The following is a 92,591-nucleotide window of genomic DNA, read 5'->3' as shown; positions in this document are numbered from 1 at the left end:
CGGCCGCCACGGCCGCGGCCGCGCCGCCGCTGCTGCCGCCGGGCGTGTGGCCCAGGTGCCAGGGGTTGCGGGCGGGGCCGTGCAGCAGCGGCTCGGTCACGCCCATCAGGGCAAACTCGGGCACGTTGGTTTTGCCCAGGATGTTGAGGCCGGCGGCCTGCCAGCGGCGCACCAGCTCGGCATCTTCCTGCGGCACGAAACTGCGCAGCGCCCGGCTGCCTGAGGTGTGCGGCACGCCCGCGTAGTGCGCCCCAAAGTCCTTCAGCAAAAAGGGCACGCCGCCCAGCGGCCCGGCCGGCAGCCCGGCCGTGGCCCGCTGCCGGGCCGGCTCATACAGCGGCTGCACCACGGCGTTTATTTGCGGGTTCACGGCTTCGGCGCGGGCAATGGCGGCGGCGCACAGCTCGGCGGCCGTGAGCTGGCCGCGGCGCACCAGGGCCGCCATGGCGAGGGCGTCGAGCTGGTCGTATTCGGCAGGTGCTATCATGGGCTAAATGTAGTTCGCGGGCACTGGCCAAGGCCAACTGCCGCCGCGCCTCGTAAGTATCGGCCCACAGCAGTATCTTTCCTGAAAATCATTATATTCTCATTCCCTCATTCGCCAATCCTTACGCGCTGCCACCTCACCGCATGGTTACCCCGGTATTTCTCATTCATGATGGGCCCCAGGCACTTGCTTTCTACATCGACTGGCTGGGCTTTCACATCGATTGGGAAGAGCAGCCCAACCGGGAACGCACCTACCTCCAGATTTCGCGCCACGACGTGCTGCTGCACCTGAGCAACAGCCCCGCCGACAGCGCCGCCGGGGCCACTGTGCGGGTAGAAGTTCGCGGCCTGCCCGCCTACCATCGCCAGCTGCTCAACCACGCCGCGCCGCCCATGCGCCCCAGCCTGGGGCCGGCCTACTGGAACAGCCGGGTGCTGGAAATGGAAGTGCTCGACCCCTTCGGCAACCGCCTCATCTTCTGCGAGCCCGGCGCGTTAGAGGCTTAGCAGCTCGCGGAAGCGCACCGACTGCTGGCGCGACACCTCCACCGCCGGGCCGTCGCGCAGGGTCAGCTTCAGCGTGTTGCTGAACCAGGGCTCGATGCCGGCAATCCATTTCAGGTTGATAATCTGCTGGCGGTTGACGCGGAAAAAGACCTTGGGGTCGAGGCGCGCCTCCAGCTGCTGGAGCGTGCGCGGAATAAGCGGCCGGTGCTGGTCGAAGTGAATGCGGGTGTAGCTGCCGTTGATTTCGAAGAGCTTGATGTCGGCCAGCTTCACAAACCAGCACCGCTCGCCGTCTTTCACAAACACCTGGTCCTGGGCCGTGAGCGGGGCCTGCGGGGCTTCCTCGGCCGGGCCGGGCGGCGGGGTTTCGGCGGGCAAGGCCGGAGCGAGGCGGGTGCGGGCTTTGGCCAGGGCGGCGGCCAGCCGGGTTTCCTGCACGGGTTTCAGCAGGTAGTCCAGGGCATTCACGGCGAAGGCCTGCAGGGCGTATTCGTCATACGCCGTGGTGAAAATGACGTGGGGCGCGGCCTCCAGCGTGGCCAGCAGCTCGAAGCCGGTCTGGCCGGGCATCTGCACATCGAGCAGCAGCAAGTCGGGCCGCAGGGCCTGAAGCTGGGTGCGGGCCTCGTCGGCGTGGCGGGCCTCGCCCACCACCGTCACATCGGGAAAAGCCTGGAGCAGGTGGCGCAGTTCGGTGCGCGCCAGGCGCGAGTCGTCAACAATCAGAACGTTCATGAGTAGAAGAGAATAAATCGTCTGTCATCCTGCGCTGGGCTCAGGATGACAGTACCGTGGGTGATGCCACCGGCAGGCGCAGCTCGGCGGTCACGGTTTCGGCCTGCCGGGCATCGTCGGCAATGGTGAGGCTGGCGGTGGGGCCGAAGAGCAGCTGCAGGCGCTCGTGGGCATTGGGCAGGCCCACGCCGGTGTGGCCCGGCGCGGCGGGGTTGGGCCGGTAGCGGCCGGGGTTGCGCACCGTGATGAGCACCTGGGCGGGGCCGTCGGGCTGGGCTGAAATATGGACGCCGCCGCCCCCCGGCCGGGGCGCAATGCCGTGCTTGATGGCGTTTTCGACCAGCAGCTGCAGCGTCATGGGCGGCAGCTGCACGGCCAGCACCTCGGGGGCCACGTCGAGGGTGAAGTGCAGGCGCTCTTCCAGCTGCAGGGCTTCGAGGGTGAGGTAGTGGGCCACGATTTCGAGCTCGCGGGCCAGCGGCACCTGCTCGCTGCTGTTGAGCTGCAGGGAGTAGCGCAGCAGGTCGGAGAGGTGCGTCATCATCTCGCGGGCGCGCACCGGGTTTTCCAGCACCAGCGCCCGGATGTTGTTTAGGCCATTGAAGAGAAAATGCGGGTTAATCTGGGCCTTGAGGGTGCGCATCTCGGCCTCGCGCACGGCGGCCGTCAGCTTCCACTGCTCGATTTCGGCCTGGCGCAGGTTGTCGAAATAATGCAGGCTGAAATACGCCGCCGACCACAGCAGCATAAAGAAAAACGAATTGGCCGTGTAGCCCACGTACTGCAGCCACGGAAACCCTTTGCCGCTCTGGCTGGCCGGGTCCACCACCCAGTACAGCAGCGACACGAGCACGCCGGTGAGGGCCATGCTGCCCACGGCCACCAGCAGGTTGCCCAGCAGCAGCCGGGGCAGCAGCGCCGCCAGCGGCAGGCGCGTCCAACCCCGGGCGCGCAGGTACAGCCGCAGCAGGTGGCTGCCCAGCAGCATGGCCCCGGCCACAATGATTTCGATGGGAATAACTATCGGCTTGAACTTGCCGAAAACCGTCGACAGCACGCCGCCCAGCAGGCCATACGCGCCCCAGCCGCCGATTTGCAGTATCCAGTACAGGCGGGGGCGGGCTGAGGTGCGGGGCATGGGGTGAGCAGGAGTTGGGGTAAGTAAATCGAGGGCCGGCAGCGCGGGCGTTGCCGTTCGCGTCCCCGCCCCGATTCAACCATTGTCTGTGGGAGACGCGGACTGCAAAGGTTGCGCTACTTCTTCGCCACGGCCGGCTGCTTCAGAAACGCGTCGGACTGGGCCAGAAACCAAGCCGTGTCGTCGTACATCAGGAAATGGCGGCCGGCTTCCGACATTTCGATACGCGCCTGCGGCAGCCGGGCGTATTGCTGCGCAAAGATGGCACGGGTGCTTTCCTTGGTGGAGCCGTACTGCGCGTAGGCCGCCCACGCGCCCAGCACCAGCACCGGCTGCGTGATGCGGCTGATGTCGGCGCGCAGGTCCATGGTGTACATATCATACATGGCCTGGGCCGTGGTGGCGGGGTCGGAGGCGGCGCTCCACCGCACAATCAGGGCCTGGCGGGCGGTATCGGTGGCCATGCCGGCCGCCATCTGGCGCTGGGCGGCGGCGGGCAGGTGGCCCTGCTTCATCTGCTGGCGCATTTTTTCGGCCATTGGCTGCACCGCTTCCACGGTGGCCGTCGGGTTTTGCACGGCGGCCAGGAAAGGCAGCGAATCCACAATCACCAGCGGGCCGATGGCATCGGGCTGGGCCGTGCTCAGGGCCAGCGCCATGAAGCCGCCCAGGCTGTGGCCCATCACCACGGGCTTGTTCAGCTTCTGGGTTTTGATGTAGGCCAGGAGCTGGTCGCGCACGGCGGGCAGCAGCGGGGTGGCCAGCGTGGCCGCCGGGGCATTGCCGCCGAAACCGGCCAGCGTGATGATGTGGCACTGGTACCGCTGCTGGTAGTGGGCCACGGCCTCGTCCCACACCGCGCCGGGGCAGTTCAGGCCGGGAATCAGCAGCATGGGCTGGCCCTTGCCCACCACCCGCACCGTGAAGGCGGGGTGCTGGGCGGGGTTGTCGGCCACGGCCTGGCGGGCCGGGGCAGCGGGCACGGCTGCCACCGCCGCGCCGGCGGCGCTCAGCAGCAAAAAGGACAACGACAGGCGACGGGCGAAAGCAGCGGTTTTCATGGGTTTGGTTGGGTTCATCTGGTGGTTGAATGACCCAAACTTACCGGCCCGCTTTCGCCACCGAAACGGGTTTTCCGCGAACGGTAATTTCGCCGGCTGAACGGCCTGGGCGGCGGCTGAATGGCGGCGAGCGAGTTGTGGCGGGGACGCTGCGAGTGCGCGCTTTGGGCACACGGCCTCGCAATGCGCGCACTCGCAGCGGCCACGCTACCGCTGGCCTTACTTTGCCTCGGCCGGCACCAGGCTGTTGAGGTAGCTTTCCAGGTTGGTGTAGCCGTCGGTGGCGCGCAGGGCGCGGTCGGCGGCATCTTTCGGGTTCAGGCCGTTGGCCTTTTCCCAGGCATCGGGCATGCCGTCGTGGTCGGTATCGAGGGGCGCGGCGGTGGCTTTCAGCACCGGCCAGGCTTTCTGCGAGATGCTGTAGGGCGTGCCGTGCGGGTAGTGCCCCTGCACGTCGATGACCGTGCCGGTGCGGGTCCGCACTTCGCGCACGATGCGCTGGTCCAGCGTGTCGCGGCGCGGCGCAATGGCCCCGGCCCCGCGCAGCACCGCTTCGTAGGCTACGGCGGCGGGCTGCACCGTCACGGGGCCCAGGGCGAAGGGCGTCGTGACTTTCGACTGCACGGTGTCGGCCGGGGTGCCGCCGTTCATCACCACGCCGCGCCAGTTGTGGGCCGTCACGGCGGGCGCGCCGTCCACGTAGTTGCCGCTCAGGTAAAACCTGCCGTAGGGCAGGCGGCCTTTTTCCTTGTCAATCTTGTAGGGGTTCAGCACCTGGGCTTTCACCCGGGGGCTGGTGCTGGGGCCGGGCTTGTAGTAATTATTTACAATGTTGTAGTTGCCGCCCTCGCCGGCATACACGTTGTTTTCGCCCCAGTTGTAGATGACGTTGTTGCTGAAATCGCAGTTCTCGAAGCCCGCCGGGTGGGTGTAGCGGCTGCCGTTGAAGCGCGGCGTGCGGTTTTTGCAGTGCGCAAACAGGTTGTGGTGGAACGACGCGTGCTGCCCGCCCCAGATGCCGCCGAAGCCGTGGTGCTCAAAGTCCTTGTCGCCGGCCTCGAAGTGGTAGGAGTAGTTCAGCGGCTCGGCCATGATGTTCCATTGCAGCGTGGTACTGTCGCCTTCGTACACCGACATGGCTTCGTCGGTGCTCCAGCTCATCGAGCAATGGTCGATGACGAGGTGGTTGTTGCGCAGGCCGCCGAAGGCATCGTCGCCGCCCGCGCCGTCCACGAAGCCCTTGTTCTGGTTCTTGTCGCCCATCCGAAACCGCAGAAAGCGCACGATGACGTTGTTGGCCTTCACCGAAACCGGGTAATCGGCCAGGCAAATGCCGTCGCCGGGGGCCGTCTGGCCCGCCACGGTGGTATTGCCCTTGCTAAACGTGAGCGGCGCGAGCAGGTGAATGGTGCCCGACACCCGAAACACGATGGTGCGCGCCGGGGCTTTGGCCTCGCTCAGCTGCGCGGCGTAGCGCAGGCTGCCGGGCTGGCCGTCGTCGCTCAGGTTCGTCACTTCGAGCACCGTGGTGGGCACCGCCGCCGTGCCCCGGCCGCCGCTGGTGAAGCGCCCCGCCCCCTCGGCCCCCGGAAAAGCCACCAGGCCCTGCGCCTGCCCCACGGCCGGCAGCAACAGTCCGGCCACGCCCAAAATTCGTAGTACAACTTCGCCCGTTCGCAACCGTTTCATTATAAACTCCATGAAGTTGGATTAAAGCAGCAACTTACGGCAGCCGGGGTGAATCCGGGATGAATGCCCCGGCCGCCCCTCACAAAGCCGGCCCCGAGCACGAAACCCACGCCCAGCCATCGCGCCCGATATGAAGGAAACTTTTCCATAATGAAATTCGTGTCAGAGCTGTTATATTGTTTCTCGTTAGAGTTCCAACCGACCAGCTAACGCCCCTCGTTTCACCCCCAAAGCTGCCCCGATTATGCGCTTACTTTTTCTCGCCGCCACCGTTGCGTTGTTTTGCAGTACCCGGCCAGCCCAGGCACAGCGCGCTGATACCCAGCCACCTACCGCCAGCAGCTCGTCGGAGCGCCCGGCGCCCGCCCCCCGGTCGGGCCGTCTGGCCTGCGTGCCGCTGGTGGGCAAGGTGTACGACCCCAACGGCGCGCCCCTGGTAGGCGCGACACTGCTGGTGAAGGGCACCCACGACATTTACGTCACCGATTCGGAGGGCAAATTTCTGCTCTCGAACACGGTGTATGAAGGGCAGCAGCTGACCGTGGGCGCGGCCGGCTACATCCCGCAGGACGTGCCGCTCACCGATTGCACCCTACCGCGACTCGTGCTGGAGAAGGACCCCACGGCCCACATCAAGCGCAGCGGCAAGCGCATTGGCCAGGTCACCCGCCTCAACAATCGCCGCACCAACCTGAAGTAGCCCTTGGCCGGGCCATCCCGGCTTCGGACCAAGCATACCTGTGCGCAGCAGCGTGCCATACCGGGCAGTAGCCCTGGTGTGGCACGCTGTTTTTTGCCCGGCCCGGCTGGTTTCGGCAAGCCGGGAAATCAGGCTTTGGCCAATTATCGAATAAGCAATAGTGTGGATATAGATTTAATGGAAGACCTTTATCGTGGAATAATGCCCGCTTGGCACTAGCCGTGCGGGCACTTCCGGTGCACCTTTCCCTGAGCTGATGACAAGCCGCACAACCTGGTTTTGGAAGAAATGGCGGGGCGGGCTGCTGGTGCTGCTGGCGCTGGCCGGGGCGCACGGCGTGGCTGCCCAGGCCCCGCTTTTCCTGCGCGACACAGCCCAGGACTACCGCCTGGGCCGGCACTGGGACGTGCTGGCCGTGCCCCCCAACGGCCCCGACACCCTGACGCTGGCGCAGGTGCGCGCCCCCGACTGGGCCGCCCGCTTCCGGCGCAGCCAGCAGGATGTCCCCAACGTGCGCGAAAGCCGGGGCGAAGTCTGGCTGCGCACCACGGTGGTGAATGCGGCCACGCCCCGCACCGCCTGGATACTTCGCAACCGGCTCTCCAACAGCAACAAGACCATGGCCTACGTGGTGGGCCCCAACGGCCGCACGCAGGCCCTGGAAATGGGTCCCGCCTCGCTGGCAGCCCAGAACCAGGCCGTGCCCTACCGCGGCTACCACCGCGTGCTGCCCCTGCCGGTGGGCCAGCCCGTCACGGTGTACCTGCGCACCCAGGGCGGCATCATCGACTACAGCCTGTGCGAGCAGCACCACCTGCAGCGCCTCTGCTACTGGGAAAACCTGGGGCTGGACTTTTTTCTGGGCACGATGCTCATGCTGGGGCTCTACAACCTGTTTCTGTTCCTTTCCATCCGGGAGGTGGCCTACCTGTATTATGTGGCCTACGTGCTGGCGTTCTGCGGCTTGCACATGCAGTCGAAGGGGTTGTTTTTCTGGTGGTTCTACCCGGCGCTGAGCCCGGCCAGCAACGAGCTGCTGCTGCTGGTGCTGACGGCGGCGGCCACCCTGTTTGGCGCGCTCATGGCCCGCTCCTTTCTGGAAACCCGGCGGCGGGTGCCGCGCCTCGACTGGCTGCTGGTGGCCTCGGCGGTGGCGGCGCCGCTGCCCCTGCTGGCCCGCTACATCAACGCCAGCCTGTTCTCGCTCCTGTACCGGCTGATGCCCTTCGTCACGGGCTCGATAATGCTGGGCGTGGGCATTGCGGTGCTGCGCACCGGCTACCGGCCGGCCCGCTACTACATGGCGGGCTGGGGCCTGGTTATTCTGGCCGTTTTCGTGTATTCGCTGACCCGGATGAACGTGCTGCCCGCCAACGGCTGGACCATGAACGGCACCGGCATTGCCTGGGTGCTGGAAATGGCATTTCTGTCGTTTGGCCTGGCCAGCCGCTTCAACCTGGCCCGTGCGGCCGAGCAGGAGGCCCAAAGCCGGGCCCTGGCCACGCTGCGCGAGAAAGAGGAAGTGCAGCAAAATGCCAACCAGCAGCTCACCCGCCGCGCCGCCGAGCTGGAGCACGCCTACGCCGAGCTGCGCGACAGCCTGGCTACCTCAGAGCAGCTCAAAAGCCTGGACGAGCTGAAAACCAATTTCTTCACCAACATCAGCCACGAGTTCCGCACCCCGCTCACGCTCATACTGGGCCCGGCCGAAGACCTGGCCACCGACAGCCCCGACCCCGGCACCCGCCGCAGCGGCGGCCTCATCCTGCGCAACGCCCAGCGCCTGCTACGCCTCGTCAACCAGCTGCTCGACCTCAGCAAGCTCGAAGCCGGGGCCATGGAGCTGCTGCCCACGCCCGGCGATGCGGCCGGCCTGGCCCGGCAGCAGGCGGCCACCTTCGCCTCCCTGGCCGAGGCGCGGGGCGTGCAGTTCCGCACCGAAGGCCCCGTGCGCCTGCCCTTGGTGTTCGACGCGCCCAAGCTGGAAACCATTCTCAACAACCTGCTCACCAATGCGCTGCGCTTCACCCCCGATGGCGGCGAAGTGGTGCTGAGCTGGCAGGCCATTGCGGCCACGGCCACCGCACCCGCCGCCGTGGAGTTTACGGTGCGCGACACCGGGCCCGGCATTGCCGCCAGCCAGCTGCCGCAGCTCTTCAACCGCTTTTACCAGGGGGCTTCGCCGTCGGTGCCGGGGGCGCAGCCGGGCACGGGCGTGGGCCTCACGCTGGTGAAGGAGCTGACTGAACTGCACGGCGGCACCGTGGCCGTGAGCAGCCCGCCCGGCCAGGGGGCCACGTTTACCGTGCGCCTGCCCACCGGCCTGGTGCCGGTGGGCAGTCCGCCGGCCCGGCCCCACGATGCGGCGGCCGGCCCGCTGGCCTCGCACGGCCCGGCAGATGGGGAAATGGCTGCCGGGCTTGCTCCGGAGGAGTATCCGGCTCCCCTGGCCGAGGCCGATGTGGTGCTTTTCATTGAAGACAACGAGGACGTGCGCGAGTTTGTGCGGGCCAGCCTGGCCCCGGCCGGCTACCGCCTGCTCGAAGCGCCCGACGGCCGGCGCGGCGTAGAGCTGGCCCTGGAGCACGTGCCCGACCTGGTGGTGAGCGACGTGATGATGCCCGGCCTGGACGGCTACGGCGTGGTGCGGCAGCTGAAAGGGCACAATGCCACCAGCCACGTTCCCATCGTGCTGCTCACGGCCAAGTCGGCGGGGACCGACCGGCTGCAGGGCCTCGAAACCGGGGCCGATGCCTACCTGGGCAAGCCTTTCTCGGCCCGCGAGCTGCGGGCGCAGGTGCGCAACCTGCTGGCCCTGCGCGACCGCAACCGCTCGCTTACCCAGGCAGCGCAGCGCGCCGCCCTGGCCGACACGCCCCCGGCCGGGCCGGCCGAGGCGGCTGCCGGGCAGCCCCCGGTGCTGCTTTCGGCCATCGACCGGGCCTTTCTGGAAAAAGTGGTGAGCACGGTGACGGAGCACCTGGGCAACAGCGAGTTCGATGTGGACCACCTGAGCCGTGCCGTGGCCCTGAGCCGCACCCAGGTACACCGCAAGCTGCGGGCCCTCACCGGCCAGGCCCCGGCCGAGTACATCCGCACGGCACGGCTACAACAGGCCCTGACGCTGCTGCGCGAGCGGGCCGGCACGGTGTCGGAAATCAGCTACCAAGTGGGTTTTGGCAGTCCGGCGCACTTTTCCACGGCGTTTTCCCGGCAGTTCGGCTACCCGCCCAGCGAGGTGGCGCGGCAGTGAGCGGGCTTGCAAATGCAACGGCTTTCCGGCTGATATAAGTAAAAAACGGGTGTGCATTTCGCCGCAGGCTGGCATCGAGGGATAAATCCTTACTGCCCCGCCTATGCGCCCGCTGCTACTCTTTGCTGCCCTTTTCCTGCTGTTGTTTCGCTCCGCTCAGGCCCAGCAGCCGGTGGCGCAGGCCCGGCAAACGAGCTACCTCACCAAGGTTTTCCGCATCAGCGATGCGCAGGCCCGCACCCTCTACGACCACGGCATGCAGGCGGCGCGGCCGGCGTTTTTTACGCAGGTGGCCGATTCGTTTCCGTCGGGCCAGCCCTCGCGCCGCAAGCTGCCGCTGGGCTACTACCTGGTGGCCCACACCGAAGGCCCGCAGCTGGTGTACCAGCTGCGCACCGAAACCGACCGTGAAGTGCTGGTGGTGGACAACCAGGTGGACGTGAGCCTGGTGGTGCGCGACTCGCTGGGCCGGCTGCTGCCCGATGCCCAGGTGGCGCTGTCCGGCAAGCCCCTGCCCTACGATGCCGCCACCCAGACCTACCGCCGCACCGGCCGCAGCAAAGAAGGCATGGTGGCCGTGACGCAAAACGGCCGCACCACCTACCACACCCTCGACCAGAAGTTTCCGGAAGAAGGCGAGCGGTTTCGGCCGCGCTTCTACTGGCTGCGGCGGGCATACTGGCGGGTGGCGTTCGGCTTTCCGCTGGGCTACCTCGCCCGCCCCACCTACAAGCTGGTGGGCGAGTTGCGCCACGCCTCCGGCGTTTCGACGGGCGTGGTGGGCCTGGTGCGCGCGCCCTTCAACGAAGACGTGCGCGACGAGCGCCGGCAGCGCCGCGAAGACCGGCACGACAATACCCGGCCCAAAGACGACAACCGCTGGACCAACTACGTGGCCACCAGCCAGCCCCGCTACCGCCCCACCGGCGACACCCTGCGCCTGAAAGCGCGGGTGCTGCGCCGGTCCGGCGGCCGGCCCTACCGCCGGCCCCTCACGCTGTGGCTGGGCGGAACCGGGTACGACGACCAGGCCGGCAAGCGCATTGCCACGCTGCGCCCCACCCGGCCCGGCAGCTACCACTACACGCTGCCGCTGAGCGACACGTTGGGCCTGCGGCCCGATACCTACGTGGGCTTCCGGCTGCAGGACCGGCACCACCGTGTGCTGGCCAGCGGGCAGTTTCGGGTTGAGGACTACGAGCTGAAAAACAGCCGCTACACGCTGCGCGTGGCCGAGAAGACTCAGCGCGCCGGCCAGCCCCAGGCCCTTTTCCTGCGCGGCACCGACACGAATGAGCTCAACCTGCTCGATGCCCGGCTGCGCCTGAGCGTGACGCCGGCCGGCGCGCCGGGCCTGCTGCCGGGCCGCCAGCTGTTCATGCCCGATACGCTCTGGACCAGGCACCAGCCCCTCGACGCATTGGGCGAAACCCGCCTCGACCTGCCCGGCACCGCGCTGCCCGACGTGGACTTTCGCTACAGCGTGCAGGCCACGTTCCTGACTTCTGACAATGAGCGCCGCACCGAAAGCGCCTACGTCGATTTTCGCCGCGACCCCGGCGAGCTGCGCATCGAGCTACGCGGCGACTCGGTGCACCTCGACTACCGCCACCTGGGCCAAAGCCAGCCCCACAAGGCCACGCTCGATATTTCCACGGACAGCGACCTGGGCAGCGGCTGGCTGTTTCGCGGGCCCGTGCAGTTGCCGTACGCGGTGAAGGTGAATGGCCTGGCCGATTATTACGAAGTGCGCGACGAGCAGGGCCGCAGCGCCACCCTCGAAATTGACGAGAAAAACGCCGAACTCAGCCTGCTCTCCGACCGCCGCGCCGACTCGCTGCTGCTGGCCGTGAGCAACCCGCGCCAGGTCAGCTTCTGGTACTACATCTACCAGGGCAACCGCCTGCGCTACCGCGGCTACGGCCCCGACCTGCGCCTGGCCGTGCCCCACGCCGGCCAGGAACCCTGGTACGCCTCGCTGCACTACTGGTGGGGCGAGGAAATGCGTACCGCCGAGTTCACGATGGCCCTGCCCGCGCCGCAGCTGGTGGTGAGCGCCGAGCAGCCGGCCGTGGCCTACCCCGGCCAGAAAATCAGCCTGCGCTACGCCGTGACCGACGAGCGGGGCCGCCCCGTGCCCAACGCCGACCTCACGAGCTACGCCTACACCAGCAAGTTTGAGCAGGCCGCCGCGCCCCGGCTGCCGGTGCTGCGGGCCAGCCGCCCGGTGCAGGGCCGGCAGTCGCGCCGTCGCTTCGAGTTGGGCGACGACTTCGACGGCAATTCGGGCCGCACGCTGCTGCCGTGGGCCAGGTGGCGCGCCGTGCTGGGGCTCGATTCGCTAAAATTCTACCAGTTTCTGTACCCGGAAAGCGGCTTTTTTCACGAATACCGGCCCGCGCCGGGTGGCATCACGCAGGTGGCCGTTTTTCTGGTCGATTCGGGCCGGGTGCAGCCGCCGATAGCCGTGTACGTGGACGGCCAGCCCGGCTACCTCTACGACCTGAACCGCAACGGCCCCTACACGGCCGTGGCCGACAGCGGCTTTCACACCCTGAGCGTGCGCACCGGCAACCGGCTGGTGACGCTGCGCGACGTGTACCTGCGCCCCCTGCACAAGCTCACCCTGAGCATCGACGTAAACCGTCCCTGCGCCGAGCTGAGCGTAGAAAAGCGCACCGTTGCCCTCTCCCCCACCGAGCTGCTGGGCCTGCAGCGCTCCATCGTGGTGCTGGATAACTCGCTGCTGGCGGCGGCCACGCTACGGCAGGGCAACGTGCTGCGGCCGCTCGCGCAGGGCTACTTCGGCGGCACGTCGGTGAGCGGCCCCTTCCGGCCCGATTCGGTGCTGCTGCGCGATGCGTACGGCTTGCGGCGCAAGTTTATGTTTGAGCCGCTGTACCGGTACTCGTTTGGCCCCGGCCTGCTGAAGATGCAGTGCCTGGAAACCGGCCAACTGGGCTCACTCAACGATGCTGCTTATTCCAATTGGCTGCCGCTGAAGGATTTCGCTTACACCGAAGCCGATTTCAAGCGCCAGCCCGCCTGGGTAGCCGCCGCCACGCCCGACTACCTCGATGCCCACCTCGAAGTGCCCTACACCACGCCCCCGGGCCAGGGCCGGCTGGAGCTGCGCCTGCCCGAACGCCCCACCAAATTCAACCCAGCCTACCCAGCCCTGGCCGTGCCGCGCTACGTGCTGCTCATCCGGCCGGGCCAGCCCAAATTTCTGCGCCTCGACTACGGCGGCCGGCTGATTCACGCCCTCGCGCCCGGCCGCTACCGCGTGGCCGTGCTGCTGGCCGACAGCTCCTGCCTGGCCCCCGCCGAAGACGTCCTCATCAAACCCAACGGCCAGACCTACTTCCAGCTCCGCCTCGCCGACCGCGTGCCGGCCGGCCGCCTCAGCCGCCGCATCAACCAGCTGCTGTGGCTGCGGCGGCCCATCAAGGGCACCATCTCGCTGGCCGACAGCGTGCCCGCCCGGCGCGAAATTCAGGTCGAAACGCCCACCACGCCCCAGCCCGGCTGGCGCACCATCCGGGGCCGCGTGCTCGACCAGGCCAGCGAAGAAGGCCTGCCCGGCGTGACCGTGCTATTGAAAGGCACTACCATGGGCACCTCAACACAAGCCGACGGCAGCTTCTCGCTGCAAGTGCCGCCCGATGGGCGGCAGACACTGACGTTCAGCTACATCGGATATGTGAGAAAAGAGGTCGCACTGGAAAAACAAACGGTCCTGGTTGTCAAGCTGGCCACTGATACGAAACAGCTGAGCGAAGTGGTGGTGGTTGGCTATGCCTCCGTTACGCGCCGTGACTTGACCGGCTCCGTCGCTACCGTAACGGCAGCCCCCTTACGCGGCCTGGCCGGCAAAGTGCCCGGCGTACAGATTGTTAGCGGAGCACCGGGCAGCGCCTCGCGGGTAACCATTCGCGGCAACTCCACTCTGGCCGGCAGCACCCAGCCGCTGATTATCCTCGACGGCCTGCCCTTCAACGGCCTGCTGGCCGACCTCGACCCGGCCACCATTGCCAGTGTGAATGCCGTGAAAGCGGCCCAGGCGGTGGGCATGTATGGCTCGCAGGCGGCCAACGGCGTGCTCATCATCATCACCAAAAAGAATGGCGATGCCGCCGGCCCCGGCCAGGACCCGCGCCTGGCCCTGCGCCGCCATTTCCGCGACTACGCCTGGTGGCGGCCCCTGCTCGTGACCGATGCCCACGGCCTGGCCCGCACCGAAGTGGTGCTGCCCGACAACGTGACCAGCTGGGACAGCTTCGTGCTGGCCTCCGACGACCACGGCCGGCTGGGCCAGGCCACCGGCCGCGTAAAATCGTTCAAGCAGCTGCGGGCCGAGCTGGCCACGCCGCGCTTCCTGGTGGCCGGCGACCGCACCCAGTTGCTGGGCAAAAGCCTGAACTACGGCTTCGACACGGCGCAGGTCGTGACCACTTTCCGGGCCGGAGAAAAAGTATTGCGCACCCAAAGCCGGCTGGTCAGCCCCGTGGCGCTCGACACGCTCACCTTCGCCGCGCCCCCGACGACGGTGCCCGATTCGGTCACGCTCAGCTTTGCCCTGGCCCAGCCCAACGGCTACCAGGACGGCGAACAGCGCAGCCTGCCCGTGCTGCCGGCCGGCACGCTGGAGCGCGTGGGCACCTTCGCCACCCTCACGGCCGCCGACACCACGGTGCAGCTGCCCGTCAACCCGGCCTGGGGCGAAGTCACGGTGCGCCTCGAAAGCGACGCCCTGCCCCTGCTGCTTTCCGAAATCGAACACCTGCAGCACTACGCCTACCTCTGCAACGAGCAGGCCGCCTCCAAGCTGAAGGCGCTGCTGCTGGAACGGCGCATTCGGGAGGTGCAGCAGCTGCCCTTCCGGGGCGACCGGGCCGTTAATTTCCTCATCAAAAAGCTGCTGGCCGGCCAGCACAAGCCCGAGCACCTGTGGGGCACCTGGCCCACTTCGGAGGTGAGCCCGTGGGCGACGACGCACGTGCTGGAGGCGCTGCTGGAAGCCGAAAAGGCCGGCTACAAAGTGCTTTTTGACCGCACGGCGGTGCAGCGCTACCTGCTGCGCGAACTGGACGACCACCTCGGCGAAGCCGCGACGGTGGCTGCGCTCCAGGGCCGGCCACGGTTTGGCTACTACCGTGCCCCCGACGACCTCATTCGCCTGCTGGCCCTGCTCCACCGCCTGGGGGCCCCGGCCGACTACCAGACCTACGCGGCCCGGTTCGACCGGCTGCAAACCGGCCGCCAGTCCCTCGACCGCTACCTGGCGCTGGTGGCGTTGCGCCAGCAGCTCGGCCTGCCCTACCAGCTCGACACGCTGCGGCGCTACCGGCTGCGCACCCAGCTGGGCGGCGTGTTTTATGCCGATACGCTGCACATGTCGGCTTACTACGGCTACCTGCTGCGCAACCGGGTGGGCACCACGCTGCTGGCCTACCGCGCCCTGCGCGCCATTGGCGGGCATGAGGCCGAGCTGGCCCGCCTGCGCGTGAGCCTGCTCGACCTGCGCCTGGGCGGCCACTGGACCAGCACCTACGAGGCCGCCCAAATCCTCGAAACCATCGGGCCCGATTTACTGGCCTTGGGCAAGGCGGCCACGTTTGCCCGCGCCCAGCTCAGCGGCGGCCTCAACCAGACCGTGACGCAGTTTCCCTTCACCACCAGGCTGGCCGGCAGCACCGGCCCCATCACCCTGCGCAAGGAAGGGCTGCTGCCCATCTACGCCACCGCTTACCAGAACTACTGGAACCCCCGGCCCGCGCCCGTGAGCGCCGCCTTCACGGTGCGGACCGAGATTGCGGGGCAAACCGGCTCCCGCGTGGTGCTCCGCGCCGGCCAGCCCGCCGAGCTGCTCGTGACCGTGGACGTGAAAGCTGAAGCCCGCTACGTGCTGCTGGAAGTGCCCATTCCGGCCGGCTGCTCCTACGGCGACCCCGCCCCGACCCATTACCTCGAAACCCACCGCGAGTACCTGCGCCACCAGACCGGCATCTTCCTCGACCGGCTGCCCATCGGGCGGCACCAGTTCCGCATTGCGCTTCAGCCGCGCTTCCGGGGCACCTACACCATCAATCCGGCCAAGGCCGAGCTGGTGTATTTCCCTACCAAATTCGGCCGCTCGGCCAGCAAGCAGGCGGTGGTGAAGTGAGCCGGGCAGGGCTGCCGATGCCGACCGAATCGGCGGCGGGCTGTGGGCCGCGTAGCATCTTTGCGGCATCACCCCCCCCCAACGCCTTGCTGCATGGCCGCCGCCCCGCCCACCTACAGCCTGCTGCACGCCCACCTGCTGGCGCGCGTGCCGCTGAGCGATGCCGACTTTGCGACCTTCTGCGGCTACCTGCACCCGCTGACGCTGGGCAAGCGCCGGCACCTGCTCAACGCCGGCGACGTCTGTACGCACTACGCCTTCGTGACCCGCGGCTGCCTGCGCAGCTACTCGCTCAATGCGCAGGGCCACGAGCACACCCTGCAGTTTGCCCCCGAAGACTGGTGGGTGTCGGACATGTACAGCCTGCTCACCCGGCAGCCCAGCACCATGAACATTGACGCGCTGGAAGACTCGGAGCTGCTGCTGCTGCCCCATGCCGACATGGAGGCCATCTACGCGCAATGTCCCATTTTCGAGCGGTACTTCCGGCTGCTGATGCAGAGCCGCTACATCGTGCTGCAGGAGCGGGTGAATGCCTCCCTGAGCCAGTCGGCGGCCGAGAAGTACCAGCATTTTGTGCGCAAGTACCCCACCATTGTGCAGCGGGTGCCGCAGCACGTCATTGCCTCCTACCTGGGCATCACGCCCGAGTCGCTGAGCCGGGTGCGGCGGCAGCTGTAGCGGCAAAGGCAGCCCGCCCGGCCCGCTCGCCGACCTTGTGTCGCCACCTGCCTGACCGCCCCCGACGGCTTCACGACAGAAGTATGCCGCAACCGGCCCCGCTCCGAATGGCTGGTGACGGTGGCGGGCGCGCTGGTGCCCGGGCCGATGAGCTGCGGCTTTTGCCAGGTTGATTTTTCGTCGGGCAGCCCGCTTTCAGCCACGCCCCGAAGCAGCCGACCCGGCGGCCGTGGGGCTACGCATCCGACTTTTCGCCCGCAACGGTGCTTAGGCTTGCCTCTGCAGACGATGCAAACCGGGCGGCCACGCCCTGCCGGAAGGCCTCGGGGCCGGCGGCCAGCCGCTGGGCGTAGGCGGCCACGGCGTCGGGCCCGGCCTGGTAGCGGAGCTGGTCTTTCTGGTCGGTGGCGGCTTCGAACACCACTTCGGCAATGACGTCGGCAGATGAGAATTGTGCGTTTGCCTGGCCGGCCAGCAGCTTCTGCAGCAGGTCGGCGTAGGCTGCGTGCTCGGCCACCTCGAGCGAGCGGCCGGTGAAATCGGTAGCAATGCCGCCCGGCGATACCGTCTTGATGCCGATGTGGTGCCGCGCCAGCTCAAACGACATGCTTTCGCTCCAACCTTCAATGGCCCACTTGGTGGCGTGGTACAGCGAGTACAGCGGAAACGCAATGAGCCCGCCAATGGACGTGGTGCTTATGATGCAGCCAGACCTCTTTGCCCGCAAATGCGGCAGGAAAGCCTTGGTTACCCGAATGACGCCCAGCAGGTTGGTGTTAACCAGCTGGGTTATCTGCTCGTCCGACAGGGCTTCGAGCGCGCCGATAAGGCCGTAGCCCGCGTTGTTGAACACTACATCGACGGGGTGCAGGGCAATGGCGTGCTGCACGGTGGCGGCAATCTGGGCCGGGTCGGTCACGTCCAGTGGCAGCAGGTGCACCTTGGGCAGCTGCGGCAGCTCGGTTTCGCGCTCGGGGTGGCGCATGGTGGCGATGACGTTCCAGCCGCGCTCGGCAAACAGCCTGGCCGTGGCCTTGCCTAAGCCCGACGAAGCGCCGGTGATGAAAATGGTGGGCATAGCAAAGGGGAATGGGGTGGGTTAGCCAGCAGCACCGGTCGGGCGAATGCTGGACGGATTGCAGCCAAAAAGCTGTTTGAAGGCGTGGGAGAAATGCGCCAGGCTCTCGAAGCCCACCTCGTGGTACACGTCCGATGGGCGCTTGTTTTCCTGCTGCAGCAGGTAGTGGGCTTCGGCCAGCCGCTTCTGGTGGAGCCAGCGGGCGGGCGAGGTCTGAAAAACCTTCTCAAAATCCCGCTTGAACGTGGCCAGGCTGCGGCCCGTGAGGTAAGCCAGCTGCTTCAGGGCAATGTTGAAGCGGAAGTTCTGCCGCATAAACGTTTCCAGGTCGATTTTGCCGGGCTGACCGAAGCTGAACAGCACCGGTTGCAGGTCGGGGTGCGCCTGCAGCAACCGCCGCAACGCCTCCTGCTGCCAGCGGCGGGCCAGCGGGGCCGGCAATGCCTCTTCGAAATAGGGCCGCAGTGCATCGAAGAGGTTGTGCAGCGCCGGGCCGGGCACCAGGGCCGTTACGGCCGCAGTAGGCCCGGGGGCGGCGCCGGCGCTGCCATACAGCCGGCTGCATTCGAGCAGCAAAGCTTGGTCGAACAGCACCGTGATGGCCCGAAACGGTCCATCTTCGGCGGGCTGTTTGATGAATTTCGCCAGAAAGTTCTTCCGCGAAAACAGCAGGCTGCCGGCTTCGAACGTCTGGCTGGTGCCGGCCTCGCTCACGCGCAGGCTGCCGGCCAGCAGGTACGTCAGGCCGTGCACGGGCACGCACTGCTCGCCCGCCACCTGCCGGCTTTCATAGTGCGAGTACACGATTTCCGGTCCGATGCCGGCGGGCAGCTGCTGCGTTTGCATTGGTCTTTTGGCTACGCTTTTACCCTGCAAAGTTCGGGAGCCGGCGCGGGGCCTGGTTTGCGTGAGAAGCTCAAACTTGCGCAAGCCAGCCGCTTCCGTGGCAGCCCGCATTCACCGTCCCGGCACGGCCGAACTGCCCGGCAGCTTTTTCCCGCAGTCGCCCACCAGCCGCAAGCCATCTCTTTTATTGCCTTAGCCTCCTTTCGCCGGCATCCACCAGTTTGTCAATGCCTTCTGCGGATTAGCCGGGCATTGTGAAAAATATTTTTCGGCCCGGCGTGGGGGTCAGGCGGGGCTTGGGTGTCTTGTCTTTGAGCGGCACGACAAGGGCCCAAACAACCAATACGGGCATAATTTCTGAGCGAGGCAATGCATTGCCCCGGCAGGACTTCACTGCCCTTGCTGCCGCCATCATTTACAAACTAAAATCCTCTGTCAAAACCATTTACCCGCTATGCCACTATCCGTTTCCGTCTCCACGAAACTCACGGCGATGCTGGCGGCGGCGGGGCTGCTGGTGGCAGTGGCATCCTGCCGAAAGGATACGGAAACGCCCGCCAACGACCTGGCGGCCCTGCCGCTGGTGGCGCCCGCGCCGGCCAACAACGTGAGCAGCCCGGCCAAAATCGCGCTGGGCCGGGCCCTGTTCTGGGACCCGGTGCTCTCCGGCGGCCGGGACGTGAGCTGCGCCAGCTGCCACCACCCGGCCACCGGCTACGCCGACGCCCTCGACCTGAGCATCGGGGCCAATGGCCAGGGGCTGGGCACGGCCCGCCACTTCCGCGCGCCCAACGACATTCCCTTTGTCAAGCGCAACTCGCCGACGGTTCTGAATACAGCCTTCAATGGCCTGACCTCGGCGGCGGGCCTGCCCGACCCGCTGGCCGCGCCCATGTTCTGGGACGTGCGGGCGCAGTCGCTTGAGGCGCAGTCGCTGCTGCCCCTTGCCACGCTGGAGGAAATGCGCGGCCACCAAGGCACCGAAGCTGCCGCGCTCGACACGGTGGTGGCCCGGCTGCGGGCGCTGCCGGCCTACGCCATACTGTTCAGCGCCGCTTTCGCGGAAGCGATGCCCATCACGGCCCCCAACATCGGCAAGGCCCTGGCCTGCTTCGAGCGCACGCTGCTGGCCACCGACGCGCCGTTCGACCAGTACATGCGCGGCAACAAGGCCGCGCTCAGCGCCCTGGAGGTGCAGGGCCTCAATGCCTTCGTGGCCAGCGGCTGCGCCAAATGCCACAGCGGCCCCATGCTCAGCGACTACAAAACCCACGTGCTGGGCGTGGCCGACAACGCCAAGAACGCCGCCTCCGACGCGGGCGTGGGCGGCACCTACGCCTTCCGCACGCCCAGCCTGCGCAACGTGGCCCGCACCGCGCCCTACATGCACAGCGGCACCATCCCCACCCTGCCGGGCGTGCTCAATTTCTACGACCCCGGCCGGGGCCAGGCCCCTTCGGCCAACCCGCACGTGCCCACCAGCCAGCGCGACCCGCTCTTTCCCGGCCGCGTGACCGACCCGCAGGCCATCATTGCCTTCCTGGGCACGCTCACGGCCACCAGCTACGACCGCACCGTGCCCGCCAGCGTGCCCAGCGGACTGCCCGTGGGCGGAAATATTCACTAGCCCCAAAGCCGCCTTTGCGCGCTGATTTCAAGGATTTTCGAAAACAGGTAGTGCTGCCCTTACGCATCTGCTAAGCCACGACTGGTGCCGGCCATTTGCGCCGGCGCACCGGAATCCGGACACGGCGCGGCGGGCCGGCCATCTCATCCTCACCGGGCCGGTAGTCTGGCCGAAAATTTTGCTCAACCCGTGAAAACTTCCCCCTATCGCCAGCCCCTGGCCCAGCCCGCCCGCCCCTACGCCTTCCCCCAGCACTGGGATGCCATCGTGGCCCGGCAACAGGAAATCTACGAAGAGCTGCTGGCCAGCCATGAGCTGCCCACCGGGCGCCCGGGGCCGCGGGCCGCGCGCCGGCCCGCCTCGGCCCGCGAGCTTACCCGCGACCTCGCCGGCTGGACGCCGCAGATGGGTGCCGCGCTGTGCGTTGCCCCGCCCCAACCTCGCCACTAACGCATTCCCCGTCTGTCAATCCGCTATTTGCAATGCTTACTTTTCGCCCTCTTTTCTCTTGCTGTCGGGCCTGGCTGGTGCTGGGGCTGCTGCTGCTGGCGGCCGGCCCGGCGGCGGCCACGCACATCGTGGGCGGCGAGCTGGACTTGCAGCACCAGACCGGCAGCACCTACCGCCTCACACTCACGCTGTATTTCGACGCCATCAACGGCGACCCGGCGGCGCTGGACACGGTGCTGGTGGCGGGCATTTTTGATAAGGCCACCAACCGCCAGCTCAGCACCGTGCGGCTGCCGCTCACCAGCAACACCTTCGTGCCCTACACCAACCCGGCCTGCGCCGTGGGCTCGCTGAGCACCCGCAAGCTGCTGTACGCCCGCAGCCTCACCCTCGATGCGGCCACCTACACCAGCGCCAGCGGCTACTACGCGGCCGTGGAGCGCTGCTGCCGCAACCTGAGCATCAGCAACATCGTGAACCCTGGCTCGGCGGCCCAGACGTTTTACCTGGAATTTCCGGCCGTGGTGCGCGGCGGCGCTTCGTTCATCGATTCGACGCCGCGCATCTTCCCCGCCCTCGGCGACTACGCCTGCCTGAACACCCTGTTCTACTACGATTTTGGCGGGCAGGACCCCGACGGCGATTCGCTGGCCTACGACCTGGTGACGCCGCTCAACGGCCACGCCACCTTCGCCAATTCCAGTCCGGCCCCGGCCGCCGCGCCCTACGCGCCCATCACCTGGAGCGCCGGCCGCAGCGTGAGCAGCCAAGTTCCGGGGGCCCCCGCGCTGGGCATTGATGCGCGCACCGGGCGGCTTACGGTGCGGCCCAGCAGCCTGGGGCTGTTTGTGTTTGGGGTGCGCTGCGCGGAGTACCGGCGGGGCGTGAGAATTGGCGAAACCCGGCGCGATTTCCAGCTATACGTGCTCAATTGCCCGGCCAACAACCCACCCGTGGTGGCCGTGCAAACCTCGGCCGGCTGCGCCTACCGCCCCGGCCGCGACACGCTGCGCCTGGCCGCCAACACGCGCTGCCTCACCATCCGCTACACCGACCCCGACCCGAACTCGGTGCTGAGCCTGAGCGTGAAGCCGGTTAATTTCACCACGCCGGCCCCGGCCTTCACCACGGCCAGCAGCGGCACGGTGCGCGCCAGCGGCCAGCCCGATACGCTCGCGGCCACGCTCTGCTTCCCGCCCTGCGCCGACACCCAGGGCCGGGTGTACTGGCTCAACGTCATCGTGGCCGACAACGGCTGCAGCCTGCCCAAGCACGACACCGTGCGCGTGGCCTTCACCGCCACCGCCGTGCCCAACACGGCGCCGGTGCTCACCGCCACGTTTGTGCCCACGCCGCAGCCCGAGGCCCCGCCTGCCGTGGTGCGCGTGGCCCTCGGCAGCCCCTATACGGCCACCCTGCTCGGCACCGATGCCGACCAGAACGGGCTTGCGCTCACCGCCACCGGCGAGGGTTTCGACCTGGCCGCAGCGGGCATGAGCTTCGTCGCCCAGAATGGCGCTGGCCGCGCCACCGGCACCTTCGCCTGGAACCCCGCCTGCGGCCTGGCCACCACCAGTACCGAGGGCCTGCTGGTGCATTTCCAACTGGCCGAAGACGCCGCCTGCAACCCCAGGCCCCAAACGCTGAGCGTGCGCTTCCAGGTCATTCGGCCCGCCGACTCGCTGGCGTTCCGGCCGCCCAACATCATCACGCCCAACGGCGACGGGCTCAACGAATTCTTCACCCTCGACCAGGCCCTGCCGCCCGATTTCTGCGCAAGCCAGTTTGCCAGCGTCCGCATTTTCTCGCGCTGGGGCCAGCAGGTGTACCAGTCGCCGGAGCGCACGTTCCGCTGGGCCGGGGCCAGCGTGGGCGCGCTCTACTACTACCTCGTCACCTTCACCGACGGCCGCCGCTTCAAGGGCTGGCTCGAAGTCAAACCCTGATTCACCCTCCGGCTTCAGGGCCGCTTCGTCCCTCGTTTTTCACTTACCGCTTACCCATTTCTCAACCCCATTTTTCCAACCCTTTTTCCATTTCTTTTATGAACCGGATTACTGTTCGCGGCCGTGTATTCGCCGCCATTGCCCTCCTCGGCCTGAGCGCCAGCCCCCTGCTCAGCAGCTGCCAGAAACACGAAAGCGAAGGCCCCGATGCCAGCGTGTGCGCCATTGCGGCCACGGTGGTAGAGCAGGCCGGCACCGGCCTGGTGCTGCAGCTGGCCAATGGCTCCTACGTGGTGCCCACCGGCACCACCTGGACCAATTTCAACGCCACCGCCGGCCAGACCGTCACGGTGGGCTACTCTACCGGCAAAGGCAAGTGCGGCAGCGGCAGCACCGCTGCCAACGGCCAGACCGTGGAGCTGGGCTGCATCACGGCCGTTACGCCCACTACCACCACGACTACGACCTCTACCACCGGCAGAGGCTCCAACTAAGGCACCGGCCGGCTGCACACAGAACGGTCCGGCGAAGCATCTTGCTTCGCCGGACCGTTCTGTGTGCGGATGGTGCGGCTAAAACCGCACGCCCAGCTGCAGGCCCGGCCACAGCCGGACGCTGCTGTGCTCGTCGCCGGAATTCAGCCAAAGCCATTGGTCATGCCCAAGCGGCCAGCGGTCGGCGGCGTTGCCTTCGGTGCGCGCGGTGGCCAGGTTGAAGGTGGGCCCGCCGATGAGCTGCCAGCGGCTGCCCTGCCTGAGCTGCCAGGCCAGGGCGGGGCGCAGCTGCACCAGCTGGCTGTGGTCTGCTCCCGATTCCCGCCCCCCGCCCAGAAACCAGCCCAGCACCTCCAGGCTGGGCGTGAAGCGCCCCCGCGCCTGGCCGGCCGTGCCCAGGCCAATGCCGAAGCCGCCGCCGCCCTGCCGGCCGCCGCCCACTATGCCCGCCCCCAGCACCAGATACGCCCGCTGGAAACCCACCTTGCCCACCCCACTCAGCACCAGCGTTTCGCCAATGGCGGCCTCGCCGTGCAGGTATTTGGGGCCCGCCAGGGCCGCCAGGCTGGTTTGCTGCTTCGGCGGCGAGGCAGTAGCGGCGGGCGGCGGGGTGTCAGATGCCGGGGCGGCGCCTGGGTTGCCCGGCAGCACGGGCGGCGGGCTGCTTTGCAGGCCCGAAGCAATGGGTCGGCCAGCAAGCGGGGCCAGCAAATCCGCTTCCGGCCGGTCGATTCCGACGGGTATTGCCGGGGCCCGTTTGCCGGCCTGCGCAGCCGGAGCCGATGGCCCGGAAGCTGAAATCCGGCGGCCCGGGCTCCGGGCGGCAGAATTATTACGGACCTGCGGCCCGCCCGCGACGGCAGCTGCGGCCGCCCCGTGGGAGGCCCCCGCTCGCCCGGGTGCCGCCTCGCTGGCCAGGCCGCCGGCCGGCCCTTTTGCTGGTCGAATAAGGGCCTGCCGCGCGGGCGCGCCGGCCGCCGCCTGCGGCCCGGAAGCGTTGGGAGCGGCTGCTTTTAAGGCGGCTTTTCCAGCGTCTCTCCCCCGGCTATCAGCCGCTGTCGCCGCCACGGCGGCGGTAGCAGCAGCGCCGGAGGCTGCTTTCAGGGCAACTGCCGGAGCCGGCCGGTGGCGGCTGGCGGCCGGCCGGCCGGTTGTTTGAGCGGTGGGCGCTGCTTTGGCAGGCACGCTTCCAATCGATTCCTTTTCCACCTCGCTCCGGCCATTGCCAGTTGCGCGGCGGGCCGCCACGGCCGGATTTGCCAGGGCTTTCGCGGCTCTGGCAGGGCCGGCATTCGCCGCCAACGAAGCAGGCGCCAGTGAACTCCTTGCCGAACCGGCGGCCCCGGCTGCTACAGCGGCCACCGGGGCCGTCGGTTCGGGCCGGCCATTCACGGCCACCACGCCCGTGGGCACCCCAAGGCGGCTCGGCCAGAGCACGAGCTGCCCGCCCACAAGGCCAAAAGACAATTGCTCATCCTCCAGAATCTCGCGCAGCACCGCCGCCAGCGGCCGGGGCGGACCGGGGCGCAGCACGCAGCGGCGTCCCGTTGGCACCAGCGAGCTGCTGTAGCTGAAGGGCAGATGGCTTTGGCGCGAAAGCTCGGCCAGCACCTCGCCCAGCGGACGCGGGCCCGGCCGGGGCTGCACCAGCAGCACCAGCGCCGGCGAAACCGGCTGGGCTGCCGCCGCCGGGGCAGTCAGCAACAGCCGCATCCACGCCGCCGCTACCGCCAGCCGCCCTCCCCAATATCGACGTACTCGCTTCACGGCCGGGGTGTGCGCTGAACGGGCCCGGCGGCAGATGCATCAGCCGATGCGGGGGCGGGCGCCGCGCAGCCGGCACCTTGCAGCAGGTAGCCGCCGCGTCCATCGGGCATGAGCTGGCTGGCCGTGGTGGCGGCCAGCACGGCCAGCACCTGGCCGGGCTGCGGCCGGGCAAACGTGCCCGTGAAGCGGCACTGGCCCAGCTGCGGGCTGCTCAGCTCCACGGTCGTGCCGAAGGTGACGCGCAGGGTGCGAACCACCTGCGCCACCGACGCCTCCTCGAAGTGCAGGGTATCGGTCTGCCAGGCGCGGAAGTTTCCGCCCTCGGCCGGGGTGCGGTGCAGCTGGTGGGCCACGCGGCCGGGCGCATCGGTGGCGTGCAGCGCGGCGCGGGTATTGGCCGTGAGCAGAATGCTGTCGGGCGCGGCCTGGCGCACCAGCCACACGCGGCCGTGCGTCACGCTCACTTCTACCGAGTCTTCGGCGGCAAAGGCGCGCACGTTGAAGGCCGTGCCCGTCACCCGCACCCGGGCCGTGGTGGTGTGCACCACAAAGGGCCGGGCCGGATTGTGGGCCACTTCAAAATAGGCCTCGCCGGTAAGCTGCACGTTGCGCAGGCCCGCGCGCGCCTTGGGTCCGGCCCAGGCATAGCGCAGCCGCGAATGGGCGTTGAGCCACACCGTGCTGCCATCGGGCAGCCGCACCACCTGCCGCCGGGCGGCGCTGGCATACGTCAGCACGGTTTCAGGCTTCTGGGAAAACAGCCCGCGCAGCCAGTAGCCCGCGCCAAACAGCAGCACCAGCCCGGCCGCCAGCTGCCAGCGCCTGCGCTGCCGCCGCTGCATGGGCCACAGCGGCCGGGCAGCGGGCCGGGCGGGCGAAGCCGGCATTGCTTCCGCCCGTTTTAGTTCTGCCGGCACAGGCGGCGGAGCCACTTCCGCCGGCGCTATCAGGGGCCGGAAGCGCTGCCAGGCGGCTTCCACATCGGCCGGCGAGAAGAGCACGGGGGCGGCGGCGGCTTCGCCGGCCCGCTCCCAGGCGCGGGTCACGGTGGTCAGGATTTGGAGGTGCGTGGGGTCGGCCTGCACCCACTCGCGCAGTGCCGTCCGCTCGGCGGGCGAGGCCTCGGCGGCTAAATGGCGGGCCAGCAGCTCCCACGGAGCATCGGGCGGGTCGGCGTAGAAAGGCGTCATAGCTACTGGTTTCGGGATACGGGCGCGGCTTTTATCAGATACACAGGCGGCCCGCTACCCCTACGCGACTCCCCAAACCATATCGACTGGCCTGGTACCGGCGCGGCCGGGCCGGCTGCCGGCAAGCCCGCCAGGCGCATCGCGGCAAAATAAAGCAGCAGCCCATACAGATTTCGCAGCACACCGGCCAGCTCCTGGCGCAGAATGCGCAGGGCCTTGCCCATCTGGTTTTCTACGGTTTTGGGCGAAAGCTCCAGCGCGTCGGCAATCTGCTGGTAGCTCATTTCCTCGTAGCGGCTCAGCTCGAACACGACCCGGCACTGCGGCGGCAGCTTGCCCAGCGCGGCGGCTATGGCATCGGTGGCTTCGGCGGCGTGCAGCTGGGCAAGCGCATCGGGCGCCACGGGAGCGGTGTCGGGCGGGGCCTCGTCCCAGGCCACCTGGCGCTGGTCGCGCTGGCGGTAGCGCAGGGCCGCGTTCAGGGCCATGCGGGTGAGGTAGGCCCGGTACGAAGCTATTGCGGGCAGCTCGGCAAGGCCCTGCCACACTTTCATAAACACGTCCTGCAACAGGTCTTCCACCACGGCCCGGTCGGGCACCACGCGGTACGCCACCGCGCCCAGCGGGGCATAAAAGGTTTTGAACAACAATTCGATGAAGGCCGAAGGATTCGTCTGCCGCAGCTGGGCCAGGCGTTCGTTCAACGCAGCGTCATCGGGAGCAGGCATCGGCAGAGTGGGGGTTGAATGGGGCGGCTACCGCCCGGGTGAAGCGGGCCAATCTGGAGTACCGGCCATGAGCCGGACGTGAAGAACGGTTCCCAATATCGCCAGGATTCAGACAGAATTTCGGTGGATTTTTGTTTCCGAAGCGCGCCCGCTCATCCGGGCAGAGTCGAAACACGACGTTCTGACCAGCTTTGCCGAATTCCTGCTCATCCTCTTAGTCGCGCTCGTTTCTTATGTGGTGGATATATGCCTTGCTCTCCGCGCTGTTCGCGGCCCTCACCGCCGTACTGGCCAAAATCGGCATCAAAGGCGTCGATTCCAATCTGGCCACCGCCATCCGCACCGTCGTGATTCTGGTGCTGGCCTGGGGCATCGTCTATTTCCGGGGCGGGCTGGACCAGATTGGCCTGCTCACGCGCACCAACTGGGTTTTCATTGGCTTGTCGGGGCTGGCCACGGGGCTTTCCTGGGTGTTCTACTTCCGGGCGTTGCAGCTGGGCAAGGTGTCGCAGGTGGCCCCGGTCGATAAGCTCAGCGTGGCCATTGCCATCGTGCTGTCGGTGGTTTTTCTGGGCGAAAAGCTGACGCTGCACGCCGCGCTCGGGGCGCTCATGATTATCGGCGGCACCCTGGTGCTGATTTGGGGCTAGTCAGGCCGGCTGGTAGATGGTTCCGGGGCGCTTCTCGCCATCATCATTATTTCATTGATACCCTTCCTGATTACCCGCTCCCATTCCTGAAAACCCAATGGCTTTTGCGGGCCGCTCTGCCTGTCGGCGCCACCACTGCCCACGCCCATAGCTGCCGGCAACGGGCAATTACCGGCCTGAAACGCGGCGATAAATGGCAGGAAAGGCCGGCGTGGCCATCAATTGGCGGCAGCTACACTGGCAGGCTGCTGCTGAGCCGCATCCCGAAAGAGAAATTTCCGGCAGTGGTGGCCACAGGCCCGATGGTGGGGTTTGGGCTGCAGATGATGCTTCTGGCCTAAGCCGGGCTGGCTTTCCTGCAGCAGCGAACGAAGGGATGTTCCGCTTTCAGCATAAAGGGAGGCGCGGGGCAATGCTACCGAATTATCTCCTTCCCGTTAGGGCACCGTTACCCCGACAGGCCCGCAATGGGCTTATGTAACGCACTGTTTATCATTTCCTGTAGCAATTCTGAATAGCCCTGTTTGGCAGGCAGCCGCCAGTAGTTTTGGCTTTACAAGACTCCCGGCTTATGCATAATTATTACCGTTTTTGTTCCTTTTTCTTCGCTGTGCTGCTGACGCTTTCGGCCCTGTCGGCCACGGCCCAGCGCACGGCCACGCTGCACGGCACGGTGCGCGACGCCAGCACCGGGGAGGTGCTCATCGGTGCCACGGTGCGGGTGCCGGCCACGCAGCAGGGCACGGCCACCGGGCTCGACGGCACCTTCCAGCTGAAAGGCCTGGCGGCGGGCGCGAGTGTGGCCGTGGAGGCCTTGAGCCTGGGCTACGCGCCGCAGCAGCTGACGTTGCAGGCCGGCACGGCGGCGAACGCCGACTTCAGGCTGGCCGCTACGGGCCACGAGCTGACGGAGGTGACGGTGGCCGGCCAGCTGGACCGCGAGTCGGCCGGCGCGGCGCGGCACTCAGAACAGAAGGCCGATAACGTGCTTAACATCATCGCGGCCCGCACCATCGAGCTGTCGCCCGACGTGACGGTGGGCAACGTGGTGCAGCGGGCGGCGGGCGTGTCGGTGGTGCGCAGCGGCAGCGGCGACGGCCAGTACGCCATCATCCGGGGCATGGACCGGCGCTACAACTACACGCTGGTCAACGGCATCAAAATTCCCAGCCCCGACCCCAAAAACCGCTACGTGCCGCTCGACATTTTCCCGGCCGAGCTGCTGGAGCGGCTGGAAGTGGTGAAGGCCCTGACGCCCAACATGGAGGGCGACGCCATTGGCGGGGCCATGAACCTGGTGATGAAGTCGGCCCCCGACCACCTGGTGATTGGGGCCACGGCGGCGGGCGGCTACAGCGACCTGTTTGCGAGCCGGCCGTTTGCGGGCTTCCCCACGGGCGGGCGGGCCGAGAAGTCGCCGGGCGAAACGCACCCGGCCGGCTACCTGGCGCAGCCCGGCGATTTCTCCAACAAAGCCCTGAGCTACGGCAGCACCCAGGTGCCCGTGAACTCGCTTTTCGGCCTGACGCTGGGCAACCGCACCCGCGATGGCAAGCTGGGCCTGCTGGTGGCCGGCAGCCTGCAAAACACCTACCGGGGCTTCGACCGCCTGTACTACCACCCGCTGGGCCAGCCCAAGCCGGAGCCCCAGCCCAACACGTTTACGTTCGACGAGATTCAGCGCCGCGAGTACTCCGTGCTGCAAAACCGCTTGGGCCTGCACGCCAAGCTCGACTACGTGCTCGGCCCGCGCCACCGCCTCAGCCTGTATTCGCTGCTGACGCGCCTCGACGACGCGCAGCACCTGCACTACACGTCCAACGACCTGGGCACGGGCGGCGATGTGCCGGTGCAGGACCGGTCGCGGTTTCAGCGCCAGCAGCTGTGGTCCGAAACCCTGCAGGGCGACCACACGCTGCTGCCCCGGCTTAGCCTGAGCTGGTCGGCGGTGTATGGCCGGGCCACCTTCGACCTGCCCGACCAGACCGGCGTGACCATTGTGCGGGCCACGGCGGCCAACACCCAGCAGGGCACGTTTGTGCAGTCCATCTCGCACGTGTGGCAGCGCAGCCTCGACCAGGACGTGGCCGGCTACGCCAACCTGCGCTTTGCTGCCACCGACAACCTGGAGCTCACGGCCGGCGGCATGGTGCGCAGCAAAGACCGCAACGCTTACTATGACTACTACGACCTGCTGGCCGCCACCACCGGCACCGGTACCAACAACCGGCAGCCCTACACGACCTACGACCAGGCCCGGTTCGTGTTCAACAACGCCAACGACGGGCTGGCCAAAACCACCGACGGCAACAACTACGTGGGCACCGAGCGCATTGCGGCCGGCTACGCCCAAGCCAAGCTGCTGCTGGCCCAGCGCCTGCAGGTATTGGGCGGCGTGCGCCTGGAGCAAACCCACCAGAGCTACAACTCGCAGCTGCCCGCCACCGAAGCCGGCCGCGATGCCACCTACAACTACCAGGACGTGCTGCCCAGCGTGCACCTGAAATACCTGCTGAACGAGCACCAGAACCTGCGCCTGTCCTACTTCAAAGGCATCAGCCGGCCCAGCCTGGTGGAGCTGGTGCCGGCCGTGTTCCTCGATGCCGACGGCATTGCCACGCGCGGCAACCCCACCCTGCTGCACACCCAGGCCGACAACTACGACCTGCGCTTCGAGCACTACGGGCCGGCCCACTCGCAGCTGCTGGGCGGCGTGTTTTACAAGAACATTGTGAATCCGATTGAATTCGGCTACGCCCAGGTGGGCAACAACAGCTCGTATTACCAGCCCAACAACTACGGCAACGCCACCAACTACGGCCTTGAGCTGGTGGTCATCAAGTATTTCGGCCACCTGGGCTTCACCGGCAACTACACCTACACGCACTCGGCCATCACCACCACCAAGGCCGTGTACTACCGCGCCGCCGATGGCACCCTGACCACCGCCAAAGCCGGCCAGCCCACCGCCGAATACCCCACCGCCCCCACCCAGACCCGCCCGCTGCAGGGCCAGAGCGACCACATCGGCAACCTGGCGCTGCTCTACAAAAATGATAATTCGGGCTTCAACGCCCAGCTGGCGGCCGTGTACACCGGCCGGCGCATCAACTCGGTGTCGCCTTTCAAAGACCTCGACCAGTGGCAGCGCGCCACCACGCAGCTCGACTTTTCGGCCGAGCAGAAGCTGCCCCACCACCTCACGGCCTTCCTCAAAATCACCAACCTGCTGAACACCGGCACCGTGGTGGAAGTGGTGCAAAACCCCACCACCAGCCTGATGACGGCTCCCGAGCAAACCCACACCGACCGCATTCTGGTGGAGCACGACACCTACCAGCGCACCTACCTGCTGGGCCTGCGCTACCGCCTCAACTAACGGCCGCCGCCTCATTTGCTCACCATGAAACGCATCAACCGCTTTTTGCTGGGGCTGCTGGCCGCGGGAGGCAGCGTGGCCGCGAGTGCCGCCGGCCATCATGGCCCCAGGCCGGGCCACCCGGCCTGGGGCGGCCCGGCCGCCAATGCCCCGTTCGACTTTGTGGCGCTGGGCGACATGCCCTACGTGCTGCCCGCCGACTACGGCCGCTTCGAGGCCCTCATCGGGGCCGTGAACCACCAGCACCCGCGCTTCAGCGTGCACGTGGGCGACATCAAATCGGGCGCGACGCTGTGCACGGAGGAGATTTACCAGAAGGTTTTTGCGGAGTTCCAGTTGTTTGAGCAGCCGCTCATCTACACGCCCGGCGACAACGAGTGGACCGACTGCGGCCGCCCCAAAGCCGGCGGCTACGACCCCGAGGAACGGCTGGCCGTGGTGCGCCGACTGTTCTTCCCGGACCACAATTCCTTCGGCAAAACCAGGCTGGCGCTCACCTCGCAGGCCCTCATGCCGGGCTTTGCCACGTACGTCGAAAACAACCGCTGGACCAGCGGCAACGTGGCTTTTGCCACCGTGCACCTGGTGGGCACCAACAACAACTTCGTGCCCAACGCCCAGGGCCAGAACCGCGAGTTCTACGACCGCCAGCAGGCCAACCTGGCCTGGCTCGGGGCGGTGTTTGCCGAGGCCACGGCCCAGCGCCGGCTGGGCGTGGTGCTCTTCACCCAGGCCGACATGTTCAGCCCGCTGAAAAGCGCCAAGGATGCCGATGGCTTCACCGAAATCCTGGCCGCGCTGAGCCGGCACGCCGTGGCCTTTGGCCGGCCGGTGCTGCTGGTGAACGGCGACTCGCACCGCCTCATCATCGACAAGCCCTTTATGAACCCGGCCGCGCCCGGGCAGGTGCTCCGGAATTTCACCCGCCTGCAGGTGCCCGGCGAGGCCGACGTCGGGGCCGTGCGCGTGACCGTGGACCCCGCCCAGCCCGCCCTGTTTCAGTTTCAGGAGCTGGGGGCCGCCGTGGCCCAGCCCTGATTTTTCCCAACGCTCTCTTTTTCAAACCCCCTTTTTTCAACCCCCTATGAAACTGTTTACAACTCCCCGGCGCGGAACCGGCCTGCTGGCCGTGGCGGCGCTGGGCCTGCTGGCCGCGTGCAACAAGTCGAGCGACGAAGTGCAGCTCTCGACGCCCACCTTCTCGGTGGGCAAGCCCGTGGACAACACCGCGCCGCTGGGCGGCTCCATCAAAGGCACCATGAAGGAGGATTTGGAGTACAACGTGACGGCCGACGTGTTCGTGAACGCCGGCGACACGCTGGTGATTCAGCCCGGGGTGAAGGTGAACCTGCTGGGCAACTTCAACTTCATCATCAAGGGCACGCTGCTTTCGCTGGGCTCGCAGGCCAAGCCGGTTTTCTTCCGCCCCAAAAACCCCACCACCAGCACCGTGGTGGCCCACACCGACAGCCCCACCGCCGACCCGGCCACCGACCCCGCCTACCAGGGCCTGTGGGGCGGCATTCTGGGCGACGTGACCAGCCCGCTGATGGTCATCAAATGGACGCACGTGGAGATGGGCGGCGGCAACGTGGTGACTTCGCCCGTGTCGGCCGGCATTGCCAACAACAAGAACACCTACCCCATCTTCTTCCAGAACCCGGCCGGTGCCTTCATCCTCGAAGACTCGTGGGTGTATGGCAGCACCGACGACCCGATTCGGGTGCTGGGCGGGCGCATTCAGGTGATGCGCAACACGTTTGAGAAGGGCGGCAAAACCGGCGGCGAGTGCCTCAACATCAAGTCGGGCACCACGGGCAACGTGGCCTACAACCTGTTCATCGGCTCGGCCACCAACGGCTCGAAGGCGTCGAACAACGGCGGCAAAAACCCCCAGACCAACATCTACATGTACAACAACACGTACATCCACTGCGGCTACCGGCGCAACTCGGCCGGCCGGGGCGGCTCCATCAACTACGAGGAAGGCTCGCGCGGCGCCTACTACAACAACCTGATGGTGAACTGCAAATACGGCCCGCGCGTGGTGGGCTCGGGCAACTACCTGGGCAACGTGCTGGTGGTGGCCGACACGGCCAACCTGCGCTACGGCTACAACCTGAACTACGTGGACTCGCTGGCCATGGCCAACGAAATCTACCCCACGTCCTTCCTCACCAAGCCCCAGGCCACCGACGTGCCGCTGCCCAGCTCGTTCCTGCCCGCCGGCTACCGCCCGGGCCAGGTGTACGACGGCACCGCCGTGCTGCGCCGCAACAACCCGCTGTTCGTGGGCTTCACGCTGCCCGCCCCGGTGCGCCGCCTGGCCGACGTAAACACCGTGGGCACCTACAATTTCCGCCTGCAAGCCACCTCGCCGGCCATTGGCCGGGGCTACACGGCCTTCCAGCCGCTGGTTACCTCGCCCGCCATCCCGGTCAGTGCCAACTTCGGGGCCACGGCCATCACGCCGCCCAGCCGCGACCTGGGCGCCTACCCCTCCGATAACTCGGGCAACCTGCACTAAATCAGGCAGCACGACACCGCCGGAAACGCCCGCCCTGCCGAACGCAGGGCGGGCGTTTCCGCTGCAACACCCCGCCGCCCGGCAAATCCTTTTCCTGGCTCCGCCGCTGGCGGCAGCGGCTTCACCCGGAAACCACGCCATCCGCCCCAAAATCCACGCGCAGCGTGTGCAGCGCCCCGGCCGGCGCAAACGAATAGCTCAGCCGAAAGCCGTAGTACGTGCAGATTTGCCCGGCAATGGACAGGCCCAGGCCGGGCGAATCGGAGGCAGCGTTCTGCTTGCGGAAGCGGCCCAGCAACAGCATGGGGTCGGTGGTGAGGACGGGGCCGCTGTTGGCGACTTCGAGCGCGGCGGGGGTCAGCCGCACGGCCAGCAGGCCGCCCCGGTGGTTGTGCTTCACGGCGTTTTGGAGCAGGTTGCCCACCAGCGACTCGGCCAGCGCCGGGTGCATGGTGAGCACTACCGGGGCCAGCTGATTCAGTTCCGGCGCAATGTCTTTGGCCTCGATGAAGTCCTGCAGCTGCTCGATTTTCTCCCGAATCAGCTCATCGAGGCGCACGGAAACGGCGCCGCCAAACTGCCGGTTTTCGATTTTGCTGAGCAGCGTGAGGGCCTGGTGCAGGCGCGAGAGGCGCATGGTGGCCCGGTACACGAGCTGCACCGCGCCCGTGACGCGCGCGGGCAGCGCGGGGTCCTGCACCAGCTGCTCCAGCTGGGCCTGCATGATGGCCAGGGGCGTCTGGGTTTCGTGGGCCGCGTTTTCGGTAAATTCCTTGAGGGCGCGGTAGTCGGCGGCCACGCGCCGGGTGAGCTGGGCCACGGCCTGGTTCAGCTCGCTGAACTCGTCGATGGGCGTGGCGGGCAGCGCCAGCGACTGCGGCGGCTGCTGCAGCTTGTAGCCGCGCAACACCCGCAGGGTGTGCTGAAACGGGGCCCACAGCCAGCGCGACAGCCACTGGTTCAGCAGCAGCAGGCTGCCGAAGAGCAGCGTCATCACGGCCAGCATCACGGCCAGAATCACCTTCAGCACATCGGCCGTTTCCAGCAGCGACTTGCGCAGCGTGAGCCAGTGGAGCCGGCCCCGCACCTGCACCGGAAACGACACCGTCCGGAACGGAATATCCTCGTGCTCAAGCGGGTTGAACAGGACGGTATCGCGCAGGCCCGGGGCCCGCGCCGGCCCGTCAATCTCCAGCTCCTGCGGGATGGCCACGGTGGGCAGCACGCCCGTTTGCCGGATGTGCTCGGTCAGGTACTGCTGCTGGTGGCGCAGCTGCTCGTCCACCTCATGCGCCAGGGCACGCTGCAGGCTTATGTACAGCACGCCGGTGCCCAGCACAAACAGCACCGCGCTCAGGGCCAGGTAGTAAAGGTTGGTACGAACGTGGAGCTTCACGCGGCTTCCAGCTTGTAGCCCAGGCCGTACACGGTCCGAATGTAGTTGTCGGCCCCCAGTTCCTGCAGCTTTTTGCGCAGGTTTTTGAAGTGGGTATAGATGAAGTCGAACGAGTCGGCCATGTCGGCATCATCGCCCCAGATGTGCTCGGCAATGGCCTCTTTGGTGAGCACCCGGTTGGGGTTGGCCAGCAGGAACAGGAGCAAATCGTATTCGCGCCGCGTGAGGGTGAGCGGCTGGTCCTTCACCAGCACCAGCGTCTGGTCGGGAAAAATGGTGAGGTCGCGAAACACCAGGTGGCGCTGCCCCTGAAACTGCCGCCGCCGAATGATGGACCGCAGCCGGGCATTGAGCTCGGCCAGGTGAAAGGGCTTTTGCAGGTAGTCATCGGCCCCCAGCTCCAGGCCCTGCACCTTGTCGTCGAGCGAGCCCCGGGCCGAGATGATGAGCACGCCCGCCACGGATTGGTCGGCCTTGAGCGTCCGCACCAGGTCGAGGCCCGAGCCGTCGGGCAGGGTCAGGTCCACCAGCACGCAGTCGTACTGGTAGAGCTTGATTTTTTCGTGGGCCTGCGCATAGTTTTCGGCCACTTCGCACACGTAGCCGCCGTGCCGCAGAAACTCCAGCAACGTGGTGCGCAATGGCGCTTCGTCTTCAACAATCAGGATTTTCACGGCAACGGAGAAAAAGCCAGGTTCAGGAAATCGCAGGATAGCGCCGGCAAGTAGCAGGCCGAATCTGTGAATAATCTGACGTCAATCGGGTCATTCGTGCCGGCCAGCATGAGCTGCAGCTGCGGACGGGTATCGGCCGCACCCCGGCGCACGGGGGCCTGCTGGGCGTAGGTGGTCACGCGGTTGGCGTTGTTGAGGGTGAGGCTGCCGCTGGTCTTGCCAGCGCTCACACGCACGAAGAAGACTTGGCTGCTGCCGATGAGCGGGTTACCGATGCCGAAACCGGCCACGGTGGCGCCGGTGGGCACGGTGGCCGTGATGCTCGTGGCCGAGTTCACCGTGAAGCTCGTGGCCGCCGTGCCATTAAAGCTCACGGCCGTGGCCCCGGTGAAGTTTGTGCCCGTGAGCGGCACGCTCGTGCCGATGGGGCCGCCGGTGGTCGAGGGGCTGGTGAGCGTGGGCACCGGCGCGTCGGCCAGACTGGCCAGCACGATGGTACTGGTCCCCACAGGGGCGGCAACCGTCTGGGCCAAGAACGTGGCCGCAGGTGTCACCGAGCCGCCCATATGCACGCGCACGCCGCTCACGGCAATGCTTTGGCCGAAGTCGTTGCCGATGCCGCCGCCCACCTGCGTCCAGTTCAGCGTGGCCGTCGTGCCGTTATCGGTGTATTTGGCTATCACCAGGTCGTTGCCGGCCGAGGTGCTGGCCCCGTTCTGCTGCACGGTGCCGGCCGTGGTGCCCGTGCCGCCGAAGCGCACGGCGTTGGCATCGGCCAGGCCGTTGGTGATGGCCCCCGTCACGTACACGCTCGTGCCGCTCACGGCAATGCCGTAGCCCGCGTCGGTGTTGGTGCCACCGCCGCCCACGGCCCCGCCTCATGAAGCATTGACCGGGCAGCAACCAGCGGGTAGAAAATGCGCAGGGCGGGGTGCTCATCGAAACGCGGCCGGCGGCTTCCGTTACCGAGCCGACTTAGCCAGGTTATCGAGGGCGGCTTTGAACTCGGGCGTGTCGTACTCGGCCATGCCGTCGTGGCGGGCGGCCACCTGCCCATCGGGACCCAGAATGACGGTGGACGGGATGGAGTTGGAATCGAACGGGGTGGGCAGGTCGCCGGTGCGCAGGTACACGGGGAAAGTATAGCCCTTGCTCTGCACAAACTGGCGGGCCTTGGCAGCGTCATCGTCGAGCGAAAGCATGACGAAGGCAATTTTTGAGTGGTCCACCTTCTGGTAGAGCGCTTCGATGCCCGGCATCTCGGCGCGGCAGGGCGGGCACCAGCTGGCCCACAGGTTCACAAACACCACCTTGCCTTTCAGATCGCTCAGGTTCACGGCCTTGCCGTCGAGGGTGGCAATGGGCAGATGGTGCGGGTAGGGCGCGCCGCCCGCGAGCACCACTGGCATCCCGGCCACGGGCGCCACGGGCGCGTCTGCGTTCCAGAGCCCGGTGGCCAGCAGGCCACGCTGCAGGCTGCCCAGCACAATGGGGCGCAATGGCGTGAGCAACACGAGGGCCAGCAGGGCCAGCGGCAGCCAGGAAGTGAGAGCGGGGCGGTTCATCGGTGGGAGCAGAACTAGGGGTTGGAAAAGCCGGGACGCGCTGCCCGCTCGGCCAGGCAGCAGAAGCAAGGAAACCGGCAGCCTGGCAAGCCTTGCCGGAACAAATGTAGGCGCCACACTTGTATAAATGAACAACTGTTCATAAGTTTGCTTCCGCTATGACTCCCACCGCTGCTCCACCTGTTGACATGGGCCTCTCCGTTGAGAAGATGGAGAAGGTGGCTTTCATCCTCAAAACCACGGCGCACCCCACGCGCATTGCCATCGTGCAGCTGCTGGCGGCCCACGAAAGCCTGTCGGTTTCCGACATCAGCGAGCGGCTGCGCGTGGAGCAAAGCCTCCTCTCCCACCACCTTTCGGGCATGAAGCTCAAAGGCATTCTGAGCAGCACCCGCGACGGCAAAAACATCTACTACGCCCTGAAAATGCGCGAAGTCATCGACGTGATACAGTGCCTGGCCGCGTGCACGTTTCTGTAAGCCGCCCGGCTTTTTTTGCCGCAATACATGAACAATCAATCATAATTTCATACGTCCTTCCCACCCGTTATGCTGCACTACTTCGGCTACTTCGCGGCTATCTTCATTGGCCTTTCGCTTGGCATTATGGGCGGGGGCGGCTCCATTCTCACGGTGCCCGTGCTGGTGTACCTGATGGGCGTGAGCCCGGTGCTGAGCACGGCTTACTCGCTGTTTGTGGTGGGCAGCACGTCGGTGGTAGGCGCGTCGGGCTACTTCCGCAAGGGGCTGGTGTCGCTGCGCACGGCGGTGGTGTTTCTCATGCCGTCGCTGCTGGCCGTGTTTGTGGTGCGCAAGGTGCTCATGCCGGCCATTCCGCGCGTGCTGTTCACGCTGGGCAGCATCGTTTTCACCAAGGATTTGCTGGTGCTGGTGGCGTTTGCGGTATTGATGGTGGCGGCGGCCACGTCGATGATTCGCAGCAAGCAGGCCGAAGGGGTGCTCGATGAAGAGCTGCATCAGCAGCACGCCTTCAACTACCCGCTCATCCTCACCATCGGGCTGGTGGTGGGCACGCTCACGGGCTTTGTGGGGGCGGGCGGCGGCTTTCTCATCATTCCGGCGCTGGTGCTGGGCGCGCGCCTGCCCATGAAGCTGGCCGTGGGCACTTCGCTGGCCATCATTGCCCTGAACTCGCTCATCGGCTTCAGCGGCGATTTGAGCGCAGGCACGCCCATTGCCTGGTCGTTTCTGCTGGGGTTTCTGGCTTTTGCGCTGGGCGGCATCGTGCTGGGCACCTACCTGGCCCGCTTCATTCCGGGGGCCAGGCTCAAGCCGGCGTTTGGCTGGTTCACGCTGGCCATGGGCACGTTCATCCTGATCAAAGAACTGCTGTTTCACCACCGGTAAGCGCCTGATTCTCGCCTTTTGCGCCCGTTTTGTTTACCCGTTTTTTCGTTGCTTCCCATGAAAATCGAACAGTTTGAAGACAAGGGCCTGTCCCATTTCTCCTACGCCATTCTGAGCGAGTGCGCCCGCGAAATCGTCCTCATCGACCCGGCCCGCAACCCGCAGCAATACTACGATTACGCGAAAGCGAATGACGCCACCATCGTGGCCGTCATCGAAACCCACCCCCACGCCGACTTCGTGTCGTCGCACCTGGAAATCGCGCAGGCCACCGGGGCCGTCGTCCGCGTGAGCCAGCTGCTCGGGGCCGATTACACCCACGAGGCTTTCGACGAGGGCGACTCGTTTACCATCGGCAAGCTCACCTTCCGGGCCCTGAACACGCCCGGCCATTCGCCCGATTCCATCAGCATCGTGCTCAGCCGCGAGGGCCGGGACGTGGCCGTGTTCACCGGCGACACGCTTTTCATCGGCGATGTGGGCCGGCCCGACCTGCGCGAGAAAGCCGGTAATATCCAGGCCAAGCGCGAGGAGCTGGCGGCCCAGCTCTACCACAGCACCCGCAAAAAGCTTCTGCCGCTGGCCGACGACGTGCTGGTGTACCCCGCCCACGGCGCGGGCTCGCTCTGCGGCAAGGCCCTGAGCGGGGCCAACAGCAGCACCATTGGCGCCGAGAAAACCGGCAACCCGATGCTGCGCGCCATGAGCGAGGAGGATTTTGTGCAGGAATTGCTGGCCGACCAGCCGTTCATTCCCAAGTACTTCGGCTACGATGTAGCCCTGAACAAGACCGGGGCCCCGGCCTACGCCCCCGGGGTGCAGCAGGTGCCGCGCCTGGCAGCAGGGGCCGCGCTGGAAGCCGGAGTCGTAGTTATCGATGCCCGCCCCGAAGCCGAGTTCAAGCGCGGCCACGCCGAAGGAGCCATCAACCTTCAGCAGGGCGGCAAGTTCGAAACCTGGCTGGGCTCCATCGTGGGGCCGGAGGAGTCGTTTTACCTGATTGCGGCCGATGCGGCGACGCGGGAAGAACTGATTCAGAAAACGGCCAAAATCGGCTACGAGTCGCTGATTAAAGGCGCGCTGGTGGGCACGCCCACTGCCGAAGCCACCCTGCCGGCGCTCGACGTGCCGACCTTCCGGCAGCACCCGCAGAACTACACCATCGTGGACATTCGCAACCCGGCGGAGCACCGCGACGAACCCATTTTCGACGGCTCGCTCAACATTCCGCTGCCTGAGCTGCGCGAGCGGGCCCACGAGATTCCGACCGATAAGCCCGTGGTGGTGCACTGCGCGGGCGGCTACCGCTCGGCGGCCGGCAGCAGCATCGTGGCTGACGCGCTGCCCGGCACCGAAGTGCTGGATTTGAGCGAGGCCGTGAAGTCGTTTCAGGCCGCGACGGCGGTGCATTAACAACCGTTTTTCCGACTGCCCGCCCCCCGAATTGTTGGGCTACTTCTTGTTTTTTCTATTCCCCTTTTCATGCTTGAACTCCTGCAGCAACCCTGGCCCTGGTACGTGGCCGGCCCCCTCATTGGCCTGACGGTGCCGGCACTGCTATTCGCTGGCAACAAGGCCCTGGGCATCAGCAGTGCGCTGCGCCACGTGTGCGCAGCCTGCGTGCCGGCGGGCATCCCGTTCCTGAGCTACAACTGGCGGGCCGAAAGCTGGAACCTGGTGTTCGTGCTCGGCATCGTGCTGGGCGGCTTCATCGGCTACCGGCTCATGGGCCACCCCGACGTCATCGGCATCTCGGCCGCCACGGTGCGCGACCTGAAAGCCGAAATGCACCTGACCGACTTCACCGGCCTGCTCCCGCGCGAGCTGTTCGCCCTCGACAACCTGACTAACTGGAAAGGCTGGGTTTTCCTCGTGCTGGGCGGTTTCCTGGTGGGTTTCGGCACGCGCTACGCCGGCGGCTGCACTTCGGGCCACGCCATTTCGGGCCTCTCGAACCTGCAATGGGTGTCGCTGGTGGCCGTCATTGGCTTCTTCACCGGCGGCCTGCTCATGACCTGGGTCGTTTACCCAATGATGTTCTAACGCACGTATGAAATACATCAAATACCTGGTGCTGGGCACGCTGTTCGGCATCATCCTCACCAAAAGCGAAGTCATCAGCTGGTTTCGGATTCAGGAAATGTTCCGGTTTCAGGCCTTCCACATGTACGGGGTCATCGGCTCAGCCATTGTGGTGGGCCTGATTTCCATCCAGCTTATCAAGCGCAACCACCTTCGGTCGCTGTCCGGCGAGCCCATCGTCATCGCCGACAAGCAATTCAACCACGGCGTCTGGATTGGGGGCTTCATTTTTGGCCTCGGCTGGGCGCTCACCGGAGCCTGCCCCGGGCCGCTATTTGCGCAGCTGGGCAGTGGCGTGGGCGCAGCGGCGGTGCTGATTCCGGCTGCCTTGGCCGGTACCTGGACCTACAGCGCCCTGCGCCATCGGCTTCCTCATTAGCGATTCCGCAGTTAACGCTTTTAGGCCATAAAGCCCCCGAAATCACAGGAGAACGCAGCGTTTCAGGGGCCGCCGCTATCGCGCAGCTTCCACCGCCAAGCTATACGGTGCTCCTATGAGGTGCTGAAATAATTATTGCCTTTGTCGTGTGGGGTCAAATGCTTAGCAGGCTAAAAGTCGGTATAAGCAGTTGGCAGATTTTCAAGGAGCATAGTGCCCCTTTTCGCATGAAACCAGGCAGCAGACCGGGGCAGCAATTAAAAAAGGCCACTCACGATATCGTAAGTGGCCTTTTAGCGCTCCCTCCTGGGACCCTCTAGAATGATTTATATTATTGATTTTCATTAATTTAATATTTAGGTCGTACCGGTTTTCGTACCGATGCTGTTCATTTGAGCACTTTAGCCTACTCTATTTCCGTCCTCTACTCAAGTCCTTAAGCTTCGGTTGGGATGTAGGACGTGCCCCTCTGCTGGTGTCCATATTAAAGGACGTTAGGGGAGTTAAAGCACGCATGTATGCCGTCAGATTTGATGGTGTGAGCATATTTTGCTGGTAGAGTTCGTGAATGGCACTCTGTAAGTATTGTAAGTGTAAGCGAGCACGGGGATGAAATTCAGCTTCAATTGCTCCATGCTTTCCTCGGTATCCTAAAGTAATGAACATCGCATAGGAGTCAAAGTCAGCCTTCTTAACATCTGGCATGCTATACACTTGAATACTAAAATTCATGTAACCTAGCGCTTCTCTTATCCACAAATACGTTGCAGTTTCTGGCTTTTCAAAAACTGATGCTATTTCTATCATGCATTTGGGGTGTGGTTGAGTCAAATCAACACGGCTGATTAATGCTACACCAAACTGCCATGCTCCTTCACGGGCACTTGCTGGATTGCTGAATGGGTGGTTAGGGAAAGCCATGTTGATGGGATATGACAAAGCGTTTATCAAAGATAAAACAGAGTCCGCCTTGTTGACATACTTGTCATTGCAGTCGCCGATTGTATTGCCGGACTTTGTGCCAGTATGCCGGCCAAGCAATCTTCCCCTTTATTGCGTGAGCTTGCCCGGCGCTTGAAAGCAATCCGGGAAGAGCGCCACCTCACTATACAAGAGGTTTATGACGCTACAGGAATCCACGTAGGGCGGGTTGAGGCGAGTGCGTTAAACGTGACGATGCTAACCTTAACAGCCTTGTGCAAGCACTATCAGGTGAAGCTTGCGGCAGTTGTCGATGAGTTGGAGACTATGGAAGAAGTGGCTAGATGAGCATATTGGTTTTATGGGTGCAGAGAGAGTTATGAGATTTAGCCTTAACGAATTCTTGCCCAGAATTAACCGCGCCATAGCCAAACTCACCCAGCATAAGGAGCTCTTCGGGAGAATAGTCATGGTGGGAGGCTCACAAGGCTACTTCTTAAAGCTGAGGCTGCTCTAAGGAAGCCAGAGCTTCCCTAATGCCTCTTTTCTCGCGAACCCTCATCAAAATGATGCTTCGGCGCTCACGCTTGATTCCCACCTCCCGTACCACTTCAGCTTTCTTTAAGGGATGGTTAAGGAACGCACCCGACTTCTCCTTTGCGCTGGCTCGCCAACAGACATGGGCGTTGACATGGTAGATGATGGAACTTCCATCTCGTTCGAAGGCAACAAGCCTTCTTGCCTTTAGCTCTCCTAAAGCTCGACTAACAGCATTCCGCTCGCGGGAAAATTCTAAGCAAAGGTCTTTTTGCTTGATTGAAACGGCGTTTCTTCTATTCATGTGCTCGATGAAATAGAACAGGATGCGAGAAGCTAAGGGAGCCTTATCAATCAAGTCCCTAATTTCTCCCCAGTTTTCGTTGGACACTTGAGTGAAATTGGAGTTAAGGTCGAAGATTTCGCCAGTTGCGGAATCCACCATCTGTTTTGTATTACCCACGGACATTCAACATGACAGGTAGCCTTAAAGCCATCTGAGACAGGCATGTATCCTGCTGCAATACATACCTGTCTCATCACACGCCACACGACTACGGTACAAAAAACTGTTTTATAGCTTGTTACCCTTGCTTAGCCTTCTAGTATCTGAATCGTAGGGCAACTGAATACATTCAGTTGCCCTTTTGACTTGCTCAGTATCCTATTTTCAAGAGTGCGTAGACACTTATGGGCTTGCCTAGCTAAGCTCGTCGGCGCGCAGGACGCCTTGAGGTAGGCAGAGTGACGTGCTGCTTCAGGACGTCACTTCTATTGCGCTGCTGCCACGAATTGACCTCGCTTAACAAGAAGCGCTTACCCTTCGCACTATCGTGGGTTACCACATAGGGCAACCGACGTGGGTGACCAACTTCCAGACGGGTGTAATCATGGACGGTTTGCACATCGATGTTGAGGATGTTAGAAACCTGCTCGGCTGTGTATTGCTGGTCAGGTTGAGGCTGGGCGTCCAACCACTGTTCTAAAGACTTCTGAAAAACAGGAATTACATGTGGCAGGAGTAATTCAACAGGAATAGAAACGGATAAATCGTTCTGCATAGCGAACGGTAAATTTGTTTATGTGGTGCCATTGCCTTCGCATTTACGACACAAAGCAAGTACATTTGTTTTCACCAAACAAATGCTGGCGCAAAAATCAACGCATATGGCCGAATCGATTGAAGGAGCAATAGAACAAGAATCGATACATAATAGAATTGGCGCCCTGGTTCAATTCTTTGCCAAAGGGAACAAAAGCGCCTTTGGGAGAAGCGCTTCGATAAATTCCAGCGTATTGGCGGATATATTAGGCGGTAGGTTGAATAAGCCCAGCTTTGATGTTCTGCAAAGGCTAATGGATGCGTACCCGCAAATACGAGAAGAGTGGTTGTTCTTCGGTCGTGGGGGAATGCTGAAGGATGCTTACAATCCACAGTATCTAAAAGCCCATATTATGGGGGCCCGTTTTCACATAGAAGATTCAATCATCTCCTATAACTTAAAAGAGATTGACCGGGCCCTCACCCTATTTCGCAACAGCTCTGATTATTTGAAGAATCTTGAGCCTGCTATGAAAGCAGTAGAAAACGGCTTATACCCAGACTTTGACAAAGCCGAAGTAGAGGATTACTATAGCGTTTTGAGGGATTTAGACGAACAAATTGCTGCTGCTGAAGAGATGAAAGAAGAATACCTCAACAGTAAACACCAGCGGGAACAAGAAGGCCAAGCTCCAGCAAACCGGATATCTACTTGTCTAAAAGGCTTTATAGAAGTACGGACCATTAAAGGTCAAGCTCATTTAATTGCGATAGCTGCGATATCGCACATCTATCCATATGATGAACAAGGCACCAAAACGACCATTGAACTGGCCACGATGAGGGATAGCAGCAACATAATAATTGATTCTCTCCTGCCCTATGACCGCATTAAAGACCTCATAGCAGCGGCCTCCTAAGCATAATGCAGCCCGTTGATATGAGTCTGCGGCGGTAGCGCTACATTCGTAGTCCTACCGCCGCCTTTCCTTTCCATGCTCACCCCTGAACAGCACGCCCGCCAGCTAATCGATGCCCAACTTGCCCTCGCCGGCTGGCTCGTACAAGACTACAAACAGCTCAATCTAGGCGCGGCGGCTGGCATTGCAGTGCGCGAGTACCCTACCGCCTCCGGCCCGGCCGACTACGCGCTGCTGGTGGACCGCAAGCTGGTAGGCATGGTGGAGGCCAAGAAGGAAGGCACCTCCCTCACCGCCGTGGCCGAGCAGACGGCCCGCTACCGCGCCAGCGCCACCAAGCACGCCCAACGCGTGGCTGACGAGCTACCCTTCGGCTACGAGGCCAACGGCCAGGAAATCCGCTTCATTGATGCCCGCGACCCAGAGCCGCGCTCGCGGCCGGTGTTCGGCTTTCACCGGCCCGAGACGCTGCGCGACTGGACCCGGCAGATTGGCACGCTGCGGGCGCGGCTCCGGACGATGCCCATCGTAAACATCGCCGGGCTGCGCGACTGCCAGATTGAGGCGCTGCGCAACCTGGACGTGAGCTTGAAGGGCGACCGGCCGCGGGCACTGATTCAGATGGCCACCGGCTCGGGCAAGACGTTTACGGCGGTGTCGTTTATCTATCGGCTCATCAAGTTTGCGGGGGCTAAGCGGGTGCTGTTTCTGGTGGACCGGGGCAACCTGGGGCGGCAGACCTTGCAGGAATTTCAGCAGTACACGGCGCCGGACGACGGGCGCAAGTTTACGGAGCTGTATAACGTGCAGCATTTGACCTCGAACCAGCTCGACTCGGTGAGCAAGGTCACGATTACGACCATTCAGCGGCTGTACTCGATGCTGCGGGGCGAGGCGGAATACGATGCGGGCAACGAGGAGCGCTCGGGCTTTGAGCTGAACGGCGACGCGCCGCAGCGGCCCCGCGAGGTGGCGTATAACCCGGCCGTGCCGCCCGAGGCCTACGACTTCGTGGTAATTGACGAGTGCCACCGCTCCATCTACAACGTGTGGCAGCAAGTGCTGGAGTACTTCGACGCCCACCTCATCGGCCTCACGGCCACGCCGGCCAAGCAAACCTTCGGCTTCTTCAACCAGAACCTGGTGATGGAGTACAGCCACGAGCGCGCCGTAGTGGACGGCGTGAACGTGGGCTCCGACGTGTTTCGCATCCAGACTGAAATCACGGCGCGGGGGGCGCGCATTGAAGCGGGCAGCAGCATCAAGCGCATGGAGCGCCAGACCCGTACCAAGCGCTGGGAAACGCTCGACGACGACCTGGTGTACTCGGGCACGCAGCTCGACCGCTCGGTGATGGCTCCCGACCAGATTCGGACGGTGCTGGCCGAGTGGAAGGCCCGCCTGTTTACGGAGCTGTTTCCGGGGCGCGGCATCGTGCCCAAGACGCTGATTTTTGCCAAGACCGACCACCACGCCGACGAAATTGTGGAGCTGGTGCGCGAGCTGTTCGGCAAGGGCAACGACTTCTGCAAGAAAATCACCTACGGCTCGGACGAAAACGCCGATACCCTCATCAAGAAGTTTCGCAACGACTTCAACCCCCGCGTGGCCGTGACGGTGGACATGATTTCGACCGGCACCGACATCAAGCCCCTGGAGTGCCTGGTGTTTTTGCGCGATGTGCGCAGCCGCACCTACTTCGACCAGATGAAAGGGCGCGGCACCCGCGTCATCAGCCCCACCGACCTGGAGGCCGTGACCAGCGACGCGACCGCCAAAACCCGCTTTGTGCTGGTGGATGCGGTGGGCGTGACCGACTCCGAAAAGAAGGATATCGAGAGCGTGGAGCGCCAGCCCGGCACCCTGGGATTTGAGCGGCTGCTGCACGCCGTGGCCCAGGGCAACCACGAGCCGGCCCAGCTCCGCAGCCTAGCCACCCGCCTAGCCCGGCTCGACCGCCAGCTCACGCCCGACGACCGCGCCGCCGTGCAGGCCGCCACCGGTGGGGCCACCGTGCAGCACCTCGCCGCCCGCCTCTACGACGCTGTGGACCCCGTGAAGCAGGAAGCCGAAGCCCTGCGCCTGGCCACCGCCGAGGCCCGCGCCGCCGGCCAGCCCGCCCCCGGCGAGCCCGGTGCCCCTCTGGCCGAGCCCACCGATGCCCACTGGCAGGAGGCTGTGCGCCAGCTCACCGACACGGCCGTGCTGCTCTTCGACGACCCGGCGCTGCGCACGCTGCTCACCAAGGTGCACGCCCAGCACGACCTCGTGATTGACCTCGTGAGCCAGGACCGGGTGCTGCACGCCGGCTTCGAGAGCCAGACCTCACCCGAGGCGGCGCAGGAGGCCCTGGCCCGGCAGCGCGTCGATAAATTCCAGGCGTTTATTGCGGCGCACAAGGACGAAATCACGGCCTTGCAGCTGCTGCACAACCAGCCCTACGCCCGCCGGGCCGTCACCTTCGCCCACATCCGGGAGCTGGCCCAGGCCCTGCGCCTCGACAACCCCCAGCTCACGCCCGAAAGCCTCTGGACGGCCTACGAGCAGCTCGAAAAGGCGCGGGTGCGCGGGGCCGGCCCCAAAACCCTGCTCACCAACCTCGTCAGCCTCGTGCGCTTTGCCCTACACCAGACCGACACGCTCACCGCCTACCCCCTCACCGTGGACGAGCGCTACCAGGCCTGGCTGGCCACCCAGGCCACGGCCGGCCGGAGCTTCAGCCCCGAGCAGCAGCAGTGGCTGCTGATGATGAAAGAGAAGGTGGCCACCTCCCTAAGCGTCGATGCCGAAGACTTCACCCTACCGCCCTTCGTGGACCAAGGCGGCTACGCCCGCGCCCGGCAGGTGTTCGGGGCCGATTTGCAGCAGCTGGTGGATGAGCTGAACGAGGCGCTGGCCGCGTAGCCTATTATCCCCTTTTCAAAAAATATGCTACGCGGGCGCTGCCGGCTAGCCAGATGAACCGAATGAACGAAGAACAGGAATTGCCGCAGGGTTGGGTTTGGACGACAGTAAACCAAATTGGAAAATCTGTTACTGGAAATACCCCAAGCACGAGCAACCCGGAATTTTACGGAGGAGACATACCCTTTTTCAAGCCCGGTGATTTAGGCTCTGGCTATTCGATTTCTGCGGCGGAAACTTATATAACTGAGGCTGGCGCACAATCAGCCAGGATTCTGCCACCATATTCAACCCTGGTTACCTGCATCGGTGCCACGATTGGTAAAACAGGCTTTTCAACCGTTGCAGGTGCCACGAATCAGCAGATTAATGCGCTGATTCCTGAAACGGCCGTTGTCATGCCTCAATTCGCATACTTCGGCTTCATTTCTCCGATTCTCTTTCGCCAGATTCTTGACAACGCTTCTTCTACGACGTTACCAATTCTGAATAAGAGCAAGTTTGAAGCGCTGAACTTCCCCCTCCCCCCCCTACCCGAGCAGCGCCGCATCGTGGCGAAGCTGGAGGAGCTGTTCAGCAAGCTGGATGCGGGCGTGGCGGCCGTGCGCCGCACCCAGGCCCTGTTGAAACGCTACCGCCAATCGGTGCTGCACGCCGCCGTCACGGGCGAGCTCACCCGCGCCTGGCGCGAGGCCCACCCCCCGGTCCCCGCCGAAACCGGGGCCGCCCTGCTGCAGCGCATCCGCGCCGAGCGCCGGGCGCAGTGGGAAGCCGCCCAGGTCGCCAAGCGCGGCGGCCAGCTCCCGCTGGGCGAGGGCTGGAAATCGAAGTATGCGGAGCCGGAAGCGGTGGATGCGGAGGGGCTGCCGGAGTTGCCGGAGGGGTGGATTTGGGGGTCCGTGGAACAGCTTTGCGAAATATCCTCTGGGCAGACACCCAAAGGCATAACTGAAGTCCTTGGGAAAGGCACAGTGCCGTGGTTCCGTGTTGGGGATATGAATCTGCCCGGCAACGAATATCAACTACTTACATCTTCTGTCTACTTGACAGAAGCGGAAGTTCGTGCTTTATCGATGACACTCAGGCCAGCTGGTACAATTGTGTTTCCGAAAAGAGGTGGAGCAATTGCTACCAACAAAAAAAGGATTCTCGGGCAGCCATCAGCATTTGACTTAAATGTGATGGGGCTAAAGCCTGTATTAATCGAAAGCTATTTCTGGCATTGGTTTCAGCAGGTTGACTTAGGCCGAATTAGTGACGGGTCGAATGTTCCTCAAATCAACAATGGGGATATTTTACCATTACCTGTTCCCCTCCCGCCCCTAGCCGAGCAAGCCGAAATCGTAGCCGAAGTAGAGCGCCGCCTCACCGTGCTCGACGCGCTGAGCCAGACCCTCACCGCCGAGCTGAAACGCGCCGAGCGCCTGCGCCAGAGCCTGCTGCACCGGGCCTTCACCGGCCGCCTCGTGCCCCAGGATGCCACCGACGAGCCCGCCGCTGCCTTGCTGGCGCGGCTGCGCGACACGGCCGCGGCCCCAGCGCAGGGCAAGGCCGGGCGCGGGCGCAAGGCCGACCCGAAATCGAAACAACTTTCCATCAAGCTGTAGTCACAGCTTTCATCCCCCCCCCACCTCATGAAAGGCAAAATCAACCGTACCAATTGGCTCAACCAGCTCGACGTCGTGAACTGCGGCGAATTCCACTCCCAGCAGGTTGCCAACGAGGTGTACGCCTGCCCGGCAAAGGGTGGCGCCTACTCGCATAAGCGCTGCGAGTTTCTGGGCATGTACTGGGGCAAATCAGTCCACCGCGTCGGCCGGATAATGGGCATCGTGGATGTGCACCCGCTCAACTCCGCCCTCGACCGCGTGTGCTGGAACAATGCCGACCCGGCAACAATGAACAACACCGCCCTGATAGCCGAAGCCCGCAAAAGACTACAGGCCTGCTTCCCCAAAGAGAAGAAGGAGTTTCACCAAACGCCCCACCGCGTTTTTGTGCTGGGCGAGCTAACGGAAACCGATTTCCGCAAAACCAGCCCCGGCGGCATGTTCACCTCCAAAATCTACTTCAACGTGGACCGTTACCAGCCCACCTCTACGGCCAACCTCGCCGAAACCCTCCAGATCAAAACCTGGGCAGAATACGGCCGCTAACGATGCCTATTTGCTCTTCAACCCTCATGATGTTGTGTCTGCTGCTGTCCCCGCTTCGAGGTTTCTGCCAGAGCTACTCATCCCTCCAGTCAGATTTTGTGAATGCACTGTTCAGCGACAACGCGAACCGGTACAAAGACGATGTCGAGTCGTTTATCCGAAAGCCTGAAAACGCAGAACAGAAAGCCGATTCTGAGGCGCTGTTGTCCACTTTCAAGCTCCTGAACGACGATACCAGCGAGCAGCCCTACGTGTGCCGCTTCAACCAAGCCATGCGCGAGGTGGGCCTGAGCTACAGCGCCGCAGCCACCACCAACCCTTATCTACAAATCCTCAAGGTGCACGTGAATGGTCACTACGTAGTGATATTGAAGAATACCCACCGGCAAAGCGGCTACATGGCCTATTTCACGGGCACTTCGCTCGACAAAACCAGCACCTCTCGCATCAGCCGCGGCATCGGCCCATACAGCTGTGCCCGCATGACCCGTACCGATAAGCCTTACAGATATGCTTACACCGGTGCGAAAAAGAACGAATTCAACTTTGATGAGCACATCCCCTGCCCCTAGGCCCGCTCTCACTCAACTACCTCTTCAGACATGGGAAAAGAAATCAGCCTGTTCTCGGGCTATGACCAATCCGAGAACCGGACTACCAACTATTGCCTGCTCATCCTGCGCATGCTCTACCAGGAAAATCCCCGGTACCTGGCCGAGGCAATCAGCGGCATCATTCCCAATCAAACAGGCTTGCAGGTTGGCGTGCATTTCCGGCAGCAGGTTTCGCGTGGCAACAGCGTCCCGGATGGCATTATCACCCAACCAGGCTTTTCAATCTATATCGAGACCAAGAACTCTGACTGGTTCTATGATGCTCAGCTCAAGGACCACCTGAATGCGCTTAGCCAAGAGTCAGCCAGCGTAAAAGTGCTGTTGGCCCTGGGCAAGTTTGAGGGCGACTACAAGTCACGTTTCGCCGCCATCATTGCCGCCTGCGCCACCGAACACAACAATCAGGTCCAGTTCGCCGCCACCACCTTCGAAACCTTTCTAGCCGCCCTGCGCATTCAGAGCCTGCCTCCAGCCTTGATATCGACGGTAGACGATTTTCAGCAGTACCTCAATGAAAACAACCTGCTGCCCAATTGGAAGGGCTACATGGATGTGGTCAACTGCGCCCGTGAATCCGACCGGCTTATAGCCGCCGAAACCTATGTGTGCCCTGCGGCCGGGGGCAGCTACAGCCACCAGCGCTGCGAATACTTAGGCATGTATTGGGAAAAAGGCGTCTGGAAAATCGCCAGCGTGCGCGGCGTAGTCGATGTGTACCCAGACGGGACTTCCCGCGTTCTTTGGCGAAATGATGAGCATCTGACCGATATAGACCTGGAACAGTTAGCGCGGCAGAAGTTTCATCAAGCCTACGAAGACAATATCGATTGGGAAGCGCGCGTGTTCGTGCTAGATAAGCTCTATGACACCGGCCTTGAAAAAGATACCTGGGGGCCACTGCGCGGTAAGCAGTACCTCTACATCGGGGATGTGGCCGGCGAGACGCTTGCTGAACGAGCCGAAAATCTATCAAAGGAATCCTGGGGAGACCTGCAAGAGAACTCATGAGCCCAAGTTTTCAGCACGTCTAGGGCTACGCCGAAGCTACAATTCAGTTTAAATCTCGCAAAACCAAGAACCCTTCACAGTACCACAGCTAAAAAGATGAGGAGGACACAAGACCATTAACATCTCATAAATTGGTTTCTCCATTCTTAGAAGGCTAGGCAGCCCAATTTCTGCTTATCTCCAACCAAACATGCTAGTATCAATCAAATTGCCCTCGCGGCGCATAAAAATTGAGTATGTGACCATGAGCTGGCGTTACCGAGAGGTATACTGGAAGGAAGTAAGCATGCGTGTACGTCGGACTATTGGGGCAACCCGGGTTACCGACCCCGCAACAGTTCGAGGCGTTCTTGACAGCATTTTTGACTACATGCTTGAACAGTTTGAGCGAGTGGTGGCTAAGGCCGTTGGAGATGTGAGTTTCTTGATGTTTGTGCATCGTATGCACGAGTCATCGGTACTTGTTGCAGACTTATTTCATTCTGATGATAAAGAAATAAAGACGCAACTGACCGAACAAGATTTTCAAGAGCTCCCTGTCGTTCGCCGTGTCCTCAAATTGATTATGGAGGCAGTCTTGCCCGAACGACTTGACAAAGGGATGACAATGGAACAGCTCATGAGCAGTAAGATGTCGCGAAGGCATGTACCCTTATTGGAAGAGCTGCTCTATCTAGGTCTGCAAGTAATAGAGGCAAAAGAATTTATCAATGTAGCCTCCATGTTTGAAAAGTCGATTGCGCTCGTTTCGAGTTGGAAGACACTATTAAGCATCCGAACAGCATCCCCATACCATCACATTTTTGATACTGTTCAACGTGACATTGCAGCTTACCCAAACGTCGAATATGAGGAAGTAAACAGCGAATTAGATGCGGTGCTGAACAGCAGCTTTGGATGTAACCTAACCGAATTACAGAAATATATGCCCGGGCTGGGCACCGGTATAATAGGCCGGGATGAGTTCCTACAGGAGCTAGGGTTTGTGGATGAACGGCTTGAGGCAATCCGACCCTTTTTTGCTGGTTTGACTTTAACGGCTACCAATAAGCTGCCTTTGGTTGACTCCTTTAAAAAGATGCAGACTAATAATCGGCTCATCTATCGTCCTCTTATTGAGTTTAGTGACCATAATGGGAATGCTTATTGGATAGTTGGCTCAGGCAAGACTCATGAAAGCATGAGGGCTCTGCTAACTAATGCGCTGCTATGGAGCCAACTGCCAGCTGAGTGGAACGCTAGCGACGAGATGAAGGCATTTGTGAGAGACCTGGAAAAGCGTCGTGAAGGCCTGATGATTGGGCAGGTTGTCGAGCATCTCATAAGTCATAGAACACCGTACGACACCTCCATTACGAGCCTTCTAGGGCAAAAAAACCAAGGTTTCAACGTTGTTAAAAATGGACCTGGGGAAATCGACATTATCTTTCTAGATGAGGAAAGGAAGGTGATATATGTCTGTGAATGCAAGAATAATCGCCCGCGGTTTGAAGTATTTTATTGGAAGTCTGAGTACAGGCAGTTCGTTGAAAAGTATGAGCCTCAGCTAGAACGAAAGTATAAGTGGGTAACTGGTAACAAAGGCCTAGTGGAAGGTCACTTTTCTCAAAAGCTTGGGAAGGCATTCGATTTCTCCGGTTGGTCTGTCGAAGGGCTCTTTTTGCTTATGACTACTTCATTTTATAAATACGATGGCTCTTTTAAAGCTTTGACCGTTGTTGATTTTGCTGAGTTTTTAGACAATGACTTTGTCTATGAGTACCCAGTGTTAGGTTTTGAGCGAAATGATAAATCAACCTACACAATTGAATATCCATACTTCAAGAATGTTCATCGGCTAATTGCTGAAGGTGTTTTATAATTTCCTCTTTAGCAGCCTATTTTAGTTTCGTGCCACATGAACGAGAACCACGTCTTTGAGAAGAAGAGCATTCGTAAGGCTTTTGGGCCGGCTGCCGACCATAGCGACCTGGCTAAAACCTGCGTGTGCTTAGCAAATGCTCGGGGTGGCACCCTACAAATTGGCATTGAAGACAAGCAGGAATTACCCCCTGCCGACCAGCGCCTTGACCAAGAGGAAGTCAATAATCTGTTACGGATGCTGGGTGGTAAGGCACTCAACGTGGGCATTGCTGACCCACATATCATCACCAGCGCTAACGGTGGGCAGTACCTCCAGCTTTGGATTCACCCCTCGCTCAGCACAATTGCGACAACTTCTGATGGACGGGTATACATGCGCTTGGGCGAGCAATGTCGGCCTGTAGTTGGGGAAGACTTATTACGGCTGGCGAGTGAGAAAAGCGGCTTTCAGTGGGAGTTACAAGCGCCCCAACGCGTATCGATTGATGAGTTGAACCCAGCAGAAATCAGCTTCTTCATTCAAAAACTTCGTGAAGCTCCACCGGAGAAAGTTAGCCCATTCCAGAAGAACAAGTCAAATGCTGAGCTACTTGCCCACTATAACCTTATCAGAGAAGATGGGCTAGCGACTAATCTAGGCATTCTATGGCTCGGCACCCCAGCCCAACGAACTCGGCTACGCTACGGGCTGGCGGTACAGTATATGGTATATGACGAGGCAGAGCGCCGCATACGCAAGGAAATCTGGCTCGACCACCAACTCAATCCACTCCGCTTGTTAGACGATGTTATGGCGCGAGGCGTCGAGTTGCACTATTACCACGAAGTTCCCGATGGCCTCTACCGCCGGCAAGTCCGTCGATACCCTGAAGCCGTATTGCGCGAATTGTTGGCCAATGCGTTTGCCCATCGGCTTTATACGACTGCTACCGATGTAGCCATCCATGTGTACCCCGACCGCTTGGAGATAGAAAGTCCTGGGCATCTGCCCTTAGGCGTAACCCCAACTACGATACTACATGAGCGCGTGCGCCGCAACCAAGCCTTAATGGAGACATTCCAGGCTGTTGGACTTATGGAAGGCGAAGGTTCCGGCTACGACCTCATCTATGAAAAGCTTAGTCGGGATGCCAAGCCGCTTCCCGAAATAGACGACTCATTCAATAACCTTCGGGTCATCATTCAGGCCAAAGCTCCTAATCCAACGACGGTACTGTTGCTGGATTCCATGGCCCGCTTCTACGACTTTAAGCAGAAGGAAATCATCACGCTGGGCATCATTGCTCAACATGGTACTATTGGGGCCTCAGCGCTGACGCAGGCTTTACAGTTGAGGCAAGAGGAACGGCTACGTACTTGGTTAGGGCGATTATTAGAATGGAATATCGTATTGGCGCGGGGCGTGAAAAAGAGCACCGAGTACATGGTGAACCCAAAAGCTTATGCGGCCGCTAATCTGGACGTAAAACCTAGCTTAAAGACTCTAGAGCCACACCGGCTACGGGCTTTGATTATAGAAGATGTAAGGGCTTATCCGAACACGCTACTGGCGGAAATTCATCGTCGCCTCGAAGAGCTTTCCCTTGCTGATATCCGTCGAGAGGTCTACAAGATGGTCGCGGATGGAGTATTAGGAAGTTCTAGTGGAAAGACGTATAGAAGGTATTTTTTGCTGCCATAAAAAAAAAGAATCGAAAAAGAATCAAAAAAGAAAGTGCGTTCCCGAGCTAAAAATGCACTTTTTTCTTTATCAATCTTCTCAGGACGCCGACCAGCGCAAAAAGAAAGCGCTTAGTTTCGCCCATCTCCCCTTATTACATTATGCACCAACCCACCCTCAATGCTACCGCTCAATCTCTCGTCCAGCGCGTCTGGGGCTACGCCACCGTGCTCCGCGACGACGGCGTAGGCTACGGCGACTATGTCGAGCAAATCACCTACCTGCTGTTCCTAAAAATGGCCGACGAGCAGGCTGGCGCACCCAACGCCCCCGCCGTGCCTGAGGGTAAGGATTGGGAAAGCCTGCGCGCCCTCGAAGGCGATGCCTTGGAAGTACAGTACCGCCACATCCTCACCGACCTGGGCAAGGAGCCGGGTATGCTCGGCGTCATCTTCAAGAAAGCTCAAAACAAGATTCAGAACCCGGCCCGCCTCAAGCACCTGCTGGTGCTTATCGACCGCGAAAACTGGTCGGGTCTGGGCTTCGACGTGAAGGGCGAGATTTACGAAGGCCTGCTGCAAAAGAATGCCGAGGACGTGAAAGGCGGCGCGGGCCAGTATTTCACCCCGCGCCCGCTCATCCAGGCCATTGTGGAGGCCGTGGCCCCCACGCCGGGCCAGACCATCTGCGACCCGGCCTGCGGCACCGCCGGCTTCCTGCTGGTAGCCCGCGACTACCTCGTGGACACCTACGGGGCCGAGATGGACCGCGAGCAGCTCAAGTTCTTGCGCGACCACACCTTCTACGGCACCGACATCGTGGACTCGGTGGTGCGCCTGGCTGCCATGAACCTCTACCTGCACGGCGTGGGCTCGACCGAAAGCCCGGTGAAGAACCAGGATTCGCTGCTCTCCGACCCCGGCGAGCGGTATGACTTCATCCTGGCCAACCCGCCCTTTGGCAAGAAGAGCAGCATCACGGTGATGAACGAGGAAGGTCAGACCAGCAAGGACACGCTCAGCTACGAGCGCACCGATTTCGTGGCCACCACCTCGAACAAGCAGCTCAACTTCGTACAGCATATCTATACCATTCTCAAGGTGGGCGGCACGGCCGCCGTGGTGCTGCCCGACAACGTGCTGTTTGAGGGCGGGGCCGGCGAAACAATCCGTCGCAAGCTCTTGCAGGATTGCGATGTGCATACGCTGCTACGCCTGCCCACGGGCATTTTCTATGCCCAAGGCGTGAAGGCCAACGTCATCTTCTTCGAGAAGCGCGCCGCCGCTGAGCAGGCCCAGACCAAAAACCTGTGGGTGTACGACCTACGCACTAACCAGCATTTCACCCCCAAGAGCAACCCGCTCACGCTGGCCCACCTGCAGGATTTTATTACCTGCTACGGCAAGCCCGGCCAACGCGCCCAGCGCCAGGAAACCGAGCAATTTCACCGCTACGAGCTGGCCCAGCTCCTGGCCCGCGACAAAGTCAACCTAGATATCTTCTGGCTCAAGGACGACGCGTTAGAAGACAGCGCCACCCTGCCCGCCCCCGACGTGTTGGCCCTCGAAATTACCGAGAACCTGCAGGCCGCGCTGGCGCAATTCGCCAGCATCGCGGAGGAGCTGGAAATAGCTGAGTAGTCGCGCATACCAAGCCCCAAACCGGTTAATTCAAGCCCGTACCAAGCTTGAATTAACCGGTTTCGTTTTTCGAAGAGCATGCCACCTCTCCAAGACCCGTTACCCAGCCAAATCTGCTCTCAACGCACACAGGTACGCATAGCTGACCGCGTAGCGGGCATGAGTGCTGCGATTCATCTTTGCACAGAGGTAAATGCTAACTCTGCACAAAGGGTGAAAAAAATTAAAAACATTTTTCGGGGAGCAGGTCATCCCTCATTGTACCCCCCGGGTCAACCTCATGGGGAAACGGGCCAGTCTGGAAAGCAGGTGCAGGATTTATCTATAAGTTTTTTGCTTCCGTCTAGCGTAAATTTCAAAGCGAAATATGCATTTTGGAGTAGCTGCTCGACAAAATTTATACTACTCCGCTCCGAAGGGATGCTTGTCACTTCCCACTTTGCCAAGCCGGCGGCACTACCGCAGTCAGCTCAATCTTACCTAGCCGCGTTATGTCCCGTGCCGGAGGCTCCGCTACCTTGTCTGGGGTCGCGTATCAGGTTTTGTACACCGCCTCGCGCTTTGCCGAAGCCATCACCGAGGAGGGTATTGGTTCGCTATGCGCCGAGGCACATCACGACGTGCTGCCCGTGTTGGCCGACGAGCATATGTTCATCGCACAAAAGCCGGCGGTTGATGATTTGATGATTGTTCATCAGGACGGTTCTGCTGAATACATCAGCCTGAAATACCGGGGCAGTCATGCGACCTGGGACGTTAAACACCTGCGTGACCGGGGCATCTGGGCTGACTTTCTGAAACAGCACAAGCAACGGCCGGATGCTCGGCTCCTACTGGTAACACAAACACCCATCGACCCAACGCTGGTCAGCTGCCTAGAGCGTGCCAAGACGGCCACGCTCGTCCGGCTGGAATACGACTTAGGCCCCGCCGCGTTCAAGGTCTTCGCCACCATCGAAGAAACCCTGCAGACGCTGCCCACCGCCCCCCTGCCTCGTGCAGCGGTACTGCCCTTTCTGCAGCAGATTGAGCTGATTATTGCTCCAGCTTCCTACATCGAGGAGCTTTTGCTGTTGCGCCTGCGGCCCCACACCGCCGATGCTGTTGCGGCAAAAAACATCCTGCTTACGCTCGCTTTGCGGGCCGGCGCTGACTCGATTGAGTTGACACCCACTGACATTCGGGAGGAACTCACCACGCATGGCCAACCGCTTATCCTCCCCGCTGCCGCGGCGGAGGTGATGGCCCAATTGCAGGCGGCCAGCACGACGCTGACCGATGCGCCCGCCACGATTGGCCAATTGCCCCCTCACCACATCGACCGACCCGAGATAGCCGACCTGTTGGACTGGCTACAAACTCCCACACTAACCCGGCAGCCCGGCCAACCGGACAGCGCCCTGCGAAGCCGCGTTATTATCGGCGGGGCCGGCGTGGGCAAAACGGTGTTGCTCCGCGACCTCTGCCTGGCCGCTCAGGCCCTGCACATGCCGGTTCTGGGGCTGAAAGCCGACCGCACGAAAGGGCAGACCAAAGGCGAATTGCTGCAAGAAATTCGGCTAGCCGGGTTGCTCCATCCTTTACAGCCGGCGCTGGCCACGGTGGCGACTCGTGAGCGACCGGCCGTGGTTATCATCGACCAACTCGATGCGTTGTCCATGTGCCTATCGGCCGACCGGGGCTACCTCAACAGCTACACCGAACTAATTGACGACTTAGCCAAATTGCCTTATGTTCGCCTCGTGCTCTCGTGCCGCACCTTCGATTTGCAGCACGACCCAGAACTGGCGCTCATCCGGCAAGCGCTCGCAATCGAGGTGCCGCTGCTCAGCCTGGAGCAGGTCGGCGCGGCCCTCAAAGCGGTGCGGGTAGCACCTGCGCTGACGGGCCTTGCACCTGCATTACAAGAATTGTTGCGGGTTCCGCTGCACTTGGCCCTTTACTGCGCCCTGGATGACGAGGCGCGTAGCGGTGCCCCGATTTCAAGCGTACAGGGGCTGTACGAGCGCCTTATCGACCACTACCTGATAAATCGTACCCGGCTGCCTGTCGGCATCACGGCCATGCGCGTCAAAACCTACCTGACCGACATGGCCTGGGCGATGCATGATGGCCAAACGCTAACACTACCCAAGTTCAAATACAAAGAGGCCGACGAGGAAGTATTTCAGTACCTGCGCAGCCGAGGCATCCTGACCGAAATCGGGCGAGCGGGCCAACAGGTCGCCTTTTTTCACCAATCCTTTTACGAATACCTCTTTGCCCGGCACTTTGTAGCCTCGGGGCAGCCACTCGCCGATTTTGTATTGCAATCCGGCCAAGGCCTGTTCCAACGCTCCCCGATTCAACAAGTGCTGGGCTACCTGCGCAACGTCGATTCTGAAGCGTACGGCATGGCCATTCAGCAGTTACTCAGCACCGCTCGATGCCGCATGCACATCAAGCTGCTGCTGACCCAATACCTGGGCTCTCAGCACCTGCCCGACGACGAGGAACGCACGATTGCCCACGCGTACGTCCTCCCCGATGCCATGCTTCTGCCCGCCTTTTTGGAGGTGGTGCGTAGCCGGGCGTGGCTGAGCTGGCTGGTAACGCCGGCCATATTCCGGCTGTTAATGCCCGCTCCGACGCCGGTGAGCCAGGGCTCAAGTAGTCATGTCATCTTCTGGCGGCTCGCACAATACGCCCCCGATTTGGCATTGGAGCAGGTGGCTGCGCTACCTGACGACGAACACAAACCCGATTGGATAAGGCAGGTCCTGAGCACCATCACGGCCTTCGACCATCCGCTGTTCCCGTCCTTATTCGAGCAGGTGTACACCGCCGAAGTAGTCCCGCAGCAACAGTTCTGGTTTTGGCACATCCTGAAAGATGCCAGCGCCACGCTGCCCGAATGGGTCGCCACGAAGACCTATGAGCAGCTTGCGCATTGGCCGAACATGAATTCTGCCCATGCGCAGCACGAAGACCATATGCAGTCGCAAGTGTTCAAAAGCCTCTACAAATCGGCCCCAAGCATCTGTTTCAAGCTTTCCAGCAGCTTGCTCCGCACTTGGATAAAGCAGGCAAACCTTCCTCGCAGCCTCGACCGGATTCCATATCGTAGTAAATACCCGATGGTATCAGGCCCATACTTTCTGGACGACACAGATAGGGACTTACCCGAACCCCACAACGCCTCAGAGGCCGTGCGGCATTATGTGGAAGAATTTCTGACGGAACAGGCAGCGCTACCTGATTCCCCGTATCGCAAGCTGATTACAAAATGGTTGCACAGCCGCCACGACGTTCTATTTCGGTATGCCTTATCAGCGGCGGCGGCTAATCCGGCTGGATTCATCAATCCACTGTTTCGCCTTTTTACCAAGCCGGGTTGGCTAGCCGCGGCGGCCCGTCGTAGTCCTATCGGCTATACTGCGCTCAACCTCCTGCCCGTTGTTTGGGATGCAGCTTCGCCGAGCCAACGAGCGCATCTTAGCAGCTTGCTGGTCAGCCGCAGCACGTTAATTGATGAAGAAATCTACGAGAAGAACGGCCGGCGCAGGATATTCAATGGGTTTGGTTATGCAACCCTGCGCCTTCTGCTCGCACTAACTCCCGAAAGGTTAGCTGAATTCAAGGAGCTGGAGCAACTCCAGAAGCAACTGCTCCGGAAGTGGGGCAATATTCCCAACGAAAAGCCAAGGCCTTCTGGTTGGGTCACCACCGGCGGCGACCCATCACCTGCCGAGCATTGGAAGATTGAGGCCGTTACGAGGGTCGGTTGGTCGAAGGCCTTGCACAAACACCGCGACAAGCCGCGTGATTTTTGGCTAAAAGGAGGCACCTATGATGGCTTGTGCAGGCAGCTTGGGGAATTAATAAAAGCGACCCCTGCCGATTGGTGCCCGCTGCTACAGCACCTACTCGATAATCAGGATGAAAGTATAAAGAGACTGCTCCCTGAGCTCTATCGAGCAGCGCCCAAGTTAGCTGCGCCACTACTCGACCAAGCCCTACAAACCGGCCTTTTAACCGACGAAACGGTGCGTTATCTGCGCCGGAATGAATTCGACATTGATGGTGAACGAATAGAAGCCCTTCCCAATGACATCCGCATGGACCTTGCCCTGATAAGGGCTAATCTTGACTCTGTGCCCACCTCCTCCGATGACCAGAAGGAGGTGGAATTGATTAACCAGGCGTTACGCTCTACGGGTGGCCAGGCGGTGTATAATCTGCTGTCCGAAAAGCTCCCACACGAGGTAGTGCCGGATGTTGTGGCTGTGCTACATACGATAGCCGCCCAGGGCTCTTTGTATGTCCGAGCGGCGGCGGCGCATTACGTGGGCATGTTGCTCAATACGAAGACGCCACCCGCCCAAGTCGTGGCTCTTTTCATTGAGCTGGTGGGCACCGATTATCAATTGCTGGCGCCTGGCCTGTGGTCGCTGCAATATTTGATTTGGCAGGATAAAGACGCTTTTCTACGGCTTTGCCAGCAAGCTCTGGCTACCGAGCAGGCTTGGAAGCCCATCACCAAAATACTGACCGTGCAATGGGGCCATAATGAGCCCGTCGCGTACAAATTATTGGTGCACCTGTGGAAACTCGACCCAGATTTACGGGCGACCACTTTAAAGCAATTGCGGGACGGCTATACCGATTGGCCCGATAATCAACTCGTCTTTGATGCTTTCGAACGGTTCCTAAGCCCCCCTTTAACGGATAAGCTGCAACGAGCTTTGGATTCGCTTTTCATTGATTTGCCCATTGAAGACTTCGACCGCATTTATCCGCTGCTCCCCACCTACCTGGCAATCTGCGCGCTGGACACGGGGCGCGAATTTCATTTCGTGACTGACTATTTGGCCAAAAATGTCAAGCAGCACCCGGTCAGATGCATTGCCGCGCTGGATACGCTATTCTCCCAAATTCCGGTTACCCGAAGCTATTTCTATGCTAAGAAGGCCTTAGAGGTACTTATTGAGGCATATACTCGTCTGCCCCATCACACTTCGGATAACGCCGATACGGAAGCCGCCCTCGACCTGTTTGATAAGCTTCTGGCCCGCCCCGACTGCCGGACCGATTTGGATAAGACGCTAAGCCACATTCAGAGTGCGCGTTAAAAAAATACCTTGCCCAGATATTTAGGCGCTAAACGTGCATCAAACCCGAATCAATTGATTACAAAGGTCATGATAGAATGAGCCGCACTGGTGACTGGTGCAGCCCGGCCGGCCACCCAGAGCTGAAAATTCCGGGCCTGGTCGGTGCGGTTGAGCACTACCACGGCCACCGAGCCATCGGGGTTGCGGAAGGCCGTGGTCTGGAGCCAGTCGCGGTTGGAGGCACAGCTCAGGCGCTTGGCCCCGGGCCGAATGAACTTGGAGAAGTGGCCAATATAATGGTAGGCATTCGTGTAGATGAGCTGGCCGGTGCGGGTATCGGCGATGACCGGCGCGAAACAGTAGTTCTGCACGTGGTTCGGGCCGCCTTTTTCGTCCAGCAGCACGTTCCAATCGGTCCAGCCCACGGTGCCGGCGTTGAAGTCGTTGATGATGGAATAGCCGTAGCGCTCGCCCAGGGTCCAGTCATTGAGGCGGTCGAACCTGAAGTTACCGTTGCAGCCTTCCGTGAAGAGCAGGTTCTTGTCGGGGAAGGCATCGTGCACGCGGCGCACGTTGTCAAACAGCATTCCGGTGTTGGTCCAGCCCTCGTACCAGTGGTAGCCGATGCCCCAGAGATATTTGCTGGCTTCGGGGTCGGCGTACACGGTTTTAGCCCGCTCGTACATCAGGTCACGGTTGTGGTCCCAGGCGATGAGCTTCTTGCTGCCCAGGCCGCTCTTCTGCATGGTAGGGCCCAGATAGTTCTTCACGAAGTCGCGCTCCTGCTCGCCGGTAAACACGCACGACTCCCAGGTTTGGGTGGCCATGGGTTCGTTCTGCACCGTCATGCCCCAGATGGGAATACCCTGCTTTTCGTACTCCTGAATGAACCGGGCGCAGTAGTCGGCCCAGGCCTGGCGGAACTCGGGCAGCAGCTCACCGCCATGGAGAGGGTCGTGATTGGTTTTCATCCAGCCCGGCGGGCTCCAGGGCGAGGCGTAGAGTGTGAAGTGGCCGCCGGCCATCTGCATAGTCTGCTTAATGAAGGGAATGCGGAACTCCTCATCGTGCCGCACGCTGAAGGTTTTCAACGCCTTGTCGTTCTCGGCCACGTAGGTATAGGGCGCGCTGCTGAAATCACAGCTGTGAATGCTGGTGCGGCCCAACGAGTAGCCAATGCCCTCCGTCGGGCTGAAGTAGGCCCGCATAAACTCCGCCTGCCGGGCTTTGGGCAGCTTGGCAAACACTTCGGCCGAGGCATCCGTCAGTGCCCCGCCGATGCCCAGCAGCGTCTGAAACGAGTGGTCGGGGTCAAGCAGCACGTAGAAATCCTTTTCTAGAGGCTGGCCCACGGGCTGGAACGCCAGCGGCGGGCCGGTAGCTAAGCGCAGGTCCGTATTGGCAGCCGTGGTGTACACGGCCGCAGTTTTTCCCTCTACTGAGTAAGCGGCCGTGGGCTTGGGGCGCGGCGTTTGGGCGGGCGCAACGTGGCTGGCAATGGTCAGCAGGCCGGCCCAGAAGCAGAAGCTCGTTTTCATATTGGATGAGCGCAGACAAGAAATTTCCTTTGGCAAGGGCTTAGCGCCCAAAGTCGTCCTGCACGCGTACGATGTCGTCCTCATCAGACGGCTGACCCGCGTCGGTATGCTGCCATATTTCGGCCACCACGCCCCAGCCTGCGAGTCCCACCAAGCGGTGGCGCTCGCCCTGGCGAAGGGTAATCTGCGCGCCCGGCGCGTATGGCTGCACCTCCCCTTCGGTGTCGGTGTCGCTGGTGGCCACGCCCACGGGGCCCTGCACCACCTGCCAGATTTCGGCCCGCCGGCGGTGGTACTGCCAGCTCAGGCGCGCCTGCGGGGCCACCAGCAGCACCTTCGGGCTCAGTTGGCCAGCAATGCGCAACTCTTCAACGGACAGCCCATCAAAATACGTGTCGGCAAACTGCTGGGCTTGGGCTTCGTCGATTACAAAAAAGCCGCCCCAGGGCCGCGACTCATCCCGTTGGCTGATGCGAAACCCCTGCGCCTGCAGCCGGTCGGCAACTTGTTGAAAAAGCGTTTCTTTTTGAGTGGTTAGGGTTTCCATGAGGAAATTACTTGTTGATTGGTTGGTCCAGAAACTCGTACCGCGCCCGGTGGGGCTCCAGCATGACTTGGGTGGTGAGGTCGAGGCGCAGAATTTGGCCGGCGGGTGGGCGGTTGATGGTCGGCCAGGCGGGCAGGCCGGTGCCGTTGGGGTTGCCGGTTTTGATGAAGTTGACAAAGTAGGCCTGCATGGTTTTCGAGAGTTGATAGTCGGCTGGCGTCCAAGCGTAGACCTTGTTGGTGGCCAGGTTGCCCAGGGCGTATTCAATCTCGGCCGAATGCACTGCGCCTTTGGCGAGCGGCGTTTTGGGGGCCGAAGCCGGCTGCTGTACCACGCCACCGGCCAGGCCCGCGGTGGCATTGCCCATGGCCGGCGTCATGGCCGGGCGCGGGTGCGCGTAGAGGTAGCGGTACACCGGCTGGCCGCTGGTTTGGCCGTGCAGGTCGGCCCATTTCCAGGTTGCATAGGCCGTGAAGCGGTCGGCGGCCAAGTCGGTAGCCGCTTGCTCGGCTTCAGCATCGGTGGTAGCGGCGTAGCGTTGCAGGGCTTCGTCGGCACGAGGGCCGTAGAGCTTTTGCACAGCGGCGCGGTAGTTCCCCAGTGTGGGCGGGGTTTGGCCCAGCAGCGAATGATAGTCCACTTCCTGCGAATTCCAGCCTACCAGCAGCGGCACTTTAGCTTGTTCGCCGGCCGCATAGGTCGCCAGCGGCGTCTTGGTGAAGAAGTACTCATCAACCACCGGCCGGAACCGTGGGGCGTCGGCTTTGCCAGCCGCTTCCAGCAATTGCTGCGCGGGCAAAGCCCGAAGTGCATCGAGCGAGGCGGCGCCTATCTGGGCCGCAAATGTCACGCCGGCCTGCTCGGCTTCGGCCAAAGGCATGGGGGCGCGGTCGGCACTTAGCATCGAGCCGCTTTCGCCAATGGCCTGCTGAAAAGTATTGCGCGAGCCGGGCGCGGCCAACTGCGCACTCACTGAAACCGACCCGGCCGACTCGCCGGCAATGGTGACGTATTGCGGGTCGCCGCCAAAGGCCGCGATGTTCTGCTGCACCCAGCGCAGGGCGGCTTGCTGGTCGAGCAGGCCGTAGTTGCCAGAAGCGTGGTTTGGTGATTCCTGCGTGAGGGCCGGGTGCGTGAAGAAGCCGAACACGTCCAGCCGGTAGTTCACCGTGACGGCCACAATGCCCTGACGGGCCATGCTCTCGCCGTCGTAGCGCGGCTCGGAGCCGTCGCCGGCATTGAAGCCGCCACCGTAGAAATACACCAGCACCGGCCGCCGCTCTTGGGCCGATTTGGCGGGCGTCCACACGTTCAGGTACAAACAGTCTTCGCTCACGCCGTTGGAGCGAAAATTCATGTCGCCGTACAGCGGCAACTGCATGGCGCGGGGCCCAAAAGCTTTGGCCGACCGCACGCCAGACCATTTTGCCACGGGCTGCGGCGGCTGCCAGCGCAGCTGGTCCACCGGCGGCGCGGCAAACGGCACGCCCTTGAACTCACGGATGCCGCTGGCGGCCGTGGTGCCTTCCAACAACCCAGCGGCCAGGCGCACCTGGTTGGCCGGCAACGCGAGGGTCGGTTTGGCCGATTGGGCACCGGCAGCTACTGGCACTTGCAGCGTCAGCAGCAGCAAAAAGTGGCTTGGTTTCATTGCGAAAAGGCTAGAAGGTTGTTTTAAAGGCGCCGACCATTCATTAGCTCAGGCATTAGCGACCCGCCGGCTGCCGCGCAGCCCATACCACATGATGTAAGCATAGCACAGCACCGGCAGCAGCAGCGCGAGGCGCAGCCCAAAGTGGTCGGCCAGCGTGCCGAACAGCAGGGGCACCAGCGCTCCGCCCACGATGGCGGTGCAGAGCAGCCCGGAGCCTTCTTCAGTGTGGCGGCCCAAACCAGCTACAGCCAAAGTGAAGATGGTGGGGTACATCAGCGAGTTCATCAGGCCCACGGCCAGCAGGCTCCACATGGCTACCGCGCCCGTGGTATTGATGGAAATGAGCACCAGCGCCACCGCGCCCACGGCATTCAGGGCCAGCAGCCTAGTGGGCGAGAACTTGTTGAGCAGGTACGCGCCGGCGAAGCGGCCTACCATGGCCGCACCCCAATAAAAAGCCACTTTGTTGCCGGCTGCCGTCGCATCGAGGCCCATGACGCTGGGCATCGCTACGTAGCTCACAATGTGTGAGCCGATGGCCACTTCGGCCCCCACGTAGGCGAAAATGCCCACCACGCCCAGCAGCAGGTGGCGGTACTGCCAGGCGCTATGATGATGGGCGCCAGTCTGGGCATCATCGTCGGCGACATGGGTTATGACGGGAAGAGCAATACGACTCAGCACCAGGCTGATGAGCAGCAGTGCCACCCCAATAACGAGGTAGGGCAACTGTACGGCGGTTACGTCGATGCTGGCTGCGGTGGTAGCGTTATCGAGCTTAGGCAGATGGTTCAGGATAAGGGCACTGCCCAGCAGTGGGGCCAGTGTGGTGCCCAACGAGTTGAAGGCCTGCGTGAGCGTGAGGCGGGCCGAGGCTGAGGAAGGCGGCCCCAGGATGGCCACGTACGGATTGGCCGCTACCTGCAGCAGCGTAATGCCCGACGCCAGCACAAACAGCGCCCCCAAGAACAAACCGTAAGCCCGTTGCGCGGCCGCCGGGTAAAACAGGAAGGCACCAACGGCCGCCACCCCAAAGCCCAGCAGCATCCCGCGCTTGTAGCCCAGCCGCGCCACCAGCTTGCCGGCCGGTATGCTCACCAGAAAATACGCCCCAAAGAAGCACAGATTAATCAGGTTGGCCTGGGCGAAAGAGAGCTGAAAAATGGCTTTCAGGTACGGAATCAGGATGTCGTTGAGGCAGGTGATGAAGCCCCAGAGAAAGAACAGCACCGTTACGGCGCTCAGAGCCGAGGTATAATTGGTGGTAAGGCCGGTCGCAGCAATGACGGTAGCGCGGGAAGCCTGGGCGGGAGGGGCAGCCATGAGAAACAGGAAGATGCAGAGAGAATTAGCCGGTGATTTCTGTCTTAAAAAGCATCGGCCAGCGACTGCAGGCGCAGCTGCCGCTGAAGTTGCTGGGCCGAGGTGGGGCCGAGGCTACGGAAGGTCACGGTTCTGGGTTGGCCGGGCAGCAGGTCGAAATAGTTGTCTTCAAAAAAGCCGTCGCCTTCCGCGAGCGTCAGGTTCACGTCGCGGGCCAGGGTTTTGCCTTGCAGGATGAGCTGGTAGGTACTGTCGGTGAGCGGCTTCCAGGCGGTGGTGATATCTGGGTGGGGCAACGTCATTTTTTTGGGCGCGGCGAAATAGTGGGTGCTGGTGGCCAGCGTGGTGCCGTCGGCAGCCAGTACTTCGCAGCTGAGTACTACCTGCTTGGGATTATGGCCTTTCAGCAGCTTTTTTCGGGGGATGTCGAGGTAGACTTTACTGGTCAGCGGCTCGATTTGCAGGGCTTGGGTTTGCTGAAATAAGGCGCGCCCGGTGAAGTCCAGCAGGCGCACTTGCAACTGGGCAGGCATGGCGGTGAGGCGGTCTGACACCACGTAGAAGCGCACGTTGTCGCCTTCTTCGTGCGGGCTGAGCAGCAGGTCGGCGTAGAAGCGCTTGGCGTAGTACTGCAGGGCTTTCCAGCGGCCGTAATAGTCAATGGACGACCACGAGGCTGCGCCCCAGCAGTCGTCGAGCTGCCAGTACAGCGAGCCCATCACGCGGGGCCGGTTGCGGCGCAGGTGCTCGGCGGCAATCTTGATGGCGTGGGCCTGCAATACCTGGCTCACGTAGAGAAACGAGGGGAAATCCTTGGGCTCGCGGAAGTCGCGCCGCAGGTATTCGAGCAGGCGCGGGTTGCCGGCTTGGCTGCGCTGGTGCTCGCGCATGACGGGCGAAGCAATATCATAATCGGTGGGCGCAGCGAACTGCTGCACCGATTTCAGCTCGGGAAACGACTGGAAGCCGTACTCGCTCATGAAGCGCGGCACCTGCTTTTCGTAGGCCGAGAGCGGGTCGGTGCCGGCCCACACGGCCCAGTAGTGCATGTCGCCGTTGTTCTGGTGGCTGGCCAGGTCTTCGTAATTGGCCGAGGGGCTGGAGGGCCAGTAGAGGCGGCTGGGGTCGTGGGCGCGCAGCACCGCCGGCAGCACGTCGTTGAACATCCGTAGATAGTCGCCCCACACTTCCTTCTGATGCGCGGCCCCGATGATGCTGGGGATGTTCCAGTCCTGCCAAGCTACCTCGTTCTCATTGTTGCCCACCCAGATGGCCAGGCTAGGGTGGTCGCGCAGGCGGCGTACCTGGTAGGTGGCCTCCTCCCGCACATTGTCCACAAACTCCGGGTTGCCGGGGTAGAACGTGCAGGCGAACATGAAATCCTGCCAGACCAGCAAGCCCAGCTCGTCGCAGGTGTCGTAGAAATAATCGTTCTCGTAGATGCCACCGCCCCATACCCGCACCATGTTCATGTTGCAATCTTTGGCCGACTGCAATAGCTGGCGGTAGCGCTGGTTGGTGACGCGGGTGGGGAAAATATCGGCCGGAATCCAGTTAGCCCCCTTGGCAAAGACCGGGATACCGTTCACCACAAATTCGAATGACTTGCCGTATTGGTCCCGCTCCCGGCGCACTTCCAGCGTGCGCAGGCCGATGCGCTTGCGGGCCGCATCCAAGGGCCGCCCGCCCTGTACCAGCCGCGCCGTAAAAGTGTAAAGCGCCTGTGCCCCGTAGCCCGCCGGAAACCAGCGTTGCGGCTTGTCGAGCCGCATTTCGGCTCTTATTTGCTGCTGATTGGATTGGAGCGTCACGGCCTGCTCCAGGCGTGGTCCCACGGGCTTTCCGTCCGGTCCCAATGCTTCGATGAGCAGCGTAGCGGCGGGGTTTCGCAGGGCCGCTGCGCCATCGTACTCCACTACAAAGCCGAGCTGCGCGGCCTCGTCGCTCAAGCTGCGTTGCACCACGTGGAAGTCGCTGATGCGCGCGTCGTCCCAGGCTTCGAGCTGCACCGGCTGCCAGATGCCGGCCGTGACGAAGCGCGGCCCCCAATCCCAGCCGTATTGGTAGGGCGCTTTGCGGGTGTAGGGGCTCAACACGGGGCCTTTGTCGTCCACCACGGCCATGGCCTGCTCGTCGTTAGTAGCGTAGAGCGGAAAGCCGTATTTAGCCGGCAGGCCGACCACTTCATTCAGCGGCGAGCGAAAGTGGAGGTGCAGGCGGTTTTCGCCGGCTCGCAACTGCGGCTTCACGTTCACCCGCCACTCCCGAAACATGTTGTCGGTGTGTAGAATAGCGGCGTCATTCAGCGTCACGTCGGCGTAGGTATCGAGTCCCTTGAAGACCAACTCCAGATTGGAGCGGCGCAGCGTTTCAGGGGTGACGGTAAAGGTTGTTTCGTAGTCCCAATCGGCCTTGCCAATCCATTGCTGCTGCAGCTCATTATCGCGGTAGAGCGGGTCGGCAATCCGCCTGGCGGCCAGCAAATCGGTGTGCACGCTACCGGGCACGGCGGCGGGCAGCCAGCCCTCCTTGCCCGACTGGTGAAAGCGCCAGCCTGCAGTTAGGAGCTGTGTGGTTTCCGCGGTTTGATCGGCCGTGGTTTGGGACAGCAAGCCGGCCAGAAAAAGGAGCAGTAGGGAAAGGCGCATGGCACAAGTGGCGGAATAGATTAGCGGCCGTTGTAGGCTTCGGCCAGCAGCTGCAAAGCCGCGGGCGGGACCGAGGCCGGGTACTGAACGTCGATAATGCGATGCTCGCCCGGCAGCAGCGTGAAGTAGCCATCCGAGAAATAGGTCGGCAAAACGGGCTGCTTTTGGTCGTTCAGCAAAGTGAGGCGCACGGCCACGGCGGGCGTGGCTGCGGGGTTCACTAGCTCATAGGTGAGCGAATGAGCAGCCGCATTTTGCCGAATCAGACGCGGCGCCAGCGACACCGGCGGCATCGCGTTGAAGGCTTGGAAATCGCTCGTGGGCGTGGACTTCTGCCAATAATCATTGGTGGAAATCAACTGGCCGGCCGCATCCGTCAGTTGCAGACGCAGCAGGTACACGGCAGGCAGCGTGGCCGGCAGCTGGGGCGTGAAAACGGGCGTGGCCTGGTTGGCTAGTGCCTGCACAGCGCGGGTTTCGGTGGCGAGCAGTTTTCCCGCCACGTCGTAGAGCGTACAGGCTACTTGGCCGTTCGCCAGCGGCTTCAGCGTGGTGTTGACCACCACGGCCTGGTGGTCGTCCAGATTCCATTGCACGTGCACGGGTTCGCAGGCTTTTTGCGCGCCGAAGTAGGCGCCGTGGGTGGCGTAATCCCACGAGTACAGCTGCCAAATCATGCTGGGCCAGGCCGGGTGGCTCATCCAGAGCAGCACGCCGCTGGCGTTGCGCCAAAGGCGGCCGTTCCAAGCCTCAAACATGGCGCGGTGGTGGTCATAGTTCAGAAACTGGACTTTGCGGGCGAAATCGTCGAGGCCCGTGGGCGCGCCGTAGAGGCGCATCACATCGCCTAGGTATTGCTGCTGGTGGTGCTCGGCGTGCAGGTCGTGGTAGTACCAGGTGTCGCTGATGGGCCACTGGTCGGCCGCCGGAATGAACTGGCGGATGGTGCGGGCCTCAGGCACCGAAAAGGTCCCGATTTCGGTGGTGAAGCCCTGGGCCAGCCGCCGGGCGTATTCGGCGGGGTCCGGAAAGTAGTTCCAGGGGCCGCTGGTGCGCAGGTTCAGGTTACGCGAGTTGGGCTGATAGTAGCGGGTACCGTCTTCGGTGGCGATGAGCCGGGCCAGTGGGTCTTCGAGGGCCGCGGGTGCGTAGCCCTCGTTGCGCGGGCACCAGATGGCAATGCTCGGGTGGTTGCGGTAGCGCCGCACCACGTCGGTCGCATTATCCATAAACAGCGCGTTGTCCGTCGGCTCAATATTGAAGCCCTGGGTCGACAGCCAGAAGTCGTTCCAGACCAGCATCCCATACTCGTCAGCCAACTGGAAGAATTCCTCCTCGGTGCTCTCGCCTGTCCAGTTGCGAATCATGTTGAGATGAGCCAGCTGGTGCAGCTTGAAATAGGGTTCCAGCCGCGCCCGCGACACGCGCTTGCGAGCATCATCCATCCCCCAGTTGCCGCCCCGGCAAAAGATGCGCTGGCCGTTCACCTTCAGCACCAAATAGGGCGCGGCGGCCGGCTCTGCCACGGGCGTAAAGGCAGCCTGGTCGGCCCCGGGGCGCAGGCGAGCTACGGCGACTTCCGGCGCTACCTCGCGGCGGTTCACGTTATCAAAAAGCAACTGGCCGGCCGGCGCGCGCAGCGGGCTAAACTCCACCCGCCGCCCCTCCCCCGCCGGCATGTCCACCGTCATTTCATACGTTAGCTCCCGCATGCCAAACCGCACCGTTTGCTGGTCCGAGAGCTGATTGCCGGCCGCCACGCTTAGCTGCATAGTATAGAGATTGGGCTGGCCGTAACCGTTGGGCCACCACAGGCGCGGCCGGCTTAACCGAAGCGGAGCAAATTTGGCGGGGTTGAAAGCTACCTGCCTGTCGCTCAGCGCAGGTACCGTAACGGTCTGGCGAAAGGTCTGGCCTTCAAGCTGGCCGGTTACGGCTACCGTCTGCGGCTGGCGGCTGGCGTTGTGCAGCGTGGCGCGCACCGTGAGGGCGGCCCGGGTGGTGTCGGGCAGCGGCAGGTCGGTGATTATCTGCGGGTCGCGCAGGGTGACGGGGCCGCTGAAATGCAGCTGCACATCCTGCCAGATGCCGCTGTTGCGGTCGCGAATGCCGGGCATCCAGTCCCAGCCTTCGGAAGCCATGAAGGTGGGCCCGTCGCCGGCCAGCGCGCCGCCGTTCGGCCCCTGCCCGGTGCGGGCTGACTCTTCGTGCGGAATGCCGGGGTGCGGCGGCGGCAGAATGCGCACGGCCAGCACGTTTTCACTGGTCGAGTTCAGCAGTCCGCTCACGTCAAACTCGCCTCGGCGGAACGCCCCTTTGATATTACCCAGCCGCTGCCCGTTCAGCCACACCTCGGCCTGGTAGTTAATGCCCTCAAAGGTCAGCCAGGCGCTTTGCTGGCTCTTTTCGGCCGGCACCCGAAACCCGATGCGGTACCACCATGGCTGGCGGGCCAACGTGTCGGGAATGTGCAGGTTATTCAGCCCGATATACGGGTCAGGATACACACCCTGGTCGATGAGCGTGGTCAGCAAGGTGCCGGGCACGGTGGCATTGTACCAGCTGGCACTGCGGAAACCGGCTTGACTGATAGCCACGCCAGTCGCCGGCACGTCATTAGCGGCTGCCATTTCCCAGCCCTGCGTGAGGCGCAGCCGGCCATCGGGCGCGGCGACCAGCACAGTGCGCGGCGGCACTTTCGGCCGGCGCATGGGCGGCGTGAACGGCGCTTGCGCCTGGGGCAGAATGGCCGGGTCCTGCGGCCGGGTCAGGCCATAATTAAGCTTGGGCTGCTGCCCGTGGGCCGCGGGTTGTTGCAGCAACAGGCCCGCCCCAATCGCCACGAGCAGCCAGCCCAAGCGAAGCCGGCGGCCCACCACCGCCGGCTTACTGCTGTTGATAAAATCAGTTCCATTCCTCATAAGGCCCGCACTTTGCTTCCGGCCGTGATGATGAGCACCCGCTCCTGCTGCGGCCCCAGCGTGAGGGCGGGCATCGTGAGCTGCTGGTCTTTCAAGGCTAAGCCGGTCAGCTTTTGATATTGCCGGGTAGTGGGCTCGAAGGATTGCGCGGTGAGCTTTTTGGCACCGGCAGCGGGGAAAGCGGCGGCCGTGGCAACGGGCGCGGCAGTGTTATTAAGCAGGTACACGAAGTAGGTATCGCCGCAGCGCATCCCGAAGCTCTGCACTACGCCACTATTCACGTCGAACGGCTCGAAGTCGCCGTGGCCGGCGGCCAGCATCCGGTCGCTGATTTCGCGCACGCCCCGGAAGTACGGCGTCATCTGTTGGTCATCGAACAGTTCCCACCACCACGTCATCGGCAGCACGGGTGTGGGGCTAAACAGGCCGTACCACAGCCCGCGCCGGTAGTCGTAGTTGAAGCCGTCCTTGTAGGCCGGGTTGGCATCTTCCCAGCGGAAGCCGAACTCGCCCACCACGTAGGGCTTGCCGAAGGTCTGGATGTAATCGGGGTAGATGGCCGGGATTTTTTCGGTGTGCTTGTAGATGTGCTTCTGGTTGAAATCGAAGTAGGCCACCGAGCTTAGCCCCATGATGTCGCGGTGCGAGATGCTGGTGGTGACCAAGTGCTGGTAGGGGTCAATGTCCTTGAGGTAGCGGCTCATTTCGGCGTGCCAGTGCGTCACGGCGGCGTGCGGAATCAGCAGGCTGTCCTGCTGCGTGTACACGGCGTTGTCCACCTCGTTGAAGAACTCCCAGGCGGCGATGTTGGGGCTGTAGCCCCAGCGGGCCACGATGTAGCGCAGCTTGTTCTTGTATTTCTGCTGCGCGGCGGGCAGCGTGAAAAACTCGGTAGGTGTGCGGGCCGGGCCGCCGTTGGCCTGGTTGTAGGGGCTGTTGCGCCAGCCGCCTTTTTCCATCAAATGGCCGTGCCAGTCAAGCGTGAGCATGAAGTACAACCCCAGCGAATCGGTGAGCTGCACCAGCTCGTCCATGCGCTTGATGGCACCCGGGTGGAAGTAGTCGGTAGAGTTGACATAGCGCTTCGTGGAGCTCACTTTGGGCCACTCCAGTGGCAGGTTCCAGTAGCACATCCAGGTGCGGAAGAAGTTGGCCCCGTTCTTCGCCAGCGTGGGCAGCAGGTAGTCATAGGTGAACTTCTGGTCCTCAAACGAGCGGGATTCCCAAGCCACGTTCTCCCCAATCCCGCGGAACAACTCGCCGTTGTCAAACCGGAAGGTGTAGAGGTCATTCTTGTGCAGGAAGCCCGGTTTCTTGCCCGCCACCACCGTGAAGCTGCTGGCCGCTGATTCCTCGGTACCCGCCTTGCTGGTCAGCCGGAAAAAGCCGGTATATACCCCCAGCATCTGCGGGGCAAACCGCACTTTCCAGCGCGAGCGCGGCGCAGCGTTCTGCTCGCAGTAGCCGGGCACCACCACCGGCAGTCCGTTCGGCGCGGTCAGCACCAAATCGAGGCTTACTTCCTGCTGATTGTACGGGTTTTTGAACGTCGAATTGAGCGTAATATCCCACTCGGCCTTCTCGTATTCGCGCACTGGCGCGGTAGTCAGCTTCGTTGAGCCAATGATTTTTTGCGCGTAGCCAGCCGGAGCCGCTAGCCATGCCAGCAGCCCGAGCAGTAGCCCTTTCCAGTTGTTCATAGCTGTTGTATAGCGGGTTGCGTATTCGTGCGCTACCGGGTCACCTCTTCCCGGCTACCACTTCGGCAGCTCATCGCGCGTCAGCACCTGCGGCGCGTCGTAAATGCGCTTGATGGCCTCGACGGAATTCTTTTCCTGCACCAGCTCGGCCCAGCTCATGAAAAAGGTCCAGCGGGGCTGCGCGGCCAGGATTTCCGGCGTGGGAAGGGTGGCGCACTCGCCGATGGCCATAGGCTTCGAGCCCACGATGGGCAAGATGTAGTCGTACCACGATTTGTTGTAGCCCTGGTCGTACACGTCGAAGGCGAAAACGTCCCAGTAGCCCTCGCCGGGGTTATATTGGGCAAAGTCGCGGCTCATGTCCTGCATGTCCCAAACCCAGATGAGGTTGGTCAGGCCCTTGGTTTTCTGCAGATAGTCGTGCGTGATTTGGTAGAGGCGGGCGGTGCCGTTGGGGCCGGGCCGGCCGCCCCACCAGAACTTGCCCTGATTCATTTCGTGCAGCGGCCGGAACAGCACTTCTACGTGCTTGTCCTTGAGGTATTGCAGATATACGGCGATGCCGTCCATGCGGGCTTTCCAGGCCTTGTTCAGCGGCGTACCGTCGGTAATAAGCTCCTGCCACTGCGCGTCGGTGAGCAGTTGGTTGAGCAGGCCGGGGTCCCAGGCGCAGGGCTCGCCGGGGCCGGGCGGGCAGGCGTGCCACATGATGTTCACCACGGCGCCCCTGCGGTACTGCTTACGCGCCTGCTTTATCATCTTCCAGCGGTTGTCGATGTTTTCCTGCTGAAACAAGAAGTCGCCGCTCCACAGCGCCGGGTACTTGCCAGTGGTTTTCCGGATGAAATCCGTCCACTTGGTGGGCTCCGCGTTGGGCTCCTTGTTGTGCTGGCCGGCCAGGGTTTTGGTGCCCGAGATGCTTTGCAGGTAGGGTAGCACCCGAGTGGACTGAGCTGCGGCACTAGTCGTAAAAAAGACCGACGCCCACAGGAAATGCTTGAAAAGGGAAGAAGTCATGCCAGCCAAAAAACAAGAGCGGCCCTCGGATGCGCCGGAGCCGCTCCTGTGCGGTGTGTGAGAGAATGAGAACGACTATTTGCGCAGCATGTACCAATAGGTTTTGGCGCCGCCGAGCTCCTTTTTGCCCCCGTCACCGTTCCAGTCGATGTCGTAGGGCTGCACGTTGAAAGGCATTTTCAGCGAACGTTTGTCGGCGCTGAATTCCAGGGCCACGGTTTTAGTCTGATTAGTGCCGGGATTGAAGGTGATGGTGTTGTCGGCGAAGTTGCGCATCCATGTGCCCTGGTTGCGGGGCAAGCGACGGAACTTGTAGTTGTAGTCAGTAGTGCCGTACATGAAGTTGGCAAACTGCCCGTCGGCCCCAGCCTGGTGGTTATAAGTACCGGTGAGCTTGCCGTCGGCCGTGACACCGGTCACGACAAAAGTGAGGGTGTTATCCAGCTCTTTGCTGGCATCAGGAATGTTGCTGGCTAACGTTTTGATGCCGTTCCAGCCCCAGCTTTCGCCCTCGCCGATGAAGTACTGAAATTGCAGGTTGGTCACCGACCAAGTGCCATCAAGGTCCGAGACATAGTCCCGAATTTCCACCGTCCACGGTCGGGTTTGGCCCGACTGCGAGGTGACGTTGAATGTCCGGGTGCGGTTGGGACCCGAGAGGTCGATGGGCTGTCCCGAGGCGGGGCTAACCTCCGCGTGGTAGGAGGTTTCGATACGTGGGGCCACCTTGGTGAGGTCAGTGCCGGGCACTACGTACACCACCACTTTGCCCATGTCGGCGGTGCGGGTGATTTCGGGTACGCCAACCTGGCCCTGGGGCAGCACGAAGTCAGTAATAGCGCGCTCGTTGCTCACTATGTCTTTGAACGGGTCCTGCTTACAGCCACTCAGGAGGCCGGCAAATGCGCTAGCGCTTAGAAGGGTAATTTTTAGGAATTTCATATTGCTGGTGGGTTTTTGAGAATTGTTATGCGGTCATGCAGAGCATTCTGCGCATCAAGCAGAGACGAAGCATCTCGCGTGCAGTAGTAAATCAATCGAATGGATTGCGTTGCGCACGCGAGATGCTTCGCTGCACTCTGCATGACGGCCTTATTTGACCGGTTCTACAGCAGCGCGTTCAAGTCCACTTCGCGGGTTGGAATGGGGAAGTAGTAGGGGTCGCCGGTGATGGTTTTGCCGTAGCGTTGCACCAGGATTTCCTCCATTTTGTGCGTGCGGCGCAGGTCAAACAGGCGGTTGGCCTCAAAGCACAGTTCCCAAGCCCGTTCCTGAATCACGGCGTCGCGGAAGGCGGTGGCGCTTAGGCCCGGCGTGAGAGGCGCAATGTTGGCGCGGGTGCGAATACGGTTGATGGCGGTGTAGCCGTCGGCAGTAGGGCCACATGCTTCGGCGTAGAGCAGCAGCACGTCGGAGTAACGCAGTACGGGCGTGTTGGCGCTGGTTTGCTCGCCCACCTGCTGGGGGTCGAGATACTTGCGGGTGAAGGGGCGGCTGTAGTCGGTGATGCCCAGCGTGCGGGTCACGTTATTCACCGTTACCGTGTTCGGAATGAGGTCAATTTTGCGCTTGTCGGCCGGGTCGAAGCTGTTGTAGAGCGCGCCTTCGGTGAGGAAGTGGTTGTAGCCCGATTTCACGGGGGTGCCGTCGCTCAGAGTGAACGTGGCCCCGTCGATGTAAGGAATGAACATCAGCGGCAGCTTCGAGTAGTTGCCCTCCGATAGGCCAGTGCGGTCCACAGCCACATCAAAAATATGTTCAGGGCCGTCCTTTTTGGTCACGTCGAAGATGTCCTTCAGGTTAGCAGAGAGGCCATAGCCGGTGGCAGTGAGGGCGCTGTTGGCCATCGTTTTAGCTTCGGAGTAGAGGCCAGTGGCGTCGGTTACAAAATCGTAGCCTGGCGTTCCCGTCTGCTTCCCAGACGCGAGTGTGGCGTCTACTTTGGCAAGCAGGCCCCAGGCGGCGACGCGGTTGGCGCGGCCGTCGCGGCGGGTCAGGTCGGTGAGGGCGATGGCCTGCTTGAGGTCGCTGGTAATCAGGTTGTAGATATCCTGAATGGAAGCCTTGGCCGCATCGGTCTGGCTGAGTGAGGTGACGGGCGCCGTGCGCAACGGCGCGGAGCCAAACAGTCGCACGATGTTGAAGTAGTGCAGCGCCCGAAGGAAGTAGGCCTCACCCACCAGCTCGTTGCGGTTCGCCTCGCTCATGTTGGCTACGTTTGGCACATTGGCAATCACGGCGTTGGCGCGGTTCACGCCGATGTAGGCATAGCGCCAGGTGGTGGTCAGGTCTGCGTTGTCGGCGCGCACAGCCAGGCGGTCGAACTCGAAGTTGCTGGCGCCGGCATCGGGCTTGAGGGTAATGTCCTCGGTGGGCAGCTCGGTGACGGTGATGAAGCCACGCGAGTAGTATTCAATCTCGGGGAGGATGGCGTAGGCGTAGATGAGCGCGGCGTTGGCATCAGCCTCGGTTTTGTAGAAGTTGCCCTGCGATACGAAGCCGTAGGGGTCTTCCTGGAGCGAGCAGCCGGCCGACAGTAGCAGTGCCCCGGCCAGACCTAATTGTTTGAGAAGTTTCATGGTGGGAATGGAAAAGCCGGTGATTAGATGCCAATGTTCAGGCCCACGGAGAAGGCGCGGGGGCGCGGGTACGAGCCAAATTGCTGGCCGTTGGCCGGTACTTCGGGGTCGAAGCCCTTGTGGAATTTGGTGAAAGTGTAGAGGTTGTTGCCGGAGAAGTAAATCCGCAGCGTCTCGACGTGCTTGATGAGGTTGGACTTGAAGTTGTAGCCCAAGGTCACGTTCTGCACGCGCAGGAAAGAGCCGTCGGTCACGAACCAATCGGAGCCGTAATAGGCGCGGTTCGAGTTCACGCTCGGGTAGGCGTTGGTGGGGTTGTCGGGCGTCCAGCGCTGGAGCTGGCCGCTGGGCGAGAACTTGCGGAAGTCGAACACGTCGTTGCCCTGCACGCCGTAGAGTTGGGCCGCCAGGTCGAAGCCCTTGAAGCGCAGGTTGGTGTTGAAGCTGTAGAGGAACTTGGGGTTGGGGTTGCCGATGATGGTGCGGTCGTTGTCGTCCACTTTGCCGTCGCCGTTCAGGTCCACGTATTTCAGTTCGCCGGGCTTGGCCATGTCACCTGTCAGGCCGGTGGCGGCACCTTCGGCGGCGCTCTGAATCACGCCATTGGTTTTGTAGCCGTAGAACACGTTGATGGGCTGGCCCACGATGTAGGCGTTCAGCGGGGCGCGCAGCATTTCGATGCTTGCGCCGTTCCACACAAACTGGTCGGTGCCCATGCTGATGAGCTTGTTGCGGTTCACGGTCAGGTTGCCACCCACGCTCCACTGCACCGCGCCTTTCAGAATCTCGGCGTTCAGGCCCAGCTCCACGCCCTTGTTCTCAATCACGCCGTCGTTCACCCATACCCGGTCGTAGCCCGACGATGGCGTGATGTAAGTCTGACGCAGCAAATCGCGGGTGCGCTTGTAGTAGAAGTCCAGGCTGGCCGTGAAGCGCTGGTTCAAAAAGCCCAGGTCGAGGCCGGCATCAAGCTGCGAGGTGGTTTCCCACTTCAAGTCGGGGTTGGGCACGCCTTCCCAGATTTTGTTGTAGCCGTCGTAGCCGAAGGTGCCCGGTCCGAACCCAGTCTGGAAGTCGCCGCCGGTGTAGTAACGGGCCGAGCCCAGGCGGTCGAGCGTCTGGTAAGGGTTGATGCCCTGGTTGCCGGTCAGGCCGTAGCTCACGCGCAGCTTGGCTTCCGAGATGGTCGGAATGGCTTTGAGGAAAGCCTCTTCCTGCAGCTTCCAAGCCACGGCGGCCGAGGGGAAGAAGGCCCATTTGTTGTTGGCGCCGAACTTCGACGAGCCATCGGCGCGGCCGGTGAAGGTGAACAGGTAGCGGTCGAGCAGCGAGTAGTTGAAGCGGCCGATGTAGGAGTTGAGCTGCGACTTGCTCAGGCCGTTGCTGGTGTACTGGGTTTTGGCGGTGCTCAGGTTCTGGTTGGCCAGCACATCGTTGATGTAGCCCCGGCCTTCGAGATAGGACGTACGCGAGTTGAACGACTGCGTGGTGTAGCCGGCCACCGCGTTGAAGGTGTGAATGCCCACCGACTTGTTGAACGTAAAGTAGTTCTCGTTCAGCAGCTCGTTGCCGTTGTAGTTGTTGATGGTGCCGAACCCGTTGTACAAATACCCGGTGTTCGTCACGTTGCGCGGCTGATAGTTGTCGTCTACCGCATTGCCGAATTTGTCGCTGATTTGGGTGCGGAAATTCAGCCACTTCGTGATGTCCCAGCTCACGTAGAGCGTGCCCAGCACATCGAAGCCCTTGCTGGTGTTGGTCACGTTGTTGGCATACGCAATGGGGTTGCCAAAATCGCGCGGGCCGATGCTGAAATACGTGCCGTCGGGGTTGTAGACGGGGAAAATCGGGTTGCGGTCGGCCGAGAGCCCGCCGCCCGTGCGCTGGGTGTGGGTCAGAATCAGGTTCACGCCGGCGCTCAGGTTGTCGAACAGCTTCTGGTCGAGGTTCAGGCGGCCGTTGTAGCGGTCGTAGGCATTTTTGATGTTTAGGCCTTCCTCACGGTAGTAGTTGCCCGAGATGGAGAATTTGGTGCGCTCGTTGCCGCCGTTGGCCGTCAGCGTGTAGCTCTGCGAGAATGGGTTACGGTATACCAAATCGGGCCAGTAGGTCCGGTAAGGCCACTTCGGCTTGTTAGGGTCGGTGCCCTTCAACTCAGCCACCGAGGGATAGTACGTGCCCAGGTAGGTCTGGCCGGTATAGAGCAGCGGCAGGCCGGCGTTGCCGCGCGCCTCGTTGTCTATGATGGCCACGTCCACCGGGTCCGACCATACGTCCAGCTTCGTGGGTAAGGTCGAAATCGTATTCAGCGTGCTCAGCGTGAGGCTGGTTTTGCCGGCCTTGCCCTTCTTGGTCGTCACCAGAATCACGCCATTGGCGCCCCGCGAACCGTAAATGGCGGCCGAAGAAGCATCCTTCAGCACCTCAATGCTGGCAATGTCGTCGGGGTTAATCTGCTTCAAGTTGCCCGCGTCGCCCCACGGAAAGCCGTCCACCACCAGCAGCGGGCTGTTCGAGCCATTAATCGAGCTTGAACCCCGGATGCGAATGGTAGCGCCCGCGCCCGGCTCGCCAGATGGCACAATAACCTGCACACCCGCCACTTTGCCTTGCAGCAACTGGTCTACGGACGAAGCTGGGGTTTTATTTAACTCACTGCCTTTCAAAGTGCCCACCGAGCCGGTGAGGTCGCTCTTGGCCACCGACCCGTAACCAACCACTACCACTTCATCCAGCTTTTTGGTATCGACCAGCAGGTTGCCATCGATGGTTGTTTTGCCGTTCACGGGTGTTTCCCAGCTCTGGTAGCCCACAAAAGAAAACGTAAGCACCGCATCGGCCGAGGGCACCGTGAGCGAGTACGAACCATCCGACTGCGAGGAGGTGCCCGTGCTCGTGCCCTTCACTAGCACCGTCACGCCCGGCAGGCCGTCGCCGGAGGCGCCGTCGCGTACCACGCCGCGCACCGTCAGTGCCTGCGCCCAGCTCAGCGCCGGCGCCAGCACCGCGCAGAGCCATAAAATGAGTAATTTCTGTCTCATAAAAGTGTGTTCAAAGGGTAAGTAAAAGGTGGGATTTTGAGTGAAGCATTCCGGCAGGTTAGCCTAAAGCAAAGCCCGAAAGAATGGTGGTTACACACTTGGAATGCCTGGCGGGCAGCAACCGGGCAACAAACGTTTCCGGAATTGCATAGACCTCATTATCAGGCCGCTGCGGCACCTGACAACTGGTCTGTTTGGGTAATACAAACTTAATGTATGCTTTCAGCCAGCAATGATACTTTTTTATCAAAGTATTGGCCTATTCAGTAGTTTGCCATCGTTGCCGGGGTTTTAAGGCCCTGGTTAAGCGGTTTTGAGCTGCTGCTCGCTGCGCTCCGGCAGCTCGGAATGGACTAATTGATTTTTACACCGCCGGCTCACTTCGAGGCAGGCGCGAACATTATGGTAGGGGCACTTCCAGAAGCCGACTTTGTCGTGGTCGCGCATGAGCTGGTAGTCGTCGTACACACCCCAGCGCCACTCACCGATTTCAAAATCCAGCAGGTGCTGTTGGGCAAATTGCCAGGCCAGGTACGAGCGCTGCAGCATGGCATCATCGTGGCTCAGCTCGTAGGCGTGCAGAAAGCCCACCATGGCCTCGGCGCTCACCCACCATTCGCGGTGCAGGTCGAGGTGGTGGGTGCGGCGGTCCAGCTCGTGGGGCAGGCTGCCGTCGGGCAGCACGGCAGCGGCGGCGGACTTGGCCAGCCGCTGAGCGGTGGCGTTGGTGCGGGCCAGCAGGGCGGCGTCGCCCAGGACTTCGGCGGCCTCGGGCAGCAGCCAGGCGGCTTCGATGTCGTGGCCGTAGGACACGAGGTCGGCCACCGGCGTCCAGTCGCGGGCAAAAAACAGGCGCAAGTGGCCCGTTTCCGCGTCCACAATGTGCGTTTCGAAAACCTGCAGCAGATGGCGTACCCGCTCGGCTAGCCGCGCTTCGGGCCAAACGTGGTAAAGGTTGGCGTAGGCTTCCAGAATATGCAGGTGCGTATTCATAGTTTTGGGCGCGTTCTGGTCTTTGTCGCTCAGCCGCAAGTCGTCGAGCAGTTCACCGGTTTCGGTGAAAGCTTCGAAGTAGCCGCCCTGCTCGGCATCGTAGCTGTGCCCCTCAATCCACTCAAACAACTCCTGGCTGGCTTGTAGCGCCCGCGGCTCCTGCGTGGCGCGGCAGTATTCGCTCAACCCGTAGATGGCAAAGGCCAGGGCGTACATCTGCTGGCGCGAGTCCTGCGGCTGGCCCTGCGCATTCAGCAGCCAGTACAGTCCGCCGTGCTCATTATTAATGAAATGCGTGAGCAGATATTCGTAGGCGCGGGTAGCAGCATAACGATATTCCACCCGCCCGGTATGCCGGTAAAGGGCCGAAAACGTCCACAAGATGCGGGCGTTCAGGATGCTGCCCTTGCCGGCGGCAGCGTCGACTTGGCCAGCGCTATCCATACGGCCGATGAAGCCGCCCCAACGCTCATCCACGGCTTTGGTCAGCCAGAAATCGGCGATGCGGGCCGCTTCGGCCTCCATGTCCTGCTGGTAGGCGGCCAGCAGGGCCGTCACGTTCGGATTGTCGGACGCACTCATGCTCCCACGCCGTTGTACGACAGCTTCATGCCTGCCTTCGTGTCTTCGGCAAACGCCTGGTTGGCGTCAATCAGCGTGTTGATTTGCCGAACCGAGGCGGCCGAGGAGAACTCATCGGCCGGCGTGTGCAGCACGTAATCGAGCAGCTGCGCCACCGTGGACGTGGCCACGTGCGTGCGGGTGTCCGACGAGGCGTAGTAGATGAAGACCGTGCCGTCGTCGTCCAGAATCCAGCCGTTGCTGAAGGCCACGTTCGACACGTCGCCGACCCGCTCCTCCCCTTCCGGCGCGATGAAGTAGCCGCCGGGCTTCCGCAGCAGCTTGTCGGGCTGGGTTAAATCGGTCAGGAACAGGTACAGCACGTAGCGCAGGCCGGCGGCGGTGTTGCGCACGCCGTGGGCCAGGTGCAGCCAGCCTTTTTCGGTTTTGATGGGCGCGGGGCCCTGGCCGTTTTTGGCCTCGTACACGGTGTGGTACTGCTTGCCGTCCACAATCCACTCGCGGCTCACCACCGCGCTTTCCATCGAGTCGGTCAAACCAAAGCCGATGCCACCGCCCGCCCCGGCCTCAATAAAGCTGTCCTGCGGCCGGGTGTAAAGCGCGTATTTGCCCTGCACGAACTCGGGGTGCAGCACCACGTTGCGCTGCTGGGCCGAGGGGGTTTTCAAGTCCGGCAACCGCTCCCAATTGATGAGGTCGCGGGTGCGGGCAATACCGCACTGCGCCACGGCCGACGACTCGTCGCCGGTCCGGGCCGCTGGGTCCTTGCGCTCGGTGCAAAACAGGCCGTAAACCCACCCGTCTTCGTGCTGGGTTAGGCGCATGTCGTACACGTTGGTGTCAGGCTCGCTGGTTTCGGGCATGGTGATGGGCCGCTCCCAAAACTCGAAGTTGTCGATGCCGTTCGGGCTCTCGGCCACGGCAAAAAACGACTTGCGGTCGAGTCCTTCTACGCGGGCCACCAGCAGGTAGCGTCCTTCGTGCTTGATGGCCCCGGCGTTGAATATCGCGTTGATGCCCAGCCGCTCCATCAAGAAGGGGTTGGTAGCGGGGTTCAAATCGTAGCGCCAGGCCAGCGGGGCGTGCTGCGCCGTGAGTACCGCGTGCTGATACCGGTCGTAGATGCCGTTGCCGAGGGGCTGCTTTTCGTTGGCGCGGCTCAGAAGAGCCGCGTGTTGCGCTTCGAGCGCGTGCTGGCGGTGGCGGAAGTTGTTTCCCATTTGATAAGGCAGGATAAGGATGGTAACGGAAGGGTGGACGAGAGCTATTGCTTGATGAATTTGATGGTTTGCGCCGCGCCCTGGTACTGCGCGCGGAGCAGGTACAGGCCAGCCGGCAAATCGGCTGTAGGCAGGGTTTGAATGGCTTGGCGCACCGTGTAAGCGCTTACTTTTTGCCCCGTGTTGTTGAGCACCGTGAGCTGCGTACCCACCGGCCAATCGGCACCCAGCGCGACGGTCAGCGTGCCAGCGGACGGGTTGGGATAGGCTTGCAGGCTGCCGGCGGCCTTGGCCGAGGCGGTGGACGTTACCAAGCTGCCGTAAGCCTCGAGCTCACGAATGGAATAGCCGTAGACGGTGCCCCGGGCCGTACCCAGCACTTTCACGTAGCGGCCGGTCACATTCAGGTTGGGGTGGTTTTTATGCAGGTCGGTGTTGTTCGTGACGGTCACGGCCGTGGTCCAGTTCACGTTATCGGGCGATACCTGAATCTGGTAATCGCGCCCATAGGCGTTTTCCCACACGATGCTGAAGCGGTTGAGGCGGTAGCTGGCGCCCAGGTCCACCACGATGTTTTGCGGGTCGGCATACACCGACGACCAGCGGGTGGTGCGGTCGCCGTCCACGGCCAGCGCGGCCACGTTGCCCTGCCCCGCTTCGGTGGAGGATACCACCACTGGGCGGTTCAGGCACAGGTTGCCGGCCGAGGGATTGGGCACGCCCCAGCCCGGCATTTCGTCGCGGGTCAGCACGTTGGTAGCGGTGTAGAGCGAGAATAAGTTGGCCGAGCTGTTCTGCGAAAACACGAGGTCGGACCAGCCTAGGAAGTACGTCCACTGCGGCTGGGCGCGCAGGGCGGCGGCCGTGGGCAGCACGCCGGTTTCGCCAATGGCAATGGGCTTGCCGGCGGCGATGCCCAGCATGGCGTTGTACTTGGCCTGAGTCAGGCCGTCACCATTGTAGAAATCCAGCGAAGCCACGTCGAAGTAGCTGGTGCCGGGGCTGTAGGAATTCACGTCGCTCGGCAGCGTAGGAAAATCCTGGATGTTCCAGACCCAGACAATGTTGTTCAGCCCGCGCGTGACTTGCAGGTAGTCGTGAGTAATCTGGTAGAGCTTGGCCGAGCCGGTGGGCCCAGGCCGGCCGCCCCACCAGAAGGCAGCCTGGTTGGTTTCGTGCAAGGGGCGGAAGGCCACTTCCACGCCCCGGCTTTGCAGGTACTGGAAATAGGGCACCAGCTCGTCGAGCCAGGCCTTCCAGCGGTTGTTGAGCACGGTGCCGTTGGTGGTCAAATCGGCCCAGTCGGCGTTCGACATGGTGCTCATCACCCCGCTGCTAAAGGTGCAAGGCGACACATTCTGGGCCGGATTGCAGGCGTGCCAGGTCAGCGTGACCATCGCGCCGCGCTGCCACTGCTTCTCGGCCTCGTAAATCATCTGCCACCGGTCTGCGTAGTTGCTGAATAGGAAATCGCCGCCCCAGAGGCCCGCCACTTTGCCGGTCACAAACTCCAACTGGTCAGTATAATAAGTCGGCGAATTCAGCGGCTCTTTATTATGAATGCCGCCAATGGTAGACGTGCCCCGAATGCTATATAGATAGTTGAGCGAAGTGAAACTCGTTTGCGCCACGCCAATGCCCGGCAACAGCACGGCGAAGCCTAGCGCAGACCGCCGCAATTGCTGGCCGCAAGCTGATACTATATTTCGTAGCGAGAATGGCATAATGGGTGGGATTGAAATGGATGCAGGAAAACGTCTTCAAATTTCGCCTTCGGGTAGACCGGTGCAGTAATGGTTTTTTACCGTTCTGTGGTACTGATTTGGCGGTTATACCCCATTGGTCAGCCGTCATGCAGCGCGCAGCGCAGCATCTCGCGTGGGGTAGTAGTTCCTCCTTGCGATTGATTTAGTGGTGGCACGCGAGATGCTGCGCTGCGCGCTGCATGACGGTCACTTAATCATCCCCCAACCGCTCCCACCACGTCTTTTTCAGCACCGCGCCCACAATCACCAGGATCATCACCGTCACAAGCAGCGGCAGGTGCTGCGAGAGCAGCAGGTACATGGGCAGGATGGTGAGGCAGAGCTGCGCGATAATGCCCAGCACGATGTTGAACATGTTGCGCCCGAAGTTGCGGTTGGGCTGGAAGCTGGGGTCTTCGGCCTGCACGGCGGCCAGCACCGGGCCCCAGAAGCCCCAGGGCCGCACCGTTTTGTAGAAGGTGTGCAGCACAGCCGGCTCCGTGGGCGGGGCCAGGTAGGTACCAATGACCGAGCCGGCGAGCGAGATGCCGAACAGCAGCGGAAACCAGTACAGCAGGTTGCCGGCCGGAATTAGCACCCCGAAAATCATGGCCGCCACGATGCCCGTGAGCATTCCCACGAAAAAACCCGTGGCATTGAAGCGCCACCAGTGCCATTTTAGCACGTTGGAGGCCACGTAACCGCCGTAGAGCGCCGACACAATGAACTGCAGCACCGTGTTCACGTCTTTGGCGATGAAGCCCAGCGCCACGCCCACGGTCACCACCACCACGCCCACCAGGTAGTTCATCGAAATGATGCGGCTGGTGCTGGCGCGCGGGTTAATGTACTTGAGGTAGATGTCGTTGACCACGTAGGCCTGCGCCGCGTTCACCGTGCCGCTGAAGGTGCCCATGAAGGCTCCGAGCAGGCCGGTGAGCACCAGGCCCATCAGCCCCACGGGCAGGAAGTTGTTGATGGTGAGCGGTAGGATGCGCTCGAAGTCGATGGTTCCGTCGGGCGCTTTCAGGTTCATCTGCTGGTAGTAGAGCAGGCCCAGGATGGTGAGGCCAATGATGAGCGAGTAGCGAATGGGCAGCAGGATGATGGATACGAAGCCGCTCATTTTGCTGGCGTCTTCGGGCGAGCGGGTGCTCAGGATTTTCTGCATGTCGTAGTTCGGCGCGGGGCCGGCCAGTGAGGCAAACACGCCCTTGAAGGCCATCATCATGAAGAACACGCCGAACAGCGAGTAGCCGTCGCTGGAAATCTTGCTGTTAACCTCCGGGATGATACGCTGCCAATTGAGCCCCAGCCGCCAGCCGAAAAAGGGATTGAACCAGCCCTCGGGCACGGCCAGCACCTTGCCCTGCAAATTGACGTAGGCAATGCCGGCAATGGCCACGCAGGCCACCGTCATGATGGCGTACTTAATCATGTCGCCGAGCACGATGCTGTGCATACCGCCCACGATGGAGTAAAACATCGCAAAGAGCGTAAACACAATGCCGTACACGTGTGGCACGTACTGCGGGGCCACGTCGAACGGCACGTAGCCCTTCACCAATTCCCAAGGGATAAAAATCTCCATGAACTTGCCCAGTCCCACAAAGCCATAAGCTAGGAAACCCAGGCAGCTCAGCAGCGCAAACGCGATGACGACCTGGTGCGAGGCCCACACGCCCGGCCCCTTCTGCCCGAAGCGGGTGGCCAACCACTCGGCCCCGGTGCTGGCCCCCGAGCGGCGCAGCCAGCGCGAGAGGTACATCATCAGAAACACCTGGTTGAACACCGGCCACAGCCACGGAATCCAGATGGATTTCATGCCATACACGAAGCACAGGCTCACCATCCACATCGTGCCACTGATGTCGAACATGTCGGAGGCGTCGCTCAGGCCCAGCTTGTACCAAGGCAGCGTGCGGCCGCCGAGCATGTAGCTGTCCTTGTCGAGGCTGGCCTTTTTGCGGTAGTAGAGGCCGATGAACACCGTGGCCAGCAGGTAGGCTACGATGATGAGGATATCGAGTAAGTGAAGCCGCATGGGGTGCTGGGTGGGAATGGCTACCAGTGCCTTAGAAGAGGGCGAAATACGATAGCCGACGGGAGGAATAACTATTGGCAAAAGTATCCGCAGTCGCAGCCGCCAGAGTAATGCTATTTTATCATTCTCTTGACCAAAGCGCACCAACGCTGTCTTTAGCGGCTGCTTTTTGTTGCTAATCTGGCTCTAAAGGCTACTTTCGCTTCGTCATCCTGACACCATACGCAGATACTATCTTATCCAAAATCCCACCCACCTGGCACCATCATGCAGCAGAATATCATGCGGGAGATTACCCCGCTCACGCAGAACGATTGTTTCATGCTCTTCTCGCGGGTGAAAAAGGAGTTCTCCTTTCCGCTGCACTGCCACGAGGAATTTGAGCTGAACCTAATTCTGAACGCGCCCGGCGCCAAGCGCATCGTGGGCGACCACGTCGAGGTCATCGAGGACCTAGAGCTGGTGCTCATCGGCTCCAACCTGAACCACGCCTGGTTTACGCACCAATGCGTGAGCGAGGAGATTCAGGAGTTCACCATCCAGTTTCACAAGGACCTGCTGGACGAGAAGTTTCTGCGCCGCAACCAGCTCAGCTTCGTGCAGAAGATGCTGGAAAATGCCCAGCGCGGCATCCTCTTCTCCCGCGAAGCCACCACCCAAATCCGCGACCGGATTCTCGGCCTGGAGCACAAAGTCGGCTTCGACTCGGTGCTGGAGTTGCTCTCCATCCTGCACGACTTATCTACCTCGCGCAACATGCGCGTGCTCTCCGATTCGTCCTTCACCGCCGAGCGCCCGCAGGCCAGCAGCCGCCGCATCGAGAAGGTATTTGAGTACCTGAACACTTACTACAGCCGCCCCATCACGCTGGCCGAAGTAGCCAAAATCGCCAACATGCCGGAGGTGTCCTTCAGCCGCTTCATCAAGAAGCGCACCGGCACCACGTTCATCGACAGCCTCAACGAAATCCGCCTCGGCCACGCCTCCCGCATGCTCATTGACACCACCCACAGCGTAGCCGAAGTAGCCTACAAATGCGGCTTTAACAACATCTCCAACTTCAACCGCATTTTCAAGAAGCGGAAGAAGTGCACCCCCAAGGAGTTCCGGCAGAGCTTTTCGGGGACGCGACTGTTCATCTAATAATTGGCCGTCGTGCCTCGTCTGCGCTCGGCATGACGGCCAAACAACCCAAAACCAACTTATTACACCGTCATTATTTCCAGATTTTATCCTTCTCTGATTCTATTTTAACCATCTGCTTGCCCGGCCGATTTTTCTATTTTCCTTAGTGCCGTTGCTTCCCAATGCCCGCCCGCTGCGACAGCTGTTAGCGGACCTACAGCGGGGCCGTAACTAAAAAATCCGGAGCTGCAAGCGCTCCACTTTGAGGGCCTTGGCTCACAACTGCTTCGTGGCTTTTAACGAGCCACCACCTTGTTCCTGAATGCCTTTCTCCCTTGCTTTTGCAGGGATTGAAAGCTCTTGCTTTTCGCCGTCGGCTTCGTCTGGCTGGTCGAATGCTTCCGCACGTCCACTATACACCAAATCCCACCCTCTGATGAAGATTACTACGCGTATTCTGGCCGTGTGCGCCAGCTTGTTGTACTGCTCGGTCGCTACGGCCCAAACCAGCTACAAAAGCCTCAATTACCTCTACGGCATCTCGGGCACCAAAACGGCTTCCGGCATGCACAACCGCGAGCCCAACTCAGCCCCGGCTACTTGGACCAACCAGATAAATACCACCACCGGCAAGTACCCCGCGCTGTGGAGCGGCGACTTCCTGTTTGCCAGCGCCGACGTGGCCAACCGCCAGACGATGATTAACGAAGCCAAGGCCCAGTGGGCCACGGGCGCGCTGGTGAACATCATGTTCCACGCCTGCCCGCCCACCCAGGCCGAGCCCTGTGCCTGGGAAGGCGGCGTGAAAAGCAGCCTCACCAACGCGCAGTGGACCGAGCTGATTACCAACGGCACCACGCTCAACAACAACTGGAAAGCCCGGCTCGACGTGATTGCAGGCTACCTGCAAGACCTGAAAAACAACGGCGTGGAAGTGTACTTTCGGCCGCTGCACGAAATGAACCAGGGCATCTTCTGGTGGGCCGGGCGGCCGGGGGCCAACGGTACGGCGAAGTTATTCCAGATTACCCACGACTACCTGCGCAATACCAAGGGCCTGACCAACCTCATCTGGGTGTGGGACTTGCAGGATTTCAGCAGCCTGTCGTCGGACCTGACGAACTACAACCCGGGCAGCAGCTACTGGGACATCCTGGCCATGGACATGTACTACTCCGACGGCCAGGGCTACACCACGGCCAAGTACAACGCGATGGTAAATGCCGCAGGCAGCAAGCCCATTGCCATCGGCGAATGCGAGGTGCTGCCGTCGCCGTCGCTACTTACCTCGCAGCCGAAATGGGGCTTCTTTATGGGCTGGTCGGAGCTGGTATATAACTCGAACTCCACCGCCAATATTCAAAATACCTTCTGGGCCAGCAATGTGGTGGTCCGCGACGAGATGCCGGGCTGGAATGCACCCAACATCGCCTACCAGCGCCCGGTTACCGTCACGTCCACCTACAACAGCACCAACACCGCCGCCAAAGCCGTGGATGCCAACGGCACCACCCGCTGGGAAAGCGCCTACGCCAACAACCAATCCATCTACGTGGATTTGGGCGCGACTTACAACATCAACCGCGTACGGCTGGCCTGGGAAGCGGCCTACGCGCAGGATTACCAGGTGCAGGTATCCACGAACGGCACTACCTGGACGACCATCAAGGACGTGTGGGGCAAAAATTCCGCCGCTGCCGACGACCACGCCGGCCTGAACGCCAACGCCCGCTACGTGAAGGTGTACTGCATCAACCGAGCCACCACCTACGGTTTCTCGCTGTACGAATTCGAGGTGTATGGCACCGCTACCGGATCCCGAACCGCCTTGGCGGCTAATAACGCAAAAGATATGCGGGCCGGTGAAGTACTTGTGTTTCCTAATCCGGCCAGCAGCAAAGTGACCGTACAATTGGGCCAATATGGTGCGGCCGGCAGCCTACTTACGCTCAGCAACGGACAAGGCAAAACGCTATTCAGCGAATCGGTGCAGGGAGCCGAACATACGCTGGACTTGGCCCGCTATCCGGCCGGCCTCTACCTGCTCACGCTGTCGAATGAGTCGGGACGAGTGACACGCAAAATCACAAAGGAATAGCGCCAGCCAAGCACTCATGAAAAAACTTCTATTCCTCCCCTTAAGCCTACTGCTGCTGACTTCGACGCGGGCGCAGACGGTACGCTCCATCCTGGCTGATTTTGGCCCCAACGATGGCACCAACGGAAATATTACGCCCAGCCCCGATGCCAACGGCAATTACTGGAATAACATCCTGAACCTGACCGGCGTAGCCGACACCTTCCGGCTGGTCGATAAATCCAACCAGCCCACTGGCGTCAAGCTGAAAGTGGGAGCCAACTTCCAGACCAACGGCATCCTCAATGGCGGCTTGCTGGCCCCCAGCGCTGCACTGCTGGGCGAATACGCCATTGCCACGGCCACACAGGACTACTTCTTTCTGCAAACGGCCGCCACGCTGCGTATCAGCGGCCTCGACCGCAGCAAGCGCTACGTGTTCCACCTTTTCGGCAGCCGCGAGCTATCCACAGAAGTAAGGACTACGCAATACCGCTTCACCGCCAGCAATGTATCGAGCGTGAGCCTGACCACCAGCGGCCCCAACGTGGGCGCCAACGGCTACGCGGGTAATAACAACACCCTGGCTCATTCCGATACGCTCACGGCCGATGCCAACGGCGTTATCAGCTTGGAAGTAAGCCGTACGGCCGGCACCTATGCCTTCCTCAACCTACTGCGGCTCGATATCATCACCGGCCGCAGCACGCCGGCTGTCAACTACGCCTTCCAGAATCCAGGCTTCGAACTGGGCAATCTGAATTTCTGGACGACGGTAGCGCAAGGCACAGGCGCCGCGGTCAGTATTAATGCGACCACGCGGCACGCCGGCAGCTACGCGGCCCAACTCACGGGCGGCAGCCTGGGGTTGGAGCAGCAAATCAGCTACCGTAATACCACGGGCGCCACCAACTATAAGCTGAGCGGCTACTTCTACAACCCGACCGCCAGCGCGTTGCGCGGTAGCCAGGCCGCGCATTTGGAGTTACTCTACTACAACAGCAGTGGAGCGTTGCTAAGTCGATTCAAGTCAGATTCGCTGGTGGCCACATCAGCCACCAACGTTTGGACGAAGCTGGAAGCGGTAGGCGCCATTCCAGCAGGCACGGCTTTCGTGAAGGGCAAGGCCGTGTGGCGCAACGCCGCCGGGGCGGCCGGCAGCGTGTATTTCGACGATTTGCTACTCGAAAACTACGTGCCCCAGAATCCGCTTAAGCTGGTGTATATGGGTTCATCGGTGCCCTACGGCCAGGGCGCTACCAATAACTACGGCTACACAGCCATGTACTCGGCGCTGCTGGCCCAGCGGGCCACCGCCGGCACCGGCCAGCCCTGGGTCACGGCCAACATCAGTGTGCCCGGCAACAATACGGTGGACGTGCTCAACCGCTTCGATGCCGACCTGCTGCCGCAGGGAGGCAAGTACGTGGTGTTTGCCCTGGCCCTCGGCAACGAAGGCATTCTTACTGGCGGCCAGCCCATTTTCAACCAATTCCGCACCAATCTCCTCCAGCTCATTCAGCGGGCGCGGGCCAATGGCATGGTCCCCATCATCACCAACGGCTACACCCGCAACGACTACGGCCCCACCGAGTACGCCTACACCCGCCAAATGAACGCGCTGATTCATGGCTGGAACGTACCTAGCGTGAACCTGCTCGGAGCGGTAGACGACGGTACCGGCCGCTGGGCCTCCAGTTACTGGACCGATGCGCTGCACCCTAATGACCGGGGGCACGCCGAATTGGCCCGGACGCTGGTACCTTCCCTCTTCGATGCTTTGAACACCAATAAGCCGCAGCCGACCCGCCGCACTAGCAACGGCATCACGCTCACCAACACCGCCAGCACGCCCACCATTCTCATCCGGCTGGTGCCTGAAGACGTGGTACATCCGTTCACGACTGCTATCCGCTTCAAAACCAGCACGAGTGGTCAGTTGGTTGAAATCCGTGACAGCGCGGGGCTGGCCGCCGGCACCCTAAGCGTCGGCCCCGGCGGCGTGGTCGTGTACCAATCGGCCAAAGGCCGCACCATCACGGGCACCGTGCCCGTCGCCAATAACCGCTGGCATAAGCTGGTGCTCACCCACTACTACGCCCGCGGAGCTACTATGCTCTACGTCGACAGCGTACGGGAGGGCACCGTATCAGAGCGTCTGCGCCCCACCCGATTCGACCTCGGGGGCAGCGCGTCGCCGGCCCGCGTGCAGTACCGCGATTTGTTCTTCTACCGCTCAGGTATGAACCAAGATGAAGTGCTAGCCATGGCCGCCGATTCTTTGCTGAAATCAAGCCTAGAAATCTACGCTCCCCTCGATGGTCGCCGCGTTGCCACCCCAGATTCGCTTGCCAATTTGGCCCAGAGCCTGAATACGCTGGCACGAATTAGCAGCCCATTGGCCACACGCGAGAATGCTGTTGCCAAGCAAATAAGCCTTTACCCCTCCCCTACAGCTGGCGATGTCCGCATTGATGCACCTCAGGAACTTCACGAAGCAGTAGTGAAAGTGTATGACTTGACTGGTCGAGTTGTGCTGACTACGCGGCTCAGAAACGGCCGTTTTAGCATAGCTCAGCTACCGGTAGGTGTGTATTCCGTGGCTTTTGCAGCTAATGGACAAGTATTATATATGCGCTTGATAAAGCAGGAGTTCTAATCAATTCTCAACCCCTACTTAAATTCTAAAACTGAACCGGCCAGCCGCCTAGTGGTGGGAACAGCAAATCGGCTGGCCGGGGAAGTTTTCTCTCTATTCAAGGCTTATATAACAATTGTTATTTAGCTGAAAGGGAATTGCGGAACAGGTAAATAAAAGTTAGGTTAACCCCATCTGGCTAGGAAGTGTTAACAGTAGGTATTAATTTGTGGCATGGATTATCTGCTCACAGACGCGCAGTGGGCCCGCATCGCGC

63 protein-coding genes are annotated in these 92,591 nt (G+C 62.1%); 31 read left to right on the top strand and 32 right to left on the bottom strand.

What is annotated here, in order from left to right:
* A partial coding sequence (locus ACYVHT_RS17025; protein ID WP_460554556.1) for an amidase family protein occupies window positions 1-487 on the bottom strand: 487 nt, incomplete at its 3' end.
* Window positions 488-630: 143 nt separating this feature from the next.
* Between ACYVHT_RS17025 and ACYVHT_RS17020 the strand changes: the two genes are divergently transcribed.
* Window positions 631-996 (top strand): glyoxalase superfamily protein, encoded by a 366-nt coding sequence (locus ACYVHT_RS17020; RefSeq protein WP_460554553.1) that lies wholly within the window; start codon window positions 631-633, stop codon window positions 994-996.
* Here ACYVHT_RS17020 and ACYVHT_RS17015 read toward each other — a convergent pair.
* The 4 genes from ACYVHT_RS17015 to ACYVHT_RS17000 form a co-directional block, all read right to left on the bottom strand.
* Window positions 985-1,731 (bottom strand): LytR/AlgR family response regulator transcription factor, encoded by a 747-nt coding sequence (locus ACYVHT_RS17015; RefSeq protein WP_460554550.1) that lies wholly within the window; start codon window positions 1,729-1,731, stop codon window positions 985-987. The two genes, ACYVHT_RS17020 and ACYVHT_RS17015, sit on opposite strands and share 12 nt — an antisense overlap.
* A gap of 40 nt (window positions 1,732-1,771) precedes the next feature.
* Window positions 1,772-2,869 (bottom strand): sensor histidine kinase, encoded by a 1,098-nt coding sequence (locus tag ACYVHT_RS17010; RefSeq protein WP_460554547.1) that lies wholly within the window; start codon window positions 2,867-2,869, stop codon window positions 1,772-1,774.
* A 116-nt stretch (window positions 2,870-2,985) separates the two neighbouring features.
* The gene (locus tag ACYVHT_RS17005; RefSeq protein WP_460554544.1) at window positions 2,986-3,930 is read right to left on the bottom strand and encodes an alpha/beta fold hydrolase; all 945 of its coding nucleotides are present in this window, start codon (window positions 3,928-3,930) and stop codon (window positions 2,986-2,988) included.
* A 219-nt stretch (window positions 3,931-4,149) separates the two neighbouring features.
* Entirely contained in the window at window positions 4,150-5,574 is a 1,425-nt protein-coding gene (locus ACYVHT_RS17000) for a pectate lyase family protein (RefSeq protein ID WP_460554541.1), read from the bottom strand.
* A 289-nt stretch (window positions 5,575-5,863) separates the two neighbouring features.
* Here ACYVHT_RS17000 and ACYVHT_RS16995 point away from each other — a divergent pair, with 289 nt between their 5' ends.
* From ACYVHT_RS16995 to ACYVHT_RS16980, 4 genes are all read left to right on the top strand, one after another.
* A complete protein-coding gene (locus tag ACYVHT_RS16995) occupies window positions 5,864-6,319 on the top strand; it encodes a carboxypeptidase-like regulatory domain-containing protein (RefSeq protein ID WP_460554537.1) in 456 nt (151 codons plus the stop codon).
* A 256-nt stretch (window positions 6,320-6,575) separates the two neighbouring features.
* Window positions 6,576-9,572, top strand: a complete 2,997-nt coding sequence (locus ACYVHT_RS16990) for a 7TM diverse intracellular signaling domain-containing protein (protein ID WP_460554534.1) — start codon at window positions 6,576-6,578, stop codon at window positions 9,570-9,572.
* A gap of 103 nt (window positions 9,573-9,675) precedes the next feature.
* Entirely contained in the window at window positions 9,676-15,738 is a 6,063-nt protein-coding gene (locus tag ACYVHT_RS16985; RefSeq protein ID WP_460554531.1) for an alpha-2-macroglobulin family protein, read from the top strand.
* A gap of 93 nt (window positions 15,739-15,831) precedes the next feature.
* Window positions 15,832-16,419, top strand: a complete 588-nt coding sequence (locus tag ACYVHT_RS16980) for a Crp/Fnr family transcriptional regulator (protein WP_460554529.1) — start codon at window positions 15,832-15,834, stop codon at window positions 16,417-16,419.
* A 235-nt stretch (window positions 16,420-16,654) separates the two neighbouring features.
* Here the strand turns inward: ACYVHT_RS16980 and ACYVHT_RS16975 are convergent, their stop codons facing one another.
* Window positions 16,655-17,497 carry an SDR family oxidoreductase gene (locus ACYVHT_RS16975; protein ID WP_460554526.1) on the bottom strand — a complete coding sequence of 281 codons (843 nt, stop codon included), beginning with the start codon at window positions 17,495-17,497 and terminating at the stop codon, window positions 16,655-16,657.
* A gap of 21 nt (window positions 17,498-17,518) precedes the next feature.
* Window positions 17,519-18,343, bottom strand: a complete 825-nt coding sequence (locus ACYVHT_RS16970; RefSeq protein WP_460554503.1) for a helix-turn-helix transcriptional regulator — start codon at window positions 18,341-18,343, stop codon at window positions 17,519-17,521.
* A 454-nt stretch (window positions 18,344-18,797) separates the two neighbouring features.
* Here ACYVHT_RS16970 and ACYVHT_RS16965 point away from each other — a divergent pair, with 454 nt between their 5' ends.
* The 4 genes from ACYVHT_RS16965 to ACYVHT_RS16950 all read left to right on the top strand — a co-directional run bounded on the left by ACYVHT_RS16965 (window position 18,798) and on the right by ACYVHT_RS16950 (window position 22,860).
* Entirely contained in the window at window positions 18,798-19,970 is a 1,173-nt protein-coding gene (locus ACYVHT_RS16965) for a cytochrome-c peroxidase (RefSeq protein WP_460554500.1), read from the top strand.
* Window positions 19,971-20,159: 189 nt separating this feature from the next.
* Window positions 20,160-20,420 (top strand): hypothetical protein, encoded by a 261-nt coding sequence (locus ACYVHT_RS16960; protein ID WP_460554497.1) that lies wholly within the window; start codon window positions 20,160-20,162, stop codon window positions 20,418-20,420.
* A 32-nt stretch (window positions 20,421-20,452) separates the two neighbouring features.
* On the top strand, window positions 20,453-22,366 hold the full coding sequence (locus tag ACYVHT_RS16955; RefSeq protein WP_460554494.1) for a T9SS type B sorting domain-containing protein: 1,914 nt from the start codon (window positions 20,453-20,455) through the stop codon (window positions 22,364-22,366).
* Window positions 22,367-22,464: 98 nt separating this feature from the next.
* Window positions 22,465-22,860, top strand: a complete 396-nt coding sequence (locus ACYVHT_RS16950) for a hypothetical protein (protein WP_460554491.1) — start codon at window positions 22,465-22,467, stop codon at window positions 22,858-22,860.
* 78 nt (window positions 22,861-22,938) lie between these two features.
* Here ACYVHT_RS16950 and ACYVHT_RS16945 read toward each other — a convergent pair whose 3' ends face one another.
* The 3 genes from ACYVHT_RS16945 to ACYVHT_RS16935 are packed head-to-tail and all read right to left on the bottom strand — an operon-like array spanning window position 22,939 to window position 26,545.
* On the bottom strand, window positions 22,939-24,627 hold the full coding sequence (locus ACYVHT_RS16945; RefSeq protein ID WP_460554488.1) for a hypothetical protein: 1,689 nt from the start codon (window positions 24,625-24,627) through the stop codon (window positions 22,939-22,941).
* Window positions 24,624-25,817 carry a FecR family protein gene (locus ACYVHT_RS16940; protein ID WP_460554485.1) on the bottom strand — a complete coding sequence of 398 codons (1,194 nt, stop codon included), beginning with the start codon at window positions 25,815-25,817 and terminating at the stop codon, window positions 24,624-24,626. Before ACYVHT_RS16940 ends, ACYVHT_RS16945 begins: the two co-directional genes overlap by 4 nt.
* A 2-nt stretch (window positions 25,818-25,819) precedes the next feature.
* Window positions 25,820-26,545 (bottom strand): RNA polymerase sigma-70 factor, encoded by a 726-nt coding sequence (locus ACYVHT_RS16935; protein ID WP_460554482.1) that lies wholly within the window; start codon window positions 26,543-26,545, stop codon window positions 25,820-25,822.
* Between the two features lie 233 nt (window positions 26,546-26,778).
* On the opposite strand from ACYVHT_RS16935, the gene ACYVHT_RS16930 reads away from it, so the two are divergent.
* The 4 genes from ACYVHT_RS16930 (at window position 26,779) to ACYVHT_RS16915 (ending at window position 33,101) form a co-directional block, all read left to right on the top strand.
* Window positions 26,779-27,195 carry an EamA family transporter gene (locus tag ACYVHT_RS16930; RefSeq protein WP_460554479.1) on the top strand — a complete coding sequence of 139 codons (417 nt, stop codon included), beginning with the start codon at window positions 26,779-26,781 and terminating at the stop codon, window positions 27,193-27,195.
* 610 nt (window positions 27,196-27,805) lie between these two features.
* Window positions 27,806-30,574, top strand: a complete 2,769-nt coding sequence (locus tag ACYVHT_RS16925) for a TonB-dependent receptor (RefSeq protein ID WP_460554476.1) — start codon at window positions 27,806-27,808, stop codon at window positions 30,572-30,574.
* Between the two features lie 24 nt (window positions 30,575-30,598).
* Window positions 30,599-31,612 carry a metallophosphoesterase gene (locus ACYVHT_RS16920; protein ID WP_460554474.1) on the top strand — a complete coding sequence of 338 codons (1,014 nt, stop codon included), beginning with the start codon at window positions 30,599-30,601 and terminating at the stop codon, window positions 31,610-31,612.
* Window positions 31,613-31,658: 46 nt separating this feature from the next.
* The gene (locus ACYVHT_RS16915) at window positions 31,659-33,101 is read left to right on the top strand and encodes a hypothetical protein (protein WP_460554471.1); all 1,443 of its coding nucleotides are present in this window, start codon (window positions 31,659-31,661) and stop codon (window positions 33,099-33,101) included.
* A gap of 121 nt (window positions 33,102-33,222) precedes the next feature.
* On the opposite strand, the gene ACYVHT_RS16910 is transcribed toward ACYVHT_RS16915, so the two are convergent.
* The 4 genes from ACYVHT_RS16910 to ACYVHT_RS16895 form a co-directional block, all read right to left on the bottom strand.
* Window positions 33,223-34,497 carry a sensor histidine kinase gene (locus ACYVHT_RS16910; RefSeq protein ID WP_460554468.1) on the bottom strand — a complete coding sequence of 425 codons (1,275 nt, stop codon included), beginning with the start codon at window positions 34,495-34,497 and terminating at the stop codon, window positions 33,223-33,225.
* Window positions 34,494-35,171, bottom strand: a complete 678-nt coding sequence (locus ACYVHT_RS16905; RefSeq protein WP_460554465.1) for a response regulator transcription factor — start codon at window positions 35,169-35,171, stop codon at window positions 34,494-34,496. Before ACYVHT_RS16905 ends, ACYVHT_RS16910 begins: the two co-directional genes overlap by 4 nt.
* On the bottom strand, window positions 35,168-36,040 hold the full coding sequence (locus ACYVHT_RS16900) for a hypothetical protein (protein ID WP_460554462.1): 873 nt from the start codon (window positions 36,038-36,040) through the stop codon (window positions 35,168-35,170). Before ACYVHT_RS16900 ends, ACYVHT_RS16905 begins: the two co-directional genes overlap by 4 nt.
* Window positions 36,041-36,133: 93 nt before the next feature.
* The gene (locus tag ACYVHT_RS16895; protein WP_460554459.1) at window positions 36,134-36,736 is read right to left on the bottom strand and encodes a TlpA family protein disulfide reductase; all 603 of its coding nucleotides are present in this window, start codon (window positions 36,734-36,736) and stop codon (window positions 36,134-36,136) included.
* A gap of 158 nt (window positions 36,737-36,894) precedes the next feature.
* Between ACYVHT_RS16895 and ACYVHT_RS16890 the strand changes: the two genes are divergently transcribed.
* The 5 genes from ACYVHT_RS16890 to ACYVHT_RS16870 all read left to right on the top strand — a co-directional run bounded on the left by ACYVHT_RS16890 (window position 36,895) and on the right by ACYVHT_RS16870 (window position 40,564).
* Window positions 36,895-37,215, top strand: coding sequence for an ArsR/SmtB family transcription factor (locus ACYVHT_RS16890; protein ID WP_460554456.1), 321 nt, complete (start codon window positions 36,895-36,897; stop codon window positions 37,213-37,215).
* Window positions 37,216-37,284: 69 nt separating this feature from the next.
* Window positions 37,285-38,103 (top strand): sulfite exporter TauE/SafE family protein, encoded by an 819-nt coding sequence (locus tag ACYVHT_RS16885; protein ID WP_460554453.1) that lies wholly within the window; start codon window positions 37,285-37,287, stop codon window positions 38,101-38,103.
* A gap of 57 nt (window positions 38,104-38,160) precedes the next feature.
* Window positions 38,161-39,516 (top strand): MBL fold metallo-hydrolase, encoded by a 1,356-nt coding sequence (locus ACYVHT_RS16880; protein WP_460554450.1) that lies wholly within the window; start codon window positions 38,161-38,163, stop codon window positions 39,514-39,516.
* A 69-nt stretch (window positions 39,517-39,585) separates the two neighbouring features.
* Window positions 39,586-40,146 (top strand): YeeE/YedE family protein, encoded by a 561-nt coding sequence (locus tag ACYVHT_RS16875; protein WP_460554447.1) that lies wholly within the window; start codon window positions 39,586-39,588, stop codon window positions 40,144-40,146.
* A gap of 7 nt (window positions 40,147-40,153) precedes the next feature.
* Complete coding sequence (locus ACYVHT_RS16870) at window positions 40,154-40,564, top strand: DUF6691 family protein (RefSeq protein ID WP_460554444.1); 411 nt, start codon at window positions 40,154-40,156, stop codon at window positions 40,562-40,564.
* Between the two features lie 411 nt (window positions 40,565-40,975).
* Here the strand turns inward: ACYVHT_RS16870 and ACYVHT_RS16865 are convergent, their stop codons facing one another.
* From ACYVHT_RS16865 to ACYVHT_RS16855, 3 genes are all read right to left on the bottom strand, one after another.
* Window positions 40,976-41,485 carry a hypothetical protein gene (locus ACYVHT_RS16865; protein ID WP_460554441.1) on the bottom strand — a complete coding sequence of 170 codons (510 nt, stop codon included), beginning with the start codon at window positions 41,483-41,485 and terminating at the stop codon, window positions 40,976-40,978.
* 496 nt (window positions 41,486-41,981) lie between these two features.
* Window positions 41,982-42,413: a hypothetical protein gene (locus ACYVHT_RS16860; protein WP_460554438.1), complete on the bottom strand. Its 432-nt coding sequence runs from the start codon at window positions 42,411-42,413 to the stop codon at window positions 41,982-41,984.
* A gap of 313 nt (window positions 42,414-42,726) precedes the next feature.
* Window positions 42,727-43,083, bottom strand: coding sequence for a hypothetical protein (locus tag ACYVHT_RS16855; RefSeq protein WP_460554435.1), 357 nt, complete (start codon window positions 43,081-43,083; stop codon window positions 42,727-42,729).
* 82 nt (window positions 43,084-43,165) lie between these two features.
* Here ACYVHT_RS16855 and ACYVHT_RS16850 point away from each other — a divergent pair, with 82 nt between their 5' ends.
* The 10 genes from ACYVHT_RS16850 to ACYVHT_RS16805 all read left to right on the top strand — a co-directional run bounded on the left by ACYVHT_RS16850 (window position 43,166) and on the right by ACYVHT_RS16805 (window position 60,940).
* Window positions 43,166-43,984, top strand: a complete 819-nt coding sequence (locus ACYVHT_RS16850) for a hypothetical protein (RefSeq protein ID WP_460554432.1) — start codon at window positions 43,166-43,168, stop codon at window positions 43,982-43,984.
* Window positions 43,985-44,059: 75 nt separating this feature from the next.
* The gene (locus ACYVHT_RS16845; RefSeq protein WP_460554429.1) at window positions 44,060-46,888 is read left to right on the top strand and encodes a type I restriction endonuclease subunit R; all 2,829 of its coding nucleotides are present in this window, start codon (window positions 44,060-44,062) and stop codon (window positions 46,886-46,888) included.
* 62 nt (window positions 46,889-46,950) lie between these two features.
* Window positions 46,951-48,495 (top strand): restriction endonuclease subunit S, encoded by a 1,545-nt coding sequence (locus ACYVHT_RS16840; protein WP_460554426.1) that lies wholly within the window; start codon window positions 46,951-46,953, stop codon window positions 48,493-48,495.
* A 27-nt stretch (window positions 48,496-48,522) separates the two neighbouring features.
* Complete coding sequence (locus ACYVHT_RS16835; RefSeq protein WP_460554423.1) at window positions 48,523-49,044, top strand: hypothetical protein; 522 nt, start codon at window positions 48,523-48,525, stop codon at window positions 49,042-49,044.
* 98 nt (window positions 49,045-49,142) lie between these two features.
* Window positions 49,143-49,616 (top strand): hypothetical protein, encoded by a 474-nt coding sequence (locus ACYVHT_RS16830; RefSeq protein ID WP_460554420.1) that lies wholly within the window; start codon window positions 49,143-49,145, stop codon window positions 49,614-49,616.
* Between the two features lie 30 nt (window positions 49,617-49,646).
* Window positions 49,647-50,666 carry a hypothetical protein gene (locus tag ACYVHT_RS16825; protein WP_460554417.1) on the top strand — a complete coding sequence of 340 codons (1,020 nt, stop codon included), beginning with the start codon at window positions 49,647-49,649 and terminating at the stop codon, window positions 50,664-50,666.
* Between the two features lie 190 nt (window positions 50,667-50,856).
* Window positions 50,857-52,527 carry a hypothetical protein gene (locus ACYVHT_RS16820; RefSeq protein WP_460554414.1) on the top strand — a complete coding sequence of 557 codons (1,671 nt, stop codon included), beginning with the start codon at window positions 50,857-50,859 and terminating at the stop codon, window positions 52,525-52,527.
* A gap of 36 nt (window positions 52,528-52,563) precedes the next feature.
* Complete coding sequence (locus ACYVHT_RS16815; protein WP_460554411.1) at window positions 52,564-54,210, top strand: ATP-binding protein; 1,647 nt, start codon at window positions 52,564-52,566, stop codon at window positions 54,208-54,210.
* A 140-nt stretch (window positions 54,211-54,350) separates the two neighbouring features.
* Complete coding sequence (locus ACYVHT_RS16810; protein WP_460554407.1) at window positions 54,351-55,829, top strand: class I SAM-dependent DNA methyltransferase; 1,479 nt, start codon at window positions 54,351-54,353, stop codon at window positions 55,827-55,829.
* A 491-nt stretch (window positions 55,830-56,320) separates the two neighbouring features.
* Window positions 56,321-60,940 carry an NACHT domain-containing protein gene (locus tag ACYVHT_RS16805; protein WP_460554404.1) on the top strand — a complete coding sequence of 1,540 codons (4,620 nt, stop codon included), beginning with the start codon at window positions 56,321-56,323 and terminating at the stop codon, window positions 60,938-60,940.
* Between the two features lie 50 nt (window positions 60,941-60,990).
* On the opposite strand, the gene ACYVHT_RS16800 is transcribed toward ACYVHT_RS16805, so the two are convergent.
* From ACYVHT_RS16800 to ACYVHT_RS16730, 15 genes are all read right to left on the bottom strand, one after another.
* A complete protein-coding gene (locus ACYVHT_RS16800; RefSeq protein WP_460554401.1) occupies window positions 60,991-62,460 on the bottom strand; it encodes a glycoside hydrolase family 30 protein in 1,470 nt (489 codons plus the stop codon).
* 40 nt (window positions 62,461-62,500) lie between these two features.
* Complete coding sequence (locus ACYVHT_RS16795) at window positions 62,501-63,007, bottom strand: cupin domain-containing protein (RefSeq protein WP_460554398.1); 507 nt, start codon at window positions 63,005-63,007, stop codon at window positions 62,501-62,503.
* Window positions 63,008-63,014: 7 nt separating this feature from the next.
* On the bottom strand, window positions 63,015-64,658 hold the full coding sequence (locus ACYVHT_RS16790; protein WP_460554395.1) for a carboxylesterase/lipase family protein: 1,644 nt from the start codon (window positions 64,656-64,658) through the stop codon (window positions 63,015-63,017).
* Window positions 64,659-64,706: 48 nt separating this feature from the next.
* On the bottom strand, window positions 64,707-65,984 hold the full coding sequence (locus ACYVHT_RS16785) for a sugar MFS transporter (protein WP_460554392.1): 1,278 nt from the start codon (window positions 65,982-65,984) through the stop codon (window positions 64,707-64,709).
* Between the two features lie 44 nt (window positions 65,985-66,028).
* Window positions 66,029-68,632, bottom strand: a complete 2,604-nt coding sequence (locus tag ACYVHT_RS16780) for a beta-mannosidase (RefSeq protein WP_460554389.1) — start codon at window positions 68,630-68,632, stop codon at window positions 66,029-66,031.
* Window positions 68,633-68,652: 20 nt separating this feature from the next.
* Complete coding sequence (locus ACYVHT_RS16775; RefSeq protein ID WP_460554386.1) at window positions 68,653-71,553, bottom strand: glycosyl hydrolase 2 galactose-binding domain-containing protein; 2,901 nt, start codon at window positions 71,551-71,553, stop codon at window positions 68,653-68,655.
* The gene (locus tag ACYVHT_RS16770) at window positions 71,550-73,253 is read right to left on the bottom strand and encodes a DUF5060 domain-containing protein (protein ID WP_460554383.1); all 1,704 of its coding nucleotides are present in this window, start codon (window positions 73,251-73,253) and stop codon (window positions 71,550-71,552) included. The genes ACYVHT_RS16775 and ACYVHT_RS16770 overlap by 4 nt, the downstream gene beginning before the upstream one ends.
* A 54-nt stretch (window positions 73,254-73,307) precedes the next feature.
* Window positions 73,308-74,270 (bottom strand): glycoside hydrolase family 26 protein, encoded by a 963-nt coding sequence (locus ACYVHT_RS16765; protein ID WP_460554380.1) that lies wholly within the window; start codon window positions 74,268-74,270, stop codon window positions 73,308-73,310.
* Window positions 74,271-74,345: 75 nt separating this feature from the next.
* Window positions 74,346-75,212, bottom strand: coding sequence for a DUF5018 domain-containing protein (locus ACYVHT_RS16760; RefSeq protein ID WP_460554377.1), 867 nt, complete (start codon window positions 75,210-75,212; stop codon window positions 74,346-74,348).
* 164 nt (window positions 75,213-75,376) lie between these two features.
* Window positions 75,377-76,849 carry a RagB/SusD family nutrient uptake outer membrane protein gene (locus ACYVHT_RS16755; RefSeq protein ID WP_460554374.1) on the bottom strand — a complete coding sequence of 491 codons (1,473 nt, stop codon included), beginning with the start codon at window positions 76,847-76,849 and terminating at the stop codon, window positions 75,377-75,379.
* 23 nt (window positions 76,850-76,872) lie between these two features.
* On the bottom strand, window positions 76,873-79,890 hold the full coding sequence (locus tag ACYVHT_RS16750; protein WP_460554371.1) for a SusC/RagA family TonB-linked outer membrane protein: 3,018 nt from the start codon (window positions 79,888-79,890) through the stop codon (window positions 76,873-76,875).
* 303 nt (window positions 79,891-80,193) lie between these two features.
* Window positions 80,194-81,465 carry an AGE family epimerase/isomerase gene (locus ACYVHT_RS16745; RefSeq protein ID WP_460554368.1) on the bottom strand — a complete coding sequence of 424 codons (1,272 nt, stop codon included), beginning with the start codon at window positions 81,463-81,465 and terminating at the stop codon, window positions 80,194-80,196.
* Window positions 81,462-82,685: a glycoside hydrolase family 130 protein gene (locus tag ACYVHT_RS16740; RefSeq protein ID WP_460554366.1), complete on the bottom strand. Its 1,224-nt coding sequence runs from the start codon at window positions 82,683-82,685 to the stop codon at window positions 81,462-81,464. Before ACYVHT_RS16740 ends, ACYVHT_RS16745 begins: the two co-directional genes overlap by 4 nt.
* Window positions 82,686-82,729: 44 nt before the next feature.
* On the bottom strand, window positions 82,730-84,337 hold the full coding sequence (locus ACYVHT_RS16735; RefSeq protein ID WP_460554363.1) for a glycosyl hydrolase: 1,608 nt from the start codon (window positions 84,335-84,337) through the stop codon (window positions 82,730-82,732).
* A 304-nt stretch (window positions 84,338-84,641) separates the two neighbouring features.
* Entirely contained in the window at window positions 84,642-86,474 is a 1,833-nt protein-coding gene (locus ACYVHT_RS16730) for a sodium:solute symporter family protein (RefSeq protein WP_460554360.1), read from the bottom strand.
* 267 nt (window positions 86,475-86,741) lie between these two features.
* Here ACYVHT_RS16730 and ACYVHT_RS16725 point away from each other — a divergent pair, with 267 nt between their 5' ends.
* The 3 genes from ACYVHT_RS16725 to ACYVHT_RS16715 all read left to right on the top strand — a co-directional run bounded on the left by ACYVHT_RS16725 (window position 86,742) and on the right by ACYVHT_RS16715 (window position 92,335).
* The gene (locus ACYVHT_RS16725) at window positions 86,742-87,617 is read left to right on the top strand and encodes an AraC family transcriptional regulator (protein ID WP_460554357.1); all 876 of its coding nucleotides are present in this window, start codon (window positions 86,742-86,744) and stop codon (window positions 87,615-87,617) included.
* Window positions 87,618-88,035: 418 nt separating this feature from the next.
* Window positions 88,036-89,697 carry a glycosyl hydrolase gene (locus ACYVHT_RS16720; RefSeq protein ID WP_460554354.1) on the top strand — a complete coding sequence of 554 codons (1,662 nt, stop codon included), beginning with the start codon at window positions 88,036-88,038 and terminating at the stop codon, window positions 89,695-89,697.
* A 16-nt stretch (window positions 89,698-89,713) separates the two neighbouring features.
* Window positions 89,714-92,335 (top strand): GDSL-type esterase/lipase family protein, encoded by a 2,622-nt coding sequence (locus tag ACYVHT_RS16715; protein WP_460554351.1) that lies wholly within the window; start codon window positions 89,714-89,716, stop codon window positions 92,333-92,335.
* Window positions 92,336-92,591: the final 256 nt, after the last annotated feature.

Source organism: Hymenobacter daeguensis (assembly GCF_054780555.1).
The sequence above is the reverse complement of the archived record's forward strand: the minus strand, read 5'-3'. Positions and strand labels throughout refer to the sequence as shown.

What these genes read in the sequence shown, in the direction of transcription:
- ACYVHT_RS16970 (WP_460554503.1), bottom strand. Translation starts at nt 18,343, where the DNA reads ATGCAAACGCAGCAGCTGCCCGCCGGCATCGGACCGGAAATCGTGTAC.
- ACYVHT_RS16785 (WP_460554392.1), bottom strand. Translation starts at nt 65,984, where the DNA reads ATGGCTGCCCCTCCCGCCCAGGCTTCCCGCGCTACCGTCATTGCTGCG.
- ACYVHT_RS16990 (WP_460554534.1), top strand. Translation starts at nt 6,576, where the DNA reads ATGACAAGCCGCACAACCTGGTTTTGGAAGAAATGGCGGGGCGGGCTG.
- ACYVHT_RS16775 (WP_460554386.1), bottom strand. Translation starts at nt 71,553, where the DNA reads ATGAGGAATGGAACTGATTTTATCAACAGCAGTAAGCCGGCGGTGGTG.
- ACYVHT_RS17020 (WP_460554553.1), top strand. Translation starts at nt 631, where the DNA reads ATGGTTACCCCGGTATTTCTCATTCATGATGGGCCCCAGGCACTTGCT.
- ACYVHT_RS16780 (WP_460554389.1), bottom strand. Translation starts at nt 68,632, where the DNA reads ATGCGCCTTTCCCTACTGCTCCTTTTTCTGGCCGGCTTGCTGTCCCAA.
- ACYVHT_RS16730 (WP_460554360.1), bottom strand. Translation starts at nt 86,474, where the DNA reads ATGCGGCTTCACTTACTCGATATCCTCATCATCGTAGCCTACCTGCTG.
- ACYVHT_RS16720 (WP_460554354.1), top strand. Translation starts at nt 88,036, where the DNA reads ATGAAGATTACTACGCGTATTCTGGCCGTGTGCGCCAGCTTGTTGTAC.
- ACYVHT_RS16825 (WP_460554417.1), top strand. Translation starts at nt 49,647, where the DNA reads ATGGGAAAAGAAATCAGCCTGTTCTCGGGCTATGACCAATCCGAGAAC.
- ACYVHT_RS16980 (WP_460554529.1), top strand. Translation starts at nt 15,832, where the DNA reads ATGGCCGCCGCCCCGCCCACCTACAGCCTGCTGCACGCCCACCTGCTG.
- ACYVHT_RS16935 (WP_460554482.1), bottom strand. Translation starts at nt 26,545, where the DNA reads ATGCCTGCTCCCGATGACGCTGCGTTGAACGAACGCCTGGCCCAGCTG.
- ACYVHT_RS17005 (WP_460554544.1), bottom strand. Translation starts at nt 3,930, where the DNA reads ATGAAAACCGCTGCTTTCGCCCGTCGCCTGTCGTTGTCCTTTTTGCTG.
- ACYVHT_RS16835 (WP_460554423.1), top strand. Translation starts at nt 48,523, where the DNA reads ATGAAAGGCAAAATCAACCGTACCAATTGGCTCAACCAGCTCGACGTC.
- ACYVHT_RS16795 (WP_460554398.1), bottom strand. Translation starts at nt 63,007, where the DNA reads ATGGAAACCCTAACCACTCAAAAAGAAACGCTTTTTCAACAAGTTGCC.
- ACYVHT_RS16930 (WP_460554479.1), top strand. Translation starts at nt 26,779, where the DNA reads ATGTGGTGGATATATGCCTTGCTCTCCGCGCTGTTCGCGGCCCTCACC.
- ACYVHT_RS16845 (WP_460554429.1), top strand. Translation starts at nt 44,060, where the DNA reads ATGCTCACCCCTGAACAGCACGCCCGCCAGCTAATCGATGCCCAACTT.
- ACYVHT_RS16870 (WP_460554444.1), top strand. Translation starts at nt 40,154, where the DNA reads ATGAAATACATCAAATACCTGGTGCTGGGCACGCTGTTCGGCATCATC.
- ACYVHT_RS17015 (WP_460554550.1), bottom strand. Translation starts at nt 1,731, where the DNA reads ATGAACGTTCTGATTGTTGACGACTCGCGCCTGGCGCGCACCGAACTG.
- ACYVHT_RS16740 (WP_460554366.1), bottom strand. Translation starts at nt 82,685, where the DNA reads ATGGGAAACAACTTCCGCCACCGCCAGCACGCGCTCGAAGCGCAACAC.
- ACYVHT_RS16805 (WP_460554404.1), top strand. Translation starts at nt 56,321, where the DNA reads ATGTCCCGTGCCGGAGGCTCCGCTACCTTGTCTGGGGTCGCGTATCAG.
- ACYVHT_RS16840 (WP_460554426.1), top strand. Translation starts at nt 46,951, where the DNA reads ATGAACGAAGAACAGGAATTGCCGCAGGGTTGGGTTTGGACGACAGTA.
- ACYVHT_RS16745 (WP_460554368.1), bottom strand. Translation starts at nt 81,465, where the DNA reads ATGAGTGCGTCCGACAATCCGAACGTGACGGCCCTGCTGGCCGCCTAC.
- ACYVHT_RS16790 (WP_460554395.1), bottom strand. Translation starts at nt 64,658, where the DNA reads ATGAAACCAAGCCACTTTTTGCTGCTGCTGACGCTGCAAGTGCCAGTA.
- ACYVHT_RS16820 (WP_460554414.1), top strand. Translation starts at nt 50,857, where the DNA reads ATGCTAGTATCAATCAAATTGCCCTCGCGGCGCATAAAAATTGAGTAT.
- ACYVHT_RS16955 (WP_460554494.1), top strand. Translation starts at nt 20,453, where the DNA reads ATGCTTACTTTTCGCCCTCTTTTCTCTTGCTGTCGGGCCTGGCTGGTG.
- ACYVHT_RS16750 (WP_460554371.1), bottom strand. Translation starts at nt 79,890, where the DNA reads ATGAGACAGAAATTACTCATTTTATGGCTCTGCGCGGTGCTGGCGCCG.
- ACYVHT_RS16715 (WP_460554351.1), top strand. Translation starts at nt 89,714, where the DNA reads ATGAAAAAACTTCTATTCCTCCCCTTAAGCCTACTGCTGCTGACTTCG.
- ACYVHT_RS16760 (WP_460554377.1), bottom strand. Translation starts at nt 75,212, where the DNA reads ATGAAATTCCTAAAAATTACCCTTCTAAGCGCTAGCGCATTTGCCGGC.
- ACYVHT_RS16875 (WP_460554447.1), top strand. Translation starts at nt 39,586, where the DNA reads ATGCTTGAACTCCTGCAGCAACCCTGGCCCTGGTACGTGGCCGGCCCC.
- ACYVHT_RS16815 (WP_460554411.1), top strand. Translation starts at nt 52,564, where the DNA reads ATGAACGAGAACCACGTCTTTGAGAAGAAGAGCATTCGTAAGGCTTTT.
- ACYVHT_RS16865 (WP_460554441.1), bottom strand. Translation starts at nt 41,485, where the DNA reads ATGGCTTTCCCTAACCACCCATTCAGCAATCCAGCAAGTGCCCGTGAA.
- ACYVHT_RS16850 (WP_460554432.1), top strand. Translation starts at nt 43,166, where the DNA reads ATGCTGGCGCAAAAATCAACGCATATGGCCGAATCGATTGAAGGAGCA.
- ACYVHT_RS16755 (WP_460554374.1), bottom strand. Translation starts at nt 76,849, where the DNA reads ATGAAACTTCTCAAACAATTAGGTCTGGCCGGGGCACTGCTACTGTCG.
- ACYVHT_RS16895 (WP_460554459.1), bottom strand. Translation starts at nt 36,736, where the DNA reads ATGAACCGCCCCGCTCTCACTTCCTGGCTGCCGCTGGCCCTGCTGGCC.
- ACYVHT_RS16890 (WP_460554456.1), top strand. Translation starts at nt 36,895, where the DNA reads ATGACTCCCACCGCTGCTCCACCTGTTGACATGGGCCTCTCCGTTGAG.
- ACYVHT_RS16985 (WP_460554531.1), top strand. Translation starts at nt 9,676, where the DNA reads ATGCGCCCGCTGCTACTCTTTGCTGCCCTTTTCCTGCTGTTGTTTCGC.
- ACYVHT_RS16995 (WP_460554537.1), top strand. Translation starts at nt 5,864, where the DNA reads ATGCGCTTACTTTTTCTCGCCGCCACCGTTGCGTTGTTTTGCAGTACC.
- ACYVHT_RS16950 (WP_460554491.1), top strand. Translation starts at nt 22,465, where the DNA reads ATGAACCGGATTACTGTTCGCGGCCGTGTATTCGCCGCCATTGCCCTC.
- ACYVHT_RS16885 (WP_460554453.1), top strand. Translation starts at nt 37,285, where the DNA reads ATGCTGCACTACTTCGGCTACTTCGCGGCTATCTTCATTGGCCTTTCG.
- ACYVHT_RS16765 (WP_460554380.1), bottom strand. Translation starts at nt 74,270, where the DNA reads ATGACTTCTTCCCTTTTCAAGCATTTCCTGTGGGCGTCGGTCTTTTTT.
- ACYVHT_RS16855 (WP_460554435.1), bottom strand. Translation starts at nt 43,083, where the DNA reads ATGCAGAACGATTTATCCGTTTCTATTCCTGTTGAATTACTCCTGCCA.
- ACYVHT_RS16965 (WP_460554500.1), top strand. Translation starts at nt 18,798, where the DNA reads ATGCCACTATCCGTTTCCGTCTCCACGAAACTCACGGCGATGCTGGCG.
- ACYVHT_RS16975 (WP_460554526.1), bottom strand. Translation starts at nt 17,497, where the DNA reads ATGCCCACCATTTTCATCACCGGCGCTTCGTCGGGCTTAGGCAAGGCC.
- ACYVHT_RS16880 (WP_460554450.1), top strand. Translation starts at nt 38,161, where the DNA reads ATGAAAATCGAACAGTTTGAAGACAAGGGCCTGTCCCATTTCTCCTAC.
- ACYVHT_RS16800 (WP_460554401.1), bottom strand. Translation starts at nt 62,460, where the DNA reads ATGAAAACGAGCTTCTGCTTCTGGGCCGGCCTGCTGACCATTGCCAGC.
- ACYVHT_RS16920 (WP_460554474.1), top strand. Translation starts at nt 30,599, where the DNA reads ATGAAACGCATCAACCGCTTTTTGCTGGGGCTGCTGGCCGCGGGAGGC.
- ACYVHT_RS16915 (WP_460554471.1), top strand. Translation starts at nt 31,659, where the DNA reads ATGAAACTGTTTACAACTCCCCGGCGCGGAACCGGCCTGCTGGCCGTG.
- ACYVHT_RS17010 (WP_460554547.1), bottom strand. Translation starts at nt 2,869, where the DNA reads ATGCCCCGCACCTCAGCCCGCCCCCGCCTGTACTGGATACTGCAAATC.
- ACYVHT_RS16725 (WP_460554357.1), top strand. Translation starts at nt 86,742, where the DNA reads ATGCAGCAGAATATCATGCGGGAGATTACCCCGCTCACGCAGAACGAT.
- ACYVHT_RS16770 (WP_460554383.1), bottom strand. Translation starts at nt 73,253, where the DNA reads ATGAACAACTGGAAAGGGCTACTGCTCGGGCTGCTGGCATGGCTAGCG.
- ACYVHT_RS16940 (WP_460554485.1), bottom strand. Translation starts at nt 25,817, where the DNA reads ATGACGCCTTTCTACGCCGACCCGCCCGATGCTCCGTGGGAGCTGCTG.
- ACYVHT_RS16810 (WP_460554407.1), top strand. Translation starts at nt 54,351, where the DNA reads ATGCACCAACCCACCCTCAATGCTACCGCTCAATCTCTCGTCCAGCGC.